The organism is Prolixibacteraceae bacterium (genome assembly GCA_019856515.1).
Taxonomy (GTDB): Bacteria; Bacteroidota; Bacteroidia; order Bacteroidales; family Prolixibacteraceae; genus Halosquirtibacter; species Halosquirtibacter xylanolyticus.
The window spans coordinates 4671384-4786726 of record CP082230.1 but is presented as its reverse complement, the minus strand read 5'-3'; the positions used below and the strand labels follow the sequence as shown (position 1 = coordinate 4786726).

At 38.1% G+C, this 115343-nt stretch carries 89 protein-coding genes (2 of these 89 cut by a window edge); 32 read left to right on the top strand and 57 right to left on the bottom strand.

Features of this window, described 5'->3' with window-relative positions; translation table 11 throughout:
- A protein-coding gene (locus K5X82_17530) for a DUF5723 family protein (protein ID QZT37014.1) crosses the window boundary here: on the top strand, nt 1-942 show its 3' portion. 441 nt of this gene lie to the left of the window's left edge; the window shows 942 of its 1383 coding nt (coding positions 442-1383); its start codon lies off the left edge, out of view; the stop codon is at nt 940-942.
- A gap of 298 nt (nt 943-1240) precedes the next feature.
- Here the strand turns inward: K5X82_17530 and K5X82_17525 are convergent, their stop codons facing one another.
- The 4 genes from K5X82_17525 to hydE form a co-directional block, all read right to left on the bottom strand.
- Nucleotides 1241-1534: a hypothetical protein gene (locus tag K5X82_17525; protein QZT37013.1), complete on the bottom strand. Its 294-nt coding sequence runs from the start codon at nt 1532-1534 to the stop codon at nt 1241-1243.
- A gap of 495 nt (nt 1535-2029) precedes the next feature.
- Nucleotides 2030-3376, bottom strand: a complete 1347-nt coding sequence (locus K5X82_17520) for a sodium:solute symporter family protein (protein ID QZT37012.1) — start codon at nt 3374-3376, stop codon at nt 2030-2032.
- An 889-nt stretch (nt 3377-4265) separates the two neighbouring features.
- A complete protein-coding gene (locus tag K5X82_17515) occupies nt 4266-4841 on the bottom strand; it encodes a rubrerythrin family protein (GenBank protein ID QZT37011.1) in 576 nt (191 codons plus the stop codon).
- An 87-nt stretch (nt 4842-4928) separates the two neighbouring features.
- Nucleotides 4929-5993, bottom strand: a complete 1065-nt coding sequence (gene hydE / locus K5X82_17510; GenBank protein ID QZT37010.1) for a [FeFe] hydrogenase H-cluster radical SAM maturase HydE — start codon at nt 5991-5993, stop codon at nt 4929-4931.
- Nucleotides 5994-6204: 211 nt separating this feature from the next.
- Here hydE and mnmA point away from each other — a divergent pair, with 211 nt between their 5' ends.
- The 3 genes from mnmA to K5X82_17495 all read left to right on the top strand — a co-directional run bounded on the left by mnmA (nt 6205) and on the right by K5X82_17495 (nt 9674).
- Nucleotides 6205-7386, top strand: a complete 1182-nt coding sequence (mnmA, locus tag K5X82_17505; GenBank protein ID QZT37009.1) for a tRNA 2-thiouridine(34) synthase MnmA — start codon at nt 6205-6207, stop codon at nt 7384-7386.
- Nucleotides 7387-7508: 122 nt separating this feature from the next.
- Nucleotides 7509-8522, top strand: coding sequence for a hypothetical protein (locus tag K5X82_17500; protein QZT37008.1), 1014 nt, complete (start codon nt 7509-7511; stop codon nt 8520-8522).
- Nucleotides 8523-8618: 96 nt separating this feature from the next.
- A complete protein-coding gene (locus K5X82_17495) occupies nt 8619-9674 on the top strand; it encodes a hypothetical protein (GenBank protein QZT37007.1) in 1056 nt (351 codons plus the stop codon).
- 97 nt (nt 9675-9771) lie between these two features.
- Here the strand turns inward: K5X82_17495 and K5X82_17490 are convergent, their stop codons facing one another.
- Genes K5X82_17490 through K5X82_17480 form a run of 3 tightly spaced genes read right to left on the bottom strand, consistent with a single transcriptional unit; the run spans nt 9772 to nt 13383 of the window.
- Nucleotides 9772-10287 carry a GNAT family N-acetyltransferase gene (locus tag K5X82_17490; protein ID QZT37006.1) on the bottom strand — a complete coding sequence of 172 codons (516 nt, stop codon included), beginning with the start codon at nt 10285-10287 and terminating at the stop codon, nt 9772-9774.
- 26 nt (nt 10288-10313) lie between these two features.
- Nucleotides 10314-11750, bottom strand: a complete 1437-nt coding sequence (locus tag K5X82_17485) for a DUF5723 family protein (protein ID QZT37005.1) — start codon at nt 11748-11750, stop codon at nt 10314-10316.
- Nucleotides 11737-13383, bottom strand: a complete 1647-nt coding sequence (locus tag K5X82_17480; GenBank protein QZT37004.1) for a hypothetical protein — start codon at nt 13381-13383, stop codon at nt 11737-11739. Before K5X82_17480 ends, K5X82_17485 begins: the two co-directional genes overlap by 14 nt.
- A 390-nt stretch (nt 13384-13773) precedes the next feature.
- Between K5X82_17480 and K5X82_17475 the strand changes: the two genes are divergently transcribed.
- The gene (locus K5X82_17475) at nt 13774-14772 is read left to right on the top strand and encodes a hypothetical protein (protein QZT37003.1); all 999 of its coding nucleotides are present in this window, start codon (nt 13774-13776) and stop codon (nt 14770-14772) included.
- Nucleotides 14773-14857: 85 nt separating this feature from the next.
- On the opposite strand, the gene rplT is transcribed toward K5X82_17475, so the two are convergent.
- From rplT to K5X82_17445, 6 genes are all read right to left on the bottom strand, one after another.
- Nucleotides 14858-15202, bottom strand: a complete 345-nt coding sequence (gene rplT, locus K5X82_17470; protein ID QZT37002.1) for a 50S ribosomal protein L20 — start codon at nt 15200-15202, stop codon at nt 14858-14860.
- 104 nt (nt 15203-15306) lie between these two features.
- Nucleotides 15307-15504, bottom strand: coding sequence for a 50S ribosomal protein L35 (rpmI, locus tag K5X82_17465; protein QZT37001.1), 198 nt, complete (start codon nt 15502-15504; stop codon nt 15307-15309).
- Nucleotides 15505-15530: 26 nt separating this feature from the next.
- Nucleotides 15531-16082, bottom strand: a complete 552-nt coding sequence (gene infC, locus K5X82_17460; GenBank protein ID QZT37000.1) for a translation initiation factor IF-3 — start codon at nt 16080-16082, stop codon at nt 15531-15533.
- A gap of 54 nt (nt 16083-16136) precedes the next feature.
- Nucleotides 16137-18086 (bottom strand): threonine--tRNA ligase, encoded by a 1950-nt coding sequence (thrS, locus tag K5X82_17455; GenBank protein ID QZT36999.1) that lies wholly within the window; start codon nt 18084-18086, stop codon nt 16137-16139.
- An 897-nt stretch (nt 18087-18983) separates the two neighbouring features.
- Complete coding sequence (locus K5X82_17450) at nt 18984-19133, bottom strand: hypothetical protein (protein QZT36998.1); 150 nt, start codon at nt 19131-19133, stop codon at nt 18984-18986.
- 86 nt (nt 19134-19219) lie between these two features.
- Nucleotides 19220-21871 carry a KAP family NTPase gene (locus K5X82_17445; GenBank protein ID QZT36997.1) on the bottom strand — a complete coding sequence of 884 codons (2652 nt, stop codon included), beginning with the start codon at nt 21869-21871 and terminating at the stop codon, nt 19220-19222.
- 482 nt (nt 21872-22353) lie between these two features.
- Between K5X82_17445 and K5X82_17440 the strand changes: the two genes are divergently transcribed.
- On the top strand, nt 22354-23856 hold the full coding sequence (locus tag K5X82_17440; GenBank protein QZT36996.1) for a TonB family protein: 1503 nt from the start codon (nt 22354-22356) through the stop codon (nt 23854-23856).
- Between the two features lie 167 nt (nt 23857-24023).
- Here the strand turns inward: K5X82_17440 and K5X82_17435 are convergent, their stop codons facing one another.
- Nucleotides 24024-24674 (bottom strand): DUF6266 family protein, encoded by a 651-nt coding sequence (locus K5X82_17435; GenBank protein ID QZT36995.1) that lies wholly within the window; start codon nt 24672-24674, stop codon nt 24024-24026.
- 958 nt (nt 24675-25632) lie between these two features.
- Between K5X82_17435 and K5X82_17430 the strand changes: the two genes are divergently transcribed.
- Both K5X82_17430 and K5X82_17425 read left to right on the top strand, forming a co-directional pair.
- Complete coding sequence (locus K5X82_17430) at nt 25633-27825, top strand: S9 family peptidase (GenBank protein QZT36994.1); 2193 nt, start codon at nt 25633-25635, stop codon at nt 27823-27825.
- A gap of 93 nt (nt 27826-27918) precedes the next feature.
- Entirely contained in the window at nt 27919-28383 is a 465-nt protein-coding gene (locus K5X82_17425; GenBank protein QZT36993.1) for a hypothetical protein, read from the top strand.
- A gap of 129 nt (nt 28384-28512) precedes the next feature.
- On the opposite strand, the gene miaA is transcribed toward K5X82_17425, so the two are convergent.
- Nucleotides 28513-29439 (bottom strand): tRNA (adenosine(37)-N6)-dimethylallyltransferase MiaA, encoded by a 927-nt coding sequence (gene miaA, locus K5X82_17420; protein QZT36992.1) that lies wholly within the window; start codon nt 29437-29439, stop codon nt 28513-28515.
- 83 nt (nt 29440-29522) lie between these two features.
- On the opposite strand from miaA, the gene K5X82_17415 reads away from it, so the two are divergent.
- Both K5X82_17415 and smpB read left to right on the top strand, forming a co-directional pair.
- Complete coding sequence (locus K5X82_17415) at nt 29523-30089, top strand: hypothetical protein (GenBank protein QZT36991.1); 567 nt, start codon at nt 29523-29525, stop codon at nt 30087-30089.
- 38 nt (nt 30090-30127) lie between these two features.
- Complete coding sequence (gene smpB, locus K5X82_17410; protein QZT36990.1) at nt 30128-30583, top strand: SsrA-binding protein SmpB; 456 nt, start codon at nt 30128-30130, stop codon at nt 30581-30583.
- A gap of 203 nt (nt 30584-30786) precedes the next feature.
- Here smpB and argF read toward each other — a convergent pair whose 3' ends face one another.
- Nucleotides 30787-31788: an ornithine carbamoyltransferase gene (gene argF / locus K5X82_17405; protein ID QZT36989.1), complete on the bottom strand. Its 1002-nt coding sequence runs from the start codon at nt 31786-31788 to the stop codon at nt 30787-30789.
- 183 nt (nt 31789-31971) lie between these two features.
- The gene (locus tag K5X82_17400; GenBank protein ID QZT36988.1) at nt 31972-32940 is read right to left on the bottom strand and encodes a carbamate kinase; all 969 of its coding nucleotides are present in this window, start codon (nt 32938-32940) and stop codon (nt 31972-31974) included.
- Nucleotides 32941-33203: 263 nt separating this feature from the next.
- On the opposite strand from K5X82_17400, the gene K5X82_17395 reads away from it, so the two are divergent.
- Both K5X82_17395 and K5X82_17390 read left to right on the top strand, forming a co-directional pair.
- A complete protein-coding gene (locus K5X82_17395) occupies nt 33204-35723 on the top strand; it encodes a DNA translocase FtsK 4TM domain-containing protein (GenBank protein ID QZT36987.1) in 2520 nt (839 codons plus the stop codon).
- Between the two features lie 41 nt (nt 35724-35764).
- Complete coding sequence (locus tag K5X82_17390; protein ID QZT36986.1) at nt 35765-36397, top strand: outer membrane lipoprotein carrier protein LolA; 633 nt, start codon at nt 35765-35767, stop codon at nt 36395-36397.
- Nucleotides 36398-36459: 62 nt separating this feature from the next.
- On the opposite strand, the gene K5X82_17385 is transcribed toward K5X82_17390, so the two are convergent.
- Nucleotides 36460-37080 carry a WbqC family protein gene (locus tag K5X82_17385; protein QZT39152.1) on the bottom strand — a complete coding sequence of 207 codons (621 nt, stop codon included), beginning with the start codon at nt 37078-37080 and terminating at the stop codon, nt 36460-36462.
- Between the two features lie 622 nt (nt 37081-37702).
- Here K5X82_17385 and K5X82_17380 point away from each other — a divergent pair.
- Nucleotides 37703-38206: a sigma-70 family RNA polymerase sigma factor gene (locus tag K5X82_17380; protein ID QZT36985.1), complete on the top strand. Its 504-nt coding sequence runs from the start codon at nt 37703-37705 to the stop codon at nt 38204-38206.
- A gap of 639 nt (nt 38207-38845) precedes the next feature.
- On the opposite strand, the gene K5X82_17375 is transcribed toward K5X82_17380, so the two are convergent.
- The 4 genes from K5X82_17375 to K5X82_17360 all read right to left on the bottom strand — a co-directional run bounded on the left by K5X82_17375 (nt 38846) and on the right by K5X82_17360 (nt 41409).
- Nucleotides 38846-39061, bottom strand: a complete 216-nt coding sequence (locus tag K5X82_17375; protein ID QZT36984.1) for a hypothetical protein — start codon at nt 39059-39061, stop codon at nt 38846-38848.
- 479 nt (nt 39062-39540) lie between these two features.
- Nucleotides 39541-40116, bottom strand: coding sequence for an FKBP-type peptidyl-prolyl cis-trans isomerase (locus tag K5X82_17370; protein QZT36983.1), 576 nt, complete (start codon nt 40114-40116; stop codon nt 39541-39543).
- Between the two features lie 190 nt (nt 40117-40306).
- Nucleotides 40307-40690, bottom strand: a complete 384-nt coding sequence (locus K5X82_17365) for a hypothetical protein (GenBank protein ID QZT36982.1) — start codon at nt 40688-40690, stop codon at nt 40307-40309.
- Nucleotides 40691-40776: 86 nt separating this feature from the next.
- The gene (locus K5X82_17360; GenBank protein QZT36981.1) at nt 40777-41409 is read right to left on the bottom strand and encodes a peroxiredoxin; all 633 of its coding nucleotides are present in this window, start codon (nt 41407-41409) and stop codon (nt 40777-40779) included.
- Nucleotides 41410-41745: 336 nt separating this feature from the next.
- Between K5X82_17360 and K5X82_17355 the strand changes: the two genes are divergently transcribed.
- Nucleotides 41746-42672, top strand: coding sequence for a YitT family protein (locus tag K5X82_17355; GenBank protein QZT36980.1), 927 nt, complete (start codon nt 41746-41748; stop codon nt 42670-42672).
- Between the two features lie 44 nt (nt 42673-42716).
- On the opposite strand, the gene K5X82_17350 is transcribed toward K5X82_17355, so the two are convergent.
- The 5 genes from K5X82_17350 to K5X82_17330 form a co-directional block, all read right to left on the bottom strand.
- The gene (locus tag K5X82_17350) at nt 42717-43856 is read right to left on the bottom strand and encodes a hypothetical protein (protein QZT36979.1); all 1140 of its coding nucleotides are present in this window, start codon (nt 43854-43856) and stop codon (nt 42717-42719) included.
- A gap of 101 nt (nt 43857-43957) precedes the next feature.
- Entirely contained in the window at nt 43958-46186 is a 2229-nt protein-coding gene (locus K5X82_17345) for a patatin-like phospholipase family protein (protein QZT36978.1), read from the bottom strand.
- 52 nt (nt 46187-46238) lie between these two features.
- Complete coding sequence (gene nadD, locus K5X82_17340; protein QZT36977.1) at nt 46239-46817, bottom strand: nicotinate (nicotinamide) nucleotide adenylyltransferase; 579 nt, start codon at nt 46815-46817, stop codon at nt 46239-46241.
- Nucleotides 46818-47393: a guanylate kinase gene (gene gmk, locus K5X82_17335; protein QZT36976.1), complete on the bottom strand. Its 576-nt coding sequence runs from the start codon at nt 47391-47393 to the stop codon at nt 46818-46820. It abuts the gene before it with no gap.
- 14 nt (nt 47394-47407) lie between these two features.
- On the bottom strand, nt 47408-48283 hold the full coding sequence (locus K5X82_17330; protein ID QZT36975.1) for a YicC family protein: 876 nt from the start codon (nt 48281-48283) through the stop codon (nt 47408-47410).
- Between the two features lie 319 nt (nt 48284-48602).
- Here K5X82_17330 and K5X82_17325 point away from each other — a divergent pair, with 319 nt between their 5' ends.
- Nucleotides 48603-49442, top strand: coding sequence for a nitroreductase family protein (locus K5X82_17325; protein ID QZT36974.1), 840 nt, complete (start codon nt 48603-48605; stop codon nt 49440-49442).
- 448 nt (nt 49443-49890) lie between these two features.
- Here K5X82_17325 and K5X82_17320 read toward each other — a convergent pair whose 3' ends face one another.
- From K5X82_17320 to K5X82_17260, 13 genes are all read right to left on the bottom strand, one after another.
- Nucleotides 49891-50841: a formylglycine-generating enzyme family protein gene (locus K5X82_17320; protein QZT36973.1), complete on the bottom strand. Its 951-nt coding sequence runs from the start codon at nt 50839-50841 to the stop codon at nt 49891-49893.
- A 557-nt stretch (nt 50842-51398) separates the two neighbouring features.
- Nucleotides 51399-52439, bottom strand: coding sequence for a formylglycine-generating enzyme family protein (locus K5X82_17315; protein ID QZT36972.1), 1041 nt, complete (start codon nt 52437-52439; stop codon nt 51399-51401).
- A 466-nt stretch (nt 52440-52905) separates the two neighbouring features.
- A complete protein-coding gene (locus K5X82_17310) occupies nt 52906-53856 on the bottom strand; it encodes a formylglycine-generating enzyme family protein (GenBank protein ID QZT36971.1) in 951 nt (316 codons plus the stop codon).
- A 557-nt stretch (nt 53857-54413) separates the two neighbouring features.
- Nucleotides 54414-55364, bottom strand: coding sequence for a formylglycine-generating enzyme family protein (locus K5X82_17305; GenBank protein QZT36970.1), 951 nt, complete (start codon nt 55362-55364; stop codon nt 54414-54416).
- A 528-nt stretch (nt 55365-55892) separates the two neighbouring features.
- Complete coding sequence (locus tag K5X82_17300; GenBank protein ID QZT36969.1) at nt 55893-56843, bottom strand: formylglycine-generating enzyme family protein; 951 nt, start codon at nt 56841-56843, stop codon at nt 55893-55895.
- Nucleotides 56819-58618, bottom strand: coding sequence for a hypothetical protein (locus tag K5X82_17295; protein ID QZT36968.1), 1800 nt, complete (start codon nt 58616-58618; stop codon nt 56819-56821). The genes K5X82_17300 and K5X82_17295 overlap by 25 nt, the downstream gene beginning before the upstream one ends.
- Nucleotides 58605-60053 (bottom strand): transposase, encoded by a 1449-nt coding sequence (locus tag K5X82_17290; protein QZT36967.1) that lies wholly within the window; start codon nt 60051-60053, stop codon nt 58605-58607. Before K5X82_17290 ends, K5X82_17295 begins: the two co-directional genes overlap by 14 nt.
- Before the next feature lie 97 nt (nt 60054-60150).
- Nucleotides 60151-61938, bottom strand: coding sequence for a hypothetical protein (locus tag K5X82_17285; GenBank protein ID QZT36966.1), 1788 nt, complete (start codon nt 61936-61938; stop codon nt 60151-60153).
- 20 nt (nt 61939-61958) lie between these two features.
- Nucleotides 61959-62975, bottom strand: coding sequence for a hypothetical protein (locus tag K5X82_17280; GenBank protein ID QZT36965.1), 1017 nt, complete (start codon nt 62973-62975; stop codon nt 61959-61961).
- 784 nt (nt 62976-63759) lie between these two features.
- The gene (gene murB / locus K5X82_17275) at nt 63760-64782 is read right to left on the bottom strand and encodes a UDP-N-acetylmuramate dehydrogenase (GenBank protein ID QZT36964.1); all 1023 of its coding nucleotides are present in this window, start codon (nt 64780-64782) and stop codon (nt 63760-63762) included.
- A gap of 79 nt (nt 64783-64861) precedes the next feature.
- Nucleotides 64862-66826: a DNA topoisomerase (ATP-hydrolyzing) subunit B gene (gene gyrB, locus K5X82_17270; protein QZT36963.1), complete on the bottom strand. Its 1965-nt coding sequence runs from the start codon at nt 66824-66826 to the stop codon at nt 64862-64864.
- 799 nt (nt 66827-67625) lie between these two features.
- Nucleotides 67626-69377, bottom strand: a complete 1752-nt coding sequence (locus tag K5X82_17265) for a hypothetical protein (protein QZT36962.1) — start codon at nt 69375-69377, stop codon at nt 67626-67628.
- An 18-nt stretch (nt 69378-69395) separates the two neighbouring features.
- A complete protein-coding gene (locus tag K5X82_17260) occupies nt 69396-72620 on the bottom strand; it encodes a tetratricopeptide repeat protein (GenBank protein ID QZT36961.1) in 3225 nt (1074 codons plus the stop codon).
- 122 nt (nt 72621-72742) lie between these two features.
- Here K5X82_17260 and K5X82_17255 point away from each other — a divergent pair, with 122 nt between their 5' ends.
- Entirely contained in the window at nt 72743-73456 is a 714-nt protein-coding gene (locus tag K5X82_17255) for an ATP-binding cassette domain-containing protein (GenBank protein ID QZT36960.1), read from the top strand.
- A 21-nt stretch (nt 73457-73477) separates the two neighbouring features.
- Here K5X82_17255 and K5X82_17250 read toward each other — a convergent pair whose 3' ends face one another.
- The 8 genes from K5X82_17250 to K5X82_17215 form a co-directional block, all read right to left on the bottom strand.
- Entirely contained in the window at nt 73478-74140 is a 663-nt protein-coding gene (locus K5X82_17250) for a PorT family protein (GenBank protein ID QZT36959.1), read from the bottom strand.
- Nucleotides 74141-74283: 143 nt separating this feature from the next.
- Complete coding sequence (locus tag K5X82_17245) at nt 74284-74733, bottom strand: GAF domain-containing protein (GenBank protein QZT36958.1); 450 nt, start codon at nt 74731-74733, stop codon at nt 74284-74286.
- Nucleotides 74734-74741: 8 nt separating this feature from the next.
- Nucleotides 74742-75194, bottom strand: coding sequence for an aspartate carbamoyltransferase regulatory subunit (gene pyrI / locus K5X82_17240; GenBank protein ID QZT36957.1), 453 nt, complete (start codon nt 75192-75194; stop codon nt 74742-74744).
- A 6-nt stretch (nt 75195-75200) separates the two neighbouring features.
- Nucleotides 75201-76112, bottom strand: a complete 912-nt coding sequence (pyrB, locus tag K5X82_17235; protein ID QZT36956.1) for an aspartate carbamoyltransferase — start codon at nt 76110-76112, stop codon at nt 75201-75203.
- A 141-nt stretch (nt 76113-76253) separates the two neighbouring features.
- Nucleotides 76254-76874, bottom strand: a complete 621-nt coding sequence (locus K5X82_17230; protein ID QZT36955.1) for a YigZ family protein — start codon at nt 76872-76874, stop codon at nt 76254-76256.
- A 65-nt stretch (nt 76875-76939) separates the two neighbouring features.
- Entirely contained in the window at nt 76940-78430 is a 1491-nt protein-coding gene (gene dnaA / locus K5X82_17225; GenBank protein QZT36954.1) for a chromosomal replication initiator protein DnaA, read from the bottom strand.
- A gap of 276 nt (nt 78431-78706) precedes the next feature.
- Nucleotides 78707-79894, bottom strand: a complete 1188-nt coding sequence (locus K5X82_17220) for an MlaD family protein (GenBank protein QZT36953.1) — start codon at nt 79892-79894, stop codon at nt 78707-78709.
- A 15-nt stretch (nt 79895-79909) separates the two neighbouring features.
- Nucleotides 79910-81031, bottom strand: coding sequence for an N-acetylmuramoyl-L-alanine amidase (locus tag K5X82_17215; GenBank protein QZT36952.1), 1122 nt, complete (start codon nt 81029-81031; stop codon nt 79910-79912).
- A gap of 188 nt (nt 81032-81219) precedes the next feature.
- On the opposite strand from K5X82_17215, the gene K5X82_17210 reads away from it, so the two are divergent.
- Both K5X82_17210 and K5X82_17205 read left to right on the top strand, forming a co-directional pair.
- Complete coding sequence (locus K5X82_17210; protein QZT36951.1) at nt 81220-83829, top strand: LPS-assembly protein LptD; 2610 nt, start codon at nt 81220-81222, stop codon at nt 83827-83829.
- 175 nt (nt 83830-84004) lie between these two features.
- On the top strand, nt 84005-84910 hold the full coding sequence (locus tag K5X82_17205) for an RluA family pseudouridine synthase (protein QZT36950.1): 906 nt from the start codon (nt 84005-84007) through the stop codon (nt 84908-84910).
- A 114-nt stretch (nt 84911-85024) separates the two neighbouring features.
- Here K5X82_17205 and K5X82_17200 read toward each other — a convergent pair whose 3' ends face one another.
- The 4 genes from K5X82_17200 to K5X82_17185 all read right to left on the bottom strand — a co-directional run bounded on the left by K5X82_17200 (nt 85025) and on the right by K5X82_17185 (nt 90972).
- The gene (locus K5X82_17200; protein QZT36949.1) at nt 85025-86569 is read right to left on the bottom strand and encodes an arylsulfatase; all 1545 of its coding nucleotides are present in this window, start codon (nt 86567-86569) and stop codon (nt 85025-85027) included.
- Between the two features lie 264 nt (nt 86570-86833).
- The gene (gene ltrA, locus K5X82_17195) at nt 86834-87898 is read right to left on the bottom strand and encodes a group II intron reverse transcriptase/maturase (protein QZT39151.1); all 1065 of its coding nucleotides are present in this window, start codon (nt 87896-87898) and stop codon (nt 86834-86836) included.
- Complete coding sequence (locus K5X82_17190; GenBank protein QZT36948.1) at nt 87865-88305, bottom strand: hypothetical protein; 441 nt, start codon at nt 88303-88305, stop codon at nt 87865-87867. Before K5X82_17190 ends, ltrA begins: the two co-directional genes overlap by 34 nt.
- Nucleotides 88306-88788: 483 nt before the next feature.
- On the bottom strand, nt 88789-90972 hold the full coding sequence (locus tag K5X82_17185; GenBank protein ID QZT36947.1) for a sodium-translocating pyrophosphatase: 2184 nt from the start codon (nt 90970-90972) through the stop codon (nt 88789-88791).
- A 448-nt stretch (nt 90973-91420) separates the two neighbouring features.
- Here K5X82_17185 and K5X82_17180 point away from each other — a divergent pair, with 448 nt between their 5' ends.
- Complete coding sequence (locus tag K5X82_17180; protein QZT36946.1) at nt 91421-93346, top strand: family 20 glycosylhydrolase; 1926 nt, start codon at nt 91421-91423, stop codon at nt 93344-93346.
- A gap of 66 nt (nt 93347-93412) precedes the next feature.
- Nucleotides 93413-94864, top strand: a complete 1452-nt coding sequence (locus tag K5X82_17175; protein ID QZT36945.1) for a sulfatase — start codon at nt 93413-93415, stop codon at nt 94862-94864.
- An 81-nt stretch (nt 94865-94945) separates the two neighbouring features.
- Here K5X82_17175 and K5X82_17170 read toward each other — a convergent pair whose 3' ends face one another.
- Together K5X82_17170 and K5X82_17165 are read right to left on the bottom strand one after the other, a co-directional pair.
- On the bottom strand, nt 94946-95581 hold the full coding sequence (locus K5X82_17170) for a hypothetical protein (protein ID QZT36944.1): 636 nt from the start codon (nt 95579-95581) through the stop codon (nt 94946-94948).
- A gap of 95 nt (nt 95582-95676) precedes the next feature.
- A complete protein-coding gene (locus tag K5X82_17165; protein QZT36943.1) occupies nt 95677-96321 on the bottom strand; it encodes a DUF6266 family protein in 645 nt (214 codons plus the stop codon).
- Between the two features lie 1056 nt (nt 96322-97377).
- Between K5X82_17165 and K5X82_17160 the strand changes: the two genes are divergently transcribed.
- From K5X82_17160 to K5X82_17135, 6 genes are all read left to right on the top strand, one after another.
- Nucleotides 97378-98754 carry a hypothetical protein gene (locus K5X82_17160; protein ID QZT36942.1) on the top strand — a complete coding sequence of 459 codons (1377 nt, stop codon included), beginning with the start codon at nt 97378-97380 and terminating at the stop codon, nt 98752-98754.
- 314 nt (nt 98755-99068) lie between these two features.
- Complete coding sequence (locus K5X82_17155; GenBank protein ID QZT36941.1) at nt 99069-99308, top strand: hypothetical protein; 240 nt, start codon at nt 99069-99071, stop codon at nt 99306-99308.
- 244 nt (nt 99309-99552) lie between these two features.
- Nucleotides 99553-100308: a hypothetical protein gene (locus tag K5X82_17150; protein ID QZT36940.1), complete on the top strand. Its 756-nt coding sequence runs from the start codon at nt 99553-99555 to the stop codon at nt 100306-100308.
- The gene (locus K5X82_17145; protein ID QZT36939.1) at nt 100296-100688 is read left to right on the top strand and encodes an N-acetylmuramoyl-L-alanine amidase; all 393 of its coding nucleotides are present in this window, start codon (nt 100296-100298) and stop codon (nt 100686-100688) included. Before K5X82_17150 ends, K5X82_17145 begins: the two co-directional genes overlap by 13 nt.
- A gap of 443 nt (nt 100689-101131) precedes the next feature.
- The gene (locus K5X82_17140; GenBank protein ID QZT36938.1) at nt 101132-101425 is read left to right on the top strand and encodes a hypothetical protein; all 294 of its coding nucleotides are present in this window, start codon (nt 101132-101134) and stop codon (nt 101423-101425) included.
- Nucleotides 101426-102431: 1006 nt separating this feature from the next.
- The gene (locus tag K5X82_17135) at nt 102432-102935 is read left to right on the top strand and encodes an energy transducer TonB (GenBank protein ID QZT36937.1); all 504 of its coding nucleotides are present in this window, start codon (nt 102432-102434) and stop codon (nt 102933-102935) included.
- A 693-nt stretch (nt 102936-103628) separates the two neighbouring features.
- Here the strand turns inward: K5X82_17135 and K5X82_17130 are convergent.
- Nucleotides 103629-104714 (bottom strand): hypothetical protein, encoded by a 1086-nt coding sequence (locus tag K5X82_17130; GenBank protein ID QZT36936.1) that lies wholly within the window; start codon nt 104712-104714, stop codon nt 103629-103631.
- A 37-nt stretch (nt 104715-104751) separates the two neighbouring features.
- Nucleotides 104752-106287: an ATP-binding protein gene (locus K5X82_17125; GenBank protein QZT36935.1), complete on the bottom strand. Its 1536-nt coding sequence runs from the start codon at nt 106285-106287 to the stop codon at nt 104752-104754.
- Between the two features lie 401 nt (nt 106288-106688).
- Between K5X82_17125 and K5X82_17120 the strand changes: the two genes are divergently transcribed.
- The 6 genes from K5X82_17120 (at nt 106689) to K5X82_17095 (ending at nt 114125) form a co-directional block, all read left to right on the top strand.
- Nucleotides 106689-107480: a hypothetical protein gene (locus K5X82_17120; protein ID QZT36934.1), complete on the top strand. Its 792-nt coding sequence runs from the start codon at nt 106689-106691 to the stop codon at nt 107478-107480.
- A 779-nt stretch (nt 107481-108259) separates the two neighbouring features.
- Nucleotides 108260-108625, top strand: coding sequence for a transposase (locus K5X82_17115; GenBank protein ID QZT36933.1), 366 nt, complete (start codon nt 108260-108262; stop codon nt 108623-108625).
- A gap of 858 nt (nt 108626-109483) precedes the next feature.
- Entirely contained in the window at nt 109484-110368 is an 885-nt protein-coding gene (locus tag K5X82_17110) for a DUF488 domain-containing protein (GenBank protein QZT39150.1), read from the top strand.
- The gene (locus tag K5X82_17105) at nt 110369-111193 is read left to right on the top strand and encodes a hypothetical protein (GenBank protein QZT36932.1); all 825 of its coding nucleotides are present in this window, start codon (nt 110369-110371) and stop codon (nt 111191-111193) included. It abuts the gene before it with no gap.
- A 1036-nt stretch (nt 111194-112229) separates the two neighbouring features.
- Nucleotides 112230-113504, top strand: coding sequence for an ATP-binding protein (locus K5X82_17100; protein ID QZT36931.1), 1275 nt, complete (start codon nt 112230-112232; stop codon nt 113502-113504).
- A gap of 6 nt (nt 113505-113510) precedes the next feature.
- Nucleotides 113511-114125, top strand: a complete 615-nt coding sequence (locus tag K5X82_17095) for an RloB family protein (GenBank protein QZT36930.1) — start codon at nt 113511-113513, stop codon at nt 114123-114125.
- 637 nt (nt 114126-114762) lie between these two features.
- On the opposite strand, the gene K5X82_17090 is transcribed toward K5X82_17095, so the two are convergent.
- On the bottom strand, nt 114763-115343 hold the 3' portion of the coding sequence (locus K5X82_17090) for a DUF4276 family protein (GenBank protein QZT36929.1). The gene runs 76 nt beyond the window's last position; the window shows 581 of its 657 coding nt (coding positions 77-657); its start codon lies beyond the right edge, outside the window; it ends in the stop codon at nt 114763-114765.

Genomic DNA, 115343 nt, shown 5'->3' with positions numbered 1-115343 from the left:
GACATTAATGGAGTTGTTTCTCGATTCAATAATATAAACACGGGAGAAATTGACCTCAACATGCTTCACTATAGAGAAATCGCTTTAGGGTACGATCGAATTATCAATGATAAATTCACAATAGGTATTCGAGGTAAAATACTCTTTGGCATGGCAGGAATTGAGACGAATGGAGTAAGCTTAAGAACTCAGTCCAAAGATCTCTCGTCTATTGAAATCTACACTGCTGGTCAAATTAATGTTTCGGCCCCTATCGACTTCACAATGGCAACAGATAGTAATGGAGATGAATATATTGAGGATCTAGATACTAATTTTGATCAAGACTACTTTAGTAATTTTGACAACCTTGGCTTTGGTCTAGACATTGGTATAGAGTACCAACACAACGAAGAGTGGTTGTTTGGTTTAAGTGTGATTGATCTTGGTGTGATAGGTTTTAAAAACAACACACAGATCTATCAACAGAGCCACTATTCTTTCAAAGGGGTAGATATCTCAAATAGTGTAAACGATAACCAACCAGGATACAAAGAGTTAGAAGATCAATCGGATGCATTAATGGATGAAATTGAACAGGCTTTTAGAATTAAAAAGAAAGCCGATAAATTCAACATGACTCTTCCTACAAAAATATATATCACCTCAAGTTATACCCCAGAAAAATGGTTCACTGCAGGATTTCTAAGCAAATATGAATCCTTCAACGATTTCTCTGAAACACTTGTTCAGCTTTCAGGAACGATTAGAAGTAATGTATTTGAACTTACTTCCAATTATTCTTGGTCGAACACATCCGGTAGTCAAGTTGGTCTTGGACTCTCAGTTAAAGCAGGAATTGTCCACTTCTATGCTGCTACAGATAACATAATTGCATACAGTAATCCCAAAAATGGAAGTTTCGCTTCTATCCGTCTTGGATTAAACTTCATTCTAGATTAACAGATCGGGTAGATGGCTGGAAGATATTTAATCTTCCAGTACACCTCCCACACCACCGTACGTACGGGTCTCGTATACGGCGACTCCCTAAATCACGACTTTACTTTCTGATAATAATCACTTAGCGTAATATAGCCTGCCTTCTCCAAATTCTTATTCGTTATAGTCGTTTGTAGAATTGGACTCTTTGAAATGAAATGCGCCAATACTTTTTCCTCGTATTAGCATATTCATACGCTTTGCTCTTCAAAACTCCGATCAAATATGCCGCATGAAATAATGATAATTCGCCATCGGGTTAACACTTACCTTTTCGTAGTTCTGTTATTAAAACTTTTCGATGAAGTCTGAGATAATCTTTTAAGGATTCCACTTGCATCTCATCAACTCCATGACTCCCTTTATTACGATAAACCTGTAAATAAGCCTTATTTAGGTTATCTGATTCTAGGACACGTTCTAATAAATTATCTGTTGTAATGGTCGTTTCCATAATGGCTTCAGTTATCCCATTGAAAGTGTGCGCTCTTGAGTTATTCTCGAGTTCCGCTCTACCTTCACTTAAGTAGCTATCTTCCGATATTTTCTGCATTGATCCCTTCATTAGGTAACAGTCTGTATTATGTACAATTTAAGATTCAGTCCTTCCTGTAAAGTGGGTACAGTACTATGACCTCGGCTGACTTCTCACAGTTAACTTTTTTTGAATGGACAGGAAAAAAATACACTGTATCCATCTGTGAGACCTCCCATGGTAAGGAAATTAACTTTCACTCCATCTATCCGCCACATCTACGGTATAAACTCCGTGTAGAATTCGGACTTCACTTTGTTTGGCAAGCTTATCCAGTTATATACCGCCTAATGAGATTCGTATACCTCGGATCAGAGTTTTGCATACGGCTTCCTTCAGGTTATACCTCACGATAAGCACCCTTGCCTTCTGCTAGGTGGTTGGCTCTACAAACCTCCACTACGGACTTGCACCGATTAGTTAATTTACATGCATGGCACACCAAAAGTAAGGAGAAATATCATCTTAATATTTCTCCTTAAATATATGTTTGAAATGAATTTACAACATGACTTAATTTGTATGGTCTACATGTGACCGACCAACAAAGAAAAGACAAAAGCCATTTAATACAAATGCCAATATTATAATCAAATTTCCATATTCCCAACCTTGATTAACCAAAACCTTCCCTATCAAAGCAGTTAAACCACCGGTAATCATTGCAATATTAGCACTCCCTTTTGGTTTCATTTTTGAAAACAAAGCAATAACCATTGGCAATACAAATGCTCCAGAATAAAACGAAAGTGATGTCAATAGAATAGATATAATAGAGCTAATTTTCAAGGCAATTAAAACAGAGAAGACACCCAAGACAAGAACCAGTACTCTAGTCACATACAACATTCGATCCTTCCGTCTGTCTTTAAAATCCATTAGAATAATTGATGCCGACAGTAACGTAGTATCTGCAGAAGACAACACTGCACTCAACAAAGCCAATGAACAGATCGCAAACATCACGGTAGATGTATTAAACTTCAAAAACTCCATGAAATTTATTCCTTTGCTATTCATTGGAAGATCTAACCCATTGATATACATTCCAACATAACATAAAGCAATCGAAAAAGGAATAAGCATCAATGCTACATTACGAACCGATTTTTTCCCAATGGAAGCAGACGATGCCGAAAAAATACGGCTATATATATCTGGACCGACAAGAAAAGTCGTAGAGTAAGTTAATAATAGAATTACCAAATCGGAGATCTTAAAGGTCTGATTGAACGGAAAACTCTCAGACAACGTTGAAAATGGCACACTTGTATCCTTCACAAACAATGAGATAGCCAAAATAAAAATGCCAAAATATATTAAGAATGCCTGAAGTTTATCGGTTTTTAATATTGAAATCTGACCTCCTAATACGGTATACACAATCAAAATAACCCCTGCGACGATAACAGCAAACTCATAACCGATCCCTAGAAGTGTGACTAATATTTTTGCAGCACCAACCAACTGAGCCGCGACTATTCCTACCCAAGCAATAGGAATAATGATCGAAGAGATCTTCTTTGCACTCTCCCCATAAAAACGACCAAATAGTTGTGGCAAGGTAAACTTATCATGAGAATATATAGCTTCTGCTTTAGGCACCAAAAACCACAGACCCAAAGAGGCTGAGAACAAAAACCACATAGCTGCCCACCCCTGTGACACTGTTAAGTTCAATGTTCCTAATATGGCTGAACTGCCCACGACAGTAGCGAGTAAACTACCCGTTATATCTAATTCGGATCCACTTCTTCCAGCAATAATAAAATCTTTTGAATCTTTCACCTGCTTATTTGACTTTAAAGCCAACACTAAAAGAGCTGCAAAGTATATTATTACAATAATTGTAATTGTCATATTTCAATGAATATAAAGTTATAAGTTATCCAAAAATAATAACAATCTACATAAAATAGTAATCACATCGATGATTACTGTTTTAATGCATGAATTTTAAATAAGTGATGTTTAAACCAATCAATTTATAACCATTCTCGGGGCACAAAGCATTCAAATCACCTCCATTAATCTATATTATTCACCCATATACGACAAAAGATAGTACAGGCTTGGAGATTCATTGACCTCATTTATTAGAAATAAAGTCTCATGCGATCATACATAAATCATAGTAAATTACAACTCCTCATATTTTAGGAGGATACCCAATAATTCAATCAGAACAACCTATCACGATGAAGTTTGTCACACCATTTACATATAACTCCTTCTATAAAGAGACTTGAGTAAACAACCTTAAAATAGTAAATCACCTAATGATATCCACGACATCTATTACTCCCGACTCAACTTGTTGTTTCTATTAAATAATAAATGTTAATTAATATTTTGCTTTGCATTTTTATAATGATATATTTGTAACACTTGAAAATAAAGAAGTGGTCGTCTTTCATTTCAAGTATTTGAGGTTAAATAATTTTTGTTGGTGGAAAAGCAAGGATGTTATCATCCTTGCTTACTTTTTTTCAGTACACGGCATAAAAAATACACTATAATCGAGTTACAGTGTATTTCTTTCTTTACAATACTTCTTTATCATTGAAGCATAGTAGCTTTCTATACCAGATATATTCAAAAATGACAGGTTAATTATTGTGTATGTATTCTGTTTAGACAAAATGAAAAACGGAAAAATAACCTTTCCAATATTGACATCTTAAACAATATTCTATCCCAATATCATACGCAAAAACACCCATCACCTAAATATTGTATTTGGTATGAATTAATAGTTATATGCTTTTTGTTCAAAATAACTTTGAGGATGTAGACAAGTTGGACATGCTTTAGGAGCATTTTTACCAATATGCACATGACCACAATGACGACAAACCCAAACAGTTTCTTCCTCTCTTGCAAAAACCTCTTCTTTCTCAAGGCGCTCAATCAGCTTTCTATAACGCTTCTCGTGCTCTACCTCAACCTTTGCAACATTTCTAAAACAAGCAGCAATAGTATTAAATCCCTCTTTTTCTGCAATATCTGCAAAAGTTGGATATAATTCAGTCCACTCTTCATTCTCACCAGCAGCAGCTTCGTAAAGGTTCTGTACTGTAGTGCCAATGATTCCAGCAGGATAAGCAGCAGTTATCTCAACCTCACCACCCTCTAGGAATGAGAAAAAACGTTTTGCATGAACTTCTTCATTACCAGCAGTCTCATCAAAAATAGCAGCAATCTGTTCATATCCATCTTTACGTGCTTGCTTTGCAAAGAAAGTATATCGAGTTCTAGCTTGAGACTCACCTGCGAATGCTTTTAACAAGTTCTTTTCTGTTTCGGTTCCTTTAATACTTTTCATAACTCTTTATTTAATTCAAAAACATTATATGGGAAGTTATATCAGAAGAACACGAATCCCAAGCAATTAGTTGTAATAGATTCTAATTTATAATCGTTCAAAAAAGTGAGGAGAATCACCCCATTCATTATAGCCTACACTTTTATCAACCATCGACAAACGAGCATCCAAACACCCCTTACACTCCCAAGCTTCTTCATCAACACAAGGCTTATTTGGATAGAGCTGATAATCAACCCTAGACTGCTTTGGAGTAACATTAGGCATGATGATATTTGCACCAGCCTTAACGGCCATCTCTCGCCCCATAGGATCTATAGCCTGTAAAGATGTCGCTGCAGCAATATTAATATTTGGCATTAACCACCTCAATGCTGAAATCATTCTTAAAGCCAAGGTATATCGTGATTTCAAATCTTCGTTCGTCTCATTCTTATTATAGAATGGTGTATTGGGGTGAGAAATAAAAGGTCCCATTCCAATCATATCGACATCAATAGACTGAAAAAACAGGAGATCTTCGACTAGATCCTCCACCGTTTGAGACGGGCCTCCGATAAGAACACCAGTACCCACTTGATAGCCCACTTCTCGAAGAGTTCTTAATGTTTCAATACGCTTATCATAGTCATGTAGACAGTTATTAGGGTGCCATTTTCGATACAGTTCACGATTAGATGTTTCAATCCTTAATAGGTAACGATGAGCCCCCAATTCAAACCACTTTTGAAGCGTTGCTTTAGATTGTTCTCCCAAGGACAATGTAACACCTAGTTTTCCGTCATATTTTTGTTTTATCTCTTTTAATATCGAAGAGATATAGTCAACAAAAGCCTTATCACACCTCTCTCCTGCTTGAATAACAATAGAACCATAATGTTGATCATACGATATATCCACAGCAGACATAACATCATCCAAAGACAATTGATAGCGATGGGCTGTAGAATTTGTTCGCCTGATGCCACAATAATAGCAATCTTTTACACAGATATTAGATAACTCTATTAACCCTCTGAAATAGACCTTATCTCCCACGTGCTGTTGAACCAATGCTTCCACTTCTGGTAAGAATTGATTATACTGTTCATGATTCATTGTTAAGCATTCATGTAAAAAACGCCTTGTCTTATCGTAATGAAGCTGTTCCATTATCTATGTCTCTATAAAGATGTGCTACAAAAATAGAGCATTACTATAGGATTGAAAAATAGATTGGTAAAAATATGACGTATACTCTGTTATTTCCTCTCATTGACAATACACAAAACAAGAATATGTCTATTTATACTCTTTAAAAGAGAAAAATCATCACTTTGTATTTGAAAAAAACTATTTTTGTTGGCTATTTGAAGAGGATAAAATGAAGAAAAAGGTTGTAGTAGGTTTATCAGGCGGAGTAGATTCAAGTGTAGCAGCTCATCTACTCAAACAAGATGGTTATGATGTCATTGGTGTATTCATGATCAATTACAAAGATACCGTTGGTACCTTAACAAGTAGTTGTACTTGGGAGGACGATGTGGAGTTTGCATCTATGATTGCGAACAAGCTTGACATCCCTTTCCATGTGGTGGATCTTTCCGAACACTATAAAGAACGTGTCATCGATTATATGTTCAGTGAATACGAAGCTGGTAGAACACCGAATCCGGATGTTCTATGTAATCGTGAAATGAAGTTTGATGTGTTCATGGATAAAGCACTTGAACTAGGAGCTGACTATGTAGCAACGGGACATTATTGCCAGAAATCAACCATCACTATTGATGGCAAAGAGTACTCCCAACTTATTGCTGGAGAAGATCAAAATAAGGACCAAAGCTATTTCTTATGTCAACTTTCTCAAGATCAACTAAATAAAACTTTATTCCCGATAGGCCATCTAGAAAAGCCTAAGGTAAGAGAGATTGCTCGTGAAGCAAAGCTTATTACTGCAGAGCGTAAGGACTCTCAAGGGATATGCTTTGTTGGGAAAGTAGATCTTCCAACATTTCTTCAACAAAAACTAGAGCCTAAAAAAGGCAATGTCATTGAAATACCAAACGACTTTACAGCAAAGAAACGTGACTTCCCTCTTGATAAGGATCACTATTCGAAACACTGTTTTGCATATCCATACAAACCATGGAATGGAAAAGTTGTTGGGGAACATAATGGGGCTCATTTTTATACTATTGGCCAAAGAAAAGGATTAAACATTGGTGGGTACAAAGAACCATTGTTTATTATTGGTACTGATGTAAAGCGTAATATCGTCTATGTTGGTGAAGGTAAAAAACATGCAGGGCTTTACCGTCAAGGATTGTTTATCGAACATACGGACATGCATTGGATACGTCCTGACATGAAACTAGAAATTGGTCAACAAAAAGAGATGGATTTTAGAATTCGGTATCGTCAACCTCTCGAGAAAGCAACAATGTATATTGAAGAGGATGGAGTCTATGTTCTATTTGAAAACCCTCAACGCGGTATCACTGCAGGACAATTTGCTGCATGGTACGTCAACAATGAATTAATTGGTTCAGGAACTATTAAATAACAGATAGTGTAGCTTATCAATAACATTTTTTTGAACTCTTTATATTGAATTTTGTTCATAACACAAAGGACTAAAAGCTCTTTGTATCAACTTAAGTGAAACTCAATTTAATATAAACGTTCATGAAAAAAATTATTATTTGCCTACTACTATCAACGTTTGGATATTTTCAACTTGCGGGACAAGAAATAAAACCTCAAGAAGATAAATATCCTTATAAACTTCCAATATGGGGAGATAAAGCTTACGAACGTGGATATAAACTTCAACTACCTTTTGGTATTGGTGTAAACTACGTGTATAATGAGATGTATCTTGACATTTCAGAATTTGGAATGTCAATTAATGGTGTGGATATGTCTCCTTGGTTAAACAAGGAGACCTTAGGATTTCAACAAACAGTAGCAACATCTAATGGTATTAATTTTCGTTTAGACGGATGGATTCTACCATTTCTAAATGTATACGGTTTGTTTTCTCAAGTATCAGGATCCACATCTGTAAAGTTGGCACCAAATCTAGGAGGAATCCAATTCCCCGAGTTTGGTTCTGATGTCGATTTTGACGCATCGGCTTATGGATTAGGAGCAACATTGGTCTATGGCTACAAGAACTATTTCATCTCTTGGGACATCAACCATAGTTGGACTGAAACAGAACTTTTGACAAAACAAGTTGGAGTGTTAACTAGTTCTGCTCGTTTGGGTAGGGCATTTAACATGAAAAAAGACAGAAGGTTGGCTTTCTACGTTGGAATGATGTATAGAAATTTCACCAAAGCAGAAGGGAATTCTGGTAGTATTAAATTTAACGAAGCATTGCCTGGGATAGATGAAGCATACACAAACTGGTATGACGGTCTTACCCCTTTACAGCAACGCACTTTAGATAAAGTATACGACTCAATGGAAAAGGCCGTATACGACAAAACGGGACAAGAAATAAGCCTAGGGAATGGAGAGATCTTAACAGGTGATGTTGGTTATTTCATCAAAAAAGATCTTGTACAAACAATGTCCATACAGTTTGGAGGACAATTTGAGTTCAATAAACATTGGGCATTGAGGGGAGAATTTGGAATTGCAGACGAGCTTAAGTTTATACTATTTGGTATGAACTACCGTTTTGGCTTTTAATCATAAAGCGTAAAAACGAGGACAAGGACTGCTCACTTTAGAAAGAATATCATCTATTTGAGCAGTTCTTGTTATATCTATATTTAACTATTAAGAATGAAAGTAAGAAAACTACTAATGACAATTGCGTTGTTGTGGGGGGGGATATCCACGGCACAAGACAACTTTAAGATTCCATTTGACAGAATCACATTGAAACTGGATGGACGTATTGATTACCAAAACACCGATGGAAAATTGAATGGTGAGGATATCAATACCCAAGGATTTCAGACTTCTAAAATGGTCTTCCAAACAGACATCGATCTTTACAAAGGACTCCATTTCTTTTACAGACAACAGTTTAAGAGATACAACGATGCTCCAACTGATGGTCTTGGAAAACAGATTGAAAAGTTAGGTATCTCTTATGAGCGTAATGTTTGGAAAATTACTGTCGGTAAACAGTGGTTTAATATTGGCTCATATGAACAGTACTACGATCCTAACGATGTCTACACCTATTCAGGAGCCAACTGTATTGCTCCAGCATGGAAAACAGGTATAAACATTGCCTACAACGTCAACAACCAACAAATTGGATTTCAAGTAGTAAATGGTTCTGAAGTAAAAGGTCAGAACGATTTATACTACAACATCTACTGGTACGGTAATATTGGAAATGGTTTTATTATTCCAATGATGAACGTAGCAACAGATATGGAAAGTGGCAACATGGGGTATATTTCTGAAATCGGTGCCAGATGGAATTTTGGATCTATTAAACTAGATACTGATTTTATATACATTAGTGATCTAAAAGGAACATCGGCATCTAATGATGACACTTACTACTCGATTCCTATCCAGTTAAAGTATGAAGGAAAACATTTCCAGCCAGGTGTAAAATACATCTACAATAACAGAGATGACAATGGGGTGTCTAACATTACAAAAAAATCAGAATACCATCAAGATGTTGAAGGTTACACAATCGAAGGATTCTTAAACTATTACCCATTCGAAGGTAAAGATTTTAATATCCATGCGGTAGCAACTTACGATAAACTTGAAACAATCGATACTAGACCAAATGAACCTAAAGATCTAAGTTCTTTACGATTGATGGTAGGTATTCGTTTCGGATTCGATATTTTCGGAAAGAAAAACTAAAACACCACTATCTACAATATACAAAGCGGCAGTTCATAAGAACTGCCGCTTTTATTTTATCTATATCCTCTTTAATGAAGATATAATAACCTTCTAACTACTCCAGGATCTTATCGTAACAGACAAAAGCAGTTTCAGTCTTTGCAAAATAGACCTGACCACAATACCCATATCCTAGACGTTCAAACAGACGCTGTGCAGGCTTATTTAATATATTTGTATCAATACGCATATACGAGTCACCAGATGCCTTAGAAAGACTTTCAGCCTTCAGAAAAAGCGACTCTGCAATACGCCTTCCTTTGTATGCTTCCGATATCGCAATACGATGTATTCCCCAATAGGCTCCACTATGATTCCAAACGAGTGTATCATATTCGGGAGTATGATCCTTATTGATTGCAGCAACACCAGCGACAGCATTGTCTAGTTCAGCAACCCACAATTCACCGTTCTCAATATCTTTAACAAAAACATCTTTGGAAGGATAATCCTCACTCCATTGGAAATTCCCTTTTGAGTTCATATAAGCCACAGCAGCCTTCACAATTATTGCAATGGCATCTAAATCATCTAAGGTGGCTCTTCTTACCAATACGTTTATTTTTTCCATACAAAGATGTATTTTGATTTAAGACACTAATATACTCGAGATTTCTTTCTATCCAAAACAAAATTCAATCCCATTCGATATGAACTATGGATAGAATAACCCGTACCCATTAAAGGCAAAATATTATCTACTGCAGTATATAAATGAACCACACCTAACTTTAGATTTAATCCCAATCCAAGTCCTGAACGGCTCGCACTATTCCAAGCATATTGTGCCGCAAAATCAATCCATCGGCTATGAAATTTAGTACCAACATACAATCCATTATCAATATAACCTTGAAAAGTACGATGACGCAACATCATAGATGCTTCAAACCACTTTACAGGAGTATAAGCACCATTCATGTAAACCTGAAGCGGTAGTGTTTGAGAAAATGATTCTGCTTTCTCATGCAGCTTCACTCGACTTTTTGCATGTTCAACCAACTCATCAACGGCATCAGAAAAAGAGACATAGTTTGCATGATCTTTATTGATACTACTTGAAACATCAATTCCTTCATATCGATAATGGCTATCCGTGTAAACTTGCTTCAAATTCTTTTTATATTTGATCGAACCTAAATCAGTAATACTCAATCCCACAGCCCATTTATCTGAAGGTCTAAACTCCATACCAAGATCTAATGCCACACCGAAGTTACCCATCTCTGTCAGATAGGATGCACTTAAATTGGTATTATAATTCTTGATATTGGGAATCCCATTCTCATCTGTGGTGACATCAAATGACACAGGAGCAGAGATGTTTGCCTTTCCGTAAGCAGACAATTCCATCGCATCCAAATTCGTTGATTTTACATCAATTCTCATCCCATTGGTTGATATAGCCGACATACCAAAAAGCAGTTTCAAACGAACACCAAAACTAAAGCGATCATTAATAGACCTATCATACCCCAAAGCATATTCGCGATAATGCATCATATCCATAAAAAGACTACCAGTTGAAGCATCTCTATACTTCATAGTTCCATTAGGGGCAGTCTCTATAGCAACACCATTGATCATCAAACCAAGAACATCATTACTATACTGCATCTGACCAACAATCTTCTCTTTCACAGAAAAACTATAATAGTCCTTCCCATTCGCAATACCTAGCCCTAAAATTCCCAATTCAACACCAAGGTTAAAGGCATTATCTTTACTCAAATTAGAGAAAAGTCTATTGTAATCAAGCACGACTGAAGTACCTGTAGATGTCACAGATTGCTGAAAAATATCATCATATGAAAGGCCTCCAGCATTCACTCGGATCTCCTGGTAATTCAACACTGGAAGTGTAAAATAGGATGGCCTATTCTTCACATTATGTGCTGGATTGATCTCCATAGATACAGAAGGTGAAACATTATAAAGCACACTCTTCTGTGCCAACAACTGTAAAGAACTAAATCCCAATACAGTAACTAATAAAAACTTATATATAGAGTGCATAAAACTAGTTATTTTCATTATATACGACATTTGCAGAGGCTGCAATTCGAAGGTTAATAAAATCATCGGCATTTAATTTCACCACCTTATTATCTGGGGTATTGGCTTTCACATTTAAAATCAATGCATCCGAATTCTGTATATTCTCTATATCACTTGCCGTCAACCCAATCTTCTCGACCCCTTTTAATACAGATACCGGAAGACCCGAATTATCTACTTTAGGAGACTTTAAGATATTCATCTTTATTGGTGTTCCAACCAGTTGTTTCTTCTCCAAATGAACGGGTTGTAATTCAAGATCTAACTCCAAAGGAATTCTATTCTCATAGCTAATATAGAGATGGGTATCATGAACAAACGAGATATCACCCAAAGAGACCTCTATCGTATCCGTAAATGAGATATTCTTTGCTGAAAACGACAATGGCACCTCCATCAATAGATCTGCACTAAACGAACTTGTTGGGGTAATTAAATTTGGAGAAGTACTTGTAGTCGTTAAAGCAGTTCCATCAGAAGCGTAATTCACTTTCACACTTCCTCCAATAGACACCTTTTTCGAAGGAGGCAAGGAGAAAAATTCCACCAAATTAGTGTTCTTTTTATCCAATCGATAAACACCATTTGCCACATCATTATAATTCGACACACTTGGACAGGTTACACTCATTACAGGAACCGTCAAGTCTAACTTCGTTCCATCATTATTCTCCCCACTTATCTCAGGAGTCATGATAGTTGGAATAATAAAACCACATTTCGTCTCCAACTGGAAAACAGGTGCAGCAAATTGGATCCCCTCTCCTAGCTTATCCAACATCGGCATATTGATCTCCACATCCGTAGTTGGAATATCAATCGTTTGGTGTCCAATATTCCCTTTAAAATAGTCAAACTGAAGGTTATTCATCGACATCGAGAAGTCAATAGTCGATTTCGCAACCTTACCTTTCACAGTAGAAGGAAATTCAATTCGATAAGTTACTGACATTTCTGGGTTATCCCCATTAGCGGCAAAATCAAATAGAGCCCCTGACAGATCTACAGAATATATATTTGATCCCGTTTCTAAAGGCACACGAAAAGTCAATACTCCCGCTCCAACCTTATCTGGATAAGTACAATTATTCAAACGTATCTCAAGGTTTACCCCACTCAATGCACTTCTATTATCTACAGTGATAGCTAATTTTCCACTTGCCACTTTCACACTATAGACATTCAATTCCGTATTCGTCGTTTCAGAAATATTAACCGTATGTGAATTGGTATATTCGATAGGAGGAATCGTTCCTATTAAACTAAGAATCGAAAGATCCATTGCTGGAATATCCAATTGGTCTCCTCCGATAGGTATAGAAGATGGAAATTGGAAATAATCATTAAGCTTATATTGAATAACATCATTTTGTCTGTAAACAAACTTAATCTCTCCAGAACTATCTTTTACTAGATAGTCTTTTGAGATATTTCCAATAAGATCCCAGACTTTAAAAGACCCCTTAGCAAGAGGAGCGGCTAACTTTGCTTCCGTCTTCTTCACCTCAAGGTTATCAAACTTATAATCCTGAATGCCACAGCCCCACAGGGACGCAAACAGAAATATGGCAACACATAATTTAGACATTGTTGTTGATAGTTGCTTCATCTTATATTACATAAAATTAATACTGAGCCACAAATATAATAGATTATGTTATTTAATTATCTTATAACTCATTAACCAATAAAAACAAATAACATTATTAATCCACCCATAAGTTTCCAACAGAAACAACGATAACTAGAACCACACAAAACATCTATTCTCCCCCAAATGGGGATATCTGGATGGAACAATCCAAACACGACAAAACCACAAAACATAAATAGAGCATTGTTAATATCATTTATAGATATAACACCTCATTAAACCACGAAAAACATTATTTGTATTACCACAACAATCATTGATTATCCTTAAACTTTATTGAAGTAGTACTCCCATTAAATGGTACCGATTTTGCATCCAATGAGATGCAACTTTAAAAATACACAGATGAAAAAAAGATTATTATTTCTAACAATTATCCTAACCAGTCCATTGCTTCTATCCGCAAAAGAAGATAGTCGAACAACAGAAGACAAATACCCTTACCTCCTTCCCATATGGGGAGATAAAGCATTTGAAAAGAACAATGATCTTCCTCTTCCTATCGGTATTGGGATAAACTATGTGTATAATGAAATGTATCTTGGTATCACAGATTTCAGTATGGCACTAAATGGAACAGATCTCTCTCCTTGGCTAGACAAAGATGCCTTCGGATTTCAAAACACCATTGCCACCTCCAGCGGAGTGAACCTTCGAATAGATAGCTGGATTCTTCCCGTTCTAAATGTCTATGGACTATATTCAGAAGTTTCTGGTAGCACCTTTGTAAGCCTTGCACCAAATCTAGGAGAACAACAATTCCCTGAATTCTCTTCAAAAGTAGATTTCGATGCATCAGCTTATGGTCTAGGAGCCACACTTGTTTATGGATACAACAACTACTTTATATCTGCAGATATAAACCATAGCTGGACACACACAGAGCTACTAACAGATCAAGTTGGAGTATTAACGACATCAGGTAGAGTGGGTAGAGTATTTGATTTAAAAAAGGAGAGACGCCTCTCATTCTATGTAGGAATTATGTTTAGAGGGTTCACCGACTCAGATGGAAATAATGGAACAATCAAACTAAACGAAGCATTACCAGGAATAGACAAAGCCTATTTTGATTGGTACAACGAACTAAGTGTAAAAGAGAAAGCATTAATTAATGGTGTCTATGCATTAATTGAGCAAGGTACAGGAATAGAGGTAGGAGATGGAAAAATACTTACAGGAGATATCGACTATAACATTCAGAAAGAGCCAACACAAAATATATCTTTCCAATTCGGTGGTCAATATGAATTCAATAGACACTGGGGACTTAGAGGAGAGTTTGGTATGGCTGACGAAATAAAATTTGTACTTGTAGGACTAAATTACCGCCTAGGTTTCTAACACCTACACCAACCAAATAAAAAAAGGCTAACATAAATGTTAGCCTTTTTATATGTAGTGTTTACATCACCTAATCAAGAAGTACTTATTTTACTTTATTCACGATAGCTGTAAAAGCAGCTGGGTGATTCATCGCTAGATCTGCAAGAACCTTACGGTTGATCTCGATGTTGTTTGCCTTAAGAAGACAAATAAGTTGTGAATAAGAAAGACCTTCCATACGTGCTGCAGCATTGATACGCTGAATCCACAATGCACGGAATGATGATTTCTTCTTCTTTCTATCGCGGTAAGCATAGCATAAACCTTTTTCAAAAGTATTCTTTGCTACCGTCCAAACATTTTTTCTAGCTCCCCAATAACCTCTGGTCTCTTTAAGAAGCTTTTTTCTACGTGCGCGTGATGCTACGTGATTTACCGATCTAGGCATAATTTAATTTTTTGGAGCCACTTAGCGTTCAACCCATATGGAATGACACTTTTAACGAGCTAAGCAACTCAAGTTTTCTACTATTATAAAAATCTATTAAAAGATTACTTCATGCAAAGCAACAACTTGATGTTGTTTTCATCAGCTTTACATACAGTACCGAAGTAAGTAAGATTTCTCTTACGCTTCTTGCTTTTTTTAGTCAAGATATGACTCTTATAAGCATGTTTTCTTTTAATTTTTCCTGATCCAGTAAGCTTAAAACGCTTCTTTGCACTGGAATTCGTTTTCATCTTAGGCATGATTCTGACCTCTTTTGAATTAGTTATTATTTCTTCTTCTTCGGTGAAATAAACATGATCATACGTTTACCTTCAAGCTTTGGTAGTTGATCTACTTTTCCGATCTCTTCCAAATCTTGAGCAAATCTTAGAAGTAGGATCTCTCCTTTTTCCTTAAACAGAATCGTACGACCTTTAAAGAAAACATATGCCTTCACTTTTGCTCCTTCGTTAAGGAACTTTTCAGCATGCTTTAATTTAAAGTTATAATCATGGTCATCCGTATTAGGACCAAAGCGGATCTCTTTCACTACCACTTTAACCGCTTTTGCCTTCATCTCCTTCTGCTTCTTTTTCTGCTGATAAAGAAACTTTTTATAGTCGATGATACGACAAACAGGCGGATCGGCTTTTGGTGAAATCTCTACCAAGTCCAATTCAAGTGCTTCGGCCATTTTAATAGCCTCATTAGTACTATAAACACCTGGGTTTTCAATGTTATCGCCAACTAGTCGTACCTGTGGTACACGTATATGTTGGTTAATTCGGTTAGCGGGTTTCGTTTCCCTTTCTTGGAACCGTCTTCCGCGTGGTCTCATTCCAGCTATGGCTAAATCCTCCCTACTTTAAGTTTTGTAAAATATCTCACATTCTTATTCATAAATAGATCCAAGTTGAGCTCTCACCTCACTCGTAATGAATGATGCAAACTCCTCCAAAGTTTTTGAACCTTGGTCGCCCTCTCCTTGGCGTCGAACAGAAACAGTGTTATTCTCTGCCTCTTGCTCTCCTACAATTAGAAGATACGGGATACGCTTCAACTCATTATCACGAATTTTACGTCCAATCTTCTCATTTCTATCGTCTACAATGCTGCGAATATCGGAAATATTTAGATAATTTGAAACTTTTTTCGCGTAATCATTATATTTTTCGCTAATCGGCAATATCACAACTTGCTCTGGAGTCAACCAAAGTGGGAATTTCCCTGCAGTATGTTCAATCAAAACAGCACAGAAACGCTCCATCGAACCGAATGGGGCACGGTGGATCATCACAGGACGATGCGGTTTATCATCCGCTCCAATATATGTCAAATCGAAACGCTCAGGAAGGTTATAATCAACCTGAATCGTACCCAACTGCCAGCTTCTTCCCAACGCATCCTTCACCATGAAATCTAGTTTAGGACCATAGAAAGCTGCCTCGCCAAGTTCAGTAACAGTATTCAAACCTTTCTCTTCACAAGCTTCGATAATCGCACTCTCTGCTTTCTCCCAATTCTCATCCGAGCCAATATACTTTTCAGTATTACTTGGGTCACGCAATGAAATTTGAGCAGTATAATCTTTAAAATCTAACGCTTTGAAAATAATAAAGATAATATCGATCACCTTCAAAAACTCATCTTTCAACTGATCAGGACGACAGAAGATATGTGCATCATCTTGTGTAAAACTTCTCACACGAGTCAACCCGTGAAGCTCTCCACTCTGCTCATAACGATAAACCGTTCCAAACTCGGCCATACGAACAGGAAGATCCTTATACGAACGTGGCTTAAAGCGATAAATCTCACAATGGTGAGGACAGTTCATCGGCTTCAACAAATACTCCTCACCATCCTGTGGCGTAGTAATAGGCTGAAATGAATCCTTACCATATTTCTGGAAGTGACCAGAAGTCTTATACAAGTTCACATCTCCAATATGAGGAGTGATCACCTGATCATATTCAAAACGTTTTTGCACACGCTTCAAGAAGTTCTCTAAAGCCTCTCTCAACTGTGCTCCTTTTGGCAACCACAATGGAAGTCCCTGTCCTACTTTCTGTGAGAAAGTAAAAAGCTCCATCTCTTTACCAATCTTACGGTGGTCACGCTTCTTTGCCTCCTCCAACTGAACAAGATACTCTGTAAGCATCTTTGCTTTTGGGAAAGAGACACCATAGACACGCGTAAGCATCTTATTCTTCTCATCACCTCTCCAGTAAGCACCAGCCACACTCAACAGCTTAATAGCCTTGATGTATCCTGTATTAGGAAGGTGAGGTCCACGACAAAGGTCTGTGAAAGCCCCTTGGTTATATAGGGTAATAGTTCCATCCTCCAAAGCAGAGATTAACTCTATCTTATATGGATCCTGAATCTCTTCAAATCGTTTTAATGCATCGCTTTTAGAGACATCTGTACGGACGATATCGTTTTTCTGACGCGCTAATTCCACCATCTTCTTCTCGATCTTCTCTAGATCTTTTTCAGTAATGGCTTTACCTTCTGGCAGATCAACATCGTAATAGAACCCATTATCGATCGTAGGCCCAATTCCGAATTTCGTACCAGGATAAACGGTTTCAATTGCTTCTGCCAAAAGGTGAGCCGAAGAGTGCCAGAAAGCTTCCTTTCCATCACGATCTTCCCACGTATTTAGCTTTATAGAGGCATCCGAATTGATAGAACGTGTTAAGTCCCATATCTCTCCATTCACTGTCACAGACAAGACATCTTTTGCTAGTCGGTTACTAATTGACTTGGCAATGTCCAATCCGTTCACTCCTGACTCAAATTCTTTTACCGAGCCATCGGGTAAGGTTATATTAATCATTGACATTATTATAATTTAAAACTAGGCCACAAAGATACACATTATGAAGAAAATATTGACTATAATCTTTCAGATTATCACCAATGAAAACCAAAACACCCCTCAACACCAACAAATCACTAGATTACCACACTGAAATATGATCACGAGCATCGTGTCCCTACCAACCAAACATCCAAACCTTAGCTCCGTGCGCAAGCTTGGGTAGAAAAACACCACAATCCCCTACGCACATCGCATCCTGTATAAGAGCACATTAAATAGTAGAATAAGAAACATTAAAGTAAAATAAACTTCTAAACTGAGGCAATTTTTAATAAAATAGACATAACAACCTTGTGAAACTTGACAAATGGTGATTTACTTTTTCGTAAAAGTAAATCACCATTATTTCAAACAAGCCCCGAATGGGGTGACCGAACCTAGCCCAACGGTGAAATGAATAGGTAGCGCGGATGCGCTACATAGAAATGAGCCTTGGGTACAATACCCTCTCAATACCAAGGGCTGAAAGCCTGACCCAACGACTCCGTTCATCGGGGTGCTCCATCTCCACCCCGTTCACAACTATTGCATTAAAGGCGTGCCAATGAATTGGCACAAACTACGCAATCCAACGTCGATGGAATGAGGTCATGGGATCGGACTTACAGCCCTGCTATCATTTTACACGATTACCCAAGACTCCAACCAATACCTTGACCTTGCGGTCAATATATGGTTCTCACCATTGGGCTATGTTCGGTTTCCCTTTCAGGGAAAGATGAAGCATCGCAAAGTGATAGAAAAAAAAGACCAATATCACATCTCTTGCAGCCCAACCCTTTACGACTTCGTGGTGCTTATCCCCTTGCGAATCAACTAAAGATTCATGATACCCCTTGGTTATAAGTTCCCCTACGCATAATCCACTTCGTGTCTTTGCGCCTTAGTGGTGTTTTCCTCTTCCACCACAACAACCCGACATCCAATACGACTTAGTTTGTGCCAATTCATTGGCACGAGTGGGATACATAAACCTCCATCAATTAAGATTTCTATTTCCATCTGTAAATAACAAATTAATAGGCATCATTTTTTCGCAAAAGTAAATCACCACTATTTCAACCAAGCCCCGAATGGGGTGACCGAACTTAGCCCAACGGTGAAATGACTAAATCTTTATGCACTCTAATAAATTGGCTATATAAGCCTTCTACTTTACCTTTTTGATCTTCTGTCATAATCTCTTGTCCCAATTTTTTCTCAAGATCAGAAATAAATAATGGATCGTTCTCCGAAAATATCTTCATTCTGTAAAATCCCACATTATTCAGATCATATAATCTTTTGAAATTATTGAGTTGTATTAAAAAACAATAGAGTTCCTCCCTATTGTTTATATGCTTATCAAGCAAAGAAAACATCTGATTGTAAAGCGCCCCATGCGACACCATATTATGATATATATCTTTATAACACTGAAAAAAGGCACCCGAATAGTTATTTGATTGAATCGTTTCACCAAACAATGTCAACAAAATTAGAGATAATGAATTCCATAAACTTTCAAACTCTGGATTAGTTAAATCATTACGAATATTATTCAATTGATCTGTTAAAAACTTGATCTTACAATCCAATAAAATAAAATCATATTTATCAATAAAAATCTGACGCAAATCTTCATAACAATAAGAATTAAGACTGTTGCTTATAGTATCTGAGGCACTTCCAATATGCACCATCCCTTTCCTTTTAGAGAAATCCTCTTCATCATTACGAATCATCAAAGCAATAATTCTTTTCTCATCCAATGAGATGCGAGACTCTATATCATATTCAAATAATTTCCAAAAAGCTATATAATTCAATGAATCTATCCGAAGTTTACTAACTCTAAGCTTTAACAACTCCTCTGGAGAATTAAGAAGAACATTGAATCCCTCATTATCAATCTCATATGGAGAAAGATTTAAGTTATAATAGAATAAATAGTTTCGATGAAAACTAACTCGATTATAACCACGATAGTCTCTTCTATCAAAGTTTGACAGAACAAACAAGGCATCAATAAACTGCATATACTTTACATCATAATCTCCAATTTCATATCTTCTGGAATTAACTTTTTTCTTATCCTCTCTTTCTTGCTTTGGAAGCATTTTTCGAAACTCTTCATAAGGAAACATACTTATCTCTTGAAAAAGAATCCCGGCTTCTTTGGGATAAATCTCTTTAAATACAAGCATTAATATCAGTGACCTAAAATCATATTCTCCTTTCATCACTGTACATGCTTGATAGCAATGATTGACAATTGTCACCCATTTCCGAGGGTTATTGAGATCAACAGAAAGATCAATAGGTTTTGCAGAGTCCCCTCTAGGACTAAATATAAAGAACTGTTCTAATTTTAAACGGTCTCCTTTCTCAATATCAGCAACCTGCTCTGGAAGTGCTTTTCTGAACAGTCGCATTGCATAATCTCGAATCTCTTCTGGATACAAATACGGCAACATCACCTCCATCTGTATAAACTTCTCAAGAAACCTTGCGCCTTCTTTTGAATCATTGGCCTTGACAGCGAAGTAGTCGGTCAATTGGTTGGTCACATATTTCTTATCATAGGTTACCAAGAAGATCACATTTTTAAAACTTCCTGTATTACGAAGAATCTTAATACAGGTAACCAGCTCATCCCGTCCAAGGCGATCGAGGTCATCCATAAAAACCAATACTTTTCGCCCAATTTGTTCAATACAACGATCTACCTGATTAAAAAGAGAAGAAATATCTTTATTATCAGAAAAGAAGGCCACACAACTCTCCACCGCACTCTTCAAACTGGAATCACTCATCGACAGTAGCAATTTGCGATAACGATCGATATTTCGTTCTAACTCTCCATGGTAGGGCGACAGATTCTCTTTCATCACATCCAAGAAGTGGGCAATCACCTCTTTTTCACTATTGGCATACCATGGACTATAATCCACAAAAAGATAGTCTCCCTTTTTAATCTTGATATTATCGTCACGATATAACTTCACCTCCTCCTCTTCGATCTCAATCTTTGCACGACGAAAATCCTCCTTAGTCCAATGGTCTTTGGAGATACGATCTTTAATGGCATTTAAAAATGACGTTTTTCCTCCACCCCATGGACTCGTAATTCCGATCGCAAAAGACCGATTCCTTCCAATACTTTGCAACTCGCGTAGAATAAAATCAACCTGACCTCTTCGAGAAGGAAAAAGATCAACATACGTGTCGACCTCTTTATCGTCCAGAAGATTCAAATCCTCAGCACCCACTTCTTCTTTCTGTTTCTTACAAATAACAACCCATGCAATTAAAACACCCAGTGGTACCACAATCCACAGATCCACATAACAAAACCCGAGATTCCTAAAGATCGGAGTATACGACCACATCAATGGCTCTGGCAAAAGAAGATCAAAACGAAAGATGACATACCAGAAAGTTACGAATCCTACCCAGAAGTAATCCCTTCTCGGAACAACATAACGTTTTTGGATCTTTTCGATCACATAAATTCCCCATAAAAACAGACAGAAAACCATCACAAAAATCAAGGTAATACTATTCGATGGAACATATCCCAGAAGTTTTCGGACTAAGGTTCGAGTAATAAAAGAGGTAAAAGGTGTATAAAAGCCATAAACCAAGACTATTGACAGAAGAGAGAAGAACATCTCTTTCTTATAAAGCTTTGTTAAACTTATTACCTGACCTACAAAAGATCGGTTTTTCTTATCAGAATTATATTGAAATGGACTCATTAGATGTAAATGGAATATTGTACTATAAATATACTTAATTATCATTTACTCCAATCATAATTTCAGCAAATTAAATCACCATCACAAAGTCATGTCCTTTCAATATACAGTACAACCAAGTTTGTGCCAATTCATTGGCACGAGAGGGATACCTAAACTTAGATAATACAACACACACGGCGTGCCAATGAATTGGCACAAACTACGCAATCCAACGTCGATGGAATGAGGTCATGGGATCGGACTTACAGCCCTTAAATTGTTTTTACACTACTACCCAAGGCTCCAACCAATACCTTGACCTTACGGTCAATCTATGGTTCTCACCATTGGGCTATGTTCGGTTTCCCTTTCAGGGAAAGAGGAAGCATCGTAAAGAGATAGAACAAAAACATAAGTTTCATCACAATCAATCACTATAATTTACGTTAATTAACATTAGTACAACTATTTTCACTAAACACTAACACAAATCAAATCCTATGAGTAGAAAAAAAGCAATCTTAGCCCTAACATTAGCGATCTTTGCGATCACCTCCCAGTGCTTTGCACAAAAAGACACAAAGAAACCAACAAAAATAAAGTATAAAGTTGGTGACAAAACCTATTTCGATTTTACATGCCAAAAAAAGGTAAAACCCATCATGGCATCCTTCTATCGAATTATCACACCGAGAGAAGACAAACTAGTAGAGGTCCAAACCTATAACAAAGCAACCCATCAACTCATCTCCAAATCAACAGGAAAACTAAAATCAAACAAAACACTAACCCTAGAGGGAAGCTATACGGCATACTACGAAGACGGTAAAGTGAAAGGAGAAGGAACCTACAAAAAGAATCTGAAGCAAGGACAATGGACATGGTATCGACAAGATGGAACAAAATCCGCTTCCGAAAAATACAGTAACAACAAAATCAAAGAAGCATACTACTGGGATAAAAATGGAGAGATCGCAAGCAACGAAAACCATCCATTTACCTTCGAACTAAGCATAAAATACCACAAATTTATTAAAAGAGAAATTCGTACAAACATCTATTACCCTGAAGAAGCATGGGAGAAAGGGATAGAAGGAAAAGTAATTCTCTCCTACGACATCAATGAAAAAGGAGCCATAGAAGATATCGAAATACTTCAATCAGCAGATCCTTTATTAGACAAAGAAGCCATCCGTGTCGTGAAAAACTTTCCCAAAGCAGAACCATTCATTGAACACAATCTACCATGCCGAATCCATAAAGTTATCCATATCAATTTTAACCTAAAGAAAACACGAAGAGCCATCAAATACACACTCAACCAACCTGTATATCTTAACGGGATTGGAAAAGATCAAAACGACCCCAGCAAATCACACATGTACCGTATCATCACCAACAAAAGAGATAGTCTTGTTGATGTCACCACCTATTGGTGTGGAACAAAAGCAATTCTATCAAAAAACACAGCAATATACACCAAGTACAACACGCTTACTTTTCACGGCAACTACACAGAATATTATGAAAACGGAGCATTAATGGGAAAAGGTGAATACAAAAATGGCAAAAAGACAGGCAATTGGGAATGGTTCAGAAAAGACGGCACCAAGGCATCTTCTGAGACGTACCAAAACAACAGACAAACCCATACCACCTGCTTCGACAAAGATGGTAAAACAACCCGTTGTATGAACGAAAAAGAGGCATCAAAAGAAAGAGTAAAAAAAGGATCAAAAACATTACTATCCTCCATAGAACAAAATATCAAGTACCCCAAAACAATGTGGGAACAAAAGATCCAAGGGAGTGTATTGGTTAGCTTCGTACTCACAGTCGAAGGAGAAATAACAGACCTTAAAGTCATTAAATCTCCCCATCCACTTCTATCCGTAGAAGCCTTTCGTGTCCTCGAACTTGCACCCAAACTTCCCACTCGTATCGCACACAACATGCCCTATCCTACATTCTTCACTATACCAATCAATTTTGAACTAAACTAACCAGATTTACCCAACATTTCTTGGTGTAGACACGATGCTCGTGTCTACACCAAGAAAACATCATATGCCACGGTTAGATGCGATGCTCGCATCTAACCTTTCATTATACCCGTCCTCAAAAAGTGCCTCTCAATTATCACGAGAGAGATACATTGTATCACAGTTCATTATGGAATAGCGGAACAATGGGTATAAGAGGTCGCAGAGATATGATCATTAGTCTGCGCATCAGGTAGACTATAGAAGGCATAGAGATGCAGTTTATGCCCTTGCATATCATCTGTAAGAGAGAGTTCAAAGCGAAGATCAGAAGCTTTTACTTTTGATCTATAACATTTCAAATAGCACATATCATCCCTATAGACCAACAGATGAATCATACACGCTTCACCATCTATATTGAAATTATCATTCCTGTCCCACACAAGCAGAAGACGTTCAGTGGACTGCTCTTCAACTCTAAAACGATCTATAATGGGTAACTTTCCCTGCGATAATTTTAACTGAGGAAAATCCATCTCAATTTGCCCATCAACCACTTTGATATTTGACAAATTTGCCGCAATCCCGTCATTTAAGAAATTTCGTGATGCTCTATTCTCGACAAAACCGATCCGAGCAAGAGACCTTGCATTGGACACAAACCTAGCGGCCGCTCCAAAACGATCACAGTGCCGTTTCACTCTTGGTGATCGTCTCTTCTTTTTTATCCATTCAGGATGAGAGCGAATTATATCATTATTTCGATATCTAACTCCCACAACACTTCCTGTCTTTCCACTGAATCCACCTAATATCCCTTTACGTAAAACCCCCATAACAAATAGTTTAAATAGTTAATTATTAAAGTACTACATAGAAGTTATCAAATCCCAAACTAACAACCAAAGAAATATTAGGCGTCTGTATGATTATGTGCGATTATGTATGAAAATGTATGATTTTTCCATCACTATACAGAGATCTTACCCCCCTAAAAGACGCAAAAATCAAATCCTTCAAAGCTCAGACGAGGGACTATCTTATCACTGAAACAACTAGATAAGTTGATGCCAAGATTCCCAAATAGGGAGCTAATTGCCCCTTATCGCCAATTTGAGTCCCCATACCCTATAATTCAAACCCACCAACCTCGGACTTAATCTGTCTCTAACCCGTCCTTGATAAATCCCTAATAAGTCCTTAATCCGTCCTTTGTCCATGATTTGTCCAACATTCCTCCATGGTTCAGCCATCGAAACCCCCGAAATCGATGGACAAACCATGGACGAACCATGGCTAAAGCATGGACAAAGGACGGATTAAGGGCGGATTAGAGACGGGTTAAGTACGGATTAAGTCAGGGGAAGGTAGTAAGTAATACAGAGGGATGTGGGAGGGCATATTAGGAGATGTGGGGGGAGGTTTGGAGGGGGAGAGTAATGGAAGGTGTGGAATTTGGCTGGGAGGACGAAGGGAAATCGTGGGATGAATGTTTGGGGTAGTGTTTATGGTGTGGTGTTTTTTTGGGAGGGGTTAAATCTGTTTTGGAGATGGAATATATTGGGGGGTGTTAAAAAAAAGTGTGTTATTTTTATTATAGATTATGAAAAAGATCTTTGTTTTCTTTGTAACTCCTTAATACCTTTGAGTGATTAAAGTGTAAATGTTGTATTCTATAGTGAGATATCATTTCGATATGTTGCAACTTTTGGAAGGGTGTAATTTGGATAGGCAGTACACTTTAATTGATAATCAAAGAAACATATAGAACATTTAAATATAAAAATAGATCTTATGAAACGACTATTGTTTTCGGTCTTAGCGATCTTAATGATCTCATCTCCACTTTTAGCTGAGAAAATCTCTTTTGAGGATGTCATCAGTAAGAGGACTTTCTCTGCCGAAAGAATATATGGTATCCGTAGTATGAAGGACGGGTTACATTATACGACTTTGGAAAAGGAAGGTACACAGATTGTAAAATACAACTATAAGACAGGAAAGAAGGTTTCGGTTCTTTTGGATATTACAGGAATTGAAGATACGCCTATTAAGCATTTTTCAGACTATCAGTTTTCGGATACAGAGAGCAAGGTGATGCTTACCACAGAGGTAAAACCGATATATCGTCATTCGTTTACAGCGGAGTATTATGTATATAATTTTGTCACAAAGAAGCTACAGGCTCTATCGAAGAATGGAGCACAACAGTTGGCTACGTTTTCGCCTGATGGAAACCGTATTGCATTTGTGAGGAAGAACAATCTTTTTGTTTCGACGCTCTATTTTGGTACGGAGAAGCAGATCACGAAAGATGGGGAGTTTAATAAGATTATTAATGGTGCTCCAGACTGGGTTTATGAGGAGGAGTTTGCTTTTAGTAGGGCTTTTGAGTGGTCGCCTGACAGTAAGAAGTTGGCTTATATGAAGTTTAATGAGGCTCATGTTCGTACTTTCAGTTTTCCGATGTATAAAGGAAGTCACCCAAGCTATGAGGCAAACAAGTTGTATCCAGGGGAGTATACCTACAAGTATCCTAAAGCAGGTGAAGAGAATGCCCATGTGAGTGTTCATGTTTACGATATTAAGAAGAGAAACACCATTAAGGTGGATGTTGGTGAAGAGGTGGATCAGTATATTCCACGTATTCGTTGGACCTATTCGGGATCTGATTTGGGTGTGATTCGTTTGAATCGTCGTCAAGACAAGTTGGAGCTGATGTTGGCGAATCCATTCTCAGGAGATACACGAGTAATATATACGGATAAGAATAGTCGATATATTGATGAGAGCACGTATGACTACTTGACTTTCTTGCCTAACGATAAGGAGTTTGTTGTAGGTAGTGAAAAGGATGGTTATATGCATCTTTATCTATATAGCAAGCTTGGAGGTTTGGTACGTAAGCTTACTCCTGGTGATTATGATGTAACGGAGTATTACGGTTATGATACCAAGCGTAAAGTTTTCTATTATCAAGCAGCGAAGAAGAGTGCGATGCAGAGAGAGGTGTATGCTACACTTTACAGTGGGAAGAAAACGTATGCTATAGCATCTAAAACGGGCACCAACAATGCGATCTTCAGTAGTAACTATACGTACTTTATTCACACTTTCACTGATTTGAATACTCCTGTAATCACCTCTTTGAAGGATAGAAAAGGGAAGACCCTCCGTACTTTAGAGGCGAACAAGGCATTGAATGAGAAGATGGCAAACTACGAGATGCCAACCAAAGAGTTCTTCAGTTTTAAGAACAGCGAAGGAATCTCATTGAATGGGTATATGATTAAGCCATCTAATTTTGATCCAAACCATAAGTATCCGGTGTTGATGACACAATATAGTGGACCTAATTCGCAACAGGTGTTGGATGTGTTTCGTGTGAGTTGGTATGATTATATGGCTGAAAAAGGTTATATTGTGGCCTGTGTTGACCCAAGGGGAACAGGTGCAAGAGGCGAAGAGTTCAGAAAATGTACTTATATGGACTTGGGACATTTGGAGAGCGACGACCAGATTGATGCAGGTAAGTATCTAGGATCGTTGGATTACGTCGATCAGAAGAACATCGCGATATGGGGATGGAGTTATGGAGGCTTTATGTCGACTTTATGTCTATCTAAAGGTGCGGATGTTTTCAAAGCAGCTATTGCAGTGGCACCAGTTACCAATTGGAGGTTTTATGATTCAGTCTATACGGAAAGATATATGAGAAAGCCACAGGAGAATGCCGAGGGATATGATAAGAACTCTCCTATCTATTGGGCACCAAAAATAAAAGGCAAGTATCTATTGGTACATGGAACTGCGGATGACAATGTTCATTATCAGAATACCGCAGAGCTGGCAGAGGTGTTGGTTCAAGCAGGTGTCCCTTTCCAGATGATGAGTTATACGAACAGAAACCATGGTATTTATGGTGGAAAGACACGTCGTCATCTGTATAAAATGTTCACGTCATTTTTAGACGATAATTTGAAATAATAAAAAAAGTTTCATTTATCTGTAATAAATTGTTTCGTCTGCATACTTATGTATATACAATGTGATCTAGGTAGGACAAATAATTTATTACAGATGAATAAAATGAAATTTTTTATTGGGTTGGTTATCCTATTAGTTGTAGGAACAGTCCCAGCTAGTGCAAAGAAAGTTATCAAGATAGTCACCACTATTGAGTCAATTGTACCAATGGGTATAGGACGTTCGCGAGTGATTGAAGAGAAGTCGGATATTAGCTCAGAAAACTTGACAACAAAGCGAGACGATGGCAAAAAAAGTTCACAGAAGAATGTTTCAAGAAAAGGGATCAAGATCAAGAAATTTGATGAGACCAAACTATTGAACTTCTATAGTATGACTGGTATTAACTTCCAGAATATTGCATCAAACGACGCGGTTGTTTCAGACAAGTTAACCAACCTTCTATCTGAAGGATGGGATCTTATCCATGTAACAAGTGCAGTAGAGAGTGACGCAGGAGATGGAGACCATAAAGGTATTTTCATCACAAGATATATTCTATCGAAAGAGGTAGAGTAACCATTTAGGTCTCAGATGGTGGTAGAGGTTTTTCGGGGGATCAGCCTCAAGCTACAATTGAGATTTATAAAAAAAGGCTACACATTTGTGTAGCCTTTGTTTTTTTATAGAGGCTCTATTGCCCATCGATTAATCCAATTGGTATAACTTAAGAACTTGATCTGTTTTGTCTTCGAGGGATAGTTTTCCATCAATCCAATGGATCAAGAAGCCATTTTTCTCCATTCGACGGTACCACGTCATTTGGCGTTTTGCGAACTGATGTATGGCTACATTCAGTCCATCTACCATACGATCTTTGGTTATCTTTCCGGTGATAAATTCGGTGATAAACTTATATTCTAGCCCATAATATATCAATCCTTCAGGTGTGACCCCACTGTCTAACAACCCTTGCACTTCATCTACCATCCCTTCGTCGATACGTTGGTGAAGGCGTTGTGTGATTCGATTTCGACGCTCTTCTCTTGTAAAGTCGATACCAACCATCAAGCTGTTGATTTCAGGGAATTGAAGATCTAGCTCAGGATGGTGTACCATATACTCTTCGATTTCGATAGCACGTATGGCTCTCTTCTTGTTTTGTATATCGCTATTGTTATGAACTCTCTTTAGCTTTGATAGTCGATCGACCAACTGTTCTAGTGTCATGACAGACAGCTCCTCACGAAGGGCATCGTCGACGGGCACTTGAGCGAGCTTGTATCCTTTCAGTACGGCTTCGATATACATACCAGATCCTCCACAAAGCACAGGGAAGACATTGCGTTTTTGCATCTCTTCGTATACTTTTTGAAAGTCTTTCTGGTATTCGAAAACATTGTATTGTGCTCCTGCATCTAAAATATCGATGAGATGATATGGTATGGATTGTCCATTAACAGTGAAATCCTCAAGATCCTTACCTGTTCCAATATCCATCCCACGGTAGACTTGTCTAGAGTCTGCAGAGATTACTTCAGCATCAATTTTGGCCGCAACATGGGTAGCTAATGATGTTTTTCCTGTTGCTGTTGCACCAAGAACTGTAATCATATCATACTTACTGTGATTCATATTTTAAAATATTAAGCGTAAAGATTATTACTGAATTACAAAAATATCACTATTTTTAATACGATAAGAGAAATAACGGCGAAATGAACAGAAAACAGTACGACACCTTTATACATAGCCTACGCCTACTTTTTAGTGGGAAGGGCTCACAGATAGCCTCCTTAGGCTCTCATATAGACAAACAGATGACCCAAACAAATCTATGGATTATGGTTCTAAGTTATGGGTCTGTGATATTATTTAAATATCTGATCAATCAATGGATAGAGCCCAGCATCAGCACCAATGATCTCTATTCGATTGTCACCAAACCATCACTACTGTTTCTGACACCATGGATCACTTCGTGGTTTGTAGCTAAAGTTGGTAGCGTCACAAACAGTTCACTGAATCAAGAGGAGATATTCGGTTGTTTGGTGGTAGCAACGATTCCGATCTGGATATTGGAGGTGGTCACTACGCTTATCCCATGGCTCTATTTTGTGTGGATATTGGGCCCATATTTCGGGTATATAATATATTATTTGTATCAATCGAAAGAACATATTGCACCCCAAGAGAAGATTAGATACACAATTGCAACGATTTTACTATATTTGTTCGTCTATTTCGGCACTTCGCTTCTATTCAACATGATTAATCTTCTGTAGCTAGAAGATATAACATGTTTTACATTGATTATTTTGTCATGAAAATTCAGAAAACAGTAAATATAAAAAATAAAAGAGCAACCTTCGATTATGAAATTATTGAACGAATGGTTGCGGGAATATGTCTGGTTGGAACAGAGATTAAATCTATTCGACTAGGTAAAGCCAACCTTTCAGATTCGTTCTGTTATTTCGAAAAGTCGGAGATGTATGTCAGAAATCTATCGATCTCGGAGTATGATTATGGTACGCACTACAATCATATCGCGAAGAGAGAGAGAAAGCTTCTTTTGCAGAAGAAAGAGATACGTAAGTGGGAAAGAAAGATCAAAGAGACTGGATTAACCATAATACCTCTACGTCTATTTATTACCGACAAAGGTTTCGCTAAAATGGAGATCGGACTGGCTAAGGGTAAGAAGAATTACGATAAGCGTGAGACCCTTAAGCTAAACGATGCAAAAAGAGAGATGGATCGTAAAAAGAGATTTTAAAAGAGTTGTGATCTCGTCTTGACATCAAATATTCCGCCACAAAATTACAGTCCATAGATATTCCGAAAGGTGATGTTCTTATGGTGAATGTGGGAAATAACAACTACAGTTATTCAAAGGGCTGAAAGTACGATACCAAGACGGTTCGTACTTTCAGCCCTTATTCTTTAAATTCTTTAACTGGTTTTATACCGTTTAAACGATTAAGAACCTAGAGTGGCTACCATTACTGCTTTGATGGTGTGCATTCTATTCTCTGCTTCATCAAATACAATAGAAGCTTCGCTTTCGAAGACCTCATCAGTTACTTCCATGGCATTCAATCCATATTTAGAGTGGATATCTTGTCCAATTTGTGTTTCACAGTTGTGGAAGGCAGGAAGACAGTGAAGGAACTTTACGTCTTTATTTCCAGTCATCTCCATCACCTCTTTATTGACTTGGAATGGCTTCAACAGGGCAATTCTTTCGTTCCACACCTCTTCTGGTTCTCCCATAGAAACCCATACATCTGTATAGATAAAGTCACAATCTTTTACTGCCTCCGCAACCGAATCGGTGATTGTGATCTTACCTCCTGTTTGTGCTGCGATTTCATGGCATCTATCTTGTAGTTTTTGCTTTGGTTGACATTGAGCAGGTGCAGCAGCACGGAAGTCCATACCTAATTTAGCAGCTCCAACCATTAATGAGTTCCCCATGTTGTTTCGAGCGTCCCCCAGGAAGGCGAATTTTACATCGGAAAGATCTTTAGATGTGTGTTCCATCATGGTTAGGAAGTCGGCAAGGATCTGTGTTGGATGGAACTCGTTTGTTAAACCATTCCATACAGGGACACCAGCAAAATCGGCTAATTCATTCACGATCTGTTGTCCGTAACCACGATACTCAATACCATCGTACATACGACCTAACACGCGTGCGGTATCTTTCATAGACTCTTTGACCCCTATTTGTGATCCTGACGGGCCTAGATAGGTTACTTTAGCTCCTTGGTCATAAGCTGCTACTTCGAAAGCACAACGTGTTCTGGTAGATGACTTTTCGAAGATAAGCGCGATGTTTTTACCAGTCATGGTTGGTTGCTCGTAACCACCTCTTTTCGCCCTCTTCAGGTCGCCAGCAAGTTCAAGGAGGTAACGAATCTCTTGTGGTGTGTAGTCAAGAAGGGTGAGGAAACTTTTATTTTTAATATTGAATGCCATAATAATAGTAGTTTTAAGGGTTTTACACCTATTAAATCATGAAAAGAGCTATATTCTCGTGTTTTATATTGTTTGTTCTTCGTTAAAAATAACACCTTAGGAAAGCTATGCTTCGATTATTGTGTCTTGTCTAAACAAAATATATTCATAAGCCTTATAGCTCATTTCATAACTCAATCGGGTTTATGCTTTATGAGTCTCTTCGTATTTAAGAGTTATTTTCGTACCAAACTTTTTGTCTTGAAGCTTTGTTGCTTCGGTGATTATCGCTTTCTCTCCACCACTCTTAATGAAGTCAAGACAAGCATTGACTTTAGGCTGCATGGTTCCTTCGCCGAAAGCGCCTTGGTGTCCATACTCCACTGCATCTTCATAGTCAAGAAATTCGAGTACTTTCTGGTTTGGTGTTCCGTAATCAGAATAAAGATAAGGAACATCGGTTAAAATATAAAATTCATCTGCACCAACACTTGTTGCTAAAACAGAAGAGGCCATATCTTTGTCGATCACCCCTTCGACTGGAACAAGATTGTTCAGTTGATCGAAGTAGACAGGGATACCACCACCCCCACTGGCAATGACAATGACCCCTCTATCGCATAACTCTTTAATCCAAGATGAGTTCATCACAGAGATAGGCGTAGGAGAAGGAACGACACGACGGTATGCCCCCTCTTTCTTAGGCGTTGATCTGAATTGCCAACCATTTTTCTGCTCTAACTCATTCTTTTGGGCTTCGTCATATGTTGGCCCAACACGCTTGGTCCAGTTAACAAAAGCATGATCGTCAGGATCGACTTCAACCATCGATGACATGGTGATCACTTCTCTCTGTATATCATATTTTTTTAACAGATTGCGTAGATTTCGCTCAATGGTGTAACCAATACCCCCTTGCGAATCGGCCACACAGACATCAAGAGGCATGGAAGGTATACCATAATCCCTAGTTCCAGCTTCGTTACGAAGAAGAATATTACCCACTTGTGGTCCATTACCATGCGTGATGATAATGTTATAGTTCTGCTTAAGCAAGAATACAATGTTCTCGAGGGTATCCATTGTATTCTTATTTTGCTGATCCATATTTCCCTCTTGGTTGGAACGTAAGAGAGCGTTTCCACCAAGAGCTATTACTGCAAGTTTTGTCATAAATACAAATATTAAAAGGAATCATTGGTAACAAATTCTAAAACTAAAATAACACAATTAGAATCTACAAACCAATGACTTGAGCCCTGCTTAAGAACATGATAGACTAGAATAAAAGTCATATCTTTTGCAGTTTGTTTAACACAAAGCGGAGTGAAGTTCACTTTTTAAGATAAATTCTACGGAAAGTATAAAACTAGTACCATACAAAAGATTAAATTTGTAATAACAAACGACAATGAATAAAAGGATTTTTTCATAGCATGATAAAAAACAAGACCAAAAGCATAAGCAATCTGTTCTCTAAAGTTAAAAACTTGCGACCAGGGGGAAGGATAAAGTTGATTTTTGCACTCCTTTCTTTCGGGTTTGCACTGTATTTACTGATATCACTATTACTATTTTTCATCTTAGGTAAATCAGACCAAAGTGCCTTGAGCATTACGGTTCATGATATTCTTTCGGACCCAACCAATACGATACACAATATTGGAGGAAAGTCAGGAATCTATCTGGGTGATTTCTTGATCAATAGATATCTCGGACTGTCCTCTTTTGGGTTGGTATACTTTTTTGTTCTTCTGGGCTTTTTGGCCTTGGGAGGAAAGAAACGTTTTTTAATCAGGTCGGTTAAGTTGATGCTTATCATGGCATGGACAAGTGTTACATTGGGATTTTTGTTTGTTGCATTCTATGAGAACTCTAATTTCTTCCCAGGAGGAGCTTATGGCCTTTATTATAGCCAATTCTTAAATAGCATTATTGGAAAACTGGGGACTTTCTTGGTCCTTGCTATCACAGCCATGATTTTTATGATCTATGAGTTTGACAATTTCCCTGATCTACTTAAATCAGCAATGGAGAAGGTGGCTGACTTCTTTTCATTTGGTCTTCAGAGGATCGTTAACTTCTTTAAGTCACTGTCGTTTAAAAAGGTAAAGAAGGAGAGTCTTGCAAGTAAGGTGAGTAATAATGAAGCCGATATTGTGATGGAAGAGACTTTCGAACAAGAGAGCTCGTATCCAGAAGAACCAATGGATGAGGAGCATATGGAGCACCATGAATTTGAGCCATATGTACAGTCCCCTGTAAGAGAACATGTTGAGATGGACCCGATGCCAGCCACCACATCCTCTTATATGGAGGAAGAACCGACCCCAGCTCCAATAGTCAACCCAATACCTGTAGCTCCTGTGGAAGCGGAAGAAGATGAGCTTAGCTTAGAGGTTACAGAGACCATTCATGAGGAGCAGGTGGGCGAACTTGATCATACCACGATGGATGATTATGATCCGACATTGGATCTTTCCTCTTATCGTTTTCCAGGATTGGATCTTCTTCGTAAGTTCGATTCGCAGAGTAGTATTGTTACCAACGATGAGTTACAAGAGAATAAAGAGCGTATTGTGGAGACACTACGCAACTATAATATTGAGATAAAGAGTATCAAGGCAACTACAGGACCTACCATTACTCTGTATGAGATAATTCCAGCTCCTGGGGTACGTATTAATAAGATTAAGAACTTAGAGAACGATATTGCTTTGAGTTTGGCGGCATTAGGGATACGTATTATTGCACCAATTCCAGGAAAAGGAACTATTGGTATTGAGGTGCCGAACCAGAAAGCACAAATTGTATCGATGAGAGAGATTATTGGTTCGAAGAAGTTTTCTGAATCTGATTATGAACTACCGATCGCTTTTGGTAAAACGATTTCGAATGAGGTGTATATGGTTGATTTGGTGAAGATGCCCCATATATTGGTGGCGGGAGCAACAGGTCAAGGTAAGTCTGTAGGACTAAATGCGATGATCACCTCTCTCCTATTTAAGAAACATCCCTCACAGCTTAAGTTCGTGTTTGTCGATCCGAAGAAGGTGGAGCTAAGCCTCTATTCTGTTATTGAGAAGCACTTTCTAGCGAAGATGGAGGATGAAGAAGAGCCTATTATTACAGATGTGCAGAAGGTGAAGAATACACTTAATTCGGTTTGTATCGAGATGGATAATCGATATGATCTGCTGAAGAATGCACATGCAAGAAATATAAAGGAGTATAATAAGAAGTTTGTAGAGCGAAAACTTAATCCAGAGAAGGGACACCATTACTTACCATATATTGTGGTGATCGTGGATGAGTTTGCCGACCTGATCATGACGGCAGGTAAAGAGATCGAATCTCCTATTGCTCGTATTGCACAGTTGGCGCGTGCAGTAGGTATTCATATGATTATTGCAACGCAGCGACCTTCAGCCAATATTATTACAGGTCCTATTAAGGCAAACTTCCCAGCTCGTGTAGCATTTAAGGTGGCTTCGATGATTGATAGCCGTACGATCCTTGACTCTCCAGGAGCAAACCAGTTGATCGGTAAGGGAGATATGCTTATCCAAACAGGTAGCGAGATGACTCGTGTTCAGTGTGCATTTATTGATACTCCTGAGGTGGAAGAGTTGGTGGAGTTCATTGGAGAACAGAGAGGTTACCCAACGGCCTTCTTATTGCCAGAGTATAAAGATGAGTCATCACAATTATCTGATGACGCGGACTTAGAGAATAGAGATGAGCTTTTTGAAGAAGCGGCACGATTATTGGTTATGAATCAAGTAGGTTCTACTTCGGCGATTCAGAGGAAGTTTTCTATTGGTTATAATAGAGCTGGACGAATCATCGATCAACTTGAGTATGCTGGTGTTGTGGGGCCAAATGAAGGTTCTAAGGCAAGAAAAGTATTGATCCCTGATGAAACAAATTTGGAAATGTTGTTACAATCTCTGTAATTTGACTATATTGGGACAGAATTTCATTATAAACATAATATATGAAGAACGTATTATTACTATTCACTATTCTCTTAAGTATAACAGTCAGTTATGCCCAAACAGATGGCAAGAGTATTATAGATAAGTTTACAAAACAGTTGGAGTCTTACCCATCAATTGAGGCATCTTTTGATTTCACATTGGAAAATAAAGAGGCTGAGATTAGTGATACGAACTCAGGAAAACTTGTTATCAAGGGAGAGAAGTACAGATTGTATATGCTAGGGATGGAGATATACTCTGATGGAAAGACAAGCTACTCTTTTATGCCAAATACAAACGAAGTAAACATTACGAATGTAGATGGTGAAGAAGAGGGAGCAGTAGATCCTGCAAAGATGTTCCGTATGTATAAGGAGGGAATGCAAGTGAATCTTCTGTCGAGTACTAAAAAAGGTAGTATCACAGAGTATAAGATTGAGCTTACTCCTTCTACAGAAGATAACTTTGTGAAGTTGATTGTATATATCACTTCAGATAATCGCTTGAATAAGGCTGTCACCTATGCCGTTGATGGTAATATTTATACGATTAATATCAATCAGATGATCACCGACAAGGATTTTAAAGATACCTATTTTAAATTCAATGAATCGGATCACGCAGGTGTTGACGTAATTGATATGAGATAAGTTTCGATACTCATCATAAAATAAAAAAGGAAAATATCACTGATGATATTTTCCTTTTTTATTTATGATAGGTAGAGATAGGATTCGGTTCCTTGATTAAATAGAAGATCAACAATGGAGAGGTTTGGAATAAACATCCCTTTGGAGAACATCATCTGTCGATATGGTTTTTGAAGGAAGTTCGTATCTTCAACAGGCTTCTTTGGAGTGATTGCCTCTCTCCTATCTACAACAGCAGTTCCCTCCTGCCCAATTTGGCTAAAGAGTTCAAAAGGTTTTGATTCGTCCAATAGATCTAAAACTACGGATTCGATCTCCATATTGAAGTCCCATAAGAAATCATACTTTTTCTGATAAAAGGGTTCGAAGTAGTCACGGTAGTACTCAAAATAAGGTGAGTGGTTATATGCTGCCAACATCGCTTTCCAATGCTGTTTTTGCCACTGTATATCGTATGAGATCTTTACGTCACGAATGATTGAATGATTTTTTGCAATCACAGGGACAGTTAGATTTTGTATACCATTGGCGCCAAGAATTTGACAACGATTACGAAATGTCTGTTTCTTATAACGCTCTATATCTTCTAACACGACTGCTTCTGCATTAATCCTATAAAAATAGTGATGAATATTGCCCAAATAGCTCGTCGCCAAAATTGTTCTAGTAATATCTTGTTCCATGAATCTAGTAATACATTTTTCAATGATATTGAAATAAGGTGACAAAGATAACCATATGTTTTTTTGGACAACCGTTTTATATCAAAACATTCGATAAGAGATAAAGATGTTGAATCGTTAATAACATATTTATTTTATCTCTTCATAGTACTTCTATTCACATATGCCCTAGGCCAGATAAAGACACATTCATCTCTTTTTATCCTTAACCATTCCCTTTTGTGACATTACATATTGTTAGCAATACTCTATTTTTAGCAATAAATGCTCTAAAAACAACAAGTGTCTATATGTTATTTAACATTTTATTTGTTAAACAGAATTTTATCAGTTTAAATATAAAGCTAGATAATGCCTTCCTTTAATTTTTGTTACATACACTAACACAACAATCTATAACACTAATAATCAATATATTAAAATCCATAATACATTAACATTAATACGAATAAAGCATACGAAACAGATGTTTACGATCTCATCCTATCATTATCTTAATTTAGCATAAAAGATAAAACGATCTTTATTTGTTAAAATACATAAAAGACCTTTTTATCCTTATTTCTTTTCAATATATTTATAGTAGTGAAAAACAGAGAGTATCAACCAAAACATCGAGATCATGACAAAGTTACAATTTCAAAAATCATTAGTAGGTCTTGAAGATAGACTTTACTACTATGCCTTGAGTTTGACTACAAACCAAGATGCAGCATCGGATTTAGTTCAAGAGACATTCTTGAAGGCTTTGAATTATCAGAGCAAGTTTAAAGAAGATACAAACTTTAAAGCATGGGTGTATACTATCATGAAAAACACCTTTATTAATGACTATAGGAAGAAAATAAGGAATAAGATGAGCCTTGAGAGTAGCTCAAATGATTACCTTCTATCCATAGCAAAGAATAAAGTTTTCGCCGCACCAGATGCACAACAAGAGATGAAAGAGATATATCGCGCCATAGACAACCTACCAGAGAATATCAAAACTCCTTTTATTCTATTTCAAAAAGGATATAAGTATACTGAGATATGTGATATTTTAGGACTACCTATGGGAACAGTAAAGAGTAGGATCTTTTTATCGAGAAAGAAACTTGAAGATCAGTTTCTAAATAACAATTAAGAATGCCAATTTAAGAATCATATATGTAGCACGATTCAAAAACAAGTCAATAGTAAATATTCCAAAGAGAGGTACACGTCGTATCTCTCTTTTTTGTTTTTAGCTTATGCTCAATTGAAGTAATACCAATAACGTCTATAAATGAGTTATAATCTTGCGTTCTACTATGTATATTCTACAGCATTGTTTAAATAAAATGTATACATCACTCTTTTTAGCTCATGGATTAGTACAATTGGTATGAGATAGAAACAAGGAGGAATATCATGGAGAATCGGGTAGATGGCTGGAAGATATTTTATCTTCCAGTACACCTCCCACACCACCGTACGTACGGGTCTCGTATACGGCGACTCCCTAAATCACGACTTTACTTTCTGATAATAATCACTTAGCGTAATATAGCCTGCCTTCTCCAAATTCTTATTCGTTATAGTCGTTTGTTGAATTCGACTCTTTGAAATGCGCCAATACTTTTTCCTCGTATTAGCATATTAATACGCTTTGCTCTTCAAAACTCCGATCAATATGCCGCATGAAATAATGATAATTCGCTATCGGGTTAACACTTACCTTCTCGTAGTTCTGTTATTAAAACTTTTCGATGAAATCTGAGATAATCTTTTAATGATTCCACTTTCATCTTATCAACTCCATGACTCCTTTATTACGATAAACCTGTAAATAAGCCTTACCTAGGTTATCTGATTCTAGGACACATTCTAATAAATTATCTGTTGTAATGTTCGTTTCCATAATGGCTTCAGTTATCCCTTTGAAAGTGTGCGCTCTTGAGTTATTCTCGAGTTCCGCTCTACCTTCACTTAAGTAGCTATCTTCCGATATTTTCTGCATTGATCCCTTCATTAGGTAACAGTCTGTATTATGAATGATTTAAGATTCAGTCCTTCCTGTAAAGTGGGTACAGTACTATGACCTCAGCTGACTTCTCACAGTTAACTTTTTTTGAATGGACAGGAAAAAATACACTGTATCCATCTGCGAGACCTCCCATGGTAAGGAAATTAACTTTCACTCCATCTATCCGCCACATCTACGGTATTAACTCCGTGTAGAATTCGGACTTTACTTTGTTTGGCAAGCTTATCCAGTTATATACCGCCTAATGAGATTCGTATACCTCGGATCAGAGTTTTGCATAAGGCTTCCTTCAGGTTATACCTCACGATAAGCACCCTTGCCGTCTGCTAGGTGGTTGGCTCTACAAACCGCCACTACGGACTTGCACCGATTAGTTAATTTACATGCATGGCACACCAAAAAAAAGGAGCTCTCTAAGAGAACCCCTTTTAAAAGTTATATGATCTGTGATATTAACATCCACATCCTGAACCACATCCACCTTCTTGATCGTCACCACAGCTTCCTGAATCACAACCACCAGAACCACATCCACAACCACCAGCTGGGCTGTAAACAGCTTGAAGCTCTTCAACAGTTGGCTCTTCAACAGAAACAATCTTTCCTTGGAAGAAAAGTTCTTCGCCAGCAAGAGGGTGGTTGAAGTCCATTTTAACTGTCTCTTCAGAAACCTCTAAAACGATACCAGTCATACGACGACCATCTGAAGTCATCATAGGGATCATCTCACCTACTTTGATTTTCTCGTCATCAAATTTACCTTCAGCTTCGAAGATAGATTTAGGAAGATCCACAACAGCTTCTTCGTTCACGTCACCGTAAGCATCTTCTATTGAAAGTTGGATACGGAATTCAGCACCTGCCTCTAATCCAGCGATAGCTGTTTCAAAAGCTGGAAGCATTTGACCTGCACCGTAGATAAATTGTAATGGATTCTCTGCCGTAGCAGATTCATAAATATCCGCATCGAATGACTCAACACGTAGATCGTAGGTCAACGTAACCTTTTTATCTTTAACGATACTCATAGTATTTTCTTTAGTAAATTAAAAAACAATGTGACAAAGAAAGTATATTTCATCCAAGAAATAAAAGATTTAAACCTTTTTATCTTTAATGACAAACACCTTTCTATGTTTATTAATTATCATAACAAAAAGTCCTAACCCAATAGGATGGATTAGGACTTGAAATAAGAAATTATAATTGTGTATTCATTTAGTCAACAACTTCAACAATTACTTCATCACTTTGCCACAAACCATGTTTTGTACAGTAAGCATGTGCCATAAGTTTCATTGTTGATTTAGTAGGAACTACATAGAAATCAACCTCTGTTTGTCCAGCAGCATTACCAAGAGTTCCTGCAAGGAATTCAGTCTTCGCTAGCATACGTTCGCCATCCCAAAGTTGTACCCATGAGATATAATGATCGAAATCATCTGGATGAAGATACTCCTCACCTACTTTAACTTTTACTTTATACTTCTCTCCTTTTTTAGCTGTACCATCCACAAGAACAAATGCCGAGTGACGATCTATATAATCTTTTTTTGCTTCTCTCTCAATCTGAGAAATATCTTCATATCTATTAATCTTCATAACTTTGAGTTTTTTAAAATTACCACATTTCAAAAATAACTAACAATTCGCAAACAAAAATGTTTTATTAGAATAGATATTAGTGCTTATTTAGACAAATATTCTGCTACACCTTCATTTGTTGCTTTCATTGCATCTTCGCCCTCTTTCCAGTTTGCAGGACAAACCTCACCATACTGCTCAAAATGCTGTAATGCATCAACCATACGAAGAGCCTCGTCTACACTTCGTCCAAGAGGAAGGTCATTAATTACTTGATGACGAACCACACCTTCTTTATCGATAAGGAATAGTCCACGGTAAGCTACAGCTGCACCATTAAAACCATATTCGCCTGAATTCTCGTCTTTCACCTCACTACCAGCAAGCACACCAAAGTTCTTAGCGATTGTTTTTGTTACATCCGCAACAATTGGATAAGTTACTCCGTTAATTCCACCTTTATTTTTATCTGTTTGCAACCATGCGAAGTGTGAAAACTCTGAGTCGATAGAACATCCTACTACTGCAACATTTCTTTTCTCAAAATCGGCTAATTTATTTTGAAAAGCGATCAACTCTGTTGGACACACAAATGTAAAATCTAGAGGATAGAAGAAGAAAACAACCTCTTTCTTACCAATAAATTGGTCTAATGAGAAACTATCAACGATTTGATTTCCGTCTACTACTGCTGCTGCATTGAACTGTGGTGCTTTTTTTCCTACTAATACTTGCATGATATTATATTTTTTAATGATTTATCTTTTCTGAATTGTTTCTGATACAAATATAAGGGAGTTGATGGTCTGAATCCAAAATAAACCATTCGATATAATTTATGTACATATCGAGAAAACTTATAAGGTGTTATATCGTTACAACTAATAGTTTATTAATCAAACAGTAAGAATCGTGAATAAATTGAAACATACCACTAAATGGGGAATAACAGCGTTTTTGCGAAATCTAAAAAATAAGTTGATTTTTATGAATTATATTTGGTTTGGCTGCAATTTACTTTTCTATATTTGCGTGAAAACGTTCCATTTTTTAACCAAATTAAATCAACTAGCATGAGTTTTATCCCAAAACAACGCATTTTTTCTAGACAGTGGTTTATCGACTACGGATTGATTGTTCTAGGATGTTTTTTAATGGCGATTGCTTACGACTATTTTATTACCCCTCACAAAATCGCACCGGGAGGAGTATATGGTATAGCCATTGTTGTGCATCACGTTACCAAAGGATGGTTCGCTGCTTTTCCTGAAGGCTTCCCTGTTGGAGCTACGGGCTTAATACTTAACATTCCGCTTACGATTGCTGGAATTTGGATATTGGGGCCTCGCTTTGGAATCAAAACGATTCTAGGTTTTGCAATCTGTTCGATCATGATTGATGGGGTCACATGGTTACGAGTAGACGGAGAAGCACCTCTTGTAAATGATGTACTACTCTCATGTATCTTTGGTGGAGTACTTATTGGTGTAGGGCTTGGTCTTATCTTTAAAGCTAAAGCTACTTCGGGAGGATCGGATATTATCGCGATGATTATACAGAAATACTCTGGATGGTCCCTAGGTAAATTAATGATCATTGTTGATTCGGCAATCGTATTGGTTGCATTGGTTGCATTTGAGGATTGGAAAATACCTCTATATAGCTGGTTGGTAATCTACATTACTGGTAAAGCTATCGATGTAACCATGGAAGGATTAGATTACAACAAAGCACTTATTATTGTCTCTAAAGAGTATGATCAAATCAAAGATCGTATCCTTAACGACCTTGAAAGAGGAGGCACAATGCTTCAGGGAAAAGGGATGTATAGCGATGAAGAGAAGCACGTTATCTTTACGGTCATTTCACGTAGAGAAGTACCTATCTTAGAGGAGCATATACATAGAATTGATCCTGATGCATTTATTACCGTAATGAATGCGAGTGAGATATTAGGTGAAGGATTTCAGTCGTTAACTCAAAAGGTGACTGCAGATTAATCACAAATAAAAAGGATGATCGATTAGATCATCCTTTTTTATATCTATACCAATTGGTCTACTACGCGTATCCAATCTAATGTCATATTCGATGGTTGGACATTCTCTTTCTTCACAGCTACCAAAGCTGCAATATCCCACTCTGCGCCTCTAAAAGCACCTGCTTGGCGAGACACTTCTTGGTTGTTTAAGAACCAAACAATTTCATTGTCTTGAATGTCAATTCTAAAAACATGCTTACGTCCAAAATCAATAGATTTTAATGAGCTGTGGTTAGATGTCGAAGCATCAAAAGTACCAAATCCGACTCCTTTTGTTCCTGTACGGAAAAGGTCAATCATCTTACCATTACGTCTATCTTTCAAGACCAATGCATTTACCACTCCCTCTTGAGGTTTAAATTTCGCTGCCACCTCTACCGAAAGCTTCTCCGCTGAGACACTCTTCTTGCTATGCATCATACCTGACGTATAAGCAAAAGTTTTAGGAATGAAACCCAAAGTAGCAGACCATGCTTTTCCTTGCTTAGACTCTCTTAAAACCGCAATATCACAACTCTTTTCGTTTGGCTTAACGTTGCTTGCTTGATATAAGTGAAGATCATCTGCTTGAGAATAAGATCCTCCACTAAAATCACTAAATTGAGGCTCTAACGACCATCTCTCTCCCATAGACTTATTTTCAAAGAAAGACTCATCTAACAGAAGTGCATTGGAATTAAAATAATCTAATGACGAATCTGCTTTTAGTGCTTCAAACTGCTTCACCTCATTTGTTGAAGCCAATTCCATATAACGAGATTTATTCACATCACTCTCAGCCTCTTCTTTAGGAGCAGTTACTTTGATGTTATCAAGAGTCGCCTTAAGTTCCATATAGTGAATCACCTCGAAAGGTTGACTATCTATATTCTCTGTATTTTGAGAAAGAAACTTCTTCACTTTCTTATTCTTCTCCAGCTTAGCCAACTCATTCAAAATATTGGTCTCCTCTGGATTAACACCATTAGAGACAGTAATATTTCCATACTGCTCTTTCAACTGAAGATACTCGCTAACGATTTCGCTGTTCTGCAATTTATCAAGAGTTCTTTTCTTATCAAGAATTTGATTCCACTCCTTTGAAATCTTATCATAAGTAGGAAACAGACCTAACTTGTATTTTAATGTGAATAAAAATCCCATTCCTTATATATATTTTATTTTTAGCGTGATGATTACTCTTTGTACTTTAAAGGCTAAGTTACAGAAAACTATTTAACATAGCATAATCATAAGGTGGTTTTTTAGAACCTATACCCCAATGAGAAGAATGCATCCACTCGACTACTATGATTAGAGCCACTCACACTCAATTCGATTGGACCAATAGGGCTATCATATGAATACTTTACACCAGCTCCAACTAAAGGATATACAATCAGTCCAAAATCGGATGATTGATGGTATGCAGTAAACGAATCACTATTGACAGCAATATTTAACAACCCTGTGATGTAGTTGTCTTTAAATATCTTAAAACGAAAATCTGAACCAAAGATGAGTGCATTTTGCGAAAGCAACTGCATATTTCTTAATCCAATAAATGGCAACTGACTATTCATCTGAATCACACTAGGATCTCCCCCCATCGCAGTCATAAGATAGCAAGGTAGATCATCCCAAGTAACCATACGAAAATTAACAGCTGGCACAATCGTCAAATAATCAGTCACAGGAATATACTTTTTCATATTCATCTCGACAATAATATGATCCAAAAGATCACTCCCATTAAACCAATCTTTAGTCATCGTCTTTACGAAACCAAAAACTTCCCAACCTTTATCAGCAAAATAGGCTTTATTCTTCGAGTCATATTTCAGATAAGCGAAGATATTCGCATAGTTATTACCCAAAATATCTTCTTCACTGAAATTAGGACTCACCACATTAGTAACATTGTACCAATCATAACCGGCACCGAAACCGATAAGCATTCTATCGTATATGATTGAGTGGGCCTCCAATCCTAACGAAGTATAGAGGTAGTCCACCTCCCCATTTGATCGTCCATAACTATCATATAAAGGCAAACGTTCATCTCTAACTTTCACATTGGCTCCCAATCCAATATGATGACCACGATCCATATTATATTTCAACGAGAAAGATGATCGATGCGATAGAATAACATCCGTTGAGAGTCGGGATCCAAATGTTGAACGACCGAAGATGGTACTATTTAGCAACAAGCCAGCATTGTTTACCGTATTATAATGAACGCCGACATTGATCCACGCCGTATGAGACTCATCGACATGAAGCATCAAAATATAACCACCATATCCATCTTGAATTAACTCATACGTTACCAACTCATAATAACCAGTACCATAGATTTGATCAATTCCTTGATGAATATGCGACAAAGAGGTTACAGCTCCTGGATCTATTTGCAGACGACCTAAAACCTCTTTCTTACTAATCTTATCGGAACCTTGAATCTCTATTCCCGAAACAAAAAAACGATCATTATCCCGAGGCGGAACCTTTGAGAACAACCGCTCCTCAGGTTCAATACCTAACGAATCTCTCACCTCCAACAGTCGAGGGAGCATAGACCTTGCATATTCTTCGCCGATCTTAATCAGAGAGTCCACCATCTCCTTATTAAAATCCATTGCTTCAAAATCATCAATAGGAGGACGCAAATAGAGATCACAACTATTCACATTACTCTCATAAGTGTCTTTCGCCATCCACGTTGTAACATTATCTAATATCGAATAGACGCTTTTTATCTCATTCTCTTTAAGCAAGCGTGCCTGAATGTCGATACCAATAATATAGTCTGCGCCCATATCGCGACAAACATCCACCGGGAAATTATTGACCATCAAACCATCTAGCAACATATAATTATCCCATTTCACTGGAGTAAACACACCTGGGATAGCCATACTTGCCCGTATTGCCTTCTTTAAACTACCTTGAGATAATACCACCTCTTTTCCAGTAAGCACATCGGATGCAACGCAACGAAATGGTATAGGAAGATCATCAAACAAGATGTTTCCTTCGTAGTTAATACATATATCTGAGAAGAATTTAAGGACATTCTGTCCATCAAGAATACCCCTTGGAAGTTCTATACCCTCTTTTGAAATCGGTATAGATAGGTGATAACGAGCATCCTCTTCCTTTACAAAAATAGGATAGTGTTCTCGATCCACATCATCTTTCATCATAGTCATCCAATCAGAATGACGAACGATACTATCCAATACAGAAGCTCTATACCCCATCGAGTAAGCACCACCAATGATCGCCCCTACACTAGTTCCTGCAATATAATCAATAGGAAAGCCGTTCTCTTCTAACACTTTAATCACTCCAATCTCGGCAAAGCCTTTTGCCCCACCACCACTCAACACCAAACCTATCTTAGGACGACTAGGTTTCTCTTGTGCGAGAGTCGACAATGGAATTAGTATTTGAAAAAATAGTACTAGAAGAAACAGTAAAAACTTCATAATAGTTAAGTTCAATATTAATTATCTAAGAGGGATCATCAAAGGGGGACCATCACATACTGATATAATTAACAATATCCTCCTCAATACAATAAGGAACAAGATTGCCTATTGGTTCATGATTCTTGGCTTTATTTCGTATTTCTGTAGAAGAAACATCGATCATCGGGGATTTTAACCACTTAACATTCGGAATATCTACGCTCTTCTGATGGACAACATCATGATCGTCTTCTCTCGGAAAGACATACAGTGAGAAGTTCTCAAGTAGCTCCTTGTAGCTATACCACTTTGTGATGTTTCTATAATTATCCTCTCCAACAAGCAAAGAAAAAGTGTATTCTTTATACTTCTCCTTTAAAGCATAAAGTGTATGAATAGTGTAAAGAGGAGATGGCAAAGACTCTTCAATCTCTGTTAGAATCACATTGGGCATCGATTCAAACACCTTCCTAATAAGGCTTTTTCTAAAGGCTATTGGCCATACATCAGAAGCCTCTTTTAAAGGATTAAGAGGGGTCACAGATAACCAAACCTGATCCACCTCTTTATCCTTTAATAGCTCTTTTACTAGATATACATGTCCATTATGGACAGGACTAAAAGATCCAGAAAAAAGGACTATATTCATTTAATCAATATTATTAACAAAGTTATGTACTACAGTCTCTGCTTCTCCGAAAGCAACCTCTATCTGATCATTCACAAGCACGTAATCAAATTTAGGCTCAAAAGACAACTCATAATTGGCCTTCGCAAGACGCTTTTGAATCACCTCATCCGAATCTGTTGATCGTCCTTTAAGTCTCTCTTCGAGTGCTTCAACACTAGGTGGTTTAACAAAAATGGACAATGCATCTTCGCCATAATATTTTTTAATATTCACCCCACCAACAACATCAACATCAAATAGAACATGATGTCCTTTGTCACGAATACGCTCCACCTCTTCAATAAGTGTTCCATAGAAAGTGTCTGTATACACCTCTTCCCACTCAAGAAAATCTCCTGTATCAATGCGTTGTTTGAACTCATCTGGAGACAAAAAATAGTAATCCTTACCATCAGTCTCCGTATGACGAGGTGTTCGACTTGTAGCCGAAACAGAAAACTCTAACGGAAGCTCCTTGGTCAACAGATGTCTTACGATTGTAGTCTTTCCCGATCCTGAAGGCGCCGAGAAAATAATTAACTTACCTTTATTCATCAACTATAATATTCTTATAATACATTCAAAACCTGCTCCTTAATCTTCTCTAATGAATCCTTCATTAGGATCACATTCTTTTGAATCTCAGCATGATTAGCTTTTGAACCAAGTGTATTTATCTCACGACCAATCTCTTGCGAAATAAAACCAAGCTTCTTACCAACAGCGCCACCAGCAGAAAGCGTTTTCTCAAAATAATCACAGTGGTTTCTTAAACGCACCTTCTCTTCATTAATATCAAACTTCTCAATGTAGTAGATCATCTCTTGCTCAAAACGATTCGCATCAAACTTCTCTACTTTTGATAACTCATCAATATGTTCAGTCAATCGAGCTCTAACCGTCTTTATTCGATCTTCTTCATAATTCTCAACCACAGGAATCAGATCTCTTATCAATCGAATATTCAACTCTATATCTTTCACTAAAGCACTTCCCTCTTGTAACCTAAAGTCAGCGATCTCATCCAATGCAGATCCAATAAGTGATTCAATCTCGATCCACTCATCTTCATTTAACTCTTGATGTTCTGTTTTTAATGCATCAGGAAGCTGAACAAGAGTCTGTAGTGCACTGGCATCCAATGAGATGTTCAATTCATTACTTAATTGAGTTAATTGTTCAAAATAGTTCTTTACAATTGGAATATTTATTTTTGTCGAAGACACTTCACCTAAATTCTCATAGAAAAGATTAAACTCTACTTTTCCACGCACTAATTTTTCAGAAATCATCTTTCTTACTTGAATATCCTTCGCTTTATACATGCTAGGAATTCGAGTATAGATGTCCATCTGTTTACTATTAAGAGATTTCACCTCGATGGTGATCTTCTTGGTTCCAATCTCCTTTTCGGCCTTTCCATAGCCTGTCATAGAATGAATCATAATAAAGTGCTTTTGATTACAAAATTAATCAAATAGTACATACACACCCATTTTTACATTGAAATAATCAAGCCATTCAATCAATTAATGTTTTTTTCATGAATGCCATTCTACTATGAAAACAATCAATATATTCATAAATAACCAACAAAAACAGTAATATAATATCAATTAGTTAGACTTAAACTCATTTTATTTCAATACCATTACAATCTAAAACATCAGATTTCGAAAATAAATTTTTGTACTATCTATTTTTTTCAGACATTAGACCCTCTAAAACATTATTGAACACGTAATACTTGAGCAAAAAAATAAAATGGGATCACTGTTAGAACTAATCAAACAAAGAAGATCAACAAGAACATTTGAGAACACTCCTTTGTTAGGTAAACTATGTCACGATGTACATGAAATTGTTCACAAAGACAATAGCGGCCCCTTTAAGACGCCTATTATCATGAAATTAATTGATAGGCAAGAATATATACTTCAAAACAGAAACATGGGAACTTATGGTTTTGTTAGAGGTATCAGAAGCTGTATTATAGGTATCCTTGACGAAAGAAGCACCAAAGGAATGGTGGACTATGGATACATTATCCAGAAGAAAGTTATAAAACTACTGGGCATGAAGTTGGGTACCTGCTGGATGGGAGGATCATTCAATAGAAGTGAATTCAAAGAGGCTCTCTCTATTCCCGACACAAAATTCATCCCCGCTATCATACCTGTTGGTAAAGCTCTGCCCAAGTCGTTTATTGAAAAAGCACTTTGCTCATTTGTAAAATCTAAAACCAGAAGACCTTTCGAGGAGCTATTCTTTAACGAAGACCTCTCAAACCCTATCGCTGGAACTCAAGCAGAAGAGCTATACATACCGCTAGAGATGGTTAGATGGGCACCTTCCGTAGACAACACCCAGCCATGGAGACTTATCATTGATGGAAATTGTGTCCATTTTTATATGAAGAAACAGAAATCACTCGAATCCTCTTTGGTACATATTAACCTTAACGCAATCGACATGGGGATTGCCATGGCACACTTCGAAATAGGATGTAACGAAGTAAAGAAATATGGAAGCTGGCAAGACTCAAAAAAAGAAGACCTACAATGTGGCCATTACAACTACATTATCACTTGGAAGTTCTTTTAAACTCACACATCAAGTTAACAATCAACCTACACGAATTCAAACCTGACACCCATCGCGCACATTAAAACATACAGTATATAATAGAACAATCCATTTGGGAATAAAAACCACTATTTAGACGCGATAATCGCGTCTAAATTCTACAACGACATAATCACCAAACGTTCTTACTCCTTATCATATCGATAATTAAGCAGCTGTTTACTTAATATCAACTCGATAGTCTGTTCAATCACCCGCTATTAGCACCACAAACCACTCTTTAAGATTGAAGCGATCTCCATTAAATACTGTCATCGGGGTCATAAAAAGATGCCGAACTAGAGTACCCCGTTCCCAGCACTTACATAAAAGGCATTGGCACAAACCACGCAACACAGTGCACATCGAATCATTGAGAACATGGAGCTCCCAATGATTGTATAACTCGGCATCTTGGAATAGAGAACTAAAGAGGGTATTTACCCGGTGCAACCCAATTCTTCGGCATATACTTCTCTAGATCTTTTGAGCTAGGCATAGATAGACCGAGGCTATCTAATACGGATTCAACATCAATGGGAGTTGGTGAATTTACTACAAATCGAATACCTGCTCCTGCTCCTGTTCTATAGTTGGCTCGAGAACCTCTGCTATAAACATTCAGACTAAAACCTCGAATGGTAACAATACTGTATTGAAAATCATTTAAAGGATTAACTTCTGGAATCTTATAATATTCCATATACCCATCGCGAACCCATTCAGGGTTAATGCCACTCATATCGTACAGTCCCAAAGGGTTCGGGGGGTAACTGCCTGGAGGAGGGTTGTCGGCAGATGTTTCATAGTAATCACTCTTATAGTTACGTCCTTTTTCCATTAAACCATTGTCCGTGCCATACTTTACTGCCAAACCCCGGCTACGCGCAGCATACTCCCACTGCGCATTCGTCGCCAAATTAAATGACAAACCAGTTAATTTTCCTAACCATGCACAGTAGGCCATCGCCTCATCCCATGTCATAAATGTTGCAGACAACTCTGGTCGAAAAAATATACTATACCTTCCCTCTCGATTATCTCCAACAAGATCTCGTCCTGTTAGTTTACAGAATAGATCAAACTCCTTAAAAGTCACCTCTAACTTACCGATAGAATAACTATCTAGGGTCACCTTATGGACTGGCAATGCACTTCCATGGTTCGCAAAAAGGCGATGTACGCCCAAACTATCCGTATACCCCACATCTCCCAACATAAAAGTGCCACCTTTCACATAAACCAAGTCCGTCAAAGATTTTTTGATGATCCAATCCGTTTCCGACTCGGGCTTACCCTTCTGGGCACAAGAGATATGAAACAGACAAACCCATAAAACCAATAATAGTGAGACTATTTTTCCTCTTCTTTCTTCCATAACTCTTTTCTTTTTTTAAATTATCTAAGGCTACAAAAACATCTCGCACAGATGCAATGCTCGCATCTCCAAATCCAACAAAAACCAACATTTCCAAAACACATTAGACACGAGCATCCTGTCTCTACCAAGCAACCCCATGACCTCGTACAGAAGCGATGCTCTCACGGCGTGCCAATGAATTGGCACGAGAGGGATACCTCAACCGCTGGGAACGCCGAGCTCCGCTCGGCATCGTACCACAAGAGAGCGACAACCGTAGTATTCATCTGTGTGCCATCCTTGCGATTCAACTCCTCCATGATGCATCGGACTTACAGCCCTCCTATTGTTTTTACTCTATTACCCAAGGCTCCAACCAATACTTTGACCTTGCGGTCAAACTATGGTTTTCACCATTGGGCTATGTTCGGGTTCCCTTTCAGGGAATATTCAAGCATTAAAATTTATTGCATCAACAAAGATCCGTGTTAATCCGTCTAATCCGTGGCTAAAATTTAGACGCGAGCATCGCGCCTCTACGTGGTGCTTTTCCTCCTTACGCTTCAAATAATGAATTAAAGAGGGTATTTACCCGGAGCAACCCAATTCTTTGGCATATACTTCTCTAGATCTTTTGAACTAGGCATAGATAGACCTAGGCTATCTAATACGGATTCAACATCAACGGGAGTTGGTGAATTTACTACAAATCGAATACCTGCTCCTGCTCCTGTTCTATAGTTGGCTCGAGAACCTCTGCTATAAACATTCAGACTAAAACCTCGAATGGTAACAATACTGTGTTGAAAATCATTTATAGGATTTTCTTTGTCCCATTTAAAATATGGTGCATACCCATCGCGAACCCATTCAGGTCTAATGCCACTCATATCGTACAGTCCCAAAGGGTTTGGAGGATAACTGCCTGGAGGAGGGTTGTCGACAGGGGTTTCATAATAATCACTCTTATAGTTACGACCTTTTTCCATTAAACCATTGTCCGTGCCATACTTTACTGCCAAACCCCGGCTGCGCGCAGCATACTCCCACTGCGCATTCGTTGCCAAATTAAATGACAAACCTGTTAATTTCCCTAACCATGCACAGTAGGCCATCGCATCATCCCATGTCATATGTGTTGCGGACAACTCTGGTCGAAAATACCTTCCTGATTCTCTTGATTGGACTTCTCCAACCAAATCTCGCCCTGTTAGTTTACAAAAGAGATCAAACTCCTTGTAAGTCACTTCCAACTTACCGATGGAATAACTATCTAGGGTCACTTTATGGGCTGGCAATGCACTTCCATGGTTCGCAAAAAGGCGATGTACCCCCAAACTATCCGTATATCCCACATCTCCCAACATAAAAGTGCCTCCTTTCACATAAACCAAGTCCGTCAAAGATTTTTTGATGATCCAATCCGTTTCCGACTCGGGCTTACCCTTCTGGGCACAAGAGATATGAAACAGACAAACCCATAAAACCAATAATAGTGAGACTATTTTTCCTCTTCTTTCTTCCATAACTCTTTTCTTATTTAAATTCTCTAAGGCTACAAAAACATCTCGCACAGATGCAATGCTCGCATCTCCAAATCCAACAAAAACCAACATTTCCAAAACACATTAGACACGAGCATCGTGTCTCTACCAAGCAACCCCATGACCTCGTACAGAAGCGATGCTCTCACGGCGTGCCAATGAATTGGCACGAGAGGGATACCTCAACCGCTGGGAACGCCGAGCTCCGCTCGGCATCGTACCACAAGAGAGCGACAACCGTAGTATTCATCTGTGTGCCATCCTTGCGATTCAACTCCTCCATGATGCATCGGACTTACAGCCCTCCTATTGTTTTTACTCTATTACCCAAGGCTCCAACCAATACTTTGACCTTGCGGTCAAACTATGGTTTTCACCATTGGGCTATGTTCGGGTTCCCTTTCAGGGAATATTCAAGCATTAAAATTTATTGCATCAACAAAGATCCGTGTTAATCCGTCTAATCCGTGGCTAAAATTTAGACGCGAGCATCGCGCCTCTACGTGGTGCTTTTTCCCCTTGCGCTTCAGGTAATGAATTAAAGAGGGTATTTACCTGGAGCAACCCAATTCTTTGGCATATACTTCTCTATATCTTTGGAACTAGGCATAGATAGACCGAGGCTATCTAATACAGTTTCTACATCAACGGGGGTTAGTGAATTTACTACAAATCGAATACCTGCTCCTGCGCCTGTTCTATAGTTGGCTCGAGAACCTCTGCTATAAACATTGGGATGAAAACCTCGAATGGTAACAATACTGTGTTGAAAATCATTTATAGGATTTTCTTTGTCCCATTTAAAATATGGTGCATACCCATCGCGAACCCATTCAGGGTTAATGCCACTCATATCGTACAGGCCCAAAGGGTTTGGAGGGTAACTGCCTGGAGGAGGGTTGTCGGCCGATGTTTCATAATAATCACTCTTATAGTTACGACCTTTTTCCATCAATCCATTGTCCGTGCCATACTTTACTGCCAATCCTCGGCTGCGCGCAGCATACTCCCACTGCGCATTCGTTGCCAAATTAAATGACAAACCAGTTAATTTCCCTAACCATGCACAGTAGGCCATCGCATCATCCCATGTCATAAATGTTGCAGACAATTCTGGTCGAAAGAACCTTCCAGACTCTCTTGATTGGACTTCTCCAACCAAATCTCGTCCTGTTAGTTTACAGAATAGATCAAACTCCTTAAAAGTCACTTCCAACTTACCGATGGAATAACTATCTAGGGTCACCTTATGGACTGGCAAAGCACTTCCATGGTTCGCAAAAAGGCGATGTACGCCCAAACTATCCGTATACCCCACATCTCCTAACATAAAAGTGCCACCTTTCACATAAACCAAGTCCGTCAAAGATTTTTTGATGATCCAATCCGTTTCCGAATCGGGCTTACTCTTCTGGGCACAAGAGATATGAAACAGACAAACCCATAAAACCAATAATAGTGAGACTATTTTTCCTCTTCTTTCTTCCATAACTCTTTTCTTATTTTAAATTATCTAAGGCTACAAAAACATCTCGCACAGATGCAATGCTCGCATCTCCAAATCCAACAAAAACCAACATTTCCAAAACACATTAGACACGAGCATCGTGTCTCTACCAAGCAACCCCATGACCTTGTAAAGAAGCGATGCTCGCACGGCGTGCCAATGAATTGGCACGAGAGGGATACCTCAACCGCTGGGAACGCCGAGCTCCGCTCGGCATCGTACCACAAGAGAGCGACAACCGTAGTATTCATCTGTGTGCCATCCTTGCGATTCAACTCCTCCATGATGCATCGGACTTACAGCCCTCCTATTGTTTTTACTCTATTACCCAAGGCTCCAACCAATACTTTGACCTTGCGGTCAAACTATGGTTTTCACCATTGGGCTATGTTCGGGTTCCCTTTCAGGGAATATTCAAGCATTAAAATTTATTGCATCAACAAAGATCCGTGTTAATCCGTCTAATCCGTGGCTAAAATTTAGACGCGAGCATCGCGCCTCTACGTGGTGCTTTTTCCCCTTGCGCTTCAGGTAATGAATTAAAGAGGGTATTTACCCGGAGCAACCCAATTCTTTGGCATATACTTCTCTAAATCTTTGGAACTAGGCATAGATAGACCGAGGCTATCTAATACAGTTTCTACATCAACGGGGGTTAGTGAATTTACTACAAATCGAATACCTGCTCCTGCTCCTGTTCTATAGTTGGCTCGAGAACCTCTGCTATAAACATTGGGATGAAAACCTCGAATGGTAACAATACTGTGTTGAAAATCATTTAAAGGATTAACTTTTTCCCATTTAAAATACGGTGCATACCCATCGCGAACCCATTCAGGGTTAATGCCACTCATATCGTACAGTCCCAAAGGGTTCGGGGGGTAACTGCCTGGAGGAGGGTTGTCGGCAGATGTTTCATAGTAATCACTCTTATAGTTACGTCCTTTTTCCATTAAACCATTGTCCGTGCCATACTTTACTGCCAAACCCCGGCTACGCGCAGCATACTCCCACTGCGCATTCGTCGCCAAATTAAATGCCAAACCAGTTAATTTCCCTAACCATGCACAGTAGGCCATCGCATCATCCCATGTCATATGTGTTGCGGACAACTCTGGTCGAAAAAATATACTATACCTTCCCTCTCTATTTTCGCCAACCAAATCTCGTCCAGTTAGTTTACAGAATAGATCAAACTCCTTATAAGTCACCTCTAACTTACCGATAGAATAACTATCTAAAGTCACTTTATGAACTGGCAATGCACTTCCATGGTTCGCGAAAAGACGATGCACACCCAAACTATCCGTATACCCCACATCTCCTAACATAAAAGTGCCACCTTTCACATAAACCAAGTCCGTTAAAGATTTCTTGATGATCCAATCCGTTTCCGACTCGGGCTTACCCTTCTGGGCACAAGAGACATGAAACAGACAAACACATAAAACCAATAATAGTGAAACTATTTTTCCTCTTCTTTCTTCCATAACTCTTTTCTTATTTGAATTCTCTAAGGCTACAAAAACATCTCGTACAGACGCGATGCTCGCATCTCCAAATCCAACAACCTTCTCGCAAGGCGTGCCAATAAATTGGCACAAACCATCCAAACCAACGTCAACAAAACGCGATAAGGGTCGGACTTACAGCCCTTCTGTTGTTTTTACTCTATTACCCAAGGCTCCAACCAATACTTTGACCTTGCGGTCAAACTATGGTTTTCACCATTGGGCTATGTTCGGTTTCCCTTTCAGGGAATGTTGCAACAACAAATAAAAATCCGTGGCTAAAATTCCTTCGTACCTTTGTGCTATCCTTGCAATTCAACTCCTCCATGAAGCAATGCTAAGTTGTCGCTCTCCTGACACACGATGCCGAGCTGGAGCTCAGCGCTCCCAGCGGTTGTCCCATCAACTGTGCTTCAACAAAGATCCGTGATAATCCGTGGCTAAAATTTAGACGCGAGCATCGCCCCTCTACGTGGTGCTTTTTCCCCTTGCGCTTCAGGTAATGAATTAAAGAGGGTATTTACCTGGAGCAACCCAATTCTTTGGCATATACTTCTCTATATCTTTTGAACTAGGCATAGATAGACCAAGGCTATCTAATACAGATTCAACATCAACGGGGGTTAGTGAATTTACTACAAATCGAATACCTGCTCCTGCTCCTGTTCTATAGTTGGCTCGAGAACCTCTGCTATAAACATTGGGATGAAAACCTCGAATGGTAACAATACTGTGTTGAAAATCATTTAAAGGATTAACTTTTTCCCATTTAAAATACGGTGCATACCCATCGCGAACCCATTCAGGGTTAATGCCACTCATATCGTACAGTCCCAAAGGGTTTGGAGGATAATTGCCTGGAGGAGGGTTGTCGGCTGGGGTTTCATAGTAATCACTCTTATAGTTACGTCCTTTTTCCATCAAGCCATTGTCCGTGCCATACTTTACTGCCAAACCCCGGCTGCGCGCAGCATACTCCCACTGTGCATCCGTAGCCAAATTAAATGCCAAACCAGTTAATTTCCCTAACCATGCACAGTAGGCCATCGCCTCATCCCATGTCATAAATGTTGCAGACAACTCTGGTCGAAAGAACCTTCCAGACTCTCTTGATTGGACTTCTCCTACTAACTCTCGTCCTGTTTGTTTACAAAAGAGATCAAACTCCTTAAAAGTCACTTCCAACTTACCGATAGAATAACTATCTAGGGTCACCTTATGGACTGGCAATGCACTTCCATGGTTCGCAAAAAGGCGATGTACGCCCAAACTATCCGTATACCCCACATCTCCTAACATAAAAGTGCCTCCTTCCACATAAACCAAATCCGTCAAAGATTTCTTGATAATCCAATCCGTTTCCGACTCTGGCTTACCCTTCTGGGCACAAGAGACATGAAACAGACAAACACATAAAACCAATAATAGTGAGACTATTTTTCCTCTTCTTTCTTCCATAACTCTTTTCTTATTTCAACTACTCTTTTCCAATCCTCCGCATCTTTTAAAAGATACGTTTTTAACCAATTCTCATTATCCGTTAGCAATAGAACGTCTCGTTCCATATCATCAAAACTCTTGTTCTTTCTTTTACTCTTTATTCTTGTATATGGTTGTGACGAATTTTCATCCTTTCTTGCATCGACCACCATATGCTCAAAGGTCTCCTGCCAATCGCGTTTGCTAACAATATATTCCTCTAAAATTTTTAATGCAGCCGTTTCACTCCCATGATTCTTATCAAATGTCTTTATATCCTCCCAATAGCTGATGCGATGTTTTGCTAAGTAGTAGAGGATACGCCCTTTAACTTCTGGAGTAAGGAAATTCATGAACCCTTTATTTTTTTTCCCGTCCTTAATCATAGACAATAGGTTCTTTATCTGCCCCTCCTTTTGTTCGGCAGCATGCCAATCTGCAACCAGTTTACGAGCATCACTCAACAGTACTTGTGCTTTAATGGTAATATCGCTAGCAAAACCTTCTATGGCCTTCTTAGCATCCTTTGCCAGATCAACTCCTTCTTGAAGCAATTGAACTTGCCAAGCAACAAAGATTTGATAGACATTATACCCTTCCCTGGTGGTTTCAAATAGATCTACAAAATTGAAATCGTTATCTTTTAACTGGTTATAAACATACATCACCAACTCATAAAGACCTCCTAAACCTACAGAGAATTCGGCGGTGCCACCACCTCCTGCTCCCAAAGCAGCAGAAGCAGAAGCTTTGATGGTAAAACGACCACTAGTAGAATCATAACCAATTTTAAACTCGCCCGACAGTTCTGCTCCGGCAGTTCCATTCACAGCAACCCCTACATTACCAAGCTCTTTACAATCATCCTTTTCTATTATTACGGAGTTCCACTGTAGTGCCGCTTTTAATCCGGCTTCCGCTTTAACCCCTACAAAGGCACCTCCTTTTCCACTGGCTTTGGCCTCCAACAACGGATCAGAATCCTCTTTGTCTTTGGTCTTCTTGTTTTTAGTACTGATCTCTTTCCTTTTAATGTCATGGACCTTTTCCTTCTCACATTTCCGTGACCCTTTGATCAATAATGCTTCGGTATTAACCCCGACATTTATATCTGCCGAGAGCAACACATTGGCTCCTGCATAACCACTCACTTCCCCTAATAGATCCATACGGAAATAACCAAAATCAAGCTTCGCGACATCCACGGTAGAGAAAGTGTTTCTCTCCTCTAGCTTATACCCCGTTAAAACCACACGTCTATTTTGCTTATTACGCTCTTGGGTATCTACAAGTAATTCACTTTCTCCTTTACTGGTTACCCTTTCACCATGTCTCACGATACTATCAATAATAAATGGATATCGATTTGCTATGGCACCACGGTAAGCATAAAGTAGTTTTAAGATATATTCTGATGAATACTTTCCAAAGAAGGATGCTGTTTCATGGAAATAGACTGGGAAGCCATTCATCTTATCGAAGAATTCAATCGGTTTCTGAGACAAATCGACATACTCTGGATAATTCTTCTTCAGATATTGATGGAAGTCACTAAATTTAAACTCTTTATCCTTTTCTATACCTTCTATTTTCTCTATTCTTTCTATAATCTTATAATTAGGAATAATTAGTTCTTCTAATTTGTCCCTAGGTTGTGTTACATTCTCTTGTGTCGGATTATTAATATTTATTCTCCGTTGCGACTCCCCTTTATATGGATAACTGATGTTTCCCATGTCTTTATTCAGGTTCATAAACCATTGATTCAATGAGCCTAAAGAATTTATTATTTTCGGGTTTATTTTTAAGTACACTGATTATCAATTCATTAAAATCACTATCGATGATTTCTGCGAGAGTTCTCATCAATTCGAGGATAAAACCCCAAATTCGTTGTACTATTACAAGTTCCATTCCTTGATCTTTTACATGAGCAAAGATTCCACCTAGCGTCTCATATGCCTCGAACCTTTTTGCTAAACTAAAAACGTTAAACTCAATAATAGCTACAGATAGATCTGCTATTTGAGCATCAAAATCACTCGATTGAGATTTTCCTAAACCAAAATAGTTCTTTGATTCCTTAAAAAAGACCTCAATACTCCATCTAATACTATATATCTGATAAGCTTTCTCTATGCTCAGCTTTGTATTTGAAGATACCAATAAATGCCATTTCCCTCGCTTACTGTTCTTGCAAAAGAATAGTTTTACATCTGTACCTTTATATTTCACTGTGACTTCTGCACAATATAGACTAAGTGACTTTACCCATTTTACTCTCTTTCGCTGTTTAAGTAAGAGAGCAAGTTCTTTGGTGCTATATTCTTTGTCTTTGAAAGAATATTTAGCACTAGACATCTTAGCCATTGCAACAAGATGCATACCATTAGAGATCACAGTTTTTAATATTGAATCACAGAAGAACCAACTGTCCATAAGTATGTAGTCTACTGTAATTCCTTGTTTAATAGCATTTACCATCATCTCTTTTGCCATCGTTATTTTATCAATAACGAGTTCTTTCTCTCGGTTAAACCCATTACTCTTTGTTGATCGTTTCTTTGAGAACTGTTTTTTACGTTGTTTGGCAGTGAGTCCAAATGGAGTCTTTTTATTCTTCCCTCTTTCTTTATGTAGAGAGAAGTCCAATGTAAAATAGCTTTTGCCATCCCATAAACCTAGAAATAATCCTTTAAAACCAAATATATAACGATGGGTTACATGCGACCATATTTTACTAACATGTTCAGTTTTGTAGGTAGACTTCTCAAAATCAGTATCGTCAATAATTAAGCATCTTTCTGCTTGATTACAGTCATCAGAGTGAGAGTTTTTGGCTATTTGACCAAAGAGTTTATTATTACATGATGAAACTATAGTACGCCAATCTATCTGGCTGTTATTTTTAAATCGATAGAATGTATTCTTTTGTGCTTCTAACATCTCTGATAGATAATGCTTACTGTAGCTATAAATATTAGGGATAGAGAAAATTGGGAAAAGTAGTAAGCCTAATAGTATGTCACCTTTGAAGTAAGTAGACTGAGGCAACTCTTTATTTCCTAATTTCAGTTGTCTTAAGTTGAGTAACTTGTAAAGGCTAATAATTCGATTAATTCCTTTTTCACTTGAACTGAAAAAACTCTGTGTCTCTGAAAAAACTTTTGTACTTTTATTCTGAAGCATGATTTATTTGGTTATTGGAACAACATTAATTTACTGATAATTAATGAATTATCAAAATAAACATGCTTCTTTTTATGCTGTAAATCAAGATGTTAGCCTACATGGGAAACATCAGTGGATAATAATCTCTTTGTTGCTTCCTTTGCTCTTCGTTCAAATTATTATTCTGTACTCCAATATATGGAGAGGCATAAAGAGTGTAATTTAAATTCACAACCGCTTGCATAAACTCGATATGAGCTTCTTGCCACGTTCCTGTACTAAAAAAATGAGAAAGCCCAACATATTCTGCTTTCAAAAAATGATACGCTGCATCGGCTCTTCTTTGTCCTAAACCTTGGTTATAAATACTACTCCCCTTAGCATCGGTATGGCCGATAATATCGAGCCCAATCAATTTCGTTTTACTTGGATTATAGTTATTCAGATGTTTAAACTGCTTAATTAAACCATAAGCGGTGTGGGGTGCAATAAAATCACAGTCAAAGAAAAAATTAGCAGGATAGTGTTCACTATTATCTTCCGCGGGTATCTTCTCCCACTGCTTCTTTTCTGTCCGTTTTGTTACATCTAATTTTGCATGGTGCCCATTTTCATTAGGGAAATAGAAATTGGCATTGGCTTTCCCTTCTGCCAACACCGCATCAGCTTCTGCTTTAATACTTCCTTTCGCCAATTTACCTTCTAAAATATTGCTTTCGAATTCCCCTTCTGCTTTGGCTGCCAATCGAAGCAGGGAATATTCAACCCCTGCCGTAAAAACATTTGGGGGAACAGGTTCATCTTCTACAGTCTTTTTGAGTTTTGCACGATACTGTTTACCTAAATCAATATTCGGATTTTTACCCTTCTCAAACAAAATCTTTGCAGTATAAAGTCCAAATTTCTCATCAAACTCCTGATCTTCTTCGCCTTTTTTCCACAAATCCCTAACCTCTCGGATCACAATATGTGCATGGTCTTGGGAAAAAGTATCTTTTTTGAGTAGTTCAATAATATGTTTCTTGTCCTCCTCTTTATTAAAATCTCTTTTTCCTTCTACTAACGCAAAAGTCTTTTCCCACTCCTCCGTTACAGAGTAATCTAACGAGGTCAGAAACTTTTCGATCTCTTCAGGAAACGGAACCGTTTTAACTAATTGAGACAAAACCTTTAGAATTGCAATATCATGCTCCTCTTTATACTCTGCTTTATCTTTATTCAAATACTTCTTTATCTTTTTATAAGATTTTGGATAGGAACTCTGTAATATCTTTGTTTTTATTTTTCTATCTATCTTTTTATTCCAAACCTTCTTTTGTGTTTTGACGTTCTTCTCTTTCTTTGCTGATATTTTACAATCTTTCAGAAGATCCTCTCCCTCTACCGCATTCTCGAAAATTTTAAACATACATTCGACGGTCGATTTCTTTAAAGAATCATTCTTAAGACGAGATGTATATTTCTTCTTTACCTTTTCAATAAATTTCTTCGCTACCATAGAAGTAGCCTTCTCTTTTAAACGAATACACTCTGTATACAGTAGGGATTCCTTATAGTTATCAGGGATAGGGGAGATTGTATTATTGTCGCTGCTACCGTCTTTCTTTGGTTCTTCTTCATCACTAAAAAAAGCCTTACGAATTGCATCTGCTTTTTCATCATTGGACTTAAAAGTTGTTTTTGCCAACTCTTTTATAATATTATCGCCCAAATAATGGTTAGTCTCACCACTCTCGTCATCTACTTTTATCAGTTCATCGTGGTCTGACTTTAAAAGACATATTATCTCTCCAGTTTCAGGAATAAGTAGAATCTCATCCACCGCTTCCTTTCCATTTGTTTCTCCCATAACCTTACTATTAAGATCATTAGAAAAATAAACACTCATTGATGTTTTTAACATAGTAGTAATTTTAAAATAGGTTAATATGCCTCGATCTCTAATTGATCCATATCGGAAGTGATCTTATAATCCTTAAGGATATCATCCTCTAAATATCCATCCTGGTAATAAAGATCATACCACATGTTATTCAAATTAAAGGTCACCAACTTACCAACACTATTTCTGCTTTTCACCACCAATAGATTCTTTCCCTCCATTGGACTTTCCAACCTATGACCATCCAAATCGGTCCAGTAGAGCTCTAATAATTTATGCTTCTCTTCAGAACTACTCCTAGCAATCGTTCTTACAACCTTAGCATCCTCTTTCAGCTCAGTAATTCTCCACGATTTAATATGTTTTCTTTTACGATTACGAGTAATGGCAGGAGAGAGACGTAGGGTCATCTGCATACTATTCTGATCATCGGAACACATCTCCTCTTTCAGCCCCACACAGTAGCAGTCCCAAAACTCAATCTTAAAACCCATAAATTGATCATCCACTAACGTAATAACCCCTTGGTGCATCTGACCAGAGAACATCCATTGATAAAAGAAATCATCCTGATCACTACTATCCATGGTCAGATAGAATTGACCACCCAAAAGCTCTTTGCATATTCTATCAATAGTATTCTCCAATGGACGAACAAAGCGATCTAACAAGAGACCATAGTTAGGTGCCAAGCCATGATCTAAGCCCGCATCATAGCGTGCCTGACCCAATGCATTATAATAGTCCGACTTCATTTGATCTTCTCCAAAGGGAGAACTTAAGACATCACTAAAACGCAACGAAGGAAGATAATTTCCAAATTCAACTTTACACATACAATCTTTCTGGATTTGAAGATCCAAAGGCCCTACCTCTAAGGGCGGGATATCACGATCACCTATATCTGCACGATAACGATCCATAATATCATAAGGAAAATACTTCTGCAAGTATCTCCGATACAGCCAATTATCTGTCACTACGGGACAGAAGTAGTCGTAGTCCAAACAGTTAACATGACGTATGTTCCCATTCACTTCTAGTTTTATGCTATACATAGACCTGAAATTATGTAATAAAATATAGTCTATATCATAAAATGTGATGTATACCACAACACTAAATTATAACATAGCCCCCCTAGAGCTACGTTCTGTAAACGTGAATTAAATCGAAGTTTATAAGGGAAATAGCTCTATTATCCTACCGATCACCGAGATCGATAATATCTAAATTAGATTATAAATCAAATATATGTTAAACGCATTAATTTAACAAGCAAAAACAATTATCATTTATCAACATCATATGCCCAACAATCAAATGATACCGATTACACCCACAACAGTATGCAAACTCATTGGCACGTGAGGGACATCTATACCTAACGTCATTTGGTTGATAGAAAGATGCCAAGTTGGAGCACCACGTTCACAGTTATTGCATTAAAGACGTGCCATTGCCTTGGAACGCCTTTTATGCAACTAAATCGATGGAATGAAGTCATGATATCGGACTTACAGCCCTCGTATGATTATTACACCAATTCCACCCAAGGCTTCGCACTGGGCTAGAAAGTGTAGGACCTTCAGTGTAAGGTGAAGCAGCATTGCAAATCAAAACATATAGACACGAGCATCGTGTCTATACCAAGCAAACATCACTTGCCACGGTTAGATAAGATGATCGCATCTAACCGTTCATTACAGCTTTATCCAAAAGCACTATAGAAATCAAACATCTAGACGCAAACATCAGGCCTCTACTAACGCAACAAAGCACATTAGAGAGATACTAATGTGCTTTGTTATAAATATAAAGAGTGATCTTTTCTACTGTTTTCTATAAGAAGATCACCTCTGGTTCTAATTTTATTCCAAACTTTTGATCGATATCTTTTATGATCTTTTGAGCCAAAGCGACCACATCATTGCCTTTTGCAGCCCCATGGTTTACCAAAACAAGCGACTGTTTATCGTGGACTCCTACGGCACCTTCCGTATAGCCTTTCCAACCAGCATGCTCGATAAGCCATCCAGCAGCCACTTTCACTTTGCCACTATCTAAAGGGTATACCACCATTTGGGGGTAATGTTTTAAAAGGTTATCTACCACCTCTTTATCTAGAACGGGATTTTTAAAGAAGCTACCACCATTACCAATCACCTCAGGATTTGGCAGTTTGCTTTCACGAATCTCCACAATACGTTCACGAACCTGAGTCAATGACAAGTCTGCGCCATAGCTCTCTAGATCCTTTAGCGCACCATATCCGATATTTATGGCATGATCTTTTAGCGTCAGTTTAAAAGTAACACTCAAGACCAAAGCGAGCCCTTTATAACGATGTTTAAATATAGAGTCTCTATATCCAAAATGACAATCATCATTTTTTATAACGACAATGGATTCTGTCTCAAAATCCCAAAAACAGACCTCTTCGATAACATCCTTAGCCTCGATACCATATGCACCAATATTCTGGACTGGTGCAGCACCAACCACACCTGGTATATGGGATAGGTTCTCCACCCCACCCCAGCCTTTAGACACACAGTAGGCTACAAAATGATCCCACACCATTCCCGAACCAACCTCCACTGTGACGATTGAGTCAGTGTTTGTCTCTTTGATTATGTTGTTTATGTGTGACTGCATCACCAGGCCATCAAAATCTTCGGTAAAAAGAACGTTACTACCCCCCCCAAGAACAAACTTCTTCTCATTTTCAAACCTAGAGGTTAGCAGACAGTTCAACTCTTCAATATCATCAATCGAGTCAAAAGATATAAAGTATTTGGCTTTGGCATCCACGCCAAAAGTATTTAAAGACTTTAATGGATAATCTTTTTGTATGAATAACATATTTAATAGTAGTATCGAAATATTAGATAGAAAAAAACCGCCATCTAAGAAGAAGGCGGTTTCATATTTTTATAATGTCTTATACATCAATATTTGCATAAACAGCATTCTCTTCAATAAAGTTTCTACGAGGAGCCACTTCATCGCCCATAAGCATAGAGAATGTATGGTCCGCTTCCACAGCATTATCGATAGTCACTTGTCTAAGCATACGCTCTTCTGGATCCATTGTGGTATTCCACAACTGCTCCGCGTTCATCTCACCAAGACCCTTATAACGTTGTACGTGTACAGAACTTTCGTTTCCGTTACCCCACTCTTCCACCAAACGGTCTTTTTGTGGATCAGTCCAGCAATACTCTTCTTTGTTACCTTTCTTCACCAAGTATAGTGGAGGAGTAGCAATATACAGATAACCATTCTTAATCAGATCCTGCATGAATCTAAAGAAGAAAGTCATAATCAATGTTGCAATATGCGATCCATCCACGTCGGCATCGGTCATGATAACAATCTTGTGGTAACGAAGTCTAGAGTAGTCCAACCCTTTTTCGTCATCCTCTGTTCCCACACGAACACCTAAAGCGGTATAGATATTACGAATCTCTTCGCTCTCAAACACCTTATGTGTCATTGCTTTTTCCACATTCAAGATCTTACCTCTCAATGGCAAGATCGCTTGGAATTTTCTATCACGCCCCTGTTTTGCAGTACCACCCGCAGAATCACCCTCGACAAGGAACACCTCACAAGCAGAAGCATCTTTAGAAGAGCAGTCAGCAAGCTTACCAGGAAGACCTCCACCAGATAGCACCGTTTTTCTCTGTACTAACTCACGTGCTTTACGTGCAGCATGACGAGCCTGAGCAGCAAGGATCACCTTATTCACAATCATTTTCGCAGCCTTTGGATTCTCTTCCAAATAGTGTGAAAGCATCTCCGAAACCGCTTGATCGACACTCAAACTCACCTCTGAGTTACCTAGCTTGGTTTTTGTCTGTCCTTCAAATTGAGGCTCAGCAACTTTAACCGAAACTACAGCAGTCAATCCTTCACGGAAGTCATCACCACTAATATCGAACTTCATTTTACTAAGCATTCCACTACTATCGGCATACCCTTTCAAAGTACGCGTCAAACCACGTCTAAAACCAGTTAGGTGAGTACCACCCTCTATGGTATTGATATTATTCACATAAGCGTGAATATTCTCAGTAAACGATGTATTGTAACACAAAGCGATCTCTACAGGAATATTATTTTTTTCTGTATTGATATGGATCGTTTGATCGATGATACGATCTCTATGTCCATCAAGATAGTCCACAAATTCAGCCAGTCCTCTCTCAGAGAAGAAAGTATCACTTTTAGGATTACCCTCCTCGTCGATCTCTCTTAGATCCGTCAGAGAAAGATTGATACCTGCATTTAGAAATGCAAGCTCTCTCAAACGAGCCGCAAGAATCTCATATTTATATACTGAAACACTAAAAATAGAGCTATCAGGCATGAAAGTAATGGTAGTACCTGTTTTATCAGACTCTCCAACCACATGTACATCTGCCTGTGGCTTACCACATGAGTACTCCTGTTCCCACAACTTACCATCGCGGTGAACTTCCGCTTTCAAGTAAGTAGAAAGTGCATTCACACAAGATACACCCACACCGTGAAGACCACCAGAAACTTTATACGAATCTTTGTCAAATTTACCCCCAGCATGAAGAACAGTCATCACTACTTCCAAAGCAGATTTCTTCTCTTTGGAGTGAAACTCGGTAGGAATACCACGACCATCATCTTCAACCGTAATTGAATTATCAGGGTTTATTGTAACTAAAATATTTTTACAATAACCAGCCAATGCCTCATCAATAGAGTTATCAACCACCTCATACACCAAATGATGAAGACCTTTGACATTCACATCCCCAATATACATCGCAGGACGTTTTCGAACCGCCTCAAGACCCTCTAAAATCTGAATACTGTCGGCTGAATAATCAGAAGCTCCATTCATTTTGTCGTAATCTAAATCACTCATATATTTAATATTCAATTGTTACAAATCCACGACTACTTTACTCACGGCTAAAGTCAAAAATATGACCATCTTTTTAGCATAAAGTAGTTCCAATACGTATCAGCAAATATAACGAAAATTGTTCATTTAATCACATTACTTTCAAACGAAAGAGCAGCAGAAAAAAAGAAGTATTTATGGTTAAATGTCGCTTACCCAAATATAGGATAAAAGAGTAAAGCTACCTGCAGGTCAACAGGGCCTAAACAGGTAGCTTCAATGCCATTTAAATCGATCGAAAAGAGCGATTTAATACTATTCAAAATATGTTTTCAAGCATCCGAACCAACCTCTACCACCACAGACTACAGGTAGCCTAACAGCTATTAAATCATGAAATAGACATCACAGGGGGATTCAAGCTACCTTCCCCTGCCTTTCCCCTGCAAATATTCGAGAAATGTCCGAGAATGCTTCGAGAATCGTCCATCGATTTGGGTAAAATGGTGGACGATTCTCGGAGAACGGTTGGATAATTCTCAAGCCAATGCATACTAAAGGCAGGGGAAAGGCAGGGGAAGCTCCCTATCAGGTAGTATAAAACCGTGTCATAACTCCCTGTAAGGTGTTTTAAAACTGTATCTTGACTTATTGTTATGTGGTATAAAATTGGGCATAAGAGCCCTGTTGATTGGTTCTTGGATATTAATTGTAGTGCATTATATTGACATCATGTTCCATGTCATAGCATTATGATATATTGCAATATGGAGTCTATGAGAAACACCTATCTTCTCAGAGACTCCATATCTGTATCAATTTAGAAGTTCCAAGTCAATCCTAACTTAAACTCAAATCCGTTTTGGTTGTAGCCGATCCACTCTTGATATCTTTGGTTCAACAGGTTGTTAAACTGACAGAATGTAACGAGGTTGTATGGCAATTCATACTTTGCGCCAATGCCTAGATTAACAAAAGATTTGATCTCAGGCAGCTTTGTGTCGACCACCACTTTGTTTTTATCATCTACGGAATATACCATTCCTTTTTGTGCGCCAATAAAGCGTAGTGTAGAGCTCATTGACAGTCGTGGAGTGATCTTGTACCCTCCATCGATATTGAAGGTCACTTGTGGCTTATAAAACAGTGAATCTTTATCTAAATTATAGTGATGATACATCACTCCGGCCGTAACGAAAGTTTTCTTGGATAACACGGCATTAAGTTTCAGCCCCAGTGTCAAACAATTTACATCTTGGTAGAATGCTCTAAAACGGTTGTCATAAACTACATTTTTGCCATCTACATGCTTTTGCATACCCCAGTAGTGATCGTTTTTCAACATCTCATACTCTGCAAAGATATCGTAGCTCAAGACGCTTAAGAATAGCCCTTTGGCTCCAACAGCAGCTTTGATTTGTTGTTTGGCATCCTCAATACGTTGACCATCATACATATAGGTGTTTTCGGCCACCATTTTGTAGTAATCGTTATTTTGTACCGATCCAGTCATGTTAGCATACCAAGTCATATAGCCTTTCAACATGTCGTATTGGATATCGATTTCTGGATATACCACTACGGTATTGCCAAAACCTGAATCAAAAGAGGCATCGACACCTAAACCAACGGTTCCGATGATTTTTTCGTTTCTAAAACTAACCTTAGGTACAAACCTAAAGTAGAAGTCATTTGCAGAGGAGTCCGGTTTAGACTGTAATACACTATTTAATTGATCATATTGAAGTGCCATATCAATGCCACCATACAACTTATTAAACTTCTTCATCAGCCCCAAGTTCAATCCAATGTTGTTCTCGGACTGCTTATAGTTTGTCTTGAAATATTGGTAATCGAAATTGGCATTGATAGATATCTTATCCTCTGAGCGATCGGTTTTGTATGTTAAACCTGCCGACACATTATTCTGTGATAGTTTATCGCCATAGTTATAGGTGTTGTCCTTTCCATCGATTAACGATGTTGGAACCTCTCCGACATAACCATAGTATGTATCATATATGTTTCCGTAGCCTAGGTTTACCCCTAAAACAGATCTCTTCAAATAGAATCGAGAAGAGAGGTCAATATTTGTGTTTGCATGTGGCGCATTCACCTTTTGTCCAGACTCTAGCTTCTGGTCGGCAAATTGAGATTCATGAAGTAGATGAACTCCAAAGAGACGTTTGGAGGCATTTTTATTATTATACATCAACTCAAACAGAGGAGATAGATATGTTCCCATACCTGCACGTAAGAATCCATTGCCAGCATGCTCGTATGTAGGCAACTCCATCTCAGCAGGTTTCAACTTTGCAAGAGAGACATTGTCTTCGATAGGGGCCCCTTTGATGTCGTACTCTACCTTAGGTTTTTCAGGCACTTTTTGAGGTTCTGGTTCGTCCATGATCTTTTGAACCTTCTCCACCACTTTTCTTTGTGATTCGAACTCAAAAGACTTGCTAAAACCAATCTTTGTTGTATCGCCTTGGGCGATATTAACATTTGCAAAAACAGTCTGACCACTAAATAGTAATAGGAACAAACCTAAAGTATAATTGAAGTTTTTCATCTTTATCATCTCTATATCTTAAAAGTGAACTGCCTGTGTTTTCTTAGGACTTTTCTTCTTGCTATTATCTTTTGGCTTTGGAGTTGTCTCCGCCGTCTGTGTTGCTTGAGCCAATATTTTTTCTAGCTGTGCTTTTAGTGGTGCCTCGATTTGTAACCCTTGGTTAAGGAAGGATTGTACTGTAACTTTAGCCATCAATTTATCACCTTTGGCCAACATAGCTTGAGTTGCAACAATGTAGTATCGAGCTAAAACATTTGCATTAGGGCCGACTTTAGGACCATACTCCTTAAGAAGAAGGTTCACACAGTCATCATAACGTCCCGCCTGATATAGAAGCACTCCACGACGATATACAGCATTCACACTGTATTTGTCGCTATAGGAGATAAACTTAACATTTTCTAGTACGGCAAGTGCTTTGGCATTCTCCTGTATTTTCAGGTAAGACAACCCTTGAAGGTATCTCACTTCGTTGCGTAACGAAGTAGAGAGGCTTCCGTAATGGCTTAGCTTATCCCCTGCTTCAATCACTTTACTCCATTTTTTGGCAGCAAACGAAGCTCTTACATAACCGATGTACCCAGTTACATTTGCGTCTTTATCGCCTTCGATCCATCTCATGCGCTGATACTGAACCATCGCCTCTTCAAAACGACCTTCATTCATTAAGAATGCCGCTGCCTCTTTCAATGCTTGGGCATAGTATGCACCACGCCCCAATCGGATGATTAGGTTGTTGTACATGTAAGATTTCTCTTTGTTGCCCAAGTAACTATAGAGAGTGACCAAATAGTGGTAGACTTCTCTACGGTGAGCACCTTTAGGGAAATCATTGATATATTTTTTCAATGACAACTCAAAGGCAGTAGTGTGGTTATATGGCAGAATCTCATCGCCTTTAGCCCCCTTCTTCAGAAGGACATAGGCGTCTTTTTTCTGCTCATAAGCATCTAAGTTTTTGTTCTTCTTATAGCTAGAGAACTCCACCGTCTCTCTCAAAGGAATCTTATCGTTATAATGGGTTTCGATTGCTTGGAAACGAAGCGCATCGGGGTCGACATCATCTTTATTTACTGGAATGTGGTTTGTCTTCACATAAGCCACATAAGCATCTGGTTGATTGGTCTCGATGTAGACACTTTTCAATTTAGATAACGCCCTTTTACGCTTATCCGATGATGGATATTGCTCGATTAAGGTTTTTAATGTTTCGATAGCTGGATTGTAGTTCTTCTCTCTAATGTAGATTCCCGATAGACCTAGAAGGGCTTCAGGCACATACTTAGAGTCGTTACTTTCAACCACTTTCTTGAACTGCCCTTTCGACTGCTCCATAGCATCTCTGTTTCTCATCGATTTACCCAACTGTAGATGAGAGTAGGTGGCATAGGTAGAGTTCGGGAAATATTTTAGTAGTTTATTCCATGTCTTCTCCTCTGCACTCACATCATTCATGTTGTTATAGATATGTGCAGATTGATACAGAGAGTAGTCTGGATTGCTTAGCCTCAGTTCGAATGCTTTCGTGTAAGAGTTTAGTGCCGAAGGCAGCTTATTGAGCACATAAAAACAGTCTCCATTTCTATTGTAACCGTCAGCTAATATCGCTTTTGTTTGATCTTTATAGCCATAAATGAATCGCTCAAAATATCTTTGTGCCACACTATAGTCTTTCTTCATATAGTAGCAGTAACCAATACTGTAGTTGACCTTATTTCCCTGTTTGCTCAGGTAGGCACCAGGAGAAGATTTGTACTTTAAGTAGTTATCAAGTGCTTGGTCGTAGTTACCAAGCGAGTAATAACACTCGCCAAGCCAATAGAAAGCTGTTGCTTCTTCACGTTCGCTTAATGAGCCATATTTTTTAGACTGATCAAACAGTTCAATACTCTTCTGATATTCGCCTTGCATGTAGTACTTAAGTCCCAACTTATTGCAGTTGATCTCATAAGCAATACGCATCTCTTTGTCAACAAATGAGAGGCTGTCGATGATCTCAATAGCCCTTTGGTTGTTTGGGGTATTACTAAAAGTTAGTGCAAGGTAACGGTAGGCCTCCCTGTTGCTCTCTGAATATGGATATTTTTTGATGTAATCATTAAACATATTCAATGGGTCATTGGTAGCACTCCAATTCTCTAAATAGCTAATCTTTGTTGATAAGAAGAAGGCATCTTCAGATATTTTAGGATCGAAATCCATCTTGGACGCTTTCAATAGACAGTCTAAGGCCATGGTACGATCTCCAAGCTTATCGGCACAAGCTCCAAGGTGGTAGAGACTATTTTGCCCCAAGAGGCTATTGTTTTTAGAGGTACGCTCGAAAATATCTTTGGCATCTTGATACTGCTCATCATAGAAAAGACAGTAGGCGTAGTAGTAATCGGCTTGATCATTACGACTACTCGCATCAGATGCATATGTTTCGAAATAGGTCAACGCCTTCTTATAATCCTTTTGCATGAAATAGGCCTCTCCGATCAAGCGAGCCATATCTCCTTTGAAACTTCCTTCTGCTTTTTCATATAGAGGTTGAGCCATCTTAAGTGCCTCTTCGTATGCCCCTTTTTTCAGCATTATCTGACACTTATAGGTCTTCACGAAATCATCAAATTCAGGATCGTTTTCTATCAATTTCAGATGTGACTGTGCACTACCATATTTACCCTCCTCATAGAAGATATATGCCAAATATGAGTGTGCTGCATGGTTATACATTGAGACCTCACTACTCTCTTCAGCTGAAACGACAGAGAAGAATTCGTTCTTGGCAGACTCAAACTCGGATTGGTTCAGTAGACAGTAACCTCTTTTATAGTGGAACTCATCCATTGATGCCTCTTCGAGCTTCTCTTCAGAAACGTTGTTGAAGTAAACTAGGGCATCATCATATTTCTTTTGTGCAAAGTATTTTGATGCCAATTCGAAACTACCTTGTGTAGCTAGTCGGCTGTCGGCATATCTACTAATAAAGTTCTGCATCAAAGTATAACCACGCTCTTGGTTTAGATGAAGAGACGATGAAGCATAGTAATAGGCAGACTCTGTTTCAAAATTTCGTCTATTCGGCGAAGACTCCGATATCTCCTCGAAAGCAATGCATGCACCACTATAGTTGCCATTATTATACATTTCTAATGCCTTCTCAAACTTCTCGGCAACTTTCCCATGAAGTATTTGACCATGTGAAACATACACCGTTAATAGAAATCCGAAAACTAAACATATTGTCTTTTTCATTCTGCCCATTTTATATGATGATTTACCTCTATTAGTATTTTTTTTCAAAGCAAAAGAAGATAGCTCCTTCCAAGTAACGTAAATTCTTTTCAAAAATGCATATTTTTGTAATAATTAGGGTAATGAAAGTCAAATTATTTAAGGGAAAAAATAATCATAATACATTAAATATGGAGAGATTATTGAAAATAGAAAATGCAAGCTTCCAACAGAAAGAGAATATCATACTAACAGATGTTAACTTGGAAGTGTACCGAAATGACTTCATTTATATCATCGGAAAGGTAGGTACAGGAAAAACAACAATATTCCAATCTATATATGGCTCACTGCCTTACAAACAAGGCAGTATTATATTTGATGGAGCGGAAGTAAAACAGACAAAGAAGAAAAACATGTATCTGCATAGACGAAAGATAGGGATGATCTTTCAAGATTTTCACCTGCTAGATGATCGAACTGTGGCACAAAATCTTGAGTTTGTACTGAGAGCGACAGGTTGGACCAATAAGCAGACAATAGCCAACCATATCAATATGACTTTGGAGTGGTGTGATATTAAGCATTTGGGACAGAAGTACTCAAACGAACTTTCGGGTGGAGAGAAGAATTTAGCATCGATAGCACGAGCTATTATAAATAATCCGAAGCTTATTATTGCGGATGAGCCGACACAAAATCTTGATCCCGAAACGGCCATCAAACAGATGCAACTACTGAATAGGATTAACCAAGATGGGACGGCGATTATCATGGCGACACACAACCATAATATCATCGATATGTTTCCAAAGGAGACCTATGAGTGTGTTAACAAAACTCTTGTTCTTCGATAGACAACAAGAGTTTTGTTGGGATTAATGAAAATCATATAACCAAGTCATGGTAACCCCAACACCTTGGTTTCTTGATGATGAGTATCCAATGGTTGCATCATCGAATACGTTGAGTAGACTCAAAGTGTAACGACCTTCCAATAGTACCGACTGTTTCTTGAAACGATACTCTAGCCCACCACCACCACAGAAAGCAAAATCGAATTTCTGATCTAAATTCTTACCGTAGTAGTTCTGCATGTCAGCATTTGGATCCTGCTGGGTAAGGGTTTCTTGTTCGGAAAGTAGAAAAGATATGGATGGACCGATATTTAGAAAGAAGCGTAGTTTCTTTTTACCCATGGAGATATGTGTCATTATCGGCACCTCGATGTAGTTCAATTTACGCATGTACTTTATCCCTTGCCTGTTCTTCTCTTCCCAACCTTTTTGGGAGTAATTCACCTCGGCTAAGATTCCGACATGATCTTCCGACATGTTACGGAAAACGATTCCGACCTGATAACCACCTATAGATGAAGCATCAGTTGGGATCTGTGTATATGGATTTGTATTTGGATAGAAAGACATCCATGACATATTATATCCCCCTTTTACACCAACATAATTGTGGGCACGATTAAAGAACTGCCCAAAACTTTCCCCACAACATAAGAGTAAAAAAATAACCAAATACTTTTTCATAAATACTATTTAATAAATACCTTTTGTAAGGTACAAATTTAAAAAGAAAATACAGGAATATGACGCTCTACGAAGAATAAAAATTGAGAAAGCAGAACCATGTATAGTTCTACTTTCTCGATATATCTATCTACTCTATGGATTTAATAGTATACGCTCAACAAAGCCGCAACTTTCTCAAGAAAACTTTGATCATCAGAAGTAAATGGGGCATATGCGTGAGAATCGATATCAATCTGAGCCACAAAACGATCACCTTTTTTTATAGGCACAACAATCTCAGACTGGACATCCATACTACAAGCAATGTAGTTGTCCTCTTGAGAAACGTCCTGCACAATCATTGAGATGTTCTTCTCAGCAACTTGACCACAAACACCTTTTCCAACAGGAATATAGGTATGGTCAGTGGCTTTGCCCACATAGGGACCTAAAGACAGACCTTTCTCATCAGCGGTCAACTCATATATACCCACCCAATCATAATGAAATACCTCTTCTTTCAGAGTTGCCATTACTTTTGGTAGTGCTACCTCTTTGTTCAATCCATCGATCTCTTTAGAGATCTTCTCTAGCAAAATTTCAAACCCCATATATTACATTATTTTAGTTCTAATTGATCACCAAAAGTAATCTTTTCACAATAACGACATTTCAAAGCAAGTGGTTTTTTTGAAACTACAGCAAAGTGTGTCGTTACATCTTCAAAGTTAGTAATACATTTAGGATTAAAACACTTTGCAATGGCATCAATCTCAGTAGGGATCGAAACAGAGCGTTTGTCGACTACTTTATAGTCTTTGATTATATTTAATTTCGCTTGAGGCGCAATCAAAGCAATTCGATCAACTTCATGGTCTTCGAAGAATCTATTTTCGATCTTAATAATACCCTTTTTACCTACCTGCTTGCTCTCTAAGTTGTTTCCAATGGTCACCATGTCACGACATAGGTCTAACTTCAAGATCGAGATAACTTTGAATAGTACATCTGGAGAAATATGATCTATTACGGTACCATCCTTGATTGCACTTACATTTAATATCTTTTGCATTTCTTATTATTTTAAACCTAAAACATGAGCAATTATCGCCATTCTTGTAAACACACCATTTCTAGCTTGATCGAAATAGTAAGCCTTAGGGTTGCTGTCTACATCTGTTGCAATCTCATTCACACGAGGCAGTGGATGAAGAATACGTAGGTTGTCCTTGGTATTTCTCAACATGGCATTGTTTAGGATATAGACGTTTTTCACCTTCTCATACTCTAATGCATCTTGAAAACGCTCTCTTTGAACACGGGTCATATACATGATGTCCGCCTCAGAAATAATGTCCGTGAACTCTCTATGTTCGAAGTAACGAATCCCTTTCTCTTTTAGATAGAGCTTGTAGACCTCTGGCATGGAGAGCTCTTCAGGTGCCACGAAGTTGAATATAGGGTTGTCGAAATGAGACATGGCCTCAAGTAAACTGTGTACTGTACGACCATATTTTAAATCTCCAACTAAGAATAGGTTTAAGTTATCTAAACTTTTCTGTGTCTTTTGGATGGAATATAGGTCCAACAACGTTTGTGATGGATGCTGATTTGCTCCATCTCCAGCATTAATCACAGGAACATCGGAAACTTCGCTTGCATATCTTGCACTGCCTTCAACGGGGTGACGCATGATGATCAGATCGGCATAGCTACTCACCATACGGATGGTGTCGTGTAGTGTCTCCCCTTTGGTAACACTTGAAGACGATGAGTCGGAGAAACCAATCTGACGGCCTCCCAATCGATTAATTGCAGTATCAAAACTCAACCTTGTTCTAGTTGAAGGCTCAAAGAATAGGGATGCAACCACTTTTCCTTCCAACAATCTTTGGTTCGGATTTGCTTCAAAATCTGCAGCCAATTCAAGAATCCTTAGATACTCTTCTTTTGTAAAATCCGTAATTGAAATTAAACTTTTTGTTGTCATAAAAACAGGTGAATTAAAAGACAAAAAAAATACCAATAGCAATGAAGCTATTGGTATATATAAAAATTAAATTGTGATCATTTCTCAATCGGAAACAATCTCGATATATTATTCGATCACTATGTATCTTTATTTTATTCATTATCTGACGCCTATTATCTCTACAATAGCACTCTCTATCTTAGATAAACGATCTACGACCTCTTTTGTTTTAGTCTTTCGAACGGGAAGGACTATTTTACACATTAAATCATACGCTGAGGATAACTGCTTTAAGTCTGTGTCTTTAATGACCTTCATCACATCGTTCATGACAAGATAATCAAATTTCACTTCAACCAAGTCTTCCACAATACGTTCTACAACATCCGAATTATCGATAACATCAATAGTGCTCTTCTTATAAGCGTTGATCAAGCCTGGTACACCTAATAGTGTTCCACCAAAATAGCGAACCACCACCACCAGTATGTTTGTCAAATCTTTGGACAGCAATTGACCTAGAATTGGCTTACCTGCACTTCCCGAAGGTTCTCCATCATCGTTGGCACGAAACTGCTCTCCTTCGACTCCTATACGATAAGCAAAGCAGTGGTGTCTTGCACTGTAATGCTCTTTCTTCAAAACATCTATAATCGGCTTGACTTCCTCCACAGAGAAGATCGGATAGGCATAAGCGATAAACTTGCTTCCTTTGTCCTTAAACAACCCTTCGGAAGGAGTACTAATAGTTTGATATGTATCTTTAATTAATTCGGTCACTATTGTCTACTCTAAATTAAAAAAATCAAAAAAAAGCAGACATTAATTAAAATGTCTGCTCTTCATTAAACTCTTATCTGAGATTCAATCTCAGACAAATATTTTTGGAACTTCTTATCTGTCTCTTTCAAATTACCGATTGTTTTACAAGCGTGTAAAACAGTGGCGTGGTCTTTTTTACCAATCTGGGCACCAATAGAAGACAACGATGAGTCGGTTAGGCTCTTTGCAAAATACATTGCAATTTGTCGAGCTTGAACAATCTCTCTCTTACGTGTCTTTGCCTGTAATTGATCTGGTTTCATCTTGAAATAGTCGCAAACAACTTTGGTGATGGCAGGGATTGAATACTCTTTCTTCGCTTGTTTTACAAGTTTTGAAATCGCATCGTTCGCCAAGCTCACATCAATATTCTTGTTGTTAAGAGTCGACTGTGCCAACAATGATATAATAGCACCTTCTAACTCCCTTACGTTATTCTTGACATTGTTTGCAATATACTCTACAACAGAATCTTCTAAATTAAGACCATTCATCAATGCTTTCTGCTTCAGTATTGCAACACGGGTATCATAATTTGGCTCTGTTATATCAGCGGTTAATCCCCACTTAAAACGCGTCAATAGTCTCTCTTCCATTCCCTTTAATTCAACAGGGGGCTTATCAGAGGTTAATATCAACTGCTTCTTGTTTTGGTGTAGGTGATTAAAAACATGAAAAAAAGCTAATTGTGTCTTCTCTCTTCCTGCCAACTCTTGAATATCATCAATAATCAATACATCGATCATCTGATAGAAATGCAAGAAATCGTTACGATTGTTATTCTTTGTTGCCTCAGAAAACTGTGTCATAAACTTGTTGGCAGAGACATATAATACTGTCTTTTCAGGGAAATTGACTTTGACTTCATTCCCGACAGCCTGAGCTACGTGAGTCTTACCTAGTCCTGAATTGCCATAAATCACCAATGGATTAAAGGCAGTTCCCCCAGGATTCTTCGCAATCGCAAAGCCTGCACTCCTAGCTAACTTATTACAATCCCCTTCAATAAAGTTTTGAAAATTATTTGTTGAGTTAAGCTGTGGGTCTATTTGAATCTTACGAATACCCGGAATAACAAAAGGGTTCTTTATGGATTGGTCCTTATCATTCGCACTTGCAGTACGTTGACGATTAGCTAAAGGAGGTCTATTGTTAGACTTCTCTGGAGTTGGAACCACCGCTTTGGCTTGAGAAACCGGCATTGCAGTAGTAGGAACTTCAATGTTTACATTCTGTGCCGTCTTACTCTGTAGACTCGTATGGTCCATTTTAACATGATAGTCCAATTTGGCACCATATCCTAAATGTAACCTCAAGGCTTTTCTCAAGATATCAATGAACTGCTCTTCTAGATATTCATAAAAGAATGGACTAGGAACCTGTATTGTCAAAACAACCCCTTCAAGCTTTATCGGTACAATTGGTTCAAACCAAGTTTTAAAACTTATTGCGGGGATATTCTCACGAATAACCGCTAAACATTTATTCCATATTTCAACGTGATTCCTATTCATCGATCTTTTCAAAGCAGCATCCTCTATTTCAAGAGGATAGTATATTAACAACTAAAACGTATTCCCTTTTCAATACAAATATCGACAAATAATTGTTTATAAAAAAAGAAGAAAAAATTTGTTTTTTACAACATACAGTCAATTAGTTGACATTCAGTGTATTAATAAATATCACTGAATATCAACATATTACGCCTCAACTTAACAATATATGACGCAAATCATGACTCGACTTGCCCAACATCTTTTTACAAAAAAATGTTTCTAAATATAAAATTAATGTTTGAAGGCTTTGTCTAATGAAATCATTTTGTCTTTCTTAAATGCTACAATCTTAGCTGCAGGACAAATTGATTGTACATGAACTAATTCTTTTTTAGCCAATGAGAAGTCTGTAAATGACACAGATCTTAGGTATTGATCCTTCTTGTGGCTCCAAGGAGTGTAACCACTTAAAACGTCTCCTTTACTACCTACAATATCTTTTTCATTAACTAAAACAAACAACTGTACTTTGGATTTAAGAACAAAGCTATCTGGATCGACAAAGAAGTTTTTCTTTCCAAAGTTGACTCCGTCAATATGAATATATCTTTCTGGATTATTTTTGAAATCTGTCACTAAAACATTCACACCAGCCATGGTACTGTTTAATTGTGTATACATGGTGTCATCGTAGATCATTTTACCTAGAGAGCCATCTCCTGATTTAATCTGCGTTGTAATGAGCTGTAAGTTCTGAACCATCGTATCTAATCCGCTTTCATTAAGCTTTACACTTATCTCATTCATGTTTTTCACCATACCGTTCACCTCAGACATGGTAACCACTAAAGAGTCTGACAGAAGAGCACCGTTACGCATCATCTTATTTACATTCGATTGATTCTTTTGAGTCAACGATGAAATATTAGATGTAATTTCATTCAAATTTGATATCGATGCTTTTATATTGTTTTGCGTCTCTTCGGTAAGAATGCCATTCAATGCTTTCATTGTAACATTCGTCTCTTTGACCAACGTTTCGATATTCTTTTGCAATGGTGCTAATTTCTTGTTCAACTCAGACACTAAATCTAATTCGAGTCGCCCAATCAATGAATCACTTTGAATACTACTGGTCCCAACATTCTCTAATCGTATTGCTTTTGAGCCAAGAAAGTCAGTACTTACAATATTTGCGATACAACTATCTCCTAACATCAAGTCATTACGAACATCGATAGCGACAACCATTTTTTTATTATCAAAGTTAATCCCGATATCAGACACGACACCAACTTTAAATCCATTGTACAAAACTGGACTTGTTTCAATCAATCCATTAATATTTTCATAGTTGATAAAGTATCTTTTATCTCCAGAAAATACGCCACGTCCTTTTAAAAAATTTAGTCCCAATACAAAGACTACCAAAGTCCCTGCAAAAACCAATCCAATCCTTAAATTTCTTTTCTTATTCATATATAATTTACAATATCATTTTTTCAACAACTGTTTCAAGGACACTTTCTTGCCTTGTGCATCAAATGCAACGATAAAAGCATCTTTCACTTGATTTTTTACCATATTCAATGATGCTTTTGCTTCGTCAAAAGTATTAAACTTCCCATAATAATAGCGGAACCATCCATTTTGTTTCTTATAATAGACACTTTTCTTAATAGTTCCGAATCTATCAGTACCGACATCCTTAGAGGAAGCAGCCAACTGAATAGCAAAATGACTCCCTATCTCATTGGTATCTGATTTCTCTTTTTTATTACTAGACTCTACTTTTAACGTCCTAGGTGCTACTTTTGTTTTAACCAACTCTACTCCACTTTCTCTTACATAATCTAAAATTACCTTAGAGATCGTCTCGGAACGTTTCCTCATTCCACTCCACGACTTCAGTCGATCACACTCTTTTTTATTACTTAAATAACCAATTTCGACCAAAACACTGGGCATCTTTGTCTTTCTCAGAACCAAAAAGCCCGCTTGTCTTACCCCTCTTGTTGATACCCCCTGCTTCTTAAAACGATCGTTTAAAAGCTTAGAGAAACGAATACTTTCATTAAAGTTATCGTCTTTAACCATGGTCATCATAATATATGACTCTGGAGAGAATGGATCAAAATCATCATAATTCTGATTGTAGTTATCCTCCATAAGAATAACGCTATTCTCCATTTTTGCTACTTCATTCTCTCGATCTAAAGCCGCAACTCCCTGGGTATAAACCTCAACACCATAAATCGAAGGACTACTACACGAATTGGCATGCAGAGAGACAAAAAGATCAGCATGTGCATTGTTAGCAATATCTGCTCTTTTGTTCAATTGCACAAAGCGATCATCCATACGTGTCATAATCACTTTTAATGATTTATGATAAGGTCGCAACAATTTCTCTAGGTCCAGAGCAATCTTTAAAACCACATCTTTTTCATGTGTTCGAAAACGAATTGCACCTGGATCTTTACCACCATGACCAGCATCTATCACCAAAACAAAAGTGGAATCACTCGCACTTGATGCATTCAATGAGAAAGATGTTAGCATAAATAGAAACAAAACAACATAAATATTCGTTAAAAGAGAACGAAAAACCTTCATTATTACAGTGGTTTTCATAAATACAACTTAGGATAATAACAGACAAGGCAAATATAAGTATTAAATTAAAAAACTTTAAACTACTTTTGATGGAGGGTTTTTATATTTTTGCAGCACAAACACTAATCAAACGATTTAGTGACAATCACGAAGTCGGATTAATTTGTTAAACAACAATTCATCACATCTTGAAGAAAAATAGATTTATATTATCTTTATTAACGTGTCTTCTTCTGTCAAGCACAGCTGTACAAGCGAAATGGAGTAATAGGAATATTCCTTCTCACCTATTTCTTAGCGATACGCTAGAAGCAGTACAAGACACGATGACTCTTGCTAAGGATACCATTGAGAATAAATCCAATTCCATTGATGCACAGATCATCTCTACGGGTAAAGACTCTATTGTAGTGATGCCATCTGAAGGTAAAACTATATATTATGGCGATGCATCTGTTACCTACAAAGATCTCTCTTTAAAGGCAGCATACATCGAAATGACAATGGATAGTTCAGAGATTTTTGCAAAAGGAATGCCAGATTCAACAGGTACTATCATTGGCAAACCGATTTTCAAACAGGGGCCTGATGAATTCGATGCAGATCAAATCAGATATAATTTCAACACGAAGAAAGGTATTGTTACTGGAGTAGTAACAGAGCAACAGGGAGGTAATGTACAAGGAGGAAAGGCAAAAATGCTTAATGATTCCATCTTCTGCATGGTAAACGGTAAATACTCAACTTGTGATCACGAGCACCCTCACTTCTACCTTCAATTGACAAAAGCCAAAGTAGTGGCGAACAAGAAGATTATTTCGGGACCGGCATATATGGTTGTAGAAGATGTACCTCTTAAGTTTCTTTTTCTACCTTTCGGTTATTTCCCGAATCAAAAGACATACTCTTCTGGAATACTAATCCCTTCTTATGGTGAAGAACAAAATAGAGGTTTCTTCTTAAGAGACTTAGGTTATTATTGGGCAGCGAGTCCTTACTTTGATTTCCAAGCATTGACCGACATCTATTCTAATGGTTCATGGGGTATTAAAGGCAAATCAACCTATAAAAAACGATATAGTTTCAATGGTAATTTCGACGTCCAATACTATAACAATAAGTTTGGAGAACAAGGAATCACCACAGGAAGTAAAAGCTATAGAGAAGAGAAGCAATTTAGCATTAGATGGAACCACAGTCAAGATGCCAAAGCCAATCCGACACAGACATTTAGTGCTTCGGTAAACCTATCTTCAACATCCTTTAATCAAGATAATGCAACGGACTATAACGACTATCTATCGGGGACACAAAACTCAAGTATATCATACTCGAAGAATTGGCCTAGTTCTCCTTTTAGCCTTTCGTCTAGCTTAAGTGCTTCACAAAACACTCGTGACAGCACTATTAGTTTATCTCTTCCAAATGTAAGTTTCAACATGTCACGCGTAAGACCATTCAAAAGAGAAAATATGGTTGGAGGTGCCAAATGGTATGACAATTTATCATTAAGCTACTCTTTGGACATGAAAAATAGTATCAATACCAAGCAAGATCAACTGATGAACTCTTCGCTTAGTAAAGATTGGCGTAATGGGGTTAAACACACCATTCCTGTTTCAACAAGTATCCGCTTTCTAAAATATATCACTGCAACCCCAAGTATTTCATACAACGAACGTTGGTATATGTACTCTACGGAACAACAGATGTTAGACAATGGAACTATTGAGAAAGATACGATTAACGGGTTTACAAGAGATTTTGACTACTCTTTTAGCATCGGAACAAGTACCACATTGTATGGTATGTATCAGCCGATAAATAAGAACTCAAAGATAAAAGGTATTCGTCACGTAATGCGTCCATCTTTGAGTTTCAGTTACCGTCCAGACTTTAGTGATCCTAAATACGGTCTATACGGTAGTTACATCAATAACAAAGGGGTTGAAACCCGCTACTCATACCACAGCGATGGTGTATATGGTTATGCTGGATCAGGAAAGTCAGGGTCTCTGAACTTCTCTTTGGACAACAACATCGAGATGAAAGTACTCAACTCAAAAGACACCACGTCCAATGAACCTTTCAAAAAAATTGCACTATTAGACCAGTTATCATTCAGTACTTCGTACAATCTGATGGCCGACTCTCTTAATCTTTCGCCCATCCAGGTTAGAGGACGAACAAAAGTCGCTGGGGTAAACATTAATTTTGGAACCACTTTAGATCCATACTATTTCGATGAGAATGCAGGAACGAAAGTAAATACGTTTTTAGTGAAGGAGACAGGAAACCTTGTTCGTGTGACCAATGCCAACCTATCTTTTGGAATGAATTTCAACTCCAAAAAGAAAGATGGCAAAGGAGGTGACGACAAGAACAATGAAAATCAGAACAATCAGAATCCAGCAAATGATCCCTACATGAATTTAGTGCATCAATATGCTGATTTCGATATACCATGGAATTTCTCATTCGACTATAGTTTTAACTACTCGAACACGGATCCTCGTCGAGATGCGAATATCACTCAAACGCTTAATTTCAGAGGTGATTTTAACCTTACAAAGAAATGGAAAGTGTCATTTACATCTGGTTATGATATTCAAAAGAGAGAGGTGACATTTACAAGTTTCCATATCTACAGAAACCTACACTGTTTCCAGATGTCTTTCGATATGGTACCATTTGGTTATCGTCAGAGTTACACCTTCACTATTCAAGCAAGTGCTTCAATGCTGAAAGACCTGAAGATTACCAAGAGACAATCTTTCTACGACAACCAATCATTTTAATTACAGCATAACTCCTTAGATAGAAAGTGGAATTAGTTCACTTTCTATCTAAACCTATTTTAAACAGCTCAACTCCAATCATTTTACACAAAGATTTGGTAGCTTTGCCCCACGAAAGAAGATCATTCAAATATTATTGTCTACAAATCACTGTAGACCATTGGAATACATCAAAATGAAAAAGAAAAATTCAGATTTCTATAATAAAGCAAAACGTAACGATATACAGTTTGCCATTCAAGAAAAAGAAACAATCATATCGTTCCTCCAAAAGAAATTTACGGATAGAAGTCGTAACTCTATCAAACAAATGCTTCACAACGAAGTAGTGGTCGTAAATGGTGAAGTAGCAACCAAACATGATCACCTGCTCAACATTGGAGATAAAATAACAATTACTCCTGTCAAGAAAGCAAAGAACAAACGTATCAGAGGTATCGAGATACTCTTTGAAGACCGTTCTCTTATCATCATCAATAAGCCTGCGGGACTATCTACCCTTCCTTTCGGTAATGGTGCGAAAGACTCGGTATTCTCTATTCTTACATACTATGTAAAGGGAAAAAGCCGACGTCATGAAATATATAACATCCATCGTATCGACAAAGAGATCTCTGGCATCATGGTATGGGCTAAAAGTGAACTCATTGCGGAACAGGTAAAAGAGCAGTGGAAAGAGCAACCACCTCGTCGTGGATATGTTGCAGTTGTAGAAGGAAAACTTCCTAATACTCAAGGAAAATACTCCTCATATTTAAAAGAGACTCCACAAAAGACAGTAAAATCAAGACAAGATGCTGCTTTTGGAAAACAGGCTACCACAAACTATAAAGTAGTTGATCAAAAAGGGGCATTCTCTTTGGTAAATTTCTGGATGGATCAACCATTCAAACACCAGATAAGAGCACATGCCAAAGACATGAATACTCCGATCCTTGGGGACAAACTATATGGTGCTTCTCGAAACAATCTAAAGAAGCTAGCACTCCATTTAGGTGAGTTACAGATGCAACATCCGAACAACAACAAGCCTATCGTAATTGACACAGATATTCCATCTGACTACAAAAAGCTTTTTTAACCGTGATTCGGTTAGTATAAAGAGCCAACATATATAGAAAAAGGATCAATATCTATACAACATAGATACTGGTCCTTTTTTCTTATCATAAACGACATTTATTCGCAAATAGACCTATAGCTTCTCCAAAGCCGGAAGTGCAAACGAATCGTTCTCTGGACTCTGATGTTCAGAAGCCATAATCTCCTCCATCTGCTTCACCACTTTAGGGTTAGAAGTCGAAACATCATGTAACTCTTGAATATCATTCGATAAATCATACAAAGCGACATGCATATCTCCTTTCTTTATATTCTTTCTTATCGCTTTCCATTTTCCTAACCGAACAGCTTGTTCACCATCCAATTCCGTAAATTCCCAATACAGATAGTCATGCTTTTTCTGTTCTGACACATCCCCAAGTAGCGTTGGCAAGAAAGAGATCCCATCCAACGAATCGTCAGATTCCACTTGTGCCACATCACACAGTGTTGGCAAGACATCATAAAAAGAAGAGACCAAATCAGTAGTCCTATTTGCCTCTATATGATTAGGCCATGATGCAATCATAGGGACACGAATACCCCCTTCATGCACAAAACATTTTCCCCAACCATACTCATTCTTAAATGGACCATTACTCTTAAACCACTCCGACTGCGTACCTCCATTAAATGTTGCACCATTATCAGAAGCAAAGATGATTAATGTATTCTTATACTTACCCGTTCGTTTCAAGTACGACACCAATTGTCCTACACGTTCATCTAAATAGCTTATCATCGCAGCATATGTTGCTCGTGGATACTGCACAGGGAAGTAACCCGACTTTCCTACATAAGGCTTCTCCTCACCAAATTTCTTACGATAATAATCCACCCATCTCTGTGGAGCTTGCAATGGCACATGTGGTATCGGAGAGGCCCAATACATAAAGAAAGGTTGGTCTTTTGGTGTACTCTCCATAAAGCCAATCATCTCATCAAACATCAAATCGGGGGCATAATCCACCAAATTAAAATCGGCATACGAAGCGTCATTATTAGGGTCTGAGCCTTTAGGTAATTTCGAATGAGGTGCAACCAAGCGATTTTCCAGATAAACACGATTCTCATTCTTATACAGATGAACAGGATAATAAGTATGAGCACCTCGCTGACAATTATATCCATAAAAAAAGTCGAACCCTTTCTTGGTAGGAATACTCTGAGTATGCGGCGCACCCAATCCCCATTTTCCAACCATTCCAGTCTTATAACCGGCATCATGCAATATCTGTGAAAGCAATCGTTCACTTGAAGGAAGTGCACGTTGCCCTTCCAAAGTAGAGTCCTCTTCACAAGCCTCAAAATTCCAAACATCCCCTCTCGAGGTCCACTCATCATTACCACGGATATAAGCATGTCCCGTATGCTTTCCTGTCAACAACACACCTCTTGACGGTGCACAGACAGGAGCTCCTGCATAATGTTGGGTAAAGCGAATGCCACTATTGGCAAGACGATCAATATTTGGTGTCTCTATTTTCTGCTGTCCATAGACACCTAAATCACCATAACCTAAATCATCAGCCAAAATATATACAATATTAGGACGAACTGTTTCCTCCCTCTTCTGTTCGTTACAGGCACAACAAAGCCATGGCACCAATAACCCTAAAAATATTCTACGTTTCTTCATTTTCTGTGTGTGTTTATTCTTCAATCTTCAGTAAGGACAAACTTATTTTTCATCCTCATCTACAAAATAATGATATCTTACTTAAAATCTACATTTTAAAGACAATAAAAAACCTAAAATATCTTCTTAAGAGTCACTTTACACCAATTAAAACGATGAGATGATCCTTTTTATGATCGGGTAGATGGCTGGAAGATATTTTATCTTCCAGTACACCTCCCACACCACCGTACGTACGGGTCTCGTATACGGCGACTCCCTAAATCACGACTTTACTTTCTGATAATAATCACTTAGCGTAATATAGCCTGCCTTTTCCAAATTCTTATTCGTTATAGTCGTTTGTAGAATTGGACTCTTTGAAATGCGCCAATACTTTTTCCTCGTATTAGCATATTCATACGCTTTGTTCTTCGAAACTCCGAGTTTCATTAAATTCTTCATCTTCGTTCTTACTCTCTTCCAACATTTCCATATTACCATACGGATACGTCGTCTTAGCCATTCATCTACTTGTTTCAGAAATGATTTCATGTCTGCCAATCGATAATAGGTTACCCATCCTTGAATATAGCTTTTAAGCTTGGATTTGATTTCATCGTAACCAATACTATTATTCCGTGCTACAATTCCTTCCAAAGAGCGCTTCACTTTCCGTTGTGTCTTTTTCGACAATCGAAAACGAACGGCACCTTTGGTTTTGTAAAAACTGTAGCCAAGAAACTTAATCTGATTGTAGCGCACCACTTCTGTTTTATCTCGATTCACTTTTAAGAATAGAGTATCTTCTATAAAACGAATTGTAGAATTCATCGTGCGTGTAGCTCCTCGCTTGCTTTTACATAAGATGACAATATCATCTGCATAACGAACAAACTCATGACCTCGTCTTGTGAGTTCATGGTCTAATTCATTCAGCATAATGTTGCTTAGCAATGGACTTAATGGTCCTCCTTGAGGAACTCCTGTTTCTGTTTCTTGAAACTGCTCTTCAACAACAACTCCGGCTCTTAGATATTTATGGATTAAGGAAACTAATCGACCATCTTTTATCGTTCGTGATAAGATCTCTATCAACTTGCTATGATTTACGGTATCGAAAAATCTTTCCATATCCATATCGATAGCATAATGATAACCTGATGTGATCGTTTGGCTACAGGCTATAATAGCTGTATGTGCTCCTTTATTCGGACGGAATCCAAAGCTATAATTGGAAAACTGTTCCTCATAAATAGGACTAAGAACTTGTGAAATGGCTTGTTGAATAACTCGATCCACGACAGTAGGAATACCTAAAGGACGTGTTTTACCTGGTTCTTTTGGTATTTCAACTCGTCGTACAGGATTGGGAAAATACTTCCCTTCTCGTAGTTAGGAATACCTAAAGGACGTGTTTTACCTGGTTCTTTGGGTATTTCGACTCGTCGTACAGGATTGGGAAGGTACTTCCCTTCTCGTAGTTCTGCTATTAAAACTTCTCGATGAAGTCTGAGATAATCTTTTAAGGATTCCACTTGCATCTCATCAACTCCATGACTCCCTTTATTACGATAAACCTGTAAATAAGCCTTATTTAGGTTACCTGATTCTAGGACACGTTCTAATAAATTATCTGTTGTAATGTTCGTTTCCATAATGCCTTCAGTTATCCCTTTGAAAGTGTGCGCTCTTGAGTTATTCTCGAGTTCCGCTCTACCTTCACTTAAGTAGCTATCTTCCGATATTTTCTGCATTGATCCTTTCATTAGGTAACAGTCTGTATTATGAACAATTTAAGATTCAGTCCTTCCTGTAAAGTGGCTACAGTACTATGACCTCGGCTGACTTCTCACAGTTAACTTTTTATGAATGGACAGGGAAATACATTGTATCCATCTGCGAGACCTCCCATGGTAAGGAAATTAACTTTCACTCCATCTATCCGCCACATCTACGGTATAAACTCCGTGTAGAATTCGGACTTTACTTTGTTGTGCAAGCTTATCCAGTTATATACCGCCTAATGCGATTCGTATACCTCGGATCAGAGTTTTGCATACGGCTTCCTTCAGGTTATACCTCACGATAAGCACCCTTGCCTTCTGCTAGGTGGTTGGCTCTACAAACCTCCACTACGGACTTACACCGATTAGTTAATTTCCATGCATGGCACACACATAAAATGGCATGAGGAAAATCCCCCATGCCATAAAAATAACTGTTATATAAATACCTAGCTACAACAGATGAAAAGCAACTGTTACACCCGCCATAACAATGGATACCATACTCATCAATTTAATTAGAATATTCAAACTAGGACCCGAAGTATCTTTAAAAGGGTCACCAACAGTATCACCAATAACCGTAGCTTTATGGATATCACTACCCTTACCACCAAGATTACCCTCTTCCACATATTTCTTCGCATTATCCCATGCACCACCTGCATTAGCCATAAACACAGCAAGCACAAAACCACTAGCTAGACCACCAACCAATAGTCCCATAACACCTGCAACACCCAATACAAGCCCGACGATAATTGGAGCTATAATCGCCAATATCGATGGCCAGATCATCTCTCTCTGAGCACCTTTAGTTGAAATCTCCACACAACGTGCATAATCAGGTTCTGACTCCCCTTTCAAGATACCAGGGAACATACGAAACTGTCGACGAACCTCCTCAACCATCTTTTGAGCAGCACGCCCCACTGCATTCATCGTCAAACCACAGAACAAGAAAGCCATCATACTTCCTAGGAAAAGACCCACCAACACTTTAGGGTTCATCAGGTTCACCTCATAATGGTGCATAAAATCGACAAACGTAGCTTTATGCAAAGGGATATCTACCCCATTCACAGAGATCGTTTGATGACCTAATCGAAGCAGACCAACCTTCAGCTCTTCAATATACGATGCCAAAAGAGCCAAGCCAGTTAAAGCCGCCGAACCAATCGCAAAACCTTTACCTGTAGCTGCCGTAGTATTTCCAAGCGAATCCAATGCATCCGTACGCTGACGTACATCCTCACCAAGACCACTCATCTCTGCATTTCCACCAGCATTATCCGCTATCGGCCCATATGCATCCGTAGCCAAAGTAATACCTAAAGTCGAAAGCATACCTACTGCGGCAATACCAATACCATACAGTCCCAAACCGATATTCTCAAAACTAAAGTGTGCTGCAAAAAGGAAAGACAACACAATTCCAACCACGATAGCCAACACAGGAATAGCCGTAGAGATCATACCTGTTCCGATACCCGATATCACTACCGTTGCAGCTCCTGTCTCGGCACTCTCCGCAATCTTCTGCGTAGGGCGATAAGCTTGCGAAGTATAATACTCCGTACTCTTACCAATAATCAATCCTACAATCAGACCTACCACGATAGAACCTCCAATCCAAAGATCCATACCCAATAAATAGATCACACCAAACGAAAGTATCGCAATAAAGACAGAGCTAAAGTTAACCCCTTTACCCAGCGAACGTAGCAGTTGATTCTGTGTCGCATTCTCATCCGTACGAACCAAGAAGATACCTACAATAGAAAGAATAATACCCACTGCGGCAATCAACATAGGAGCGATCACTGCATGCAGCTGTGCTTCCGACGACATCTGATAGGCAGATGCACCCAAGGCAGCAGTAGCCAAAATCGAACCACAATACGATTCATACAGATCGGCACCCATACCTGCAACATCACCTACATTATCACCTACATTATCGGCAATAGTCGCTGGATTTCTAGGATCATCCTCTGGAATACCTGCCTCTACTTTTCCAACCAAATCGGCACCCACATCAGCAGCTTTTGTAAAAATACCACCACCAACACGAGCAAACAGAGCCTGAGTAGATGCACCCATACCAAAAGTCAACATGGTTGTTGTTAACACAATCATCTTTTCGGCTTCTGGCAACGAATCAAAAGCATACTGAAGAAGAACAAACCAAACGGAGATATCTAGCAACCCTAAACCAACAACAACCAAACCCATCACTGCTCCTGAACGAAAAGCAATCTTCAGTCCAGAATTCAACGATGCCCTTGCTGCATTTGCAGTACGTGCTGAAGCCATAGTTGCTGTCCGCATCCCAATAAAACCAGCTAATCCAGAAAAGAAACCTCCCGTAAGGAAAGCAAACCATACCCATTTATTTTGCAGTCCTGGCCCATAAGCCATCCACGCAAACAAAATACATAAAGCCAAAAACACCCAAGCAACCACCTTATACTGCTGCTTCAAATAGGCTTTCGCTCCATCTCTAACATGCTTCGCAATTCTACGCATCTCAGGCGTACCCTCATCCTGCTTTATCATATCACGATAAAAATAATACGCGAAGGATAGGGCTATAATGGAAGCCAACGGCACAATCCAAAATAGTGTCAATTCCATAGTCTCATTTATTTAAGTTATTAAGTCTAATAAAGTTACAAACTCAAACCTAAACATCAAAACATCTCGAACTGTTATTCAATACATTTACTTTACTAAATAGATAATATTATAGGGATACTACTCCCAATCCACCCCATTTACTCTCACCCACCTATTCGACACTCTCATAAAATGAAAAGAGCTCCAAGAAGCCTACTGATAAGATCCCATCTCACTATTTCATTTATTATAGACACACACCAGTCTCATCCAGATGAACTCCCTTTTTAGTGTTACACACATGTTTAATTCTATACAAAATAAAATGCTTTATGTAATAATCTCAGATATCAAACATCCAAAAGTCGATTTAAAACATCCAACCCATCTTGACCAACTATCTTAAACACCAAAATAGAAGTAGTTAAATACGTAGAAATAACCAAACAGGTAAAACATTGAATTTATGAGAAAGATTATTCTAACTCTACTAGTTGTCATCTTAGGAATACAAACCTATGCACAGGGAGATATATTCCCCAAGCCACAACAACGGACAAATCTAGAAGGCACATTCAACGGACAGCAAGGAAGAGCTTACCTATGTCCAAACACAACAGGGATGATATTCCCTACCTTTAAAGCGTGTGTATCCCTACTAGAGAAAAAGCAAAGTATAGCAATCGATATCACCAAAGGATTAACCCCTAGCGAAACACCAATACTATCAGCTAGAATCGACAGCATGGTGGTAAACAAACCTCAAGGATACCGACTCAAAGTCACCAAAAACACAATAGAGATCATCGCAAACAATAACGAAGGCCTATATTCTGGACTTCGTACATTAAAGCAGATCCTACAAAATCCACAAAAAATGATCTCATGCCAGCGCATCATCGACTGGCCCGATTTCGAGCGAAGAGGAGTCATGTTAGACATCTCAAGAGATAAAGTGCCAACCATGGAGACACTAAGACTACTTGTCGACCGTTTTGCCGACTGGAAAGTCAACGAGCTACAACTATACATCGAGCACACCTTTGCCTATAAAGACCACAAAGAGGTGTGGGAACATGCCTCTCCAATGACTGCCGAACAGATTATCGAGTTAGATGCCTACTGTAAAGAACGTTTTATCGACTTGGTACCCAACCAAAACTCTTTAGGACACATGGAGCGTTGGTTAAAACACGACAACTACCACTATATAGCCGAACGACCAACAGGTCTTGAATCAGAATACTGGATGATTGACGGACGTCGTCTAACCCTATGTGCAGTAGACCACAGATCTATCGAATTTATGGATAGTCTATACGCCGAGTACCTTCCTAACTTCTCAAGTAAATTCGCCAATATCGGAGGTGACGAACCCTATGAACTAGGTTATGGTCGATCAAAAGAGATGTGTGATAAGATTGGCAAGAGCAAAGTCTACCTAAACTACATCAATAAGATCACAGATAGAGTAAAGCAGTATGGTAAAAAAGCGCAGATGTGGGGCGATATTGTAGTCAAGCACCCAGAACTAATTCCTTTAATGCCAAAAGATGTCATCTGTATGGTTTGGGGTTACCGTCCAAATCAGACCTATGTAAAAGAGTGCAAAAGATTCCACGAAGAGGGCATTCCTTTCTACGTATGTCCAGGAACAAATGGCTGGCTAACCTATATCGGTAAAACAGAGAGAGCACGCCTAAACATCAACAATGCCGTAACACAAGGTAAAAAATATGGGGCCTACGGAGTACTTAACACCAACTGGGGCGACCACGGACACATGCAACCTATCAGTACCGCCTTCCCTGCCTTAATATATGGTGCAGGAGTATCATGGTCGGTAGATCAAAACAAAGACACAGACATCGCTAAGTTAATCAATGAGCATGTCTACATGGACCCAACAGGCAATATGGGAAAAGCTCTTATGATCCTTACCAATGCCTACATGGGAGGATCAATGCGCGACCAAGGAGGACACCCTTTCTGCGACATGATGAGCAAACCAGACGAATACTTTAGTGCCGATAAAAAGATGAGACACTATGAGTATGAACTGATTCCTAAGATGCGTGAAGAGATCAAGAAAGCACAAGAGATATTCAAAAAAGCAAAGCCAAACACAGTAGATGCTGAGATCACGCTTCGTGAGTTAGAGATCGCATCTAAACTGGCCGACTGGGGATGCCAACTTACTGAAGCAAGACTTGTAGCCAAAGACAAGTATGTCTACAACATTCCTTTGAAAACACGTAAACATTTGGTCAAAGAGTTAAACAAGATCATTGAGGAGTACGAAGAAGTGTGGGTCATCCGCAATCGTGTCGGAGGACTTGAAGATAGCAGCAACAGAATGCGAGAAGCAGCCAGAAGATTACTAGAAAAATAGATAACTCCCCTTAAACCATCAAGGAGGCGGAAGAGCACGGATGCCTCCTTGTAAAACAGATCTTTTATGATGCAAACAAAAACAATTATTTCTCAGATAATGACCATGGGATTGATGTTTACAGGATTAATAACACAAGCCCAAAAACAACCCAACATCATCTTTATCATCCCCGATCAGATGAGAGCTCAAACACTCGAAGAGGGAGCAGATAGATATGTAAAAACACCAACATTAGATAATTTCAAAGAACGCGCGGTGAACTTCACCCAAGCAGTAGCCAACTACCCATTATGCTCTCCCACCAGAGGCATGATCTTCTCCGGAACCCACCCTTTCCGTAATCAAGTGATGCAAAACTGCCAAAGTTTCACCACCCACTTAGACTGCGAACTACAGAAAGACGAGCTATGTTGGTCTGACATCCTCAAAAAGAATGGCTACGATCTAGGCTACATCGGCAAATGGCATTTAGACTCTCCTCGCGCTCCATATATCGACTGTAAGAACAACCGAGGCAAACGCAAATGGAATGAATGGTGTGCTCCCGACCGAAGACACGGCTTTTCCTATTGGCATGCCTATGGAACCTACGACTATCATCTGAACCCGATGTACTGGGATACCGATGCAAAACGTAACGAATATAAATTCTACGACCAATGGGGACCCATTCACGAGGCCAACAAAGCCATTGACTATATCAGCAATAAGGGAGGTACCTATAGAGATACCAACAAACCATTTGCTCTGGTTGTGAGTATCAATCCACCCCACACCTCCTATAGCCATGTACCTCAAAAATACAAAGACCTATACAAAGATCTAGATGTAACAACCCTATGTAACACCCCAAATATCCCGAAGAAAGGAACGAAATGGGGCGACTACTATCGAAAGAACATCAAAAACTACTATGCCTGTATCTCAGGGGTAGACGAACAGATTGGAAGGGTTCTTCAATCCCTAAAAGATCAAGGTATAGATGACAACACCATCGTCATATTCACCTCCGACCATGGCGACTGTATTGGCATTCATCAACAACAAGGAAAAAACAATTGGTACGAAGAAGCAATCCGCGTTCCATTTATTGTTAAGATTCCTAGTCACAATAAACAGATCGATGTCGACCACCAACTAGGATCTCTCGACATATACCCAACCATTCTTGGACTCTTAGGGTTAGAAAATCAAATCCCAAGCCATCTTAAAGGGATAAACTACACCCCTGCCATCACAGGAGTAGGCAAACAAAAAACCACAGACCACCAGTGGTATATCCGAACTGCCAATGGCGTAAAAGAGAAAGGAGTCAGAGGTGTTCGTACCGATCGCTATACATTTATTATCGAAAACAAGTCCGACAACAAACAGTATCGTTATCTTTTCGATCGAAAAAATGACCCATATCAACTGAACAACATCGTTCAAAAAAAGAGGTCAAAGGCGAAACAGATGATGAAAATGCTTAAAAATGATCTTCAGAAATATGACGATCCATTTGTGATCTTATAATCACACCAATTTCATGAGTAAGATAAAGTTCTTATGTTGTCCAATTGGATAACATAAGAACTTCATATCATCCTGAGATGATCACGAACTCTTAGGAGCCATATAAAACGAAAAATAACGACTACCCCAGAAACTATCATTAACAGAATCGTATATCATCACCCAAAAATGGACCTCTCCATCATCCATCGGCATATCCCAAACGACATCAAACAACCGACCACAGACACCGTCATCCCCATCGAAACACTGAATATCTTGCATCCACGAACAGTCACCCCCTTTCGAACTATAACGCAAGACCAGGATATACCCCTCAGAAATAAATTGCGAAGACACCTCTAAATACAGGTTCAAGTGCTTCCCATCATAATACCTCACCTCGCCACTAAGAATAACACTAAATGGGATACTTGACATACTCAATTTCGACAGATCGACATAATCCAAAGGTAAAACCTCATGATACGTTCGTTTCATCATAACCTCACGGAAAAAATTATACGAACTATCTTCCAAGACCTCCGCACGATAAGACACTTGAAACAACTTTTGGAAACAGTAGATCAACGCCTCACACAGCTCCTCCCGAACTTTATTCCCCATATTCGTTAAAGAACTACAATCCCCCAAAAAGTCACAACAACCTCGCTGTAGGTAATACATCACCTCACCAAGAATCCCAACATTATATCTTCCATCAAATTGATCCATCATATTCTTTGTTAACCCTTTTCATATCCTACTTGATGATATTTATGGCAGCCCCAATATAAGAGCCGCCATAAACATAAATCAATCAAGTAGAAAAACTAAGCAGTAATCGTAGCGTACGCCGTTTTCGACACATGATCCTGACACAACCCTTTCGAAGTACTATAGAAAGCATAAAGATGCAACTTATGTCCTTCCATCGAATCTGTAATCATCAACTCCACACCCAAATCTGCCACATCAGCAACACCGACATAACACTTCATATATTCCATATCATCACGACAGATAAGGAGGTTGACCTTACACTTCTCCCCTTCAATCTCTTTGATATCTACCGTACTCCAATCGATCTGAAGCAAACCATCATCACCTAACGTCAAGCTGATGTTATCCATCTGTCCTAACCTTCCACTAGTCAGCTTTAGGGATGGAAAATCCACCTCTACATGATCATTGACATAACGGAAATGCTCCTCATTGTCATCATAAGCGGCATTAAAAGTCGTTAGTCTTTGCGATTCTGGACGGAAACCAATACGAACCAAACGACGAGCATCAGAGATAAAATCTGCCGTCTTCTTAAAACGAGCACGCTGCTGCAAACATTTCAACGAAATATTCTTACGTTTAATAATCTCTGGTAACGAACGCATAAAATAAGTCCCTTTCCATCTCGAACCAATCACACTACCTACTTTTCCCATAAATCCACCAAGGACACCTTTTACAATTTTACCCATAACAAGTTAATTATTAGATTAATATTTAATTATCATATCAAACTTATCAGGATTCAAAACGAGAAACAACAAAATCGTGCACGCCTGTATGATTATGTATGAATATGTGCGATTATGTATGATTATGCGTCCGCTGTACACACAACTTACCCCCCTAATCCAACTGTTATTAATTACAGAAAACATATTATCAGACCTCCACAAGGAGTCGAATGCGAAAACAAATATCATATCTGGTATATATAACCTTAAAACAAAATGTCATGAAAAAACTCATCTTACTCTGTTGCTGCTTAGGCATATGTCCACAGCAACAACAAGAAACGAACTACCTAATGCACTACGCATTGGCGCAGGAAAGACAAGAGAGAACTACCGAATCCAACGAAAACTACCAACTATCCCCCCTTATTACATTTAAGATAGACGCGCTCGAAAATAGAATCTATATAGAGCTCAAAGGACAACAACGGCGACTCGACGACCTCAAAAGCCTTATACATATTGTCATCTCCTTTCTAATTGGTCTCGCAAGCTTCATGTTCTACGAAAAAAAGCAAGAGAAATCCTAATCCTAATCTCCACAAAAGAGACGCACACAACGTCTCTTTTTTTATGCGCTCAACCCCACTATTTAGACTAAATAAGTTTATCAAAAATGTTAACAGTATATATAAGGGTATATAGGAGGGGTAATCCTTATTTAGAAACACCCCCACCCTCACCTCAAAAAATATATCAAAAACAAGATCCGTTAAATCCGTGGCTGAGAATTATTTCCCATACGCTTCAACCCTTCGTGGCTTTGCGTCTTAGCGGTTCAAAAAAAGATCCGTGGAAATCCGTCTAATCTGTTTCATATGTGTGCCATCCCTTACGCTCCAACCCTTCGTGGTTCCCTCCTCCCGTGCGAACCAACCTTTCGTCTCTTTTCTTCCTAGTAATCCGTCTAAACTCAACGCCACTACCTTCCATTATGCGGCCTCCAATACCAATTAAACCCTTTCAACTCTATCTCTGTTAATATGACATTGTTTAATTTAAAAATTGATCCATATGGAGCAACCAATTGGCTTAACTGCCGCTGATAAAAAAACGAATGCAAACCCTAAAAAGCATTCATTAGTTATGGCGGATTTCACCTACCCCAAAACACTTTTAGCTAATGACGAAAACATCCTGAGAATGGAACAGACCATTTATCAGAATGAAAAAAAACGGGCAGAGAACATCTTCGACCAGACCTACAGTGATAAAGATGGATCACGCTATCTAGAACAAAACAGAGAGAATATCTTGAAAGGTATTCATTCTAAGATGCTTTCGTGCATCCATCCTGTTTACCTCTTTGCTAAACAGTATCAGATGCAACTCAGCTCTATTTTTCACACACGATTGATCTTCAATGCCAAGAAAGAGAAGAAATACCTAAAGAGGTTCCACTTCTATTCGGAGCTACTTAAACTCTGTTCAGGAAATCGCACTTTCGAACCGGTCATTTGGGAACACTCTCTTTTCAAGAAACTTAAAATCATATCAAAACCGACCAAACTTCAGATACAAGAACATAACATCGATATACTCAAATTTCCAGATCCAACAATCATTATCCGATATGTACTGATGGTATCACCTACCCTTGAGAATTCCAATCATATTACTAAAAGGGTCAACCATTTGATCGAATCTGTAGAGTTCCTATCCTTCCCTTGGTGTTTACAAATAGAACGAGTCATCAACCTTTTGTATGAAATATACGCCGAGTTAAAAGGATATCATTATCAGAACAAAGCCATATATGCGAAGAACATCACCATAGAACAGCTACATCATAGTACGTTTCATGCACAATTGCTGGTCAATATAACAAAAGACAAACCCTATAACCGTCTTGATGAACAGTTCTTGAACAATTTCATTAGTTTATTCGAAATGTATGAAACTGAATTTCATCACTTTAATCATCAAAAAGAAAAAGTGAATCAGGAGACAGAAACCAATGAAAAAGAGACCAAAAAGAGAAGAGATAAGCAAATAATCCAGCCCTTAGAAGTTCCTTTTCAAACGTCATTCATACCAACTGAAGATTCGTTGTTAACTCTACATGACGAACTAAAGCGGAATAAGATGACTGAGAGCGACTATGGCCTTATACGGAGTCTATTCACCAAAACATCTTTATCTGAAAAGATCATCTGGACAGGCAAACAGAATGAACTGAATAATTTCATTGTCACCCTGCTCGATCTTGAAATCATCCGTTTAAATAAATCCCACTATTGGGAGTTGATATCTCATATCATCCAAGGTGTAAAAAGCAGCTATGATCCATTCAATCTTTCTCGCTGCAAACAGTCTAAGAAAATTGATACGATCCAGTATATCTGTCGGAAATTTAAAAGAGAGAACAGAAATAGTCCACAAAGAAAATAGCGGATCAATAGAAAAAGACGTACCGATTATAAAAACACGTATTCAAACATACGTGTTTTTATCTTTCTTCCACCCCACAAATACACCATCTACAGGCACCAATTCCCTCATACACCTCTTATAAAAACAAGTAGCTTTCAAGAAACAAATTCCACAACACAACCCCTTCAAATACCTTTGTATCAAATCATAAAAGTAGAAATATGACCTCAAAAAAATATCTTCACAAAGTCATAAATGCCACGCCTAAGCGACGCAATATAGAGATGCTACTACGAGAGATCATCACCAAGCTCGACCTACTGATCGACAGCATGGCACAGATCCACGAGATGGTCCACAAACATCATAGCCATCGCAAAACAAGACCACGCGAAAAAACACAATGGATCGACTCCCAGGAGGTCATCAACCGGCTACACATCTCCCAACGTAAGCTACAAGAGATGCGACTACACGGTAAAATCTCCTACACCTCATTCTGTGGCAAGATATTCTTCAAAGAGTGTGACGTAGAGAAGATACTCAACGACCACTACCACACCAGAAAATAATACACCATAGATATCATTCAATGGCTATAAACAGGCCGCCGGAAAAACGCAACAGTAGGATTTCGCCTCCTACCCTCTAGAGCGGAGTGTCATACCGATGCCACAGGCAAAGGTGTAAAGCGAAAAGGGCGCTTTTGGATACATACTATCCCCCACTCCCCATTGGAAAGCCATCGACGCGAGCCTTTTTATCCAACAGGTCATAAAGAGAACAAATGAATATTAAATAAAGAGAGAGACAAATATGAAAATGACAAACATCAAAACCATCTCCATCGCCATGATCGAGTATGCCTATCGGCGCAACCTAATAGGGGCCTTACAACTATACTACCTGCTCCAGCCGATAAAAACCGTGCGTTTCGACACCGAAACATGTAGCTACTGCATGAAACAGCTAAGCATATCCTACAGCACCCTCATGCGTCGTTTCAATCAACTACGCCACACCCGATGGATCAAACCCCATCGCAACGACGACAGATACTTTGTTGTTCAGGCCGAAAAACATATCCTCGAACCCTATCTGGTCTACAGCAAAGGGCAGCTCCACTGGCGTCCACACTATCAAATTGTCAACTTCAAGATCATTGTGATCACCGCCCTCATGTTCCAGACAGCCATCTTTCGTGAGATACGCAAAAGCTGTCAAGGAGAGAGTGCACAACTACGAAAACGTGTCATGAGCCACTGCAAGATACATCCCGACTACGGACGCATCTATGCCACCCGACACTTTCGTATACCCTCAAACTATTATGCCAAAGCGCTGCAAGTGTCGCTAATGCAATACTACCGCTACCGCAAAAAGGCTTACGATATGACACTGCTCAGCGTTACGATGCACGACCTAAAAGTCAATATCCCATCGCAACGACTCAAGAATGTACGAACCCTTTATAAGGACGGACCTTATATAGCGAACAAAAAAGACGGCGCCTATCTACAGGAAGCCACATCTATTCATTTTAATCTATTTATATCGCCATGCGAAAAATAAAAAAAATCATTCTCCACTGCTCTGACAGCGACATACAAGAGCACGACAACATCCAAACCATCCGTAGATGGCATATGAACCGAGGATGGAAAGACATCGGTTACCACTACTTTATCTCCAAAGACGGTCGTACCCGATGGGGACGCAATCTAGCCACTTACGGAGCACACTGTGCCGGACACAACCGCGACTCCATAGGCATATGTCTCAGTGGGCGAAAAAAATTCACCAAATACCAATTCAGCAGCCTTCGTATGCTACTGATGCAGTTGATGAAAAAGTATGACATTCCAAAGAGTGCCATCTATCCCCATAACCATTTCAACCGGCATAAAACATGTCCAAACTTCAACGTTAAAGAACTACTCCTCACGTTGTAATCAACCACCGATGCAAGGAGCTTCCACTCCTTGCATCTAAAAATCATCACAATGCATCACACGCTATGCAACAAAATTCGTGATAATCCATTAAATCCGTGGCTGATATTTTCTCCCATACGCTTCAACCCTTCGTGGCTTAGCGTCTTAGCGGTTCAAAAAAAAGATCCGTGGTAATCTGTCTAATCCGTCTAATCCGTGGCTGATATTTTCTCCCATACGCTTCAACCCTTCGTGGCTTAGCGTCTTAGCGGTTCAAAAAAAGATCCGTGGTAATCTGTCTAATCCGTCTAATCCGCGGCTGATATTTTCTCCCATACGCTTCAACCCTTCGTGGCTTAGCGTCTTAGCGGTTCAAAAAAAAGATCCGTGGTAATCTGTCTAATCCGCGGCTAAAAATCACCTGTTACAATGAATTAATCTACTTACAAAAAAAACATATCATGAAAACAAAGAACATCAAGCATTTCACACGCACAGCGCGACACATCACCGATCGTATCATCCATAACAGCGCCACTGGCGACAAACAAGATGCACGCAATCGCAATGACCAAACCAACCAATCCGAAACAACAGGATTCCTTGACCGTAACATCCACGAAATCGTCATCCTTATCATCCTCTTCACCTGCCTCTTCGGCCACAAACTCGACCTCCCATCTCCCACCCTCAACAAATTCACCGAATACCTCGCCTACGTCATGTGCTTCCTCTTTGGCCGCCAACGCAAATAAAACACGAAGGATTGATGGCAAGGGTAATAATTATAGCCACGGATCGGACGGATTTTTAGGACCCACTTAGGCACAAAGAGTTGGAGCGCAAGCGATGGGAACACGGATTTGACGGATTAGACAGATTTACACAGATCTTTAATGTGGTTGATCCATTAATGCTTCAACCTTCCCTGAAAGGGAAACCGAACGTAGCCCAATGGTGAAAACCATATGTTGCGCTATAGCGCAGCATACAGGTTGGAGCCTTGGGTAAACAAACACCCACCAATACAAAAGGCTGAAAGCCTGACCGAAAAACAATACAGCCACGGATTTGACGGATCGGACAGATCAACACGGATCTTATATTTCAACTCCATACAACTTCAACCTTCCCTGAAAGGGAAACCGAACATAGCCCAATGGTGGAAACCATATGTTGCGCTTTAGCGCAGCATACAGGTTGGAGCCTTGGGTAAACAAACACCCACCAATACAAAAGGCTGAAGGCCTGACCCATAAAACATTATAGCCACGGATCAGACGGATCAACACGGATCTTATATTTCAACTCCATACAACTTCAACCTTCCCTGAAAGGGAAACCGAACATAGCCCAATGGTGAAAACCATATGTTGCGCTTTAGCGCAGCATACAGGTTGGAGCCTTGGGTAAACAAACACCCACCAATACAAAAGGCTGAAGGCCTGACCGATTAAATATGATAATCACGGATTTATGTTGATGCGCAAGGATGGCACACTGCTGGGAACGCTGAGCTCCAGCTCGGCATCATGTGTCAGGAGAGAGACAACTTAATATTGTTTCATGGAAGTGTGGAGGCACGATGCCGAGCTGGAGCTCAGCACTCCCAGTGGTTGTGGTATCCTTCTCGTACCCATAAACTGGGGCAAACTATATCGTATTGGATGTAGAATAAATATCCGTACCCTTTCCAAAAAATGTTAATTTTATTTACATTTGAGCAAACAACTGCAACTTTAAGTATACAAAGCAAAAAAAATGAGAAAATTAACTATTCTACTTACCATGATGTGCTTATGTACCTACATCTCTATAGCACAATCAACCACAACAACAAAAGAAGAGCCTGAAATTGAGGAAGAACTTATGATCAGTGATGAGGTGGGTCAGGATAAATATTACGATGGGTACATGAGCGACACATTTGATTATGATGACGAAAGCCCTGTATTTAATTTTGTGGATGTGAATCCAATCTTCTGTAAAGGGATCGCCCCAGAAGATTCACTACAGAACTTTATTAAAAAGAATATTAAATACCCAAAGAATTTAACTGATAGTGTGGATTTGGAACCTGTATGTGTTCGATTTATTGTAGACAAAAAAGGAGAAACAGGACATCACAAAGTTCCAGATAAACTTCATCCATTTTTAGATAAAGAGGCTATTAGGGTCGCTAGATTAATAAAATATCAAACCCCAGCAATATATAAAGGTAAGCCAGTAAAAAAGGCATATCGTGTTTATATAGAATTTGAATAAGGGGCTCAGGAAGAAAGGTAGGTGCACAAGTGCAGGGTAAAGGTATAAAAATCAACAGGAGAGCTGAAAGTCCGATCCGTTACATATACAAAACGAAAGATACAACAATTCAACACGGATCTTATATTTCAACTCCATACAACTTCTACCTTCCCTGAAAGGGAAACCGAACATAGCCCAACGGTGAAAACCATAGATTGACCGCAAGGTCAAGCTATCGGTTGGAGCCTTGGGTAAACAAACACCCACCAACACAAAAGGCTGAAGGCCTGACCCATAAAATATGATAATCACGGATTTATGTTGATGTGCAAGGATGGCACGCCGCTGGGTATAGGTAGAAAAATCAACAGAAGGGCTGAAAGTCCGACCCCCATCACCTTACTCAATGGTAATATATCGATCTCAACTTATCCTATCTGTATCTCTCATGCTGGATTAAATAAATGCGACATCCCCTCAACATCCAATAATACTTAGTTTGTGCCAATTCATTGGCACGCAAAGGATACCTAAAGAAGACGCCACCTTTTTCTCCCGTCCAAGTCACCCCAATACTTCGTAAAGACACGAGAAACATTTGAATCAAATAAAACGTAATTCATTTAACTTATTATGATATAACGAAAGATACAAAATAAAGAAGTAACTCTAATTTATTAGAGCCATCATCAATTACGGTAACTCAGCTAACTAAATTCCAACATTAAGACCTCTAGAACCACAACACCATCTTATTATTATTAATGCTATTTCAACCCAAATATCATAATACTCTTTTGTAAGTTTTTCATAAGGGTTCTTACAAATTTTAAATTGATCTTCTAGAATAGAGATGTATTTATCTGTAATAGGTTTACCTTCTTGTTGCATTTTTTTCTTTTCGGATATTGTGGACTCTAGATACATCAAATGATCCTCAGTTAACAAAGTCTTAATATTAGCAAGAAACTTCTCACCTACGCCCTTTATTAACACACCATCTTGATGTTCAACATTTGCTATTACCTCTTTCCAAAACAGTTTTTTATCCTGATCTTTTAATAGTTTATCATTAGTAAGCCCCTGCTTGTAATCTATATAAAAAAGATGATCAACTTTTAATTCGTCAAAATCATTATGATTTCGATACTGTTTATGTATTTTGAAGATCGACAGTGGAATAATATTTTCAGCTTCTCGTACTTTCAAACAGTACAATTCACATAGAGATTGATTCATTCTTACATGTCTAAGACTCTTTACTGTATCACCTTCACCCCCCTTAGGGTATTTTTTATCACTATCACAAATACATAAACATAAGTCTTCATTAGCATCTATTATTTCTTTAAACTTATTTGCAACTTGACTACCTCCACCACCATCACGTTTTAATTTTACCTCTATAAAATTATAATCTTTATGTCGTAAATATTTCTTTGCTATATACTCATAAAAGTAAGTATCTGTTAAGTTTTCCGTCAATAAAATAGACTTACTCAAAAAATTAGAATTTTTCAGTTCAAGTATATCTATCGAGAATCCTCTATCGTTTACAATAGCTTTGCCAGTATAAAGCAACACTGTCCTGTCTACAATTTCGTCATAATAATTGGTTGAAAAATTATGGTATAAATGATGGTAAACAGCACGAGCACTTGGACTAATCCCAGAAAAACCTGCTAACAGTTTCAATATTTCTAGTTCACAAGAAAGTAAATGTTTACCTTCTCTAATTGCCGTAGCTAAATTCTCTAAAGAATAGATAAAATCAGGTATACAACAAGGCTTACTCAAATTACTCTGAATTGAATTATGTATCTCGAATAACATACTAACCTATTATATCTGGATAAAAGAAACCTATTGGCCAATTTGTTAATCGCCCTTTACTATCATATTTACCATTTTTGATTGTAGTTTCAAAACCCTCCGAATCAAAGATCGATATATTTATAAGCTCATTTGAGATATTTCCATTAGCCACATGATGTCCCAGTCTGTTTACCATCGTTTCACTGTGAGTTTCAAAAATTATTTTCACTTCTATACTTTCCTTCTTTGACGTGTTAATTACCTTTACAAAGGTATCTATCAGTAACGCCTGCAGTCTCGGGTGAAGGTGTAATTCTGGCTGTTCAATAACAAATGTTATAGGCCCCATAGATCTATTTAATTGTTTTGGCATTTTTCGTTTTCGTGTAATTGCCCACAATTGTGTTACAATAGGAAGTATTTGAGAAAACCCAAATCCAGTATCAGCAAGATTTATTTCAAGTTCATTTATTTTCAGACTAATTGACAGATGACCACCTACTGTCGAAACCACTGGTTCAAACTTTAAATTCGTTCGTGTCCACTCTTGGAATTTAACAAACTCTTTCTTTGAAAGGCTCTCAAGAAACATCGGCAGATTTATTCCTCTAGGATCAATCCTATTAACAGCTAACCCCTGCTGTCTGTAATACCTCTCTGCAGTAGCTCGAACAGGTGCGACATAATAGACGTGTTCATAATATCTCGTGAGATAGTGATCACAACTTTCTAATATTTTATTTATATTTGACAATAAATACAAATTATGAAGCTCTTTTAATATAGAGTCTTCTTTATCTAGTTTTTCCAAACTTGTATGCCATGATTTTGGTGATTTTTTATCACTCCGTAAAGAACTATAGAAAGTTTCATACCCTCCTAATTCAAAATTATTAAGCATTGATACATGAGTCTCCTTCTTCGTTCCACTTTTAGTCAATTTTTCTAATATTTTAAATAACGAAGGTTCATACTCACTACCATAAAAATTTATTCTCTCTTTTTTCGATAAAGTTAGTAGCGGTAATATTTTATTAATAGAAAGTGAAATTGTTTTGAACTCATTGTTTTGTGAAAACTCTCTGTCATTAATCACGATACTATTAACCCCATAATCATAATTAATATCAATAACAATTAACGACTCATCAATCTTAATCTCTATTAGATTAACAAACTCTTTTTTATCTTCGATCTTAATATGCAACTTTAATAAAATATTAGCATCTATATCTACAAATCGATTATTAAAAAATAGAAATCCTCGATCATTTTTGCGATCTAGTTTAAATTCATACAAAAATACGATATCATCATTACTACTAGCATGCTTATTAATACATTCGGCATAACTACCAAAGTCAACAAAACTAGGATCATACCATAAAATTGGACTATTAGTTTTTGTATCCAATGACTGTTTTAATAGAGGAAACGATCTCAAAAAAGTACTCTTACCTGAACTATTCTTACCAACAATTACAGTAAGAGGACATATTTCAATACCCTCTATATTTTTAAGACTTCGTAGATTCTTAAATCCGATTTTTTTCATTTAATAATAGTTGCTTTAATCTTATTTATTGCATTCCTCAACAATATCATGTATTGGCACAAAATATTGTTATCAACTTTGTGAGTCTTGATATAATAATATAATTTTTATATCAGCCCTCTTTGTGTTTTACAAATATATACATTTGTTAATATTATTTCAATATAATCCCACTATTTTTTATAATTGGTTACACTTTTGAATATGTCAATTTTTTCTTCATTTTTCAAGAAAAAGATGTTTAACACGAGACTAGTTTAAATAGAACTATTATTAATGCGAATAAAGGATTGGATTTTACATCGAATCAATCAATTTAATCGCCTGTATATCAGATTTTTATATTGTTTTTATCCTTGAAAATCAGTATCTTATAGTTGTTTTCAAAGCGACTTTAAAATATGATAATCAAGGATAAGGACTTCAATTTAATAAAAATATACGATCTAATTTGTTATTATTTCGATGAGTTAAGATATTATTGTGAACGATTTAGTAACAATAACTCCCCTTGCTTTACTGATCAAGAGGTGATGACAATATATCTTTTTGGTGTTCAATATCAAGAATACACCAAGATAAATCAAATTCATAAATTTGCATGTGATTACTTGTCTGACTGGTTTCCAAATTTAGGATCTTATCAAGCATTTTGTAATCGCCTTAATCGTTTAGGTGGAGCTTTTACAAGATTGTCTGAGTTATTACTTGAAGACACTCAGCCTAATGATTGTATTATCGATCAATGTTTACTTGATTCGATGCCAATTATAACGTGTTCTGGCAAACGCAAAGGCAAGGTGGCCAATGAAGTAACCAATAAAGGCTATTGCTCTACCAAAGGAGTTTACTATTATGGCATGAAACTTCATATGCTGGGGATAAGACGACAAGATGCTTTACCTTTTCCAGAGCAAGTCCTTTTTACACCTGCATCTGTGAACGATATTGTCGTCTACAAGGAGAGATGGTCGGAGATGCGGAACAGAACCTTCTTCGGAGATAAAATTTACATGCATAATGAATTTAAACAGCATGTGAAGAATCAGTATAATTCAGAAATGTTGACACCTATTAAGGCAGTAAAAGGAATGCCTTTGATAATCAAACAAAGAATAAAAGCAGCGATGATTTGTATAATAGAGCTGTATCTAAAATTAGACAACCTATTGAAGCAATGTTCTCTTGGCTAATCGAAAAAACAGATATACAAAGAGCTAGTAAAGTAAGGTCTACAAAAGGATTAATGGTACATGCATTCGGTAAACTAACTGCAACGTTTCTTAATTATGTTTTGAACCCTTGATTCGCATTAATAACTATTAATACGTCCGATCCCTGGCAATAATATTTTATCGGTCAGGCCTTCAGCCCTTCAAGTTGGGGGTATATTTTACCCAAGGCTCCATCCGACCATGAGCGCTTTTGCGCATCATACGGATTACACCATTGGGCTAGGTTCGGTTTCCCTTTCAGGGAAGGTGGAAGCATTAATGGATAGACCACAATAAAAATCTGTGGAAATCAGTCTGATCTGTTTCATCTGTGTGCCATCCTTGCGCTCCAACCCTTCGTGGTTCATTTAATATCCATATTGATCAGTTCATTCTGTGTTATCCGTATTCTATGTCTAGCATGACTTCGTTCAATTGGAATAACAATCGATACTTCTCGATCCATCCACAAGCCCCGAAGGGGTGATCGTACCTAGCCCAATGGTGGAAACCATATGGTGCGCTATAGCACATCATACAGGTTGGAGCCTTGGGTAAATATATTACGACTTAATCCAAGGGCTGAAAGCCTGACCCAAATTGAACAAAATCATTGGGCGACTGTTTAGTCTCGAAATAAGTAGCAGTATGACACAATCTTTATCTCAAGTACATGTACATATCGTATTTTCGACAAAAAATATTCAGAAACTCATACCTGAAAATCTAAGGGATGCATTACAACGTTATATTATTGGGTGCTTACATTACAACGTTATATTATTGGGTGCTTACATTCCATCGAATCTCATGTAGAAGCGATATATATCAATCCTGATCATCTCCATATTTTGTGTACTCTACCTCGCACAGTTCCTATCATGACCTTGGTTACAAAAATAAAATCTCCATCTAGCATATGGATGAAAAAGCATGGAACCCCATCCTTCTCATGGCAAGGTAGATACGCAATATTCTCGGTCAGTAAAAGCAACCTTTCAATGGTAAAAAGATATATCCTTAATCAACCCAATCACCACAAACAGGTGGGATATAAGGAAGAATTGATGTTCTTTTTCAATAAATTGGGGATTGAATATCAAGAACAGTACCTGTGGGATTAAATCGGTCAGGCCTTCAGCCCTTCGTGTTGAGTGGGTATTTTTACCCAAGGCTCCAACCAACACCTTGACCTTGCGGTCAAGCTACGGTTTGCACCATTGGGCTAGGTTCGGTTTCCCTTTCAGGGAAAGTAGCAATCATATTACGTTAACAAGAAAATTCATGTTGATTTGTATTATTCACATTACATTTCGAACACACCTTTCGATACAATCAAAAGCCCCGAAGGGGTGATCGTACCTAGCCCAATGGTGGAAACCTTAGGTTGCGCTATAGCGCAGCATACAGGTTGGAGCCTTGGGGAAACAGATACGACACATATACAAGGGCTGAAGGCCTGGCCCAAATTGAACAAAATCATTGATATACATTCGGTTTTCCTTTCAGGTAAGGTAGAAGCATTAACGGATAAACCACAATCAAAATCTGTGGAAATCCGTCTAATCCGTTAAATCTGTGGCAATAATATTTTATCGGTCAGGCCTTCAGCCCTTGGTGTGAGGAGTGTATATTTCACCCAAGGCTCCATCCGATAGCTTGACCTTGCGGTCAAGATACAGTTTGCACCATTGGGCTAGGTTCGGTTTCCCTTTCAGGGAACGTGGAAGCATTAATGGATAGACCACAATAAAGATCTGTAGAAATCTGTCTGATCTGTTTCATCTGTGTGCCATCCTTGCGCTCTAACCCTTCGTGCCTAAGTGGTTACCTAAAAATCTGTGGAAATCCGTCTGATATGTAGCACCAAACGAACATTCAACAATCTAAGCTTGTTTCATATGAAAAAGAGCAGTAATTTCGTGGTTTAAAGACAGATATATCACAAAAACAACAAGCGATAGGGAACGTATATGAAAGGAATGTATTACAGAAGGAAAATAATTTTAGCACTATTACAATCATTTGAAGGAGAGTTAAACAAGTATCGTTTACAGAAATTACTGTTCTTATTCACACGCAAACAAGAATCAAAAAGCTTTGATTTTGTTCCTTACAAATACGGATGTTATTCATTTCAAGCCAACGCTGATCTCTTAACGCTATGTAAATATAACCTCGTCACCCAAGATAACGACAAGTGGGTATGTTTGGATAAAAATATTTATGCGGAAGCGCTTAAAAAAGAGGATAAAAATATCTTATCGACCATTAAAAGAGAGTATGGAGAGATGAGTACGGAACAATTAATCAAGCATACTTACCAAAACTACCCATATTACGCCACCAAGAGTCGTATTGCCGAAAAGATTCTAGATAACATAGAGCTTGAAAGAATATCATTGCAAAGAAGAGAAGGTACAGACACCATCCTATTTACCATTGGATACGAAGGAATCTCACTTGAAACCTACATAAACAAGCTACTTATTAATGATGTTCGTGTACTTTGTGATGTTCGTAAAAACTCATTTAGTATGAAATTTGGATTTAGCAAATCACAATTAAGTAAGGCATGCGAAGGTGTTGGTATCCAATTTCTTCACATCCCTGAAGTGGGTATTATATCGGAAAAGAGGAAGGAGCTGCATACACAAGCTGACTATGATAGTTTATTCTTGAACTATACCAATACGGTACTTAAAGAGGAGAAACAAAAGCTTAAAGAGATCTTGCAATTATTGAAAGAACAAAAGCGTATAGCACTGACATGCTTCGAAAAGAATATTCATCAATGCCACAGAAAACATTTGGCTCATACCATAGAAGCTTTAAATGGATTTGAATACTCCGTAAAACATATATAAATGGCTAAAACATGGGTCTTAATCACAGTCAAAACATACCCTTCTATCTCGATCAAATACGACGAAACGGTATGTACCGCAGGCATCACAAGAGAAGGTAAATGGATACGTATTTATCCCATTCCATTTCGGAAGTTGGCATATGCCGAGCAGTATCCGAAATATCAGTGGATCGAAATCGATTTGGTGAAAAACACGAGTGATTTTAGACCCGAAAGCTTTAGACCTACCAATATAGACGTTGATAATCTTATTTCCTATGGTGAAAGAGTAGGAACAAAAAACAAATGGGCTGAACGAAAGGCACTGCTGCTTAAAACTTGCTATACAGATCTTTCAATGCTAATTACCGAATCTAAAACAGAAGGATTATATACCTCGTTAGCAGTTTTTAAACCAACTAAAATTATAGACTTTATTATCGAAAAGACAGAACGTGAATGGAACAGTAACCAAAAAGCATCACTTCAACAGGGAAAACTATTTGAAGATAACAAACAGTTTCAGGTAGTAAAGAAATTACCATACAAGTTCAGTTATAAATTTGAAGATTGTAATGGAAGACAGAGTACCTTGATGAACGAAGACTGGGAACTCGGTGCATTATACTGGAACTGTTTACGTCATCATAATGGTAATGAAGAAGCCGCACGCCACGACGTTAAAAAGAAATATTGGGATGAATTCAAATCAAAGAAAGAGCTTTATTTCTTTCTTGGCACCACAAAACTCAACCAATTAAGAGCCCCAAATCCGTTTATTATCATTGGGACATTTTACCCTCCCAAAGAACCACAATTATCCTTATTTGAAAACATGACATAAAGGAGTATAGTTCCATGAGAGAATAGGTTAAGCTCAAAAATATTCCATCTCGTATGTTCCAACAATGCCGACAGCATTCCCAGGGGTTGTACCTCTCTTGCGCTCCAACCCTTCTTGCCTAAGTGGTTCCCTAAAGATCCGTGGTAATCCGTCCGATCCGTCTAATCCGAGGCAATAATATTTTATCGGTCAGGCCTTCAGCCCTTGGATGTAGGGGAGAATATTATTACCCAAGGCTTCATCCGACCATGAGCGCTATAGCGCAACATATGGATTACACCGTTGGGCTAGGTTCGGTTTCCCTTTCAGGGAACGTGGAAGCATTAATGGATAGACCACAATAAAGATCCGTGGAAATCCGTCTAATCCGTTAAATCCGTGGCGATAATATTTATCGATTAGGCCTTCAGCCCTTCGTGTTGAGTGGGTATTTTTACCCAAGGCTCCATCCGATCATGAGCGCTTTAGCGCATCATACGGATTACACCATTGGGCTATGTTTGGTTTCCCTTTCAGGGAAAGTAGCAATCATATCACGTTAACAAGAAAATTCATGTTGATTTGTATTATTCACATTACATTTCTAACACATCTTTCGATCCATCCACAAGCCCCGAAGGGGTGATCGTACCTAGCCCAATGGTGGAAACCTTAGGTTGCGCTAAAGCGCATCATACAGGTTGGAGCCTTGGGGAAACAGATACGACACATATACAAGGGCTGAAGGCCTGGCCCAAATTGAACAAAATCATTGGGCGACTGTTTAGTCTCGAAATAAGTAGCAGTATGACACAATCTTTATCTCAAGTACATGTACATATCGTATTTTCGACAAAAAATATTCAAAAACTCATACCTGAAAATCTAAGGGATGCATTACAACGTTATATTATTGGGTGCTTACATTCCATCGAATCTCATGTAGAAGCGATATATTTAAATATTGCAAATAAATTACAATCTTTAAATATATAACATTGTAACGAACTTTTTATTTGCTATTTTTGTATATATAATTACACAAAAACAGATATAGATGATCCAAGAGATTAAAATAAAGAATTTCCTTTCATTCAAAGAGGAAACGGTGTTCAGCTTCGAGGCAACAGCTGACAAGACTCTTGAAGACTATTATGTAGCGGAACAAGCGGATGGAACACGCCTATTAAAAATGGCGATGATATACGGTGCAAATGCATCAGGGAAAAGTAATTTGATTAATGCTTTCGAATTTCTAAACGACTTCACAAATAGCATTCCAGAAGAAAAGAGATCGGAAACTAATTTCATCCCTTTCATGTTTGATGATACAAAAAATCATCCAGGTGAATTTGAATTAATATTTTATGCAAACAAAACAAGACACAAGTATCAATTAATTATAAACCATAATAGTGTAATAAACGAAAAACTCTATTTCTACCCAGGAACTAGACCTGCAATTATTTTCGATCGTTATCTTGATGTTAAAAAAAACATCTCAATTGTTGAATTCGGTTCTAAAATTAAAATCTCTGATCAAGCGAAAGAAGCCATCGAGCTTAAAACACTAATTAACACCTCTGTAATTGCTGCCTACAATCAAGTAAATACTTCAATCCCGGAATTGGATATTGTGAACAATTGGCTAGAATACCAATTTTTAAGTTCTATTAATCCTTACACTGAATTAACCGAATATTCAGATAGCGCAATTAAAGATAATCCTGAAGCAAAATCTCACACTTTGAATTTCTTGAAAGAGGCTGATTTCAACATCACAGATGTCTCTTTCATTGATAAAGTTCAGGAAATACCCGATTCTATTTTAAAGGATATCGAGTCTTCCACGCTTCCTGTCGAAGTAAAAGAGAAAATTAAGAGTGAAAAAGGGCTTCATTATGATGAAAAAATGTTTACACATAGAATTATCAACAACGAAAAAGAAGAACATTTTATACTATCTGAAAGGCTACAATCAAAAGGAACTTTACGTTATTATGGCCTGTCTGCACCTTTCTATCATACAATAAAAAACAATGCTATTTTATTAATTGACGAAATTGATTCAGCACTACATCCTCTATTGGTAAATCATTTTTTAAAAGAATTTCTTCAAAAATCAGATCAAGCCCAACTACTCTTTACCACTCATAATATGTCGTTATTAAACGAGAAAGATATCTTACGTAAAGATGGAATATGGTTTACCGAGAAACTTAAAAATGGTGCTACGGATCTTTTTTCTTTGTCTGACTTTAATTTCCGCAAAGAATTATCATATTTCAATGCATATAAATTAGGTAAATTTGGTGGAATTCCTCAATTGTAAGAAATCATGAGTAGAAAACGAAAAGGTAGAGGACTCAATTTAAAATATGCCGTACTTGGAGAAGGAATAACAGAACAGTGGTATCTAAAGCACCTAAAAGATCTAAAGGGGTACAAATACAGTATCCGTCCATCACTATTTGCAGACATAGGAATTGAAAAAGCAGAAGATATTATCGACGAACTTATCTCTGGTGGTTGCGACCAAATATTCTTCCTTACAGACTACGACACCATTATTAACCAGAATAAAAAAGCACAGTTCAAAAAGCTAGTTGATAAATACAAAGATGAAGAAGGGGTATTTATATGCGATAGTATGCCTAGCATCGAATATTGGTTCTTGTTGCATTTTACATACACAACCAAAGAATATCTCAACTATGAGCAAATTGAACAAGACCTAAAGAAGCATATCCCCGACTATAAGAAAAAAATAAAATACTTAACAGAAGATCGATGGTTCAAGCAACTTATGAGTAATGGAGACCTTGATAAGGCTTGTTCACATGCACAAAAAGGGTTAAAAAAATATCAAAAAGGAAATGTTGGAGAACATTTCCCTTTTACTAAAATTGCTGATATTATTAGAGAATTCGAAAAACAAAAAAACAACCAATAAAATAGTCACTAAACAAGTTTGTGGTGCAAGGGGTAGGCCACGAATTCATGTAAAGTCAGAAGACACCGCTGGAAGCACTGAACCAGCTCGACATCATGAAGCATATTGAAGTGCAAAAGGAAAATTCACCACTAAGGCATGAAGAGTTGAAGCACAAGGTACAGCTCTACTCTATTGGCAATATTATTAAATCGGTCAGGCCTTCAGCCCTTCGTGTGAGGAGTATATATTTTACCCAAGGCTCCAACCGATAGCTTGACCTTGCGGTCAAGATACGGTTTGCACCATTGGGCTAGGTTCGGTTTCCCTTTCAGGGAAGGTAGAAGCATTAAAGGATAAACCACAATAAAAATCTGTGGAAATCAGTCTGATCTGTTTCATCTGTGTGCCATCCTTGCGCTCCAACCCTTTGTGTCTTCGTGGTTCCCTAAAGATCTGTGGAAATCTGTGTTCCCATCTCTTGCGCTCCAACCCTTCGTGTCTTTGTGTCTTAGCGGTAAAAAAAAGATCCGTGGAAATCCGTCTAATCCGTTGAATCCGTGGCTGAGATTTTAGACGCAAGCATTGCGTTTCTACCAAGCATCATGGTTCAAATAAAGATCCGTAGAAAAGAGTATTACCAATAGTCTATACTCTTTTATTTTAAAGATAACAGCTTATCTATCCACTGATTAAATCTTGGGCATTTGCTCCTTATCTTACCTAAGCCAATCGCACTTGCCAACAAAGAACCATAGACAACTTTATTATAATTCTTAAAGATACGTTCTAATCGTTTTGAAGGAGCAGTACCTTTACCACTATTAATATCTTCTGGATTTAAATAGTGTAATTCAGTATCTTTTAGGTAGGGAAGATCATTAAATTCGTTCAATTCAAAATTATCTTCAATGACTTGGACATCACTAAACAACAACCCTTCAAACTCATGTAATTGAAGATATGGGATAAAGCGATAACGAACCGATGAATCTAAGTCGTCAGCCATGGCTTGTTCTAAAAAATCCATTCGCTTTGTTTTATCCACAATATTTTGAGCCTCATCCCACTTAGGAAATTCATGTTTGGACTCTATACCGTAATAATCGAGTAGAGTGGTGACATACACACTTCGATCTTCTAGATAAAGCGCAATCTCTTTCTTTAGGCTATTCCAATGAACGATACCTCCTTGTGATTTCTTAATCTTTGGCACCTGAATATAACACTGATATTCAT

What these genes read in the sequence shown, in the direction of transcription:
- K5X82_17450 (QZT36998.1), bottom strand. Translation starts at nt 19,133, where the DNA reads ATGGAAATAGAAATCTTAATTGATGGAGGTTTATGTATCCCACTCGTG.
- K5X82_17100 (QZT36931.1), top strand. Translation starts at nt 112,230, where the DNA reads ATGATCCAAGAGATTAAAATAAAGAATTTCCTTTCATTCAAAGAGGAA.
- K5X82_17480 (QZT37004.1), bottom strand. Translation starts at nt 13,383, where the DNA reads ATGAAGCAACTATCAACAACAATGTCTAAATTATGTGTTGCCATATTT.
- K5X82_17305 (QZT36970.1), bottom strand. Translation starts at nt 55,364, where the DNA reads ATGGAAGAAAGAAGAGGAAAAATAGTTTCACTATTATTGGTTTTATGT.
- K5X82_17475 (QZT37003.1), top strand. Translation starts at nt 13,774, where the DNA reads ATGAAAAAAAGATTATTATTTCTAACAATTATCCTAACCAGTCCATTG.
- K5X82_17255 (QZT36960.1), top strand. Translation starts at nt 72,743, where the DNA reads ATGAAAGTCAAATTATTTAAGGGAAAAAATAATCATAATACATTAAAT.
- K5X82_17490 (QZT37006.1), bottom strand. Translation starts at nt 10,287, where the DNA reads ATGGAAAAAATAAACGTATTGGTAAGAAGAGCCACCTTAGATGATTTA.
- K5X82_17400 (QZT36988.1), bottom strand. Translation starts at nt 32,940, where the DNA reads ATGACAAAACTTGCAGTAATAGCTCTTGGTGGAAACGCTCTCTTACGT.
- K5X82_17120 (QZT36934.1), top strand. Translation starts at nt 106,689, where the DNA reads ATGATAATCAAGGATAAGGACTTCAATTTAATAAAAATATACGATCTA.
- K5X82_17355 (QZT36980.1), top strand. Translation starts at nt 41,746, where the DNA reads ATGAGTTTTATCCCAAAACAACGCATTTTTTCTAGACAGTGGTTTATC.
- K5X82_17430 (QZT36994.1), top strand. Translation starts at nt 25,633, where the DNA reads ATGAAACGACTATTGTTTTCGGTCTTAGCGATCTTAATGATCTCATCT.
- K5X82_17135 (QZT36937.1), top strand. Translation starts at nt 102,432, where the DNA reads ATGAGAAAATTAACTATTCTACTTACCATGATGTGCTTATGTACCTAC.
- K5X82_17250 (QZT36959.1), bottom strand. Translation starts at nt 74,140, where the DNA reads ATGAAAAAGTATTTGGTTATTTTTTTACTCTTATGTTGTGGGGAAAGT.
- K5X82_17105 (QZT36932.1), top strand. Translation starts at nt 110,369, where the DNA reads ATGGCTAAAACATGGGTCTTAATCACAGTCAAAACATACCCTTCTATC.
- K5X82_17500 (QZT37008.1), top strand. Translation starts at nt 7,509, where the DNA reads ATGAAAAAAATTATTATTTGCCTACTACTATCAACGTTTGGATATTTT.
- gmk (QZT36976.1), bottom strand. Translation starts at nt 47,393, where the DNA reads ATGAATAAAGGTAAGTTAATTATTTTCTCGGCGCCTTCAGGATCGGGA.
- K5X82_17515 (QZT37011.1), bottom strand. Translation starts at nt 4,841, where the DNA reads ATGAAAAGTATTAAAGGAACCGAAACAGAAAAGAACTTGTTAAAAGCA.
- K5X82_17125 (QZT36935.1), bottom strand. Translation starts at nt 106,287, where the DNA reads ATGAAAAAAATCGGATTTAAGAATCTACGAAGTCTTAAAAATATAGAG.
- K5X82_17290 (QZT36967.1), bottom strand. Translation starts at nt 60,053, where the DNA reads ATGCTTCAGAATAAAAGTACAAAAGTTTTTTCAGAGACACAGAGTTTT.
- murB (QZT36964.1), bottom strand. Translation starts at nt 64,782, where the DNA reads ATGTTATTCATACAAAAAGATTATCCATTAAAGTCTTTAAATACTTTT.
- miaA (QZT36992.1), bottom strand. Translation starts at nt 29,439, where the DNA reads ATGAATCACAGTAAGTATGATATGATTACAGTTCTTGGTGCAACAGCA.
- K5X82_17150 (QZT36940.1), top strand. Translation starts at nt 99,553, where the DNA reads ATGAAAATGACAAACATCAAAACCATCTCCATCGCCATGATCGAGTAT.
- K5X82_17220 (QZT36953.1), bottom strand. Translation starts at nt 79,894, where the DNA reads ATGAATAAGAAAAGAAATTTAAGGATTGGATTGGTTTTTGCAGGGACT.
- pyrB (QZT36956.1), bottom strand. Translation starts at nt 76,112, where the DNA reads ATGACAACAAAAAGTTTAATTTCAATTACGGATTTTACAAAAGAAGAG.
- K5X82_17295 (QZT36968.1), bottom strand. Translation starts at nt 58,618, where the DNA reads ATGAACCTGAATAAAGACATGGGAAACATCAGTTATCCATATAAAGGG.
- K5X82_17260 (QZT36961.1), bottom strand. Translation starts at nt 72,620, where the DNA reads ATGAAAAAGACAATATGTTTAGTTTTCGGATTTCTATTAACGGTGTAT.
- K5X82_17330 (QZT36975.1), bottom strand. Translation starts at nt 48,283, where the DNA reads ATGATTCATTCTATGACAGGCTATGGAAAGGCCGAAAAGGAGATTGGA.
- mnmA (QZT37009.1), top strand. Translation starts at nt 6,205, where the DNA reads ATGAAGAAAAAGGTTGTAGTAGGTTTATCAGGCGGAGTAGATTCAAGT.
- K5X82_17205 (QZT36950.1), top strand. Translation starts at nt 84,005, where the DNA reads ATGAAAAAGAAAAATTCAGATTTCTATAATAAAGCAAAACGTAACGAT.
- K5X82_17525 (QZT37013.1), bottom strand. Translation starts at nt 1,534, where the DNA reads ATGCAGAAAATATCGGAAGATAGCTACTTAAGTGAAGGTAGAGCGGAA.
- K5X82_17385 (QZT39152.1), bottom strand. Translation starts at nt 37,080, where the DNA reads ATGGAACAAGATATTACTAGAACAATTTTGGCGACGAGCTATTTGGGC.
- K5X82_17445 (QZT36997.1), bottom strand. Translation starts at nt 21,871, where the DNA reads ATGAGTCCATTTCAATATAATTCTGATAAGAAAAACCGATCTTTTGTA.
- K5X82_17140 (QZT36938.1), top strand. Translation starts at nt 101,132, where the DNA reads ATGAAAACAAAGAACATCAAGCATTTCACACGCACAGCGCGACACATC.
- K5X82_17165 (QZT36943.1), bottom strand. Translation starts at nt 96,321, where the DNA reads ATGGGTAAAATTGTAAAAGGTGTCCTTGGTGGATTTATGGGAAAAGTA.
- K5X82_17310 (QZT36971.1), bottom strand. Translation starts at nt 53,856, where the DNA reads ATGGAAGAAAGAAGAGGAAAAATAGTCTCACTATTATTGGTTTTATGG.
- nadD (QZT36977.1), bottom strand. Translation starts at nt 46,817, where the DNA reads ATGAATATAGTCCTTTTTTCTGGATCTTTTAGTCCTGTCCATAATGGA.
- rpmI (QZT37001.1), bottom strand. Translation starts at nt 15,504, where the DNA reads ATGCCTAAGATGAAAACGAATTCCAGTGCAAAGAAGCGTTTTAAGCTT.
- hydE (QZT37010.1), bottom strand. Translation starts at nt 5,993, where the DNA reads ATGGAACAGCTTCATTACGATAAGACAAGGCGTTTTTTACATGAATGC.
- K5X82_17395 (QZT36987.1), top strand. Translation starts at nt 33,204, where the DNA reads ATGATAAAAAACAAGACCAAAAGCATAAGCAATCTGTTCTCTAAAGTT.
- K5X82_17280 (QZT36965.1), bottom strand. Translation starts at nt 62,975, where the DNA reads ATGTATAGCATAAAACTAGAAGTGAATGGGAACATACGTCATGTTAAC.
- K5X82_17160 (QZT36942.1), top strand. Translation starts at nt 97,378, where the DNA reads ATGGAGCAACCAATTGGCTTAACTGCCGCTGATAAAAAAACGAATGCA.
- K5X82_17350 (QZT36979.1), bottom strand. Translation starts at nt 43,856, where the DNA reads ATGGGATTTTTATTCACATTAAAATACAAGTTAGGTCTGTTTCCTACT.
- K5X82_17265 (QZT36962.1), bottom strand. Translation starts at nt 69,377, where the DNA reads ATGAAAAACTTCAATTATACTTTAGGTTTGTTCCTATTACTATTTAGT.
- K5X82_17175 (QZT36945.1), top strand. Translation starts at nt 93,413, where the DNA reads ATGATGCAAACAAAAACAATTATTTCTCAGATAATGACCATGGGATTG.
- argF (QZT36989.1), bottom strand. Translation starts at nt 31,788, where the DNA reads ATGGCATTCAATATTAAAAATAAAAGTTTCCTCACCCTTCTTGACTAC.
- K5X82_17315 (QZT36972.1), bottom strand. Translation starts at nt 52,439, where the DNA reads ATGTTGGTTTTTGTTGGATTTGGAGATGCGAGCATTGCATCTGTGCGA.
- K5X82_17190 (QZT36948.1), bottom strand. Translation starts at nt 88,305, where the DNA reads ATGCAGAAAATATCGGAAGATAGCTACTTAAGTGAAGGTAGAGCGGAA.
- K5X82_17285 (QZT36966.1), bottom strand. Translation starts at nt 61,938, where the DNA reads ATGTTAAAAACATCAATGAGTGTTTATTTTTCTAATGATCTTAATAGT.
- K5X82_17180 (QZT36946.1), top strand. Translation starts at nt 91,421, where the DNA reads ATGAGAAAGATTATTCTAACTCTACTAGTTGTCATCTTAGGAATACAA.
- K5X82_17320 (QZT36973.1), bottom strand. Translation starts at nt 50,841, where the DNA reads ATGGAAGAAAGAAGAGGAAAAATAGTCTCACTATTATTGGTTTTATGG.
- K5X82_17245 (QZT36958.1), bottom strand. Translation starts at nt 74,733, where the DNA reads ATGGGGTTTGAAATTTTGCTAGAGAAGATCTCTAAAGAGATCGATGGA.
- K5X82_17440 (QZT36996.1), top strand. Translation starts at nt 22,354, where the DNA reads ATGAGTAGAAAAAAAGCAATCTTAGCCCTAACATTAGCGATCTTTGCG.
- K5X82_17380 (QZT36985.1), top strand. Translation starts at nt 37,703, where the DNA reads ATGACAAAGTTACAATTTCAAAAATCATTAGTAGGTCTTGAAGATAGA.
- K5X82_17110 (QZT39150.1), top strand. Translation starts at nt 109,484, where the DNA reads ATGTATTACAGAAGGAAAATAATTTTAGCACTATTACAATCATTTGAA.
- rplT (QZT37002.1), bottom strand. Translation starts at nt 15,202, where the DNA reads ATGCCTAGATCGGTAAATCACGTAGCATCACGCGCACGTAGAAAAAAG.
- K5X82_17145 (QZT36939.1), top strand. Translation starts at nt 100,296, where the DNA reads ATGCGAAAAATAAAAAAAATCATTCTCCACTGCTCTGACAGCGACATA.
- K5X82_17185 (QZT36947.1), bottom strand. Translation starts at nt 90,972, where the DNA reads ATGGAATTGACACTATTTTGGATTGTGCCGTTGGCTTCCATTATAGCC.
- K5X82_17390 (QZT36986.1), top strand. Translation starts at nt 35,765, where the DNA reads ATGAAGAACGTATTATTACTATTCACTATTCTCTTAAGTATAACAGTC.
- K5X82_17095 (QZT36930.1), top strand. Translation starts at nt 113,511, where the DNA reads ATGAGTAGAAAACGAAAAGGTAGAGGACTCAATTTAAAATATGCCGTA.
- K5X82_17485 (QZT37005.1), bottom strand. Translation starts at nt 11,750, where the DNA reads ATGAAAATAACTAGTTTTATGCACTCTATATATAAGTTTTTATTAGTT.
- K5X82_17325 (QZT36974.1), top strand. Translation starts at nt 48,603, where the DNA reads ATGGGATCACTGTTAGAACTAATCAAACAAAGAAGATCAACAAGAACA.
- K5X82_17200 (QZT36949.1), bottom strand. Translation starts at nt 86,569, where the DNA reads ATGAAGAAACGTAGAATATTTTTAGGGTTATTGGTGCCATGGCTTTGT.
- K5X82_17425 (QZT36993.1), top strand. Translation starts at nt 27,919, where the DNA reads ATGAATAAAATGAAATTTTTTATTGGGTTGGTTATCCTATTAGTTGTA.
- thrS (QZT36999.1), bottom strand. Translation starts at nt 18,086, where the DNA reads ATGATTAATATAACCTTACCCGATGGCTCGGTAAAAGAATTTGAGTCA.
- K5X82_17495 (QZT37007.1), top strand. Translation starts at nt 8,619, where the DNA reads ATGAAAGTAAGAAAACTACTAATGACAATTGCGTTGTTGTGGGGGGGG.
- K5X82_17365 (QZT36982.1), bottom strand. Translation starts at nt 40,690, where the DNA reads ATGAAGATTAATAGATATGAAGATATTTCTCAGATTGAGAGAGAAGCA.
- infC (QZT37000.1), bottom strand. Translation starts at nt 16,082, where the DNA reads ATGAGACCACGCGGAAGACGGTTCCAAGAAAGGGAAACGAAACCCGCT.
- K5X82_17215 (QZT36952.1), bottom strand. Translation starts at nt 81,031, where the DNA reads ATGAAGGTTTTTCGTTCTCTTTTAACGAATATTTATGTTGTTTTGTTT.
- K5X82_17435 (QZT36995.1), bottom strand. Translation starts at nt 24,674, where the DNA reads ATGGGGGTTTTACGTAAAGGGATATTAGGTGGATTCAGTGGAAAGACA.
- K5X82_17370 (QZT36983.1), bottom strand. Translation starts at nt 40,116, where the DNA reads ATGAGTATCGTTAAAGATAAAAAGGTTACGTTGACCTACGATCTACGT.
- dnaA (QZT36954.1), bottom strand. Translation starts at nt 78,430, where the DNA reads ATGAATAGGAATCACGTTGAAATATGGAATAAATGTTTAGCGGTTATT.
- smpB (QZT36990.1), top strand. Translation starts at nt 30,128, where the DNA reads ATGAAAATTCAGAAAACAGTAAATATAAAAAATAAAAGAGCAACCTTC.
- K5X82_17345 (QZT36978.1), bottom strand. Translation starts at nt 46,186, where the DNA reads ATGAAGTTTTTACTGTTTCTTCTAGTACTATTTTTTCAAATACTAATT.
- K5X82_17415 (QZT36991.1), top strand. Translation starts at nt 29,523, where the DNA reads ATGAACAGAAAACAGTACGACACCTTTATACATAGCCTACGCCTACTT.
- K5X82_17155 (QZT36941.1), top strand. Translation starts at nt 99,069, where the DNA reads ATGGCACAGATCCACGAGATGGTCCACAAACATCATAGCCATCGCAAA.
- K5X82_17520 (QZT37012.1), bottom strand. Translation starts at nt 3,376, where the DNA reads ATGACAATTACAATTATTGTAATAATATACTTTGCAGCTCTTTTAGTG.
- K5X82_17170 (QZT36944.1), bottom strand. Translation starts at nt 95,581, where the DNA reads ATGATGGATCAATTTGATGGAAGATATAATGTTGGGATTCTTGGTGAG.
- K5X82_17360 (QZT36981.1), bottom strand. Translation starts at nt 41,409, where the DNA reads ATGCAAGTATTAGTAGGAAAAAAAGCACCACAGTTCAATGCAGCAGCA.
- K5X82_17375 (QZT36984.1), bottom strand. Translation starts at nt 39,061, where the DNA reads ATGCAGAAAATATCGGAAGATAGCTACTTAAGTGAAGGTAGAGCGGAA.
- pyrI (QZT36957.1), bottom strand. Translation starts at nt 75,194, where the DNA reads ATGCAAAAGATATTAAATGTAAGTGCAATCAAGGATGGTACCGTAATA.
- K5X82_17300 (QZT36969.1), bottom strand. Translation starts at nt 56,843, where the DNA reads ATGGAAGAAAGAAGAGGAAAAATAGTCTCACTATTATTGGTTTTATGT.
- gyrB (QZT36963.1), bottom strand. Translation starts at nt 66,826, where the DNA reads ATGAGTGATTTAGATTACGACAAAATGAATGGAGCTTCTGATTATTCA.